Annotated in this window: 111 protein-coding genes, 2 tRNA genes, 1 pseudogene and 1 riboswitch (2 of these 115 only partly in view); of the genes and pseudogenes, 54 read left to right on the forward strand and 60 right to left on the reverse strand. The window is 62.0% G+C overall.

Going from position 1 to position 111,254, the window contains the following annotated elements; translation table 11 throughout:
* The 4 genes in view from hisD to MN188_RS07100 are tightly spaced (at most 14 nt apart) and all read right to left on the reverse strand, a layout consistent with a single transcriptional unit that may run on beyond the window.
* Positions 1 to 677, reverse strand: partial view of a histidinol dehydrogenase gene (gene hisD, locus MN188_RS07085; RefSeq protein ID WP_242106985.1) — the 5' portion only. Its footprint begins 628 nt before the window's first position; only the first 677 of its 1,305 coding nucleotides appear in the window; its start codon is at positions 675 to 677; its stop codon lies off the left edge, out of view.
* A 2-nt stretch (positions 678 to 679) separates the two neighbouring features.
* Entirely contained in the window at positions 680 to 1,159 is a 480-nt protein-coding gene (locus MN188_RS07090; RefSeq protein ID WP_242106987.1) for a DUF2948 family protein, read from the reverse strand.
* Complete coding sequence (gene murA / locus MN188_RS07095; protein WP_242106989.1) at positions 1,156 to 2,421, reverse strand: UDP-N-acetylglucosamine 1-carboxyvinyltransferase; 1,266 nt, start codon at positions 2,419 to 2,421, stop codon at positions 1,156 to 1,158. Before murA ends, MN188_RS07090 begins: the two co-directional genes overlap by 4 nt.
* A 14-nt stretch (positions 2,422 to 2,435) precedes the next feature.
* A complete protein-coding gene (locus MN188_RS07100) occupies positions 2,436 to 2,585 on the reverse strand; it encodes a hypothetical protein (RefSeq protein WP_242106991.1) in 150 nt (49 codons plus the stop codon).
* An 85-nt stretch (positions 2,586 to 2,670) separates the two neighbouring features.
* On the opposite strand from MN188_RS07100, the gene MN188_RS07105 reads away from it, so the two are divergent.
* The 4 genes from MN188_RS07105 (at position 2,671) to MN188_RS07120 (ending at position 4,911) form a co-directional block, all read left to right on the forward strand.
* Positions 2,671 to 2,745: transfer RNA gene (locus MN188_RS07105), tRNA-Thr, on the forward strand.
* A gap of 357 nt (positions 2,746 to 3,102) precedes the next feature.
* Entirely contained in the window at positions 3,103 to 3,714 is a 612-nt protein-coding gene (locus MN188_RS07110) for an autoinducer binding domain-containing protein (RefSeq protein WP_242106993.1), read from the forward strand.
* 67 nt (positions 3,715 to 3,781) lie between these two features.
* The gene (locus MN188_RS07115) at positions 3,782 to 4,369 is read left to right on the forward strand and encodes an acyl-homoserine-lactone synthase (protein WP_242106995.1); all 588 of its coding nucleotides are present in this window, start codon (positions 3,782 to 3,784) and stop codon (positions 4,367 to 4,369) included.
* Positions 4,370 to 4,527: 158 nt separating this feature from the next.
* Positions 4,528 to 4,911 (forward strand): hypothetical protein, encoded by a 384-nt coding sequence (locus tag MN188_RS07120; protein ID WP_242106997.1) that lies wholly within the window; start codon positions 4,528 to 4,530, stop codon positions 4,909 to 4,911.
* A 737-nt stretch (positions 4,912 to 5,648) separates the two neighbouring features.
* On the opposite strand, the gene MN188_RS07125 is transcribed toward MN188_RS07120, so the two are convergent.
* The 6 genes from MN188_RS07125 to MN188_RS07150 all read right to left on the reverse strand — a co-directional run bounded on the left by MN188_RS07125 (position 5,649) and on the right by MN188_RS07150 (position 13,565).
* Positions 5,649 to 6,008, reverse strand: a complete 360-nt coding sequence (locus tag MN188_RS07125) for a TusE/DsrC/DsvC family sulfur relay protein (protein WP_242106999.1) — start codon at positions 6,006 to 6,008, stop codon at positions 5,649 to 5,651.
* A 9-nt stretch (positions 6,009 to 6,017) separates the two neighbouring features.
* Positions 6,018 to 7,910, reverse strand: coding sequence for an acyl-CoA synthetase (locus MN188_RS07130; RefSeq protein WP_242107001.1), 1,893 nt, complete (start codon positions 7,908 to 7,910; stop codon positions 6,018 to 6,020).
* A gap of 102 nt (positions 7,911 to 8,012) precedes the next feature.
* Positions 8,013 to 9,818: an ABC transporter transmembrane domain-containing protein gene (locus MN188_RS07135; protein ID WP_242107003.1), complete on the reverse strand. Its 1,806-nt coding sequence runs from the start codon at positions 9,816 to 9,818 to the stop codon at positions 8,013 to 8,015.
* A 300-nt stretch (positions 9,819 to 10,118) separates the two neighbouring features.
* On the reverse strand, positions 10,119 to 11,420 hold the full coding sequence (locus MN188_RS07140) for an NAD(P)/FAD-dependent oxidoreductase (RefSeq protein ID WP_242107005.1): 1,302 nt from the start codon (positions 11,418 to 11,420) through the stop codon (positions 10,119 to 10,121).
* A complete protein-coding gene (locus MN188_RS07145; protein WP_242107006.1) occupies positions 11,420 to 12,817 on the reverse strand; it encodes an aspartate aminotransferase family protein in 1,398 nt (465 codons plus the stop codon). Before MN188_RS07145 ends, MN188_RS07140 begins: the two co-directional genes overlap by 1 nt.
* A gap of 88 nt (positions 12,818 to 12,905) precedes the next feature.
* Entirely contained in the window at positions 12,906 to 13,565 is a 660-nt protein-coding gene (locus MN188_RS07150) for a GntR family transcriptional regulator (RefSeq protein ID WP_242107008.1), read from the reverse strand.
* Between the two features lie 167 nt (positions 13,566 to 13,732).
* On the opposite strand from MN188_RS07150, the gene MN188_RS07155 reads away from it, so the two are divergent.
* The 6 genes from MN188_RS07155 to MN188_RS07180 all read left to right on the forward strand — a co-directional run bounded on the left by MN188_RS07155 (position 13,733) and on the right by MN188_RS07180 (position 20,388).
* A complete protein-coding gene (locus MN188_RS07155; RefSeq protein ID WP_242107010.1) occupies positions 13,733 to 14,818 on the forward strand; it encodes a polyamine ABC transporter substrate-binding protein in 1,086 nt (361 codons plus the stop codon).
* Between the two features lie 72 nt (positions 14,819 to 14,890).
* Entirely contained in the window at positions 14,891 to 16,033 is a 1,143-nt protein-coding gene (locus tag MN188_RS07160) for an ABC transporter ATP-binding protein (protein WP_242107012.1), read from the forward strand.
* A complete protein-coding gene (locus MN188_RS07165) occupies positions 16,033 to 16,923 on the forward strand; it encodes an ABC transporter permease subunit (protein WP_242107014.1) in 891 nt (296 codons plus the stop codon). Before MN188_RS07160 ends, MN188_RS07165 begins: the two co-directional genes overlap by 1 nt.
* Entirely contained in the window at positions 16,920 to 17,732 is an 813-nt protein-coding gene (locus tag MN188_RS07170) for an ABC transporter permease (protein ID WP_242107017.1), read from the forward strand. Before MN188_RS07165 ends, MN188_RS07170 begins: the two co-directional genes overlap by 4 nt.
* A complete protein-coding gene (locus tag MN188_RS07175; protein WP_242107019.1) occupies positions 17,729 to 19,075 on the forward strand; it encodes a glutamine synthetase family protein in 1,347 nt (448 codons plus the stop codon). The genes MN188_RS07170 and MN188_RS07175 overlap by 4 nt, the downstream gene beginning before the upstream one ends.
* The gene (locus MN188_RS07180) at positions 19,072 to 20,388 is read left to right on the forward strand and encodes an NAD(P)/FAD-dependent oxidoreductase (protein ID WP_242107021.1); all 1,317 of its coding nucleotides are present in this window, start codon (positions 19,072 to 19,074) and stop codon (positions 20,386 to 20,388) included. The genes MN188_RS07175 and MN188_RS07180 overlap by 4 nt, the downstream gene beginning before the upstream one ends.
* Positions 20,389 to 20,503: 115 nt before the next feature.
* Here MN188_RS07180 and MN188_RS07185 read toward each other — a convergent pair whose 3' ends face one another.
* The 5 genes from MN188_RS07185 to MN188_RS07205 all read right to left on the reverse strand — a co-directional run bounded on the left by MN188_RS07185 (position 20,504) and on the right by MN188_RS07205 (position 26,126).
* Positions 20,504 to 22,027 carry a malonate--CoA ligase gene (locus tag MN188_RS07185; protein ID WP_242107023.1) on the reverse strand — a complete coding sequence of 508 codons (1,524 nt, stop codon included), beginning with the start codon at positions 22,025 to 22,027 and terminating at the stop codon, positions 20,504 to 20,506.
* Between the two features lie 21 nt (positions 22,028 to 22,048).
* A complete protein-coding gene (locus MN188_RS07190) occupies positions 22,049 to 23,470 on the reverse strand; it encodes an amidase (protein WP_242107025.1) in 1,422 nt (473 codons plus the stop codon).
* A gap of 68 nt (positions 23,471 to 23,538) precedes the next feature.
* Positions 23,539 to 24,189, reverse strand: a complete 651-nt coding sequence (locus MN188_RS07195; RefSeq protein WP_242107027.1) for an SOS response-associated peptidase — start codon at positions 24,187 to 24,189, stop codon at positions 23,539 to 23,541.
* Positions 24,189 to 24,497, reverse strand: coding sequence for a DnaJ family domain-containing protein (locus tag MN188_RS07200; protein WP_242107029.1), 309 nt, complete (start codon positions 24,495 to 24,497; stop codon positions 24,189 to 24,191). Before MN188_RS07200 ends, MN188_RS07195 begins: the two co-directional genes overlap by 1 nt.
* Before the next feature lie 69 nt (positions 24,498 to 24,566).
* Positions 24,567 to 26,126, reverse strand: coding sequence for a bifunctional metallophosphatase/5'-nucleotidase (locus MN188_RS07205; RefSeq protein WP_242107030.1), 1,560 nt, complete (start codon positions 26,124 to 26,126; stop codon positions 24,567 to 24,569).
* Between the two features lie 151 nt (positions 26,127 to 26,277).
* Here MN188_RS07205 and MN188_RS07210 point away from each other — a divergent pair, with 151 nt between their 5' ends.
* Genes MN188_RS07210 through arsC form a run of 3 tightly spaced genes read left to right on the forward strand, consistent with a single transcriptional unit; the run spans position 26,278 to position 28,015 of the window.
* Positions 26,278 to 26,616, forward strand: a complete 339-nt coding sequence (locus tag MN188_RS07210; protein WP_242107032.1) for a DUF952 domain-containing protein — start codon at positions 26,278 to 26,280, stop codon at positions 26,614 to 26,616.
* On the forward strand, positions 26,613 to 27,677 hold the full coding sequence (locus MN188_RS07215; RefSeq protein WP_242107041.1) for a quinone-dependent dihydroorotate dehydrogenase: 1,065 nt from the start codon (positions 26,613 to 26,615) through the stop codon (positions 27,675 to 27,677). Before MN188_RS07210 ends, MN188_RS07215 begins: the two co-directional genes overlap by 4 nt.
* A complete protein-coding gene (gene arsC / locus MN188_RS07220) occupies positions 27,674 to 28,015 on the forward strand; it encodes an arsenate reductase (glutaredoxin) (RefSeq protein WP_242107043.1) in 342 nt (113 codons plus the stop codon). Before MN188_RS07215 ends, arsC begins: the two co-directional genes overlap by 4 nt.
* On the opposite strand, the gene MN188_RS07225 is transcribed toward arsC, so the two are convergent.
* From MN188_RS07225 to MN188_RS07235, 3 genes are read right to left on the reverse strand one after another with little or no spacing between them, the layout of a single operon-like run.
* On the reverse strand, positions 28,012 to 29,328 hold the full coding sequence (locus MN188_RS07225; protein WP_242107046.1) for an MATE family efflux transporter: 1,317 nt from the start codon (positions 29,326 to 29,328) through the stop codon (positions 28,012 to 28,014). The genes arsC and MN188_RS07225 overlap by 4 nt on opposite strands.
* Positions 29,321 to 29,830 (reverse strand): PaaI family thioesterase, encoded by a 510-nt coding sequence (locus tag MN188_RS07230; protein WP_242107047.1) that lies wholly within the window; start codon positions 29,828 to 29,830, stop codon positions 29,321 to 29,323. The genes MN188_RS07225 and MN188_RS07230 overlap by 8 nt, the downstream gene beginning before the upstream one ends.
* The gene (locus MN188_RS07235; protein WP_242107049.1) at positions 29,827 to 30,291 is read right to left on the reverse strand and encodes a PaaI family thioesterase; all 465 of its coding nucleotides are present in this window, start codon (positions 30,289 to 30,291) and stop codon (positions 29,827 to 29,829) included. The genes MN188_RS07230 and MN188_RS07235 overlap by 4 nt, the downstream gene beginning before the upstream one ends.
* Before the next feature lie 115 nt (positions 30,292 to 30,406).
* Here MN188_RS07235 and MN188_RS07240 point away from each other — a divergent pair, with 115 nt between their 5' ends.
* The 8 genes from MN188_RS07240 (at position 30,407) to MN188_RS07275 (ending at position 38,819) form a co-directional block, all read left to right on the forward strand.
* A complete protein-coding gene (locus tag MN188_RS07240; protein ID WP_242107051.1) occupies positions 30,407 to 31,558 on the forward strand; it encodes a putative manganese transporter in 1,152 nt (383 codons plus the stop codon).
* 55 nt (positions 31,559 to 31,613) lie between these two features.
* Entirely contained in the window at positions 31,614 to 31,982 is a 369-nt protein-coding gene (locus MN188_RS07245) for a MerR family transcriptional regulator (RefSeq protein ID WP_242107054.1), read from the forward strand.
* Positions 31,983 to 32,141: 159 nt separating this feature from the next.
* Positions 32,142 to 32,540, forward strand: a complete 399-nt coding sequence (locus MN188_RS07250; RefSeq protein ID WP_242107056.1) for a MerR family transcriptional regulator — start codon at positions 32,142 to 32,144, stop codon at positions 32,538 to 32,540.
* Between the two features lie 37 nt (positions 32,541 to 32,577).
* Entirely contained in the window at positions 32,578 to 34,353 is a 1,776-nt protein-coding gene (locus MN188_RS07255) for an acyl-CoA dehydrogenase C-terminal domain-containing protein (protein WP_242107057.1), read from the forward strand.
* 22 nt (positions 34,354 to 34,375) lie between these two features.
* Positions 34,376 to 34,588 (forward strand): hypothetical protein, encoded by a 213-nt coding sequence (locus MN188_RS07260; RefSeq protein WP_242107059.1) that lies wholly within the window; start codon positions 34,376 to 34,378, stop codon positions 34,586 to 34,588.
* A 155-nt stretch (positions 34,589 to 34,743) separates the two neighbouring features.
* A complete protein-coding gene (locus MN188_RS07265; protein ID WP_242107062.1) occupies positions 34,744 to 35,376 on the forward strand; it encodes a glutathione S-transferase family protein in 633 nt (210 codons plus the stop codon).
* A 23-nt stretch (positions 35,377 to 35,399) separates the two neighbouring features.
* The gene (locus tag MN188_RS07270; protein ID WP_242107063.1) at positions 35,400 to 36,605 is read left to right on the forward strand and encodes an acetyl-CoA C-acetyltransferase; all 1,206 of its coding nucleotides are present in this window, start codon (positions 35,400 to 35,402) and stop codon (positions 36,603 to 36,605) included.
* A gap of 12 nt (positions 36,606 to 36,617) precedes the next feature.
* Complete coding sequence (locus MN188_RS07275; RefSeq protein ID WP_242107065.1) at positions 36,618 to 38,819, forward strand: 3-hydroxyacyl-CoA dehydrogenase NAD-binding domain-containing protein; 2,202 nt, start codon at positions 36,618 to 36,620, stop codon at positions 38,817 to 38,819.
* Positions 38,820 to 38,897: 78 nt separating this feature from the next.
* Here MN188_RS07275 and MN188_RS07280 read toward each other — a convergent pair whose 3' ends face one another.
* The 4 genes from MN188_RS07280 to MN188_RS07295 all read right to left on the reverse strand — a co-directional run bounded on the left by MN188_RS07280 (position 38,898) and on the right by MN188_RS07295 (position 42,988).
* On the reverse strand, positions 38,898 to 39,506 hold the full coding sequence (locus tag MN188_RS07280; protein WP_242107067.1) for a Hint domain-containing protein: 609 nt from the start codon (positions 39,504 to 39,506) through the stop codon (positions 38,898 to 38,900).
* Positions 39,507 to 39,748: 242 nt separating this feature from the next.
* On the reverse strand, positions 39,749 to 40,459 hold the full coding sequence (locus MN188_RS07285; RefSeq protein ID WP_242107074.1) for a Hint domain-containing protein: 711 nt from the start codon (positions 40,457 to 40,459) through the stop codon (positions 39,749 to 39,751).
* Positions 40,460 to 40,660: 201 nt separating this feature from the next.
* On the reverse strand, positions 40,661 to 41,308 hold the full coding sequence (locus tag MN188_RS07290) for a sulfotransferase family 2 domain-containing protein (protein ID WP_242107076.1): 648 nt from the start codon (positions 41,306 to 41,308) through the stop codon (positions 40,661 to 40,663).
* Positions 41,309 to 41,359: 51 nt separating this feature from the next.
* Positions 41,360 to 42,988, reverse strand: coding sequence for an AMP-binding protein (locus MN188_RS07295; RefSeq protein WP_242107078.1), 1,629 nt, complete (start codon positions 42,986 to 42,988; stop codon positions 41,360 to 41,362).
* Between the two features lie 88 nt (positions 42,989 to 43,076).
* On the opposite strand from MN188_RS07295, the gene MN188_RS07300 reads away from it, so the two are divergent.
* On the forward strand, positions 43,077 to 43,979 hold the full coding sequence (locus tag MN188_RS07300) for a DMT family transporter (protein ID WP_242107080.1): 903 nt from the start codon (positions 43,077 to 43,079) through the stop codon (positions 43,977 to 43,979).
* Positions 43,980 to 44,053: 74 nt separating this feature from the next.
* The gene (locus tag MN188_RS07305; RefSeq protein WP_242107082.1) at positions 44,054 to 45,070 is read left to right on the forward strand and encodes a hypothetical protein; all 1,017 of its coding nucleotides are present in this window, start codon (positions 44,054 to 44,056) and stop codon (positions 45,068 to 45,070) included.
* 58 nt (positions 45,071 to 45,128) lie between these two features.
* On the opposite strand, the gene MN188_RS07310 is transcribed toward MN188_RS07305, so the two are convergent.
* The 5 genes from MN188_RS07310 to cdd all read right to left on the reverse strand — a co-directional run bounded on the left by MN188_RS07310 (position 45,129) and on the right by cdd (position 49,893).
* Complete coding sequence (locus MN188_RS07310; protein ID WP_242107084.1) at positions 45,129 to 46,502, reverse strand: SPOR domain-containing protein; 1,374 nt, start codon at positions 46,500 to 46,502, stop codon at positions 45,129 to 45,131.
* A gap of 155 nt (positions 46,503 to 46,657) precedes the next feature.
* Positions 46,658 to 47,290: a uracil phosphoribosyltransferase gene (gene upp, locus MN188_RS07315; RefSeq protein WP_242107086.1), complete on the reverse strand. Its 633-nt coding sequence runs from the start codon at positions 47,288 to 47,290 to the stop codon at positions 46,658 to 46,660.
* Complete coding sequence (locus tag MN188_RS07320) at positions 47,283 to 48,260, reverse strand: adenosine deaminase (protein ID WP_242107088.1); 978 nt, start codon at positions 48,258 to 48,260, stop codon at positions 47,283 to 47,285. The genes upp and MN188_RS07320 overlap by 8 nt, the downstream gene beginning before the upstream one ends.
* Before the next feature lie 11 nt (positions 48,261 to 48,271).
* A complete protein-coding gene (locus MN188_RS07325) occupies positions 48,272 to 49,483 on the reverse strand; it encodes a phosphopentomutase (RefSeq protein WP_242107090.1) in 1,212 nt (403 codons plus the stop codon).
* A complete protein-coding gene (gene cdd, locus MN188_RS07330; RefSeq protein WP_420838966.1) occupies positions 49,480 to 49,893 on the reverse strand; it encodes a cytidine deaminase in 414 nt (137 codons plus the stop codon). The genes MN188_RS07325 and cdd overlap by 4 nt, the downstream gene beginning before the upstream one ends.
* 140 nt (positions 49,894 to 50,033) lie before the next feature.
* On the opposite strand from cdd, the gene MN188_RS07335 reads away from it, so the two are divergent.
* The 4 genes from MN188_RS07335 (at position 50,034) to MN188_RS07350 (ending at position 57,241) form a co-directional block, all read left to right on the forward strand.
* Complete coding sequence (locus MN188_RS07335) at positions 50,034 to 52,307, forward strand: NADP-dependent malic enzyme (protein WP_242107093.1); 2,274 nt, start codon at positions 50,034 to 50,036, stop codon at positions 52,305 to 52,307.
* Positions 52,308 to 52,544: 237 nt separating this feature from the next.
* Positions 52,545 to 54,437: a propionyl-CoA synthetase gene (locus MN188_RS07340; RefSeq protein WP_242107095.1), complete on the forward strand. Its 1,893-nt coding sequence runs from the start codon at positions 52,545 to 52,547 to the stop codon at positions 54,435 to 54,437.
* Positions 54,438 to 54,575: 138 nt separating this feature from the next.
* Positions 54,576 to 55,931 (forward strand): sigma-54-dependent transcriptional regulator, encoded by a 1,356-nt coding sequence (locus tag MN188_RS07345; RefSeq protein WP_242107097.1) that lies wholly within the window; start codon positions 54,576 to 54,578, stop codon positions 55,929 to 55,931.
* 71 nt (positions 55,932 to 56,002) lie between these two features.
* Positions 56,003 to 57,241, forward strand: coding sequence for a hydroxymethylglutaryl-CoA reductase, degradative (locus tag MN188_RS07350; RefSeq protein ID WP_242107099.1), 1,239 nt, complete (start codon positions 56,003 to 56,005; stop codon positions 57,239 to 57,241).
* 59 nt (positions 57,242 to 57,300) lie between these two features.
* On the opposite strand, the gene MN188_RS07355 is transcribed toward MN188_RS07350, so the two are convergent.
* The gene (locus MN188_RS07355) at positions 57,301 to 58,062 is read right to left on the reverse strand and encodes an NAD kinase (protein ID WP_242107101.1); all 762 of its coding nucleotides are present in this window, start codon (positions 58,060 to 58,062) and stop codon (positions 57,301 to 57,303) included.
* Positions 58,063 to 58,230: 168 nt separating this feature from the next.
* On the opposite strand from MN188_RS07355, the gene glyA reads away from it, so the two are divergent.
* The gene (glyA, locus tag MN188_RS07360; RefSeq protein WP_242107103.1) at positions 58,231 to 59,523 is read left to right on the forward strand and encodes a serine hydroxymethyltransferase; all 1,293 of its coding nucleotides are present in this window, start codon (positions 58,231 to 58,233) and stop codon (positions 59,521 to 59,523) included.
* Between the two features lie 67 nt (positions 59,524 to 59,590).
* Here the strand turns inward: glyA and MN188_RS07365 are convergent, their stop codons facing one another.
* On the reverse strand, positions 59,591 to 59,953 hold the full coding sequence (locus tag MN188_RS07365; protein WP_242107105.1) for a hypothetical protein: 363 nt from the start codon (positions 59,951 to 59,953) through the stop codon (positions 59,591 to 59,593).
* Positions 59,954 to 60,026: 73 nt separating this feature from the next.
* On the opposite strand from MN188_RS07365, the gene MN188_RS07370 reads away from it, so the two are divergent.
* Positions 60,027 to 60,785: an alpha/beta fold hydrolase gene (locus tag MN188_RS07370; protein ID WP_242107107.1), complete on the forward strand. Its 759-nt coding sequence runs from the start codon at positions 60,027 to 60,029 to the stop codon at positions 60,783 to 60,785.
* A 52-nt stretch (positions 60,786 to 60,837) separates the two neighbouring features.
* Here the strand turns inward: MN188_RS07370 and MN188_RS07375 are convergent, their stop codons facing one another.
* The gene (locus MN188_RS07375; RefSeq protein ID WP_242107109.1) at positions 60,838 to 61,149 is read right to left on the reverse strand and encodes an ETC complex I subunit; all 312 of its coding nucleotides are present in this window, start codon (positions 61,147 to 61,149) and stop codon (positions 60,838 to 60,840) included.
* Positions 61,150 to 61,575: 426 nt separating this feature from the next.
* A complete protein-coding gene (locus MN188_RS07380; protein ID WP_242107111.1) occupies positions 61,576 to 62,397 on the reverse strand; it encodes an alpha/beta fold hydrolase in 822 nt (273 codons plus the stop codon).
* Positions 62,398 to 62,505: 108 nt separating this feature from the next.
* Between MN188_RS07380 and uvrB the strand changes: the two genes are divergently transcribed.
* From uvrB to MN188_RS07395, 3 genes are read left to right on the forward strand one after another with little or no spacing between them, the layout of a single operon-like run.
* Positions 62,506 to 64,665 (forward strand): excinuclease ABC subunit UvrB, encoded by a 2,160-nt coding sequence (uvrB, locus tag MN188_RS07385; RefSeq protein WP_242107112.1) that lies wholly within the window; start codon positions 62,506 to 62,508, stop codon positions 64,663 to 64,665.
* Entirely contained in the window at positions 64,662 to 65,471 is an 810-nt protein-coding gene (locus MN188_RS07390; protein WP_242107114.1) for a DUF6782 family putative metallopeptidase, read from the forward strand. The genes uvrB and MN188_RS07390 overlap by 4 nt, the downstream gene beginning before the upstream one ends.
* 52 nt (positions 65,472 to 65,523) lie before the next feature.
* Positions 65,524 to 66,000: a YdcF family protein gene (locus MN188_RS07395; protein ID WP_242107116.1), complete on the forward strand. Its 477-nt coding sequence runs from the start codon at positions 65,524 to 65,526 to the stop codon at positions 65,998 to 66,000.
* On the opposite strand, the gene MN188_RS07400 is transcribed toward MN188_RS07395, so the two are convergent.
* The 3 genes from MN188_RS07400 to MN188_RS07410 form a co-directional block, all read right to left on the reverse strand.
* Positions 65,991 to 66,137 (reverse strand): hypothetical protein, encoded by a 147-nt coding sequence (locus MN188_RS07400; RefSeq protein ID WP_242107118.1) that lies wholly within the window; start codon positions 66,135 to 66,137, stop codon positions 65,991 to 65,993. The two genes, MN188_RS07395 and MN188_RS07400, sit on opposite strands and share 10 nt — an antisense overlap.
* A gap of 99 nt (positions 66,138 to 66,236) precedes the next feature.
* Positions 66,237 to 67,052, reverse strand: a complete 816-nt coding sequence (locus MN188_RS07405) for a sugar phosphate isomerase/epimerase family protein (protein WP_242107119.1) — start codon at positions 67,050 to 67,052, stop codon at positions 66,237 to 66,239.
* Entirely contained in the window at positions 67,052 to 67,372 is a 321-nt protein-coding gene (locus MN188_RS07410) for an antibiotic biosynthesis monooxygenase family protein (RefSeq protein WP_242107121.1), read from the reverse strand. The genes MN188_RS07405 and MN188_RS07410 overlap by 1 nt, the downstream gene beginning before the upstream one ends.
* Before the next feature lie 130 nt (positions 67,373 to 67,502).
* On the opposite strand from MN188_RS07410, the gene MN188_RS07415 reads away from it, so the two are divergent.
* A complete protein-coding gene (locus tag MN188_RS07415) occupies positions 67,503 to 67,946 on the forward strand; it encodes a hypothetical protein (RefSeq protein WP_242107124.1) in 444 nt (147 codons plus the stop codon).
* 7 nt (positions 67,947 to 67,953) lie between these two features.
* On the opposite strand, the gene MN188_RS07420 is transcribed toward MN188_RS07415, so the two are convergent.
* The 8 genes from MN188_RS07420 to MN188_RS07455 form a co-directional block, all read right to left on the reverse strand.
* On the reverse strand, positions 67,954 to 68,361 hold the full coding sequence (locus MN188_RS07420) for a universal stress protein (RefSeq protein ID WP_242107126.1): 408 nt from the start codon (positions 68,359 to 68,361) through the stop codon (positions 67,954 to 67,956).
* A 66-nt stretch (positions 68,362 to 68,427) separates the two neighbouring features.
* A complete protein-coding gene (pobA, locus tag MN188_RS07425) occupies positions 68,428 to 69,600 on the reverse strand; it encodes a 4-hydroxybenzoate 3-monooxygenase (RefSeq protein ID WP_242107128.1) in 1,173 nt (390 codons plus the stop codon).
* 26 nt (positions 69,601 to 69,626) lie between these two features.
* Entirely contained in the window at positions 69,627 to 70,475 is an 849-nt protein-coding gene (locus tag MN188_RS07430; RefSeq protein ID WP_242107130.1) for a class III extradiol dioxygenase family protein, read from the reverse strand.
* Between the two features lies 1 nt (position 70,476).
* On the reverse strand, positions 70,477 to 70,836 hold the full coding sequence (locus tag MN188_RS07435; protein WP_242107132.1) for a protocatechuate 4,5-dioxygenase subunit alpha: 360 nt from the start codon (positions 70,834 to 70,836) through the stop codon (positions 70,477 to 70,479).
* A 10-nt stretch (positions 70,837 to 70,846) separates the two neighbouring features.
* Positions 70,847 to 71,728: an amidohydrolase family protein gene (locus MN188_RS07440; RefSeq protein ID WP_242107134.1), complete on the reverse strand. Its 882-nt coding sequence runs from the start codon at positions 71,726 to 71,728 to the stop codon at positions 70,847 to 70,849.
* Complete coding sequence (locus MN188_RS07445; protein WP_242107136.1) at positions 71,725 to 72,765, reverse strand: 4-oxalomesaconate tautomerase; 1,041 nt, start codon at positions 72,763 to 72,765, stop codon at positions 71,725 to 71,727. The genes MN188_RS07440 and MN188_RS07445 overlap by 4 nt, the downstream gene beginning before the upstream one ends.
* Positions 72,758 to 73,450, reverse strand: a complete 693-nt coding sequence (gene ligK, locus MN188_RS07450) for a 4-carboxy-4-hydroxy-2-oxoadipate aldolase/oxaloacetate decarboxylase (RefSeq protein WP_242107139.1) — start codon at positions 73,448 to 73,450, stop codon at positions 72,758 to 72,760. The genes MN188_RS07445 and ligK overlap by 8 nt, the downstream gene beginning before the upstream one ends.
* A complete protein-coding gene (locus MN188_RS07455; protein WP_242107142.1) occupies positions 73,447 to 74,184 on the reverse strand; it encodes a PIG-L deacetylase family protein in 738 nt (245 codons plus the stop codon). The genes ligK and MN188_RS07455 overlap by 4 nt, the downstream gene beginning before the upstream one ends.
* Before the next feature lie 134 nt (positions 74,185 to 74,318).
* Here MN188_RS07455 and MN188_RS07460 point away from each other — a divergent pair, with 134 nt between their 5' ends.
* The 5 genes from MN188_RS07460 to MN188_RS07480 all read left to right on the forward strand — a co-directional run bounded on the left by MN188_RS07460 (position 74,319) and on the right by MN188_RS07480 (position 78,693).
* Complete coding sequence (locus MN188_RS07460) at positions 74,319 to 75,548, forward strand: LysR family transcriptional regulator (RefSeq protein WP_242107145.1); 1,230 nt, start codon at positions 74,319 to 74,321, stop codon at positions 75,546 to 75,548.
* A gap of 66 nt (positions 75,549 to 75,614) precedes the next feature.
* Positions 75,615 to 76,496 carry an NAD(P)-dependent oxidoreductase gene (locus MN188_RS07465; protein ID WP_242107147.1) on the forward strand — a complete coding sequence of 294 codons (882 nt, stop codon included), beginning with the start codon at positions 75,615 to 75,617 and terminating at the stop codon, positions 76,494 to 76,496.
* The gene (gene ligA, locus MN188_RS07470) at positions 76,493 to 76,885 is read left to right on the forward strand and encodes a protocatechuate 4,5-dioxygenase subunit alpha (protein ID WP_242107148.1); all 393 of its coding nucleotides are present in this window, start codon (positions 76,493 to 76,495) and stop codon (positions 76,883 to 76,885) included. The genes MN188_RS07465 and ligA overlap by 4 nt, the downstream gene beginning before the upstream one ends.
* Complete coding sequence (locus MN188_RS07475; RefSeq protein WP_242107150.1) at positions 76,885 to 77,736, forward strand: class III extradiol dioxygenase subunit beta; 852 nt, start codon at positions 76,885 to 76,887, stop codon at positions 77,734 to 77,736. The genes ligA and MN188_RS07475 overlap by 1 nt, the downstream gene beginning before the upstream one ends.
* Before the next feature lie 9 nt (positions 77,737 to 77,745).
* The gene (locus tag MN188_RS07480; RefSeq protein ID WP_242107152.1) at positions 77,746 to 78,693 is read left to right on the forward strand and encodes a Gfo/Idh/MocA family oxidoreductase; all 948 of its coding nucleotides are present in this window, start codon (positions 77,746 to 77,748) and stop codon (positions 78,691 to 78,693) included.
* A gap of 11 nt (positions 78,694 to 78,704) precedes the next feature.
* On the opposite strand, the gene MN188_RS07485 is transcribed toward MN188_RS07480, so the two are convergent.
* A complete protein-coding gene (locus MN188_RS07485) occupies positions 78,705 to 79,964 on the reverse strand; it encodes a glycerate kinase type-2 family protein (protein WP_275116088.1) in 1,260 nt (419 codons plus the stop codon).
* Between the two features lie 175 nt (positions 79,965 to 80,139).
* Between MN188_RS07485 and MN188_RS07490 the strand changes: the two genes are divergently transcribed.
* Both MN188_RS07490 and MN188_RS07495 read left to right on the forward strand, forming a co-directional pair.
* Positions 80,140 to 81,168 carry an efflux RND transporter periplasmic adaptor subunit gene (locus MN188_RS07490; protein WP_242107154.1) on the forward strand — a complete coding sequence of 343 codons (1,029 nt, stop codon included), beginning with the start codon at positions 80,140 to 80,142 and terminating at the stop codon, positions 81,166 to 81,168.
* Between the two features lies 1 nt (position 81,169).
* A complete protein-coding gene (locus MN188_RS07495; RefSeq protein ID WP_242107156.1) occupies positions 81,170 to 84,382 on the forward strand; it encodes an efflux RND transporter permease subunit in 3,213 nt (1,070 codons plus the stop codon).
* A gap of 47 nt (positions 84,383 to 84,429) precedes the next feature.
* Here the strand turns inward: MN188_RS07495 and MN188_RS07500 are convergent, their stop codons facing one another.
* The 14 genes from MN188_RS07500 to MN188_RS07565 all read right to left on the reverse strand — a co-directional run bounded on the left by MN188_RS07500 (position 84,430) and on the right by MN188_RS07565 (position 96,634).
* Positions 84,430 to 85,269: a TonB family protein gene (locus MN188_RS07500; RefSeq protein WP_242107165.1), complete on the reverse strand. Its 840-nt coding sequence runs from the start codon at positions 85,267 to 85,269 to the stop codon at positions 84,430 to 84,432.
* Positions 85,266 to 85,640: an ExbD/TolR family protein gene (locus MN188_RS07505; RefSeq protein ID WP_242107167.1), complete on the reverse strand. Its 375-nt coding sequence runs from the start codon at positions 85,638 to 85,640 to the stop codon at positions 85,266 to 85,268. The genes MN188_RS07500 and MN188_RS07505 overlap by 4 nt, the downstream gene beginning before the upstream one ends.
* A gap of 4 nt (positions 85,641 to 85,644) precedes the next feature.
* A complete protein-coding gene (locus MN188_RS07510; RefSeq protein WP_242107169.1) occupies positions 85,645 to 86,022 on the reverse strand; it encodes an ExbD/TolR family protein in 378 nt (125 codons plus the stop codon).
* Positions 86,022 to 86,660, reverse strand: coding sequence for a MotA/TolQ/ExbB proton channel family protein (locus tag MN188_RS07515; RefSeq protein WP_242107171.1), 639 nt, complete (start codon positions 86,658 to 86,660; stop codon positions 86,022 to 86,024). The genes MN188_RS07510 and MN188_RS07515 overlap by 1 nt, the downstream gene beginning before the upstream one ends.
* Complete coding sequence (locus MN188_RS07520; protein ID WP_242107173.1) at positions 86,657 to 87,325, reverse strand: adenosylcobinamide amidohydrolase; 669 nt, start codon at positions 87,323 to 87,325, stop codon at positions 86,657 to 86,659. Before MN188_RS07520 ends, MN188_RS07515 begins: the two co-directional genes overlap by 4 nt.
* Entirely contained in the window at positions 87,325 to 88,062 is a 738-nt protein-coding gene (locus MN188_RS07525) for an ABC transporter ATP-binding protein (protein WP_242107175.1), read from the reverse strand. Before MN188_RS07525 ends, MN188_RS07520 begins: the two co-directional genes overlap by 1 nt.
* On the reverse strand, positions 88,059 to 89,042 hold the full coding sequence (locus MN188_RS07530) for a FecCD family ABC transporter permease (protein WP_242107177.1): 984 nt from the start codon (positions 89,040 to 89,042) through the stop codon (positions 88,059 to 88,061). Before MN188_RS07530 ends, MN188_RS07525 begins: the two co-directional genes overlap by 4 nt.
* A complete protein-coding gene (locus tag MN188_RS07535; protein WP_242107179.1) occupies positions 89,039 to 89,788 on the reverse strand; it encodes an ABC transporter substrate-binding protein in 750 nt (249 codons plus the stop codon). Before MN188_RS07535 ends, MN188_RS07530 begins: the two co-directional genes overlap by 4 nt.
* 85 nt (positions 89,789 to 89,873) lie before the next feature.
* Entirely contained in the window at positions 89,874 to 91,706 is a 1,833-nt protein-coding gene (locus MN188_RS07540; RefSeq protein ID WP_242107181.1) for a TonB-dependent receptor plug domain-containing protein, read from the reverse strand.
* Between the two features lie 130 nt (positions 91,707 to 91,836).
* Positions 91,837 to 92,042, reverse strand: a riboswitch (cobalamin riboswitch).
* Between the two features lie 44 nt (positions 92,043 to 92,086).
* A complete protein-coding gene (locus MN188_RS07545; protein ID WP_242107184.1) occupies positions 92,087 to 92,599 on the reverse strand; it encodes an acyloxyacyl hydrolase in 513 nt (170 codons plus the stop codon).
* 101 nt (positions 92,600 to 92,700) lie between these two features.
* Complete coding sequence (locus MN188_RS07550; protein WP_242107186.1) at positions 92,701 to 93,396, reverse strand: RraA family protein; 696 nt, start codon at positions 93,394 to 93,396, stop codon at positions 92,701 to 92,703.
* A 320-nt stretch (positions 93,397 to 93,716) separates the two neighbouring features.
* Positions 93,717 to 94,106 carry a response regulator gene (locus tag MN188_RS07555; RefSeq protein WP_242107188.1) on the reverse strand — a complete coding sequence of 130 codons (390 nt, stop codon included), beginning with the start codon at positions 94,104 to 94,106 and terminating at the stop codon, positions 93,717 to 93,719.
* Between the two features lie 86 nt (positions 94,107 to 94,192).
* Entirely contained in the window at positions 94,193 to 95,260 is a 1,068-nt protein-coding gene (locus MN188_RS07560; protein WP_242107190.1) for a PAS domain-containing sensor histidine kinase, read from the reverse strand.
* Positions 95,261 to 95,329: 69 nt separating this feature from the next.
* A complete protein-coding gene (locus MN188_RS07565) occupies positions 95,330 to 96,634 on the reverse strand; it encodes a sensor histidine kinase (RefSeq protein WP_242107192.1) in 1,305 nt (434 codons plus the stop codon).
* A gap of 365 nt (positions 96,635 to 96,999) precedes the next feature.
* Here MN188_RS07565 and MN188_RS07570 point away from each other — a divergent pair, with 365 nt between their 5' ends.
* The 6 genes from MN188_RS07570 (at position 97,000) to MN188_RS07595 (ending at position 101,524) form a co-directional block, all read left to right on the forward strand.
* Complete coding sequence (locus MN188_RS07570) at positions 97,000 to 97,749, forward strand: acyl-homoserine-lactone synthase (RefSeq protein ID WP_242107194.1); 750 nt, start codon at positions 97,000 to 97,002, stop codon at positions 97,747 to 97,749.
* Between the two features lie 296 nt (positions 97,750 to 98,045).
* Entirely contained in the window at positions 98,046 to 99,140 is a 1,095-nt protein-coding gene (locus MN188_RS07575) for a response regulator (RefSeq protein WP_242107196.1), read from the forward strand.
* Between the two features lie 50 nt (positions 99,141 to 99,190).
* Complete coding sequence (locus MN188_RS07580) at positions 99,191 to 100,186, forward strand: response regulator (protein WP_242107212.1); 996 nt, start codon at positions 99,191 to 99,193, stop codon at positions 100,184 to 100,186.
* A 10-nt stretch (positions 100,187 to 100,196) separates the two neighbouring features.
* Positions 100,197 to 100,586: an Hpt domain-containing protein gene (locus MN188_RS07585; protein ID WP_242107214.1), complete on the forward strand. Its 390-nt coding sequence runs from the start codon at positions 100,197 to 100,199 to the stop codon at positions 100,584 to 100,586.
* A 524-nt stretch (positions 100,587 to 101,110) separates the two neighbouring features.
* Positions 101,111 to 101,293, forward strand: a complete 183-nt coding sequence (locus MN188_RS07590) for a hypothetical protein (RefSeq protein ID WP_242107217.1) — start codon at positions 101,111 to 101,113, stop codon at positions 101,291 to 101,293.
* Between the two features lie 39 nt (positions 101,294 to 101,332).
* Complete coding sequence (locus MN188_RS07595; RefSeq protein ID WP_242107219.1) at positions 101,333 to 101,524, forward strand: hypothetical protein; 192 nt, start codon at positions 101,333 to 101,335, stop codon at positions 101,522 to 101,524.
* Between the two features lie 505 nt (positions 101,525 to 102,029).
* On the opposite strand, the pseudogene MN188_RS07600 reads toward MN188_RS07595, so the two are convergent.
* A pseudogene (locus tag MN188_RS07600) lies at positions 102,030 to 102,233 on the reverse strand (transposase); the annotation flags it as partial.
* Between the two features lie 270 nt (positions 102,234 to 102,503).
* Between MN188_RS07600 and MN188_RS07605 the strand changes: the two are divergent.
* Positions 102,504 to 103,595 (forward strand): response regulator, encoded by a 1,092-nt coding sequence (locus tag MN188_RS07605; protein WP_242107221.1) that lies wholly within the window; start codon positions 102,504 to 102,506, stop codon positions 103,593 to 103,595.
* Between the two features lie 386 nt (positions 103,596 to 103,981).
* Here the strand turns inward: MN188_RS07605 and MN188_RS07610 are convergent.
* Positions 103,982 to 104,071 (reverse strand) — tRNA-Ser (locus MN188_RS07610).
* Positions 104,072 to 104,258: 187 nt separating this feature from the next.
* Here MN188_RS07610 and MN188_RS07615 point away from each other — a divergent pair.
* Genes MN188_RS07615 through MN188_RS07645 form a run of 7 tightly spaced genes read left to right on the forward strand, consistent with a single transcriptional unit; the run spans position 104,259 to position 110,615 of the window.
* A complete protein-coding gene (locus MN188_RS07615) occupies positions 104,259 to 105,122 on the forward strand; it encodes an SPOR domain-containing protein (protein ID WP_242107222.1) in 864 nt (287 codons plus the stop codon).
* A gap of 28 nt (positions 105,123 to 105,150) precedes the next feature.
* A complete protein-coding gene (locus tag MN188_RS07620; RefSeq protein WP_242107224.1) occupies positions 105,151 to 106,332 on the forward strand; it encodes a D-alanyl-D-alanine carboxypeptidase family protein in 1,182 nt (393 codons plus the stop codon).
* 1 nt (position 106,333) lies between these two features.
* On the forward strand, positions 106,334 to 106,954 hold the full coding sequence (gene tmk / locus MN188_RS07625; RefSeq protein WP_242107226.1) for a dTMP kinase: 621 nt from the start codon (positions 106,334 to 106,336) through the stop codon (positions 106,952 to 106,954).
* A complete protein-coding gene (locus tag MN188_RS07630) occupies positions 106,951 to 108,078 on the forward strand; it encodes a DNA polymerase III subunit delta' (protein ID WP_242107228.1) in 1,128 nt (375 codons plus the stop codon). The genes tmk and MN188_RS07630 overlap by 4 nt, the downstream gene beginning before the upstream one ends.
* A gap of 7 nt (positions 108,079 to 108,085) precedes the next feature.
* The gene (locus MN188_RS07635; RefSeq protein ID WP_242107230.1) at positions 108,086 to 108,892 is read left to right on the forward strand and encodes a TatD family hydrolase; all 807 of its coding nucleotides are present in this window, start codon (positions 108,086 to 108,088) and stop codon (positions 108,890 to 108,892) included.
* Positions 108,892 to 109,689: an MBL fold metallo-hydrolase gene (locus MN188_RS07640; protein WP_242107232.1), complete on the forward strand. Its 798-nt coding sequence runs from the start codon at positions 108,892 to 108,894 to the stop codon at positions 109,687 to 109,689. Before MN188_RS07635 ends, MN188_RS07640 begins: the two co-directional genes overlap by 1 nt.
* Entirely contained in the window at positions 109,686 to 110,615 is a 930-nt protein-coding gene (locus tag MN188_RS07645) for an AEC family transporter (protein WP_242107234.1), read from the forward strand. Before MN188_RS07640 ends, MN188_RS07645 begins: the two co-directional genes overlap by 4 nt.
* Here MN188_RS07645 and MN188_RS07650 read toward each other — a convergent pair.
* Positions 110,612 to 111,254: the 3' portion of a helix-turn-helix domain-containing protein gene (locus MN188_RS07650; protein WP_338023240.1), read on the reverse strand. 185 nt of this gene lie beyond the right edge of the window; 643 of the gene's 828 nt are visible here — the last part of the coding sequence; its start codon lies beyond the right edge, outside the window; it ends in the stop codon at positions 110,612 to 110,614. The genes MN188_RS07645 and MN188_RS07650 overlap by 4 nt on opposite strands.

A 111,254-nucleotide genomic window follows, 5' to 3' on the forward strand; every position in this document is an offset into this window, starting at 1 on the left:
CCAAACACACGGCGTTTCGCTGCCGCCACGAAAGCGTTGCCCGGCCCGGTGATCTTGTCGACCGGGGCGATCGTATCGGTGCCATAGGCCAGTGCGGCGATGGCCTGCGCGCCGCCGATGCGGTAGACCTCGTCCACCCCCGCGATACGCGCGGCCAGAAGCACCAGCGGGTTCGCGATGCCGTCCGGCGTGGGCACGACTACGGCCAGACGCTCAACCCCGGCCACCTTGGCGGGGATCGCGTTCATCAGGACCGAGGACGGATAGCTGGCCAGCCCGCCGGGCACATACAGCCCCGCCGCCGACACCGGCGTCCAGCGCCAGCCCAATTCGGCACCTGTCTCATCCGTCCAGCGATCATCGGTCGGCATTTGGCGCAGGTGGTAGGCGCGGATGCGCTCGGCGGCCAGCTCTAGCGCGGCACGATCACTGTCTGAGACCTTGGCGCATTCCGCGTCGATCTCGTCTTGCGAATACCGCAGCGTGTCCGGGGTCAGCTGCAACCGGTCGAATTTCGCGGTCAGCTCGATCACTGCCGCATCGCCGCGGGCCCGCACATCGGCGATGATGCCGGCGACAACGGCATCCACATCCGGGCTGTCCTCGCGCTTCATGGACAGAAGCGCGGTAAAGCGGTCCTCAAAATCTGGCTGGGTGGTGGTCAGCGTCAACGGCATGTCTACTCCGGGTGTTCAGGCGTGTGCTTGGAGGGGGCCAGATAGGGTCGCGTCACGTCACGCAGGGTGACGTCCAGCGCCTCGACCTCAAGCGCAATCGCGCCGTCGCCGGCCAGGGTCAGTTCGATCCGGCCCATGCCGTCCTCGCCCGGCGCAAAGGACACGGACAGAAGCGACAGCACCATGTCGGCGTCGCCCCGGTCCAGCCCCTGGCTTTGCACCTTCATCACGTCGTTCACCGCCAGCACCGCCTGCACCCGCTCCACCGGGCGTCCACGCCGGTCGGCGGCGGGCTTGTCTTCCCAGCGAAAGCGATTCAGCAACAGGGCAAAGCGGCGCTGCGACGGTTGCCAGGTCATTTCCGTGATCGGAAACACCGCATCCTGCGCCAGCGCGCTGAGCACCGACAAATCGTCCGCATCCAATGCCATCAGGCGCAGCGGCTGATCGCCACCGTCTTCGAATTTGGCGTCGTCGCTCATTCTTTGATCCGTTCGATGCGGGCGCCGACTGAGGACAGTTTGCGCACAACTTTTTCATAGCCGCGATCCAGGTGATAGACCCGGTTGACCACGGTTTCGCCTTCGGCCGCCAGACCCGCCAGGATCAGCGACACGGACGCGCGCAGGTCGGTCGCCATCACCGGCGCGCCCTTCAGCTTGTCGACCCCGCGCACCGTGGCGTGGCCGCCGTGCACTTCGATATCGGCGCCCATCCGCACCAGTTCCGGCGCGTGCATGAAGCGGTTCTCAAAAATCTTTTCTTCCAGCACGCTGGTGCCGTCAGCGGTGCACAGCATCGCCATCATCTGCGCCTGCAGATCGGTGGGGAACCCCGGAAACGGCTCGGTCGTCACGTCAACCGCACTCACCCGCCCGTTGCGACGCGCCACTTTCAGCCCGCGCTTGGTTTCCTCGACATGGATGCCCGCCGCATCCAGCTTTTCGCAAAACGCGCCGACCAGCTCGATGCGTCCACCGATGCATTCCACTTCCCCGCCCGCAATCGCCGGGGCCAGCATATAGGTGCCAAGCTCGATCCGATCGGTCACCACCGGGTGGGTGGCGCCGTGCAGGCGGTCAACGCCCTGAATGGTGATCTCGGACGTGCCGTCGCCATCAATCTGAGCACCCATCGCGCGCAAGCAGGTGGCCAGATCGACAATCTCAGGCTCACGCGCCGCGTTCTTCAGAACCGTGGTGCCCTTGGCCAGCGTTGCAGCCATCATGATGTTCTCGGTCGCGCCCACGGACGCAAAGTTCATCTCATAGACCGCACCCTTCAGCCCCTTGGGGGCCTTCGCGTGCAGATAACCGTCGCGCAGTTCAATTTCGGCGCCCATCGCCTCAAGCCCGTGAATGTGCAGGTCCATCGGACGTGCGCCAATGGCGCAGCCGCCGGGCAGCGACACCTCGGCGTGACCAAAGCGCGCCAGCAGCGGCCCCAACACCAGGTTCGAGGCGCGCATCTTGCGCACGATGTCATAATCGGCATGGGCAGACGTTAGGTCGTGACTAGACATCGCCAGCACCTGACCATTCTGTAGGGACTTCGCCTCGGCACCCAGCGAGGCCAAAAGCTCGGTCATCGTCTTGATGTCGCTCAGACGCGGCGCGTTGGTCAGCGTCAGCGGCTCTTCCGACAACAGCGTGGCCGGCATCAGCGTCAGACACGCGTTCTTGGCCCCCGCAATCGGAATTTCACCCTGCAGCTCACCGCCGCCCGTCACCACAATCGAATCCATCTGCCTGCCTCGCCCTACTTGTTCTCGTTGTCACTTGTATCTGCCGCACGGGCCTTCGCCTGCGCCTTGCGCCGCCCCATGTTCGCCTTCAACGCCGCCTTCAACCGCTCATCGCGGGTCTGGCCTTGTTTTTGGGGCGTTTTGGTGTCGGCTTTCCTGTCCATATCGCCTTCTCTAACGCAGCAGACAAAAAGGGTCCAGATTGCGCTTGCGTCGTGCGCCGATTAGGTCTAATCAGCCGCCCACGGCGCTGCTGTAGCTCAGAGGTAGAGCACTCCCTTGGTAAGGGAGAGGTCGAGAGTTCAATTCTCTCCAGCAGCACCATTTCCGCAAAGCCCCTGACCCAATCCGCGCCACCCTCGCAGACGATCCACGCCAATGGTCTTCTAGAAGGGTATTTGCCGGTGAAGGATACCGAAGTCTCAACCCTAAATTGATCTCGACTCTACCTTAAAGAGATTCGCTTTTCGGGTGAGCTCAACCCGTTAACCTGTCTTAATGATTGGTTAACGCGATATCGCTCTGTGGATAAGTCCTGCGTTATCCACACTCACCTATTCAAAAGGTTAGGTTCGAAAAAACACACATTCTTCCAAGTGTGCAGTAATCCGCGGTTCCCCTACGTCAACTCGCAATTTCCGGTTGTGCTCGCTTGGCGCCACTCCCTAAATTTGATTCAAGATGGCGAACAACCAGATCATAGAAGAGCTGTTGCAAGAGCTGACGGACCGGGCGCCGACGGGGTATTTCCTTGGTCTGCACATTCGGTTCGCCGCCCCCTTGATGACCTTCCAGACCTATCCGCAGGTCTGGGCCGACCACTACACGCAGAACGCCTATGCCCTGCGTGATCCATTGATTGCCTGGGGGATATCGCGCACCGGGGCCACACGATGGTGCGATATCGACATCCCGGATCCGTTCGGCATCATGGACGAGGCCAGGACCTTCGGCCTGACCCATGGTGTTTCGATCTCTTGCGGCAAGGTGACATCGCGCACCATTGCAGGGGTGGCGCGATCGGACCGGGAGTTCACGGACGCGGAGATTGCCGAGCTGAGCGGCATCATCCTGCGCCTCCACCATGAGACCGAACCGCCCGACAACCTGACGGCGGCCGAAATCGAAGCGCTCCGGGTCGTGGGATCCGGCGAGCGCTACGCATCGGGCGCAGCCCGATTGGGGATTTCGGAGAGTGCTCTCAAGGCGCGCCTGACAACGGCACGTCGCAAACTGTTTGCCCGTACGTCTGCCGAAGCAATCCAACGTGCCAAGGATTATCGCCTGATCTAGGCCCTTGGAATTCAATGCTTTTTCAGATGCCGGGCTGGGATTTTCAACCAAGCTGGAGGCTTTTTTCATGCAAACCACGACACTTTCGTTCGAAAACATGCACAACCATGGCGAGCTTTTTGCGAATCTTCTTCGCGCTAGACGTCAGTCATTCATCGTGCAAAACAACTGGGACCTACCCGAGGCTATGGGGATGGAATACGACCAATATGACACCCCTGCCAGCCGTTGGGTCGCCGTGCACCAGTTCGGTCAGATTCTGGCCGGCATCCGACTGACACCGACCACCGCACGGTGCGGCATCTATTCCTACATGATCCGCGACGCGCAGCGTGGGCTGCTCGATTCGATCCCCTCGGACCTGTTGTATGACGAGGCGCCCGTGGCGGAAAACATCTGGGAAAGCAGCCGCGTCTTCGTGGCCCATGACACACCGCAGCGCATCCGCCGCCGGGTGCATGCCCACCTGATCACCGAGATGACCAAATCCGCCCGCGAACTGGGCGCGACACAGGTGCTGGGACTGATTCCGGCAAACTGGCCACGTTGGGCCAAACGCTGCGGCCTCGACGCGGTCGGCGCGGGTCGGGTGATGCATATCGACGGGGTGGACAACCAGGTTGTGTCGATCAACCTGTCGACTAAATTGCATTAAACGGGTGCGCCTGTCTTCCCCTGACCTTTGGGTCGGGGGAACTCCGAAAGTCGGCTCTGATCACATTGTGATCAACCCGCGGGTGTCAATTACACCGTTCTTAGGGCATACTTGCAGGCCTCTGAGAGCCGTGGCGGATTTTGACCGAAAGCAATATGATGAACACGTCTGGTTTCAGCGACGCGCTGCTCTTTTATTCAATCTCCTACAAATGCCAGCACGAAGGCGTAGCCAGCCTGGCCGGGATTATTGCAGCAGAGGACGCCATTAACAGAAGCGCTCCGACCCTTGATGAACTCAATGCTGGACTGAGCAAACTGCACGCGGCCGGGTTAATAGAGCGCATGGCAGATGGCTTTTGCACAACCGGCGCAGGCACCAAGTTGTACGAGATTGTAAATGCGGGCGACGGTGATGTGTTTTCCCGGTTGGAGAAATTGGCGTCTCTGATCGGTGCGCCAAACTCCTTGGGTGGAGTTTCGCCGGAAGTGTCAGCAAGCGAATATCAGAGCGCATACAGCGCCTATTACGGTTTATCGTAAATTGCCGTTGAAATTGTGAGAGTACGCATAGGTTCGCGCGCTACTTCCCTTTGGGCAAACCCTCTCGTACGCCAATTTCAAGCCAGCATTTTGCTTGGGACGCGCCTTGCCACTCCAATTCGACTTCACCCTTCCAGTACTTCCACACTCCGCAGATGGTCCAGGTTGCCAACGCCTATCGCTCCCCAAACGGGAAACCGCTCGCCACCCAAATTGTATTGGGGGGCGGCATGCCACAACGGCACGATGTGCTTCCGGAACAGATGCTCATGTGAATCGAAACCACCATTGCCTTCACCCTCACGCTTGGCGATGTGGGAAATGACCTAACCCGAAGGCCGCTCGAACACGCTGACGCCGACAAAGATCACACCAATGCCTGGGTGGGGGTGTAGCTCTACAAATTGAACGTGGTCGTTCTTGTCAAATTCGACCCCGACCGCTCCGTTCCTGTATCAATCAATTCGGTCGTGGGGCGATGATTTTTCATGGCCCATATCGTGCATCACTCCGATCACATCTTCTCGTTATGCACCCAGCCTAATCGGCAAAATACCGGTATGAGGCAGCACATCGAAGGACGTGGGCGAACGGGCGAATGGGCGAATGGGCGAATGGGCTTAGCATTCTAGGGACCTTCATCAATCAAACCCATGTCCACCGCTCGGCGAATGCCTTCATTTTCCCTTCACCCAAGTTGGGGCCCCTTCGCCCGGCACGCCTGCCAGCCAAGCACCCTACCCCGTCGACCAGGCCCTTGGCTGCTTCATCCCGGCAATCTTGATCGTCTGTTTGACATAGCCGTAAGGGAACAGGTCGAACAACTCGGCGCGTCCGGCGCGTTTGTTGCCGTCGCCAAGGAAGGCCATCACAAAGCGCACGTCGGGGATGATGCCGTTGGCCTCGGCCTCGTCCCGCACGAAATCAATCACCTGCCAGTGACGGTCGGTCAGAGTAATCCCCTCACCCGCTGCCGCGTGTTCGGCGAACTCCGGCGTCCAGCTGTCCGGGTCGGTCAGGTACCCGTGTTCATCAAGCAAAAAACGCTGCCCCTTTTCCAGGGACAGCGTTTCGATCATGTCAGGTCGGGTGCGCATGAGTCTGGCTCAATCCATCCATTCAAACGGGCGCGTGAAGTTGCCCAGCGTGTGGTTGACCGCCTCGAAGTCCACGTCGCCCATCGCGCGCAGACGCGCCACCAGACCGCGTTTCTTGTCTTCTAGCACCTCGACCACTTCGGCGGCGTGCCCGGCCTCGGCCAGGGCCGCGTTATAGACGCGTGTAATGGCGCTGCGGCGCAGGTCGGGTTTGAACACTTTGCCAACGGCGGTTTTTGGCAGTTCATCCAGGATCTCGATATGCTTGGGATGCGCTGCACGTTCGTGCACGTGCTTCTTGGCGAACGCCATCAACTCCTCAACCGTCACCTCGGCGCCGCCGATCAGTTCGACATAGGCGCAGGGCAGTTCGCCCGCAAAGGCATCGGGCTGGCCGATCGCACCGACGAAAGCAACCGCCTCGTGACCTGCCAGAGCCTCTTCGATCTCGGCTGGGTCGATGTTGTGCCCGCCGCGAATGATCAGATCCTTGGCGCGGCCGGTGATCCACAGATAGCCATCTTCGTCGATCCGGCCCAGATCACCCGTGCGCAGGTATTTCTCCCCCGCGAACAGCCCCTTGTTCTTGGCCTCTTCGGTATAAGTGTTGCCGGTGAACACGCCCGGGTTGGAGACGCAAATCTCGCCCACAACATCGGTTTCGCATTCTTCCAGAATGACGCCATCGGCGTCGCTGTTCAGGATTTTCACATCCGAATAGGGGAACGGCACTCCGACAGACCCGACCTTCTTGTTGCCGCCCGGAGGGTTGCAGGAGACCAGGCAGGTCGCTTCGGTCAGGCCATAGCCCTCGACGATGGTGACGCCGGTGGCCTTTTCGAACCGGTTGTAAAGCTCGACCGGCAGCGGCGCCGAACCCGAGAACGCGATCTTCAGCGACGACACATCCGCATCCATCGGGCGCTGCATCAGCGCGGCAATGGCGGTGGGTACGGTGATGACAAAGCTGACCTTGTAGCGCTCGACCAGCTTCCAGAAATTGTCAAACACCCCGTCACCGCGATAGCCCGCAGGTGTCGGGAATACAACGTGAGAGCCAGACGTCAGCACCGCCATGAAGATCACATGAACGGCAAAGACGTGGAACAACGGCAGCGGGCAGATGATCACGTCCTCTTCTGTGAACAGCAGGTTCGCGCCCAGCCAACCGTTGTACATGATGCCGGAATACTTGTGCTGCGCCACTTTGGGCATGCCGGTGGTGCCACCGGTGTGGAAATAGGCCGCCACGCGGTCTTCCTTGCTGTCGGCAAAGTCCAGCGTCTTGTTCTGCTTGGCGAGTTCCGCGTTGAAATTCAGAACCGGCGCATGGTGGCTGACCGGGTTCTTCGGGCGGATCAGCGGCACGATCAGGTTCTTGGGAAAGCCAAGATACCGGTTCAGGTCGATCTCAAGAACCGTCTTCACGTTCGGCGCCAGCTTCACCGCCTCGGCGGCCAGCTGTGCCACTTCGGTCTTGGGGAAGCTTTTCAGCGTAACCAGAACCTTGGCCCCGGTCTCACGCAAGATCGCGCCAACCTGTTCGGCGTCCAAAAGCGGGTTGATCGGGTTCACGATGCCCGCAATCGCCCCCCCCATCAGGGTATAAAGCGTTTCGTTCGCGTTCGGTAAAAGATAGGCCACAACATCGTCTTCGCCGACACCCAGCGACCGAAACAGGTTTGCCGCCTGCACGCTGCTGTCATGCAGCTGGTTCCAGGTCAGTGTTTCCTTCTTGTCGGTTGGGCCCGAGGTGATCTGATACGACACCGCCGGGCGCGGCCCGAAAGTATCCGCTGTCTGTTTCAGGCGTTGATACAGCGTGACCGGTTTGTCGCGCTCTTCCCAGGACATTTCTGCCTCGACCTTGCGGACGTCCTCCATCGACGTGAAATCGTACATGTATTCTCCTCCCCTGCCCCCGTTCATCGGAGCGTCATTTGGGAAAGAGCATGGGCTTTTCAGCCGCCCTGCGCAAGTCTGACGTAACGTGGAAAGCCGGGCTTACTCTGCGGCAAGGCCTTCGGTGAATTGCAGTTTGGCTAGGCGCGCGTACAGCCCACCTTCGGCCACCAGTTCATCATGGGTGCCCTGCGCCACGATCCGGCCCTCGTCGAACACGACGATACGGTCGGCCTTCTTCACCGTGGCAAGACGGTGGGCAACGATAACCGTCGTGCGATCCTGCGCCAGGGCGTCTACGGCCTGCTGCACCAACCGCTCGCTTTCGGCATCCAGCGCGCTGGTGGCTTCGTCCAGCAGCAGCACCGGCGCGTCGCGCAGGATGGCGCGAGCGATCGCGATACGCTGTTTCTGCCCGCCCGACAGCATCACGCCACGTTCACCGACGAACGTGTCGTAACCCTGCGGTAGCTTGGCCAGAAATTCATGCGCGGCAGCGGCACGGGCGGCGGCCTCGACCTCGGCATTTGTCGCCTCGGGTCGACCAAAGCGGATGTTATCACGCGCCGATGCAGCGAAAATCACTGCGTCCTGCGGCACCAGCGCAAGGTGGCGACGGAATTCGTCCCGACGCACGTCGCGCAGGTCGATCCCGTCCAACTCCACCGCGCCGTCATCAGGGTCATAGAAGCGTTGCATCAGCTGAATGATGGTCGATTTTCCCGCCCCGGACGGACCGACCAGCGCCACGGTTTCACCAGGCGCAATGTGCAACGTTACCTCGTGCAACGCCGCAGTCTCGGGTCGCGCCGGATAGTGGAAGGTGACATCGCGAAACACCACGCCGCCGGTAGGACGGGATGGCAACGCCTTGGGATCGCGCGGATCCTCTACCGTGTCTTCCGCGTTCAAAAGCTCCACCAGACGCTCAGTCGCCCCCGCCGCGCGTTGCAGTTCGGACCAGATTTCCGACAGCGCACCGACCGCACCTGCGACCATCACCGCATAGATCACAAATTGCACCAGCGCCCCGATTGACACCGTGTCCGCGCGCACGTCACGCATGCCGATCCATAGCACCCCGACCACGCCCGAGAAGATCAGCGCAATCACGATAACCGTCATCACCGCGCGCGTGCCAACCCGCTTTTTCGCCGCGTCGAAGCTTTTTTCGGTGACCTCGCCAAACTCTTCCCGGCTAGCGTCTTCGTGGGTAAAGGCCTGCACGGTCTGCACCGACAAAAGCGCTTCGGAGGCATTGCCAGAGCTTTTCGCGATCCAGTCCTGGTTTTCCCGGCTCAGCACCCGCATGCGCCGACCTAGCACCACAATCGGCACGATCACTGCGGGCACGATCAAGAGCACCAGCATGGTCAACTTGGGCGAGGTCAAAAGCATCAGCACAAGACCGCCCAGGAAAATCAACAGGTTGCGCAGCGCCACCGACACGGACGACCCAATGACGGACAGGATCAGGGTCGTGTCCGTGGTGATGCGGCTCAGAACCTCGCCGGTCATGACGCGTTCGAAAAACGCGGGCGACATGCCGATCACGCGGTCAAACACCGCTTTGCGGATGTCGGCCACAACCCGTTCGCCCAGTCGAGTGACAAGGTAATACCGCATCCCTGTGCCCAGCGCGAGCGCCCCAGCCACCCCGAGCGCGGCCAGGAAATACTGATCCAGCAAGTGATCAGTCGATTCCCCGAACCCATCGATGACGCGTCGCACCGCCAGCGGCAGGATCAGCGAGATGCCTGCGGTCAGAACCAACGCGACCCCAGCGGCCAGCATCATCAGGCGATGCGGGCGCAAGAAGGGCCACAGCCCCCCCAACGCGCCGATGCGCTTTGACTTTTCGCGGTCCTGAGCGTCTTGCCCTTCGCGTCCCGTGTCGCGTCCTGCCATATCGCGGCTCCTTCATGTTCCGGGGACAGATAACGGCACAGGCGGCGGGTCACAAGACTTGCCGCGCCCCTGCCCCTGCCAAAGGTATTCCGCCCCCGCGTCAGGCCCGCCTTGCGGACCCTCCTTCGAGGTCGGGGCGGGGCCTCGCTGCGCTCGGCATGGAATCTGGTGGCCTCGCCTTCGGCTCGGCACTCTCTTTCAGCTGTCCCGAAGTAGTGCCACCAGAGGCAAGAAAACTCTTCTGGTGCTTCAGAAAGGATTTTTCGCCTCCGACGGGGGTATTGGGAGAAAGGTTAAACCTCAGAGCCTGTCGCGCAGGGAGAACCAGAGCATCCCGGCGACCAAAAGCGGCCAGCGCAGAGCTGCACCGCCCGGGAAGCGGGGTGTAGGTACGTCGGCCAAAAGGTCGAACCGCCCCGCCTGCCCTACCAGCGCCTCGGCGGCCAGTTTTCCGCCCAGCGTGGCCATCGCAACGCCATGGCCGGAATAACCCGACGCGCTGAGAATATTGCCGCTGAGCCGTGCGAAATGCGGCATGCGGTTCATCGTGATCCCCAGGGTGCCGCCCCAGGCAAAATCGATGCGTGTGCCTTTCAGCTGGGGATAAATCTCCAGCATCGGTTTCGAGACCAGTTTGCGGATGTCCTTGGGAAAGCGGTAGCCATAGCTTTCCGCGCCGCCAAACAGCATGCGGTTGTCTTCGGACAGGCGGAAATAGTTGATCACGAACTTGCTGTCGGCCACCGCATGGTTTTCGCGGATCAGGTCACGGGCAAAGCTTTCATCCAGCGGCTCGGTCGCCAGGATGTAATTGTTGATCGGCATCACCCGCGTGGCAACGTGGCCTTCGGCGTGGCCCAGATAGCCATTGCAGGCCCAGAGCACGTGCCCCGCCTTGATCACCGCCTTGTCGGTGCGCACAGTCGCCGGGTCGCCTTGATCCACCCCCGTCACACGGCTGGTTTCACAGATGCGCGCGCCGGCAGAGTCCGCGGCGCGGGCCAGACCGAAGGCATAGCGCAGCGGGTGCACATGCCCGCCACCCATGTCCAGCGTGCCGCCATGATACGCAGGCGAGCCGCACAGGTGGTGCATTTCGTCTCGGTCCACCGGACGGATCAGGTCGTAGCCATACTCGTCCTGCAATTTGCGGGCATAGTCGTGGCTTTCGGGCACGAAGCGAGCGCGATGATCAGCGTGCAGGATGCCGTCGACGAATTCCGCCTCGGGCGCGTGAGCGGCCACCAGATCGCGCACCAATTGCACACTTTCCAGCGACAGGTCCCATAGAGCACGGGCGCGGTCCTTACCGACCATCTCCTCCAGTTCATCCTGCTCCACCCGCTGACCGGTGCCGACCTGCCCGCCGTTGCGCCCTGAGGCGCCAAAGCCCACGCGGTGCGCCTCAAGAAGCACCACGTTCAGGCCCTTTTCGGCCATGTGCAGCGCCGCCGACAGGCCGGTAAACCCCGCGCCGATGATGCAGACGTCGCAGGACATTTCGCCCTCGGCGGGTCCATAGGGGCCGGGATGGTCAGCGCTTGCGGCATACCAGCTGTCGGGAAATATCCCGACCCGGTCGTTGGCGGTCAGAATGTCCATCAGCTTGCGGCGACCAAAAGCCCCGCGGCCTTCACGTTCTCATAGGCTTCGTCCAGCGACTTGCGCGCGCGTTCGATCAGCACGTCGATCTCTTCGGTCGTGATCACCAGCGGCGGCGCGATGATCATCCGGTCGCCGACATGGCGCATGATCAGGTTGTTGGCAAAGCAGCGTTCGCGGGTCATGAAGCCGATCGTGCCGGCATCCGACGCGAACGGCGCGCGGCTGCCTTTTTCCGGCACCAACGCCAGCGACGCCATCAGGCCAACAATCTTCGTCTCGCCCACCATCGGGTGATCGGCCAGCGAATGCCATTTTTCGGCCAGATACGGACCGGCCACGTTCTTGACGTGATTGACGACACCCTCTTCTTCCATGATGCGCAGGTTTTCCAGCGCCACGGCACAGGCTACCGGGTGACCGGAATAGGTATAGCCGTGGTTGAATTCGCAGGCGTCCAGCACCTTGGCGACCTTATCGTTCACAATCGACGCCCCGATCGGGGCGTAGCCCGAGCTGAGCCCCTTGGCGACGGTCATGATGTCGGGCTTGATGTCGTAGTACTCGCTGCCGAACCATTCGCCGGTGCGGCCAAAGCCACAGATGACCTCATCCGCGATCAGCAGGATGTCATACTTGTCGCAAATGCGCTGAATTTCCGGCCAGTAGCTGTCGGGCGCGACGATCACGCCACCGGCCCCCTGCACCGGTTCCGCGATGAAGGCCGCGACCTTGTCCTGGCCCACTTCAAGGATCTTCGCTTCCAACTGGCGCGCGCGCTCCAGACCGAATTCCTCGGGGTCGGTGTCGCCGCCTTCGGCCCACCAGTGCGGCTGGTCGATGAACTCGATACCAGGGATCGGCAGGCTGCCTTGGCCGTGCATGCCCTTCATGCCGCCCAGCGACGTGCCGCCAATCGTCGACCCGTGATAGGCATTCCAGCGCGAGATGATCACGTCACGCTCTGGCTGGCCCTTCTCGGCCCAATAAGTGCGCACCATGCGGATGTTGGTGTCATTCGCGTCCGAACCACCGTTGGCGAAGAACACGTGGTTCAGATCACCCGGTGCCAGCTCGGCCAGCTTTTGTGCCAGCGCGATGCCGGGCACGTGGGTGGTCATGAAGAAGGTGTTGTAATACGGCAGTTCGCGCATCTGGCGCGCGGCGACGTCCGCAAGCTCATCGCGGCCATAGCCGATGTTCACGCACCACAGGCCCGCCATTGCATCAAGGATCTTGTTGCCCTCGCTGTCGGTCAGGGTCACGCCGTCGGCGCGGGTGATGATCCGCGCGCCCTTTTGCGATAGCTCATCATTGGTGGTGAACGGGTGCATGTGATGCGCCGCGTCGATCGCCTGAAGCTCTTCGGTCGGCATGTGATTCGTGATCTTGTTCATATCTGGCGCTCCCATCGGGGGTGAAATCTGAAATCCTCGCCAGAATATGATCAAAATTCACCGTGTCAACGAGAAGCCTGATTTATGATCAAACCTTTTCGCCCAGAAGCGAGGCGCGCACCTGGTCGATTCCCTGCAGGATGTCGCCCCGGATCGCCTCGGCCACCGCGTCGCCGTCGCCCGCGCGCATGCCCGCCAGCGCCTCGGCGTGCTTATCAGGCAGGTTGGCGGTGCCATAGCGCCCCAGCACGACGCGCAAAGACGGCCCCCCCCGCAGCCACAGCATGTTGGCGATCGACAAAAGCACTTGCGCGCCAGACAGTTCATAAAGCGCCGCGTGGAACCGGTAATTGTGTTCGAGATAGCCGCGTACATCGCCCCGGTCGATTGCGGCGTTCAGCTGATCATCCATCGCTACAAGGCGTGTAATGTCGTCCGGCGCCATGTTTTCAACGGCCCTGCGCGAAACCTCAGGTTCGACCGCCAACCGGGCAAAAGCGATTTCATCCCATTCGGACACGTCCAGAACCGGCACCGTCACGCGTCGGTTGCCCTGAAACACCAGCGCTCCTTCCGAGGTCAGACGCCGAATCGCTTCGCGCACCGGCGTCATACCGACGCCCAGCGTATCAACCAGGCCCTGAATCGTCACCGCCTGGCCCGGCGTCAGCTCTCCGAACAAAATCATTTCGCGCAGCCGACGATAGACCTTTTCGTGGTCCGGTAATTTTGCGGTCTTGACCTGCAAGCCCCTGCCCTCCGTCACAATTTCTTTGCCATTCCCGGCCCCAAGGATAGTCTTGAAAAGCAGCCTAACCTGCCCTGCGAAATATTACCATATTGCGCGCGGCGTGTTTTTTTGATCAAATGTCACCGATTGGGCGACGAACGCCTGAACACAGGGAGCAAGAATACATGAACAAGACTTGGATGACTTTGGGCGTCGCCCTGGCGATGGGCGCGTCTGCCGCCACCGCCGAAGAAGTGCGCGTTTACAACTGGTCGGACTATATCGACGAAGAACTGCTGGAACAGTTCGAAGCCGACACCGGGATCGAGCTGATCTACGACGTGTTCGATTCGAACGAAGTGCTGGAAACCAAGCTGCTGGCCGGTGGCTCGGGCTATGACGTCGTCGTGCCATCGGGCACCTTCCTGCAGCGTCAGATCGTGGCAGGCGTGTTCCAGCCGCTGGACATGGCCCAACTGCCCAATCACGGCAACATGTGGGATGCGATCGAAGCACGCACCGACAAGTATGACCCCGGCAACAAGTATTCCATCAACTACATGTGGGGCACCACCGGCATCGGCGTAAACACCGGCAAAGTGGCCGAAGTGCTGGGCGACGACGCCCCGATCGGGTCGCTGGCCCTGCTTTTTGACCCGGCCAACATGGAAAAGCTGGCGGCGTGCGGCGTGCATATCCTTGACGCCCCGGCGGAAATCATCCCCGCCGCCCTGGCCTATATCGGCGAAGACCCCGACAGCCAGGACCCGGACGTGATTGCCAAGGTCGAGCCGGTTTTGACCGCGATCGCGCCTTACGTGCAGAAGTTCCACAGCTCGGAATACATCAACGCGCTGGCCAACGGTGACATCTGCGTGGCGTTCGGCTGGTCCGGCGACATCCTGCAGGCCCGTGACCGCGCCTGGGAGGCCGAGAACGGCGTCGAAATCGCCTATAACGCCCCGTCCGAGGGGGCCCTGATGTGGTTCGACCAAATGGCGATCCCCGCCGACGCGCCGAACCCGACGGCCGCGCATGTGTTCCTGAACTGGATCATGGACGCCCAGGTTGCCGCGACCGCGTCGAACTATGTCTACTATGCCAACGGCAACATGGCCTCGCAGCCGATGCTGGTGGAAGACGTGATCGGCGATCCGGCCATCTACCCGGACGAAGAGACGTTGAAGAACCTCTACACCACGTCGCCCTATGCGCCGAAGGTGCAGCGGGTCGTGACGCGCCTGTGGACCAAGATCAAGTCGGGCACCTAAGCCCCGCAATCCAGCCCCCCGCGTGACCCACGCGGGGGGCTTTTTTGACCTCTTATCCAATTCAGGTGTGCCATGGCTGAAACTGCCCCGATCTCTGCTGATTTTGCGCCGTGGGAAGCCCCCGACGCCAAGCCGATCATCCAATTCAAGAACGTCACCAAACGATTTGGTGATTTCACCGCCATCGACGACCTGACGATCGACATCTTTCCGCAGGAATTCTTTTCCCTGCTGGGCCCGTCGGGCTGTGGCAAGACCACGATGATGCGGATGCTGGCAGGGTTCGAAAGCCCGACCGAAGGCACAATCCTGCTGGACGGTCAGGACATTGCGCCGGTGCCACCGAACAAGCGCGCCGTGAACATGATGTTCCAAAGCTACGCGCTGTTTCCGCACCTGTCGGTGTCAGACAACATCGCCTTCGGCCTGAAGCGCGACGGTCTATCCAAGGACAAGATCGCCGACCGCGTCGAGGAGATGCTGAAGCTTGTGCAGCTGAGCCAGTTTGCCAGCCGCAAGCCGCACCAAATCTCCGGCGGGCAACGCCAGCGTGTGGCCCTGGCCCGGTCGCTTGCCAAGGCGCCGAAGCTATTGCTTCTGGACGAACCTCTGGGCGCGCTGGACAAGAAGCTGCGCCAGGAAACCCAGTTTGAGCTGATGGACATTCAGGAAAAGACCGGCACCACCTTCGTGATCGTGACCCACGACCAGGAAGAGGCGATGACCGTGTCCTCCCGCGTGGCGGTGATGGACCACGGCAAGATCATCCAGGTCGCCACGCCACAACAGATCTATGAAGAGCCGAACTCGGTCTATGTCGCCGACTTCATCGGCGACGTGAACATCATTCGCGGCACCGCCAAGCGTGCTGACGGCGACCACGTGCATATCACCTTCGCCGCCGATCACGCGCCCCTGATCGCCGCCACGAAACGCGACATTGCCGAAGGCAGCGAGGTCGCCTTGGCGATCCGCCCGGAAAAGATCGCAATCTCGACCGAAAAACCCGAAGATCGCAACAACGCGATCCAGGGCAAGGTGCTGGACATCGCCTATCTTGGCAACATCTCGACCTATCACGTCGAATTGCCCGGCGGCGCGGTCGTGAAGGCGCAGACCGCCAACACCCGCCGCGTGCATCGCCGCAGCTTCACCTGGGACGACAGCGTCTGGCTGTCCTGGACGGACACGGCTGGTGCCGTGCTGGTGGAGTGATGCGGCGCCTTTCCCTGATTTCGGTTCCTTATCTGTGGCTTCTGGCCCTGTTCCTGGTGCCGTTCCTGATCGTGTTGAAAATCTCGCTGTCGGACACCGCGCTGGCGATCCCGCCCTATACCCCCACGCTGGACCTGTCGCAGGGCTGGGCGGGGCTCGCGCAATGGTGGGCCGGTCTGGACATGGAGAACTTCTGGTTCCTCGCCGAGGACAACCTGTATTGGAAGGCCTACCTCTCCAGCCTGAAAATCGCCGTCACCTCGACCCTCCTGACCCTGTTGGTGGGCTATCCCATCGCCTATGGCATGACGCGCGCGCCGGACGAATGGCGCCCGACACTGATGATGCTGGTGATCTTGCCGTTCTGGACCTCGTTCCTGATCCGCGTTTACGCGTGGAAGGCGATCCTGAGCCAAGAAGGTCTGCTCAACCAGCTTTTGATGAACATCGGCCTGATCAGCGAGCCGCTGATCATCCTGAACACCAACCTCGCCGTCTATATCGGCATCGTCTACACCTACCTGCCCTTCATGGTGCTGCCGATCTTTGCCGCCCTTGACCGGCTTGACGGATCGCTTCTGGAAGCGGCCGAGGACCTGGGCTGTTCGCGCCTGACGGCCTTCTGGCTGGTGACCATGCCGCTGTCGAAACAGGGCATCATTGCAGGCAGTTTCCTGGTCTTCATCCCCGCGATGGGCGAATTCGTCATCCCGGCCCTGCTGGGTGGATCGAAAACCCTGATGATCGGCAAGGTGTTGTGGGAGGAGTTCTTCTCGAACCGCGACTGGCCCGTGGCCTCGGCCGTGGCCGTGATCCTGCTGCTTCTCTTGATCATTCCGATTGTGCTGTTCCAGCGCAACGAGGAAAAACAGCGGGAGGCCGAAGGATGAGACGTCTGAGCTGGTTCAACACGGTATCGCTCACCCTTGGGTTTGCGTTCCTGTACATCCCGATGATCATCCTGGTCATCTATTCCTTCAACGCGGGCAAGCTGGTCACCGTCTGGACGGGATTCTCGACCAAATGGTACGGCGAGCTGTTCCAAAACGAAGCCTTCCTGAACGCAGCCTGGGTCACGTTGAAAGTCGCGGTCATTTCCTCGACCTTCGCCACGGTGCTGGGCACGATGGCCGCCTATGTCATGGTGCGCGGCGGGCGGTTTTACGGCCGCACGCTGTTTAGCGGCATGATCTATGCGCCGCTGGTGATGCCCGAAGTGATCACCGGCCTGTCGCTGCTGCTGCTGTTCATCGCCATCGGCCTGGATCGCGGCACGCTGACCATCGTGCTGGCGCATACGACGTTTTCGATGTGCTATGTCTCGGTCGTCGTGTCGTCGCGCCTGGTCACCTTCGACCGCTCGTTGGAAGAGGCCGCGCTGGACTTGGGCTGCACGCCGTTTGACGCCTTCAAATCCGTGACCCTGCCGATCATCGCGCCTGCGGTGATCTCGGGTTGGCTGTTGGCCTTCACCCTGTCGCTGGACGACCTTGTGATTGCCTCGTTCACCTCTGGCCCCAGTTCGACCACCCTGCCGATCAAGATCTTCTCGGCGGTGCGTCTGGGCGTGTCGCCTGAAATCAACGCCCTGTCGAGCATCATGATCGGCATCGTCGCTTTCGGCGTCATCACAACATCCCTCATGTCCAAACGCGCCATCACGCGCCGGCAGGCAGAAGAAAACAAGGCCGTGCAATGACCATGACTTTCCGCGAAGAATATGCCGCCTATGTGGCCGAACACGGGCGCCCTGACCGGGTTGAACTGATGCTCTGCGACCTCAATTCGGTCCTGCGCGGCAAATGGCTGCCCGGCGATGACGAGGCAAAGCTGGCTGATGGCGCCGTGCGGCTGCCGATTTCCACCTATGCGCCCAACATTCTGGGCGAAGAGGTCGAGGCAACCGGGTTGGGCATCACCGTGGGCGACCCTGACGGGCGCATCGTGCCCATTCCCGGCACGATGAAACCGGTGCCCTGGGCAAACAGCCACGTGGCGCAGGTTCAGATCGAGATGCTGGACCCGGACACCCACGCGCTCAGCCAGCTGTCGCCGCGCCAGCAGCTGGCCAACATGGTTGACCGGTTCCACGCCCGCGGGCTGAACCCGGTGCTGGCGACCGAGCTGGAATTCTACCTGTTCCAGCCGCGCACCGACATGGACGCAGCCCCGGTTCCGCCCGAACGTTCCCCCACCGCGCAGAACTATGACCTTGAGGTGCTGGAACGCACCCAGGCGTTTCTGGACGACGTGCTGTCGGCCTCCAAGGCGCAAGGCCTGGCCACCGACACATTGATTGCCGAGTTCGGCCCGGGACAGTTCGAGATCAACTTCCACCACACCGACGACGTGCTGGCCGCCGCCGACACTGGCGTGTGGTTCCGCCGCCTGGTGCGCGGCGTGGCCCGGGTGCATGGCATGGAGGCGACCTTCATGGCCAAGCCTTACGCGGGCTTCCCCGGCAACGGCATGCATGTGCACGCCTCGGTCGTCGATGATGCTGGCAAGAACATCTTTGATGCGGGCGGAGAGGTGTCCGACACGCTCAAGGCCGCCGTTGGCGGGGTGCTGGACACGATGCGCGACGCGCAGGCGGTGTTCGCCCCACACATGAATTCCTACCGCCGGTTCCAGCCCAATTCCTTCGCGCCTTCGGCCCCAGACTGGGGCTTTGACAATCGCGCCGCCGCCGTACGCCTGCCGGAAATCAAAGGCCCGGGTGCGCGGCTGGAACACCGCATTTCCGGCGCCGATGTGAACCCCTATCTGGCGATCACCGCGATCCTTGGCGGCATGCTGCACGGGCTGGACAATGCGCCCACCCTGCCCACGCCGCTGGACGATCCCGCGGCCTCTCCCGCAGCGCCGCTCACCGACAATTGGAGCGCCGCCGTCGAACGTTTTGCCGCCTCGGACTTCATCCGCGACACCTTCGGGGACCGGTATCAACGCATCTATGCCGATGTGCGGCGCGATGAGATCTCGCAGCTGACGACGGAAATCAGCCAGGTCGAATACCGGACCTACCTGGGTCGGCTTTGAGGCGGCCTTACGAAGACTACGCCTATTCCGATGCAGCGCGGGCCGAGTGTTTCTGGACTTTGCCCGCCCATGACTGGCCCCGCGCCCAGGGCGACCTGACCACGGAAGTCGTTGTGATCGGCGCGGGCTTCACTGGCCTGTCCGCAGCCCTTCACCTGGCGCAAGAGGGCGTGCAGGTCACGGTGCTTGAGGAACAGATCCCCGGCTGGGGCGCATCGGGGCGCAATGGCGGGTTCTGCTGCATGGGCGGCGCCAAAGCCAGCCCGGAAAAGCTGGCAAAACGCTTTGGCGAAGCCGCCGCGCGCGAGTTTTACAATGCCGAGAAAGCCGCCATCGACCTGGTGGCCGAGCTGCTTGATACCCACAATATCGACGCTGACACCCATTCGGACGGAGAGGTCCTTCTGGCCCACCGCCCCCGCGCTGTGGACGCGCTGCGGGCGGACGCAGACATTTACACCGCCCTCGGGGAAAGCGCCCAGATGTTGAGCAAGCCGCAACTGGACGAACGCGGCATGGCGGGGCCAGAGTTTCACGCAGGGCTCCACCTGAAACTGGGCTTTGCCTTGAACCCGGCGAAATACGCCCACGGCCTGGCCCTGGCCGCACAAATGGCCGGCGCCGACATCCGCGCCCACAGCCCGGCAACAAAGATCGCGCCGCAAAACGGCGGCTTCATCGTGACCACACCGCAAGGGCGGGTGACGGCAAAGAAACTGATCCTCGCCACCAACGGCTATTCCTCTGATGACCTGCCCGACTGGCTGCACGCCCGGTTCCTGCCGGTGCAGTCCAACATCCTTGTGACCCGTCCCCTGACGGAAGATGAATGCGCCGAACAAGGCTGGACCAGTGACCTCATGGCCTATGACAGCCGTCATTTACTGCACTATTTCAGGTTGTTGCCCGATGGCCGTTTCCTGATTGGCACACGCGGCAACGTCACCGCCACCGCCCAAGGTCAGGCCCGGATGCGCGACACAACCCGCGCGGACCTCGCGCGCATGTTCCCGGCCTGGCGCGACGTCGAAACGCCGCATTTCTGGTCCGGACTGGTCTGCCTGGCGCGCAACCTCACCCCCTATGCTGGCCCGGTCGGCAGCTGGGACAACGCCTGGGCCGGCCTGGCGTACCACGGAAACGGCGTCGCCATGGGCAGCTGGACCGGGGCCCGCCTGGCCGACATGGTTCTGGGACGCAAATCCCCGCCAAAGGTCCACCAAGCCCCGCTTGCCCGTTTCCCGCTGGGGCGCGCCCGCCGCCTGCTCCTGCGCGGCGCCTACCACCTCTACCGCTGGCAAGACGGCGCGTAATCCCTTTTTTTTGCCGCAAGTATCCCCGCCGGAGGCACAAAATTTGCCGAGCCGAAGGCGAGGCCCCGCGACCGGGTCGCCGGCGCCGAAGGCGACAAGGCCCGGGCGCAAACCCTCAGCTCAAAAGGTCCGCATATTCCTCGCGCAGCACATTCTTCTGCACCTTGCCCATCGTGTTGCGCGGGAGGGCGTCCAGCACCAGAACCCGCTTGGGCTGCTTGAACTTTGCCAGGCTGTCAGCCACCCCGGCACGCACGCTGGTCTCGGTCACCGTGGCTCCCTTTTCGGGCACAACCACCGCCACCACGCCTTCGCCGAAATCCGCATGTGGCACGCCGATCACCGCGCTTTCCAACACACCTGGCAGATCGTCGATCAGCCCTTCGACCTCTTTCGGGTAAACATTGAAACCGCCGGTAATGATCAGATCCTTGCCGCGCCCGACAATCTGCACATATCCGTCCGCGTCGATCCGGCCCAGGTCGCCGGTGATGAACCAACCATCCTCACGCAGTTCCTCGGCCGTCTTTTCGGGCATCTGCCAATATCCGGCAAAGACATTCGGGCCGCGCACCTCGATCACCCCGATCTCGCCCTGCGCCAGTTCCGCTCCGCTTTCCGGGTCGCAGACCTTCAGCGCAACCCCCGGCAATGGAAAGCCCACCGTGCCCGCGCGCCGATCCCCGTCATAAGGGTTCGAGGTGTTCATGTTCGTTTCCGTCATGCCATAGCGTTCCAGGATCGCGTGACCCGTAACCGCGCGCCATCGGTCATGGGTTTCTGCCAACAGCGGTGCCGAGCCGGACACGAACAACCGCATCCCCCCCGCAGCCGCGCCCAAGCCGTCCTGCTCCAACAGGCGGGTATAGAACGTCGGCACCCCCATCAGCGCGGTCGCTTGCGGCATGTAACCCATGATCGCGCCCGCATCGAACCCAGCCATGAAAATGCAACTGCCCCCCGCCATCAACGTCACGTTCGTTGCCACGAACAGACCGTGGGTGTGAAAGATCGGCAGCGCGTGGATCAACACATCCTCGGACGTGAACCGCCAGGTGTCACGCAGCACCTCGCTGTTTGACGCCAGCGCCCCGTGGGTCAGCATCGCGCCCTTCGACCGCCCCGTCGTGCCCGAAGTGTAAAGGATCGCCGCCAGGTCATCGACGCCGCGTGCCACCGGGGTGAACCCGGCCTCCTGATCCGCCTGCGCCGCGACCAAAGTCCCGACCTCGCCCGCACCCAGGGTAAAGATTTTCGCCACCCCCGCGTCGCTCGCAACCGGGGTCAGCGCCTCCAGCCCCTCGGGGTCGCAGACGAACACATGCGGCGACGCATCCCCCAGGAAATAGGCGACCTCGGTCGGCGTATAGGCCGTGTTGAGCGGTAGGAAGACGCCTCCCGCCATCACGCAGCCGACGTAAAGCTGCAACATCGCCACCGTCTTTGGCGCCTGCACCGCCACACGATCCCCAGGGGCAAGGCCCGCCGCAACCAACACCGCCGCCATGCGCTCGGCCCCGACCCAGAAGTCGGCATAGGACATCCGCACGCCATCCGGGTGGCGGATCAGAAACGTGGCTTCGCCGCGCCCATCTGAGGCGCGTGAAATGGCGTGGGCAAGGTAGTTCTGTCGATACATTTGCTGTCTTTTCCTGCTCAGTTACCCGGCCACGACCGGATCAATCGGCCCCAACGGACCGCCCATTGCCACCTCAAACGCCCGCGCGGCAGCAAGCAGTTTCGCCTCGCCGCGCGGCGGGCCGATCAGTTGCAGCCCCACCGGTATGCCGTCATCTGACAGGCCCACGGGAACCGACATCGCCGGCATTCCCGTTACCGTCGCCAGGAAGGCAAAGCGCAACCAATCCATGTAGCCGGTCAAGGTCTGGCCACCAACCTGACGCACCCATTCTTCGCTCTGCGCATGGGGCATGTTGCCGACCACCGGCAGGGCCAGCACATCATGAACGTCCAGGAATGCCTTGAGATTGTTGTAAATCATCGTCCGGTTCAGGTTCGCCAAGGCGATGTCATCCATCGTCAACGCCCGCCCGAACGCAAGGTTCTCGCGCAAGGTCTGCTTGAAGTGGCCGGTCAGCGCGGCGGGCGCATCCCGGAACTCGGTCGCCCACATCATGCCGCGCAGGGTATGATAAGTCCGCTCAAGATCCGGCAGATCAGGGCAGGCCTCCTCGACCGTTGCGCCGCCGGCCTGCACCGCCGCCATCGCGCGGCGCAGATATCGGTCCATGTCCGCATCCACCGGGGCAAAGCCGCCCAGATCGGGGGCAAAGCCGATGCGCAGCCGCCCATCGGCCCGCGCCACCGCCTGCTGGAACGGCTGATCCGGCGCTGGAAAGGAAATCGGTGAGCGCGGCTCATATCCCGCCATCGCATCCAGAAACAGCGCGCAGTCAGCCACCGACCGCGCCATCGGCCCCTGTGCACCTTCGATGAAATACCCGGCCGCCGAGCCATAGGCCACGCGCCCCGGCGACGGGCGCAGCCCGACAATGCCGTTATAGGCCGCGGGGGTTCTCAGCGACCCGCCGTGGTCCGAGCCATGGCTCAGCCAAAACTCCCCCGTGGCCAAAGAAACCGCCGCCCCGCCGGACGAGCCGCCAGCATTCAATCGGCTATTCCAGGCGTTGAAGGTCGGGCCGAACACTTCGTTGAACGTGTTGCCGCCCGCGCCAAATTCCGGCGTGTTGGTCTTGCCCAGGACAACGGCCCCGCGCGCCTCCAACCGTTCAACCAACATGTTGGACGCCTTCGGCACATTGTCGGCCAACCCCTTGGTGCCCGACGTCGATCGCACACCTGCCACGGCCGTCAAATCCTTGATACCGATTGGCAATCCGGCCAACCAGCCAGGGTGATCCACCTCGGACGGATCCAATACCGAAGCCCGCGCGCGGTCCTCGCAGATTACCGGGGTGGCGTTGACCACCGGCTCAACCTGCGTCATCCGTGTCAGGCTCGCGTCGATCAATTCGGTCGTGCTGACGTCGCCTTTGCGAAGCAGGTCCACGACCTCGACCGCAGATTTCGCACAAAGCTCTGGTCCTGTGAATTCCGGCATATGTCCCCCTGTTCTACGCGCAGTTTATCAAGACCGCGACGACAGGCAACGGGTGACCGACCACCTCCTCAGACCGGTTCGACCAATTCAGGGCCCGACGCCCGGTTCGAATTCACTTTAGGGTCCACCCTGTGAAATCGCAGCACATCTTCGCCCGCCGGACGCATGAGCGGCGCGGCACCGTGCCCCCCTTCGCCCAGCCACTTGGCCCAGTCCGCCTGCTCAAGAACGACAGGCATGCGGTGGTGAATTTCCGCTATGGCCTGGTTCGCGGCGCAGGTGACGATGGCACAGGTGGGCAGCTTGTCCTCTCCCCAGTCCTGCCAGATCCCAGCCATGACCAGCGGCGCCTTATCGGCGCGCTGGATATACCACGGCAGGCGTTCGCCCCCGCTCCCCTTCGACCATTCGTAAAACCCCGTGGTCGGGATCAGGCAACGCCGTTCACGACAGGCGGCGCGAAACGCGGGCTTTTCGGCGATGGTTTCCGCGCGCGCATTGATCAGAAGCGGGCCGTCCGTTGGCGTCTTGTACCAGAACGGCAAGAACCCCCAACGCATCGCGCTGAGCCGCCGGTTTTCGCCGGTCCAGACCACATGCACATTGTTGGTCGGACATATGTTGAAGTTCGGCACAATCGGCAGGTCATTGGCCGGGATCGCCCCGAACAGCGCCGCCATCGCGTCCGTGGGCAAGGTCAGGGCAAACCGCCCGCACATCAGCGATACGCTTTGCGCGCCAGGTCGATCTTCGCATCCATCATCGACATTTCTTTCATGATCTCCTGCCGCCTTGTGCGGTCCCCCGTCTCACGCAATTCCTCGCGCAGCCGGGTCAGTTCGCGCGACAGGGTGACAAATTCCGGCACCGCACCGTTTTCCTTCATCAACCGGTTGATCAGCGCGTTTTCCGGGTCATCCACCTTTGGTAGCGGTTTGCCCGCCCCTGGCAGATCGTCGAACTCCCCTGCTGCCTCGGCGGCACGGATCTTGGAGTTGATCAGGTCGATCAAAGGGTGGTCTGGCATGGCGGTTTTCCCAACAAAAAGCCCCCCGACACTTTCGCGCCGGGGGGCCTGTTCGTCAATGCAAGCCGATCACTTGGCAGTGATGCGCCCGTCCAGCATCGGTGTCACCGGACCCATCGCCGCCATGTATTCGGCGGTTACATCAGCCAGGTCGGGGCCGAAGTCATAGACGTTCTCGGCCGACTTGAACATCTTGTAGCCGTCGCCGCCGTTGCGCACGTAGTTGTTGGAGACAACACCGTAGGTCTTGGCCGGGTCGATCGGCGCACCGCCAACCATCACGTCGCTGATCCGGCTGCCCGGCTCCTGGCTCACGTCGAAGGTATAGGTCATGCCAGCCACCTGCGGGAAGCGGCCTGCGCCTTCTTCATGCTGGCTGACACCGTTCTCCAGCGCCTCGACAACCACCGCGCCGGTAACAAAGAAGGTCGACAGCGTGTTCTGGAACGGCAGCACCGTCAGGACCTCGCCCATCGTGACCTCACCTGCGTCGATCGAGGCACGAATGCCGCCACCGTTTTGAATGGCGATCTCGATGCCTTGATCCTTGACCCGGGCCAGCATCGCGTCGGCAATGATGTTGCCCATGGCGCATTCCTGCGCCCGGCACGACCCACGCTCGCCATCAATGGCTTCGGCGGTTTCGGCAACCACGCGGCTGCGGATTTCTTCCAGCGGCATAGCGGCTTCGGCAACGCGGGCCACGGTGGCTTCGTCTTGGGCCACGGCCGCGTCCATGATGATCGGCTCACCCACCGCTTCGGTGATTGCGCCCGCGTCATCGAACGTCACGTTCAGCTCACCCAGGAACTTGCCATAGGCATAGGCGGACACGATCGCCGTGCCCCCGACCATGGTCGGATACGGCCCTTCGGCACGCTCGTTGGTGTTGGACAGAAGCGTGTTGGTGTGGCCACCGACGATCACGTCAACACCGGTGGTGCCTTCGGCCACGCGAATGTCGGTGTTGTAGCCCGAGTGCGACAAAACGATGATCTTGTTCACACCATCGGCGGTCAGCTTGTCGACCTCGGCCTGCACCGCGCCCACCGGGTCGGTGAAGATGACGTTGTCGCCGGGGCTGGCCAGTTCATCGGTGTCCTGGGGCGTCAGGCCGATCAGGCCCAGCTTTTCGCCACCACGTTCGATGATTGCCGATTTGGCCAGCTTGCCCGCCAGCAGCGGCTCACCGGACACATCCGCGTTCGACATCAGAACCGGGAAGTTGACCGCATCCATGAAGCCACGCAGCACTTCGGGGCCGTCATCGAACTCGTGGTTGCCCACGGTCATCGCGTCATAGCCCATCTTGTTCATCATCTCGGCCGCCAGCGCGCCCTTGTAATATGTATAGAACAGCGTGCCCTGGAACTGGTCGCCGCCATCCACCAGGATCGAGTTGTTGGTGCGCGTGCGCGCCTCGGCAATCGCCGTCACCATACGTGCCGAACCACCAAAGCATTTGCCTTCGGCGTTGTCCTCGGCCGAACAGCCGCTGTCATACTTGCTGATCGGCTCGAACCGGGCGTGGAAATCGTTGGTGTGAAGGATGGTCAGCGAATAGTCCGCTGCGGCCATCCCGGACGTCACGGCAAGGGCTGCAACGGACGTGAGAATACGATTGATCATGGGATCCCCCTGGAATTGATTATCTGGCCAGACTGGCGCGAGTCGGCTGCTGAGTCAAAGACCCCCGTTCGCGCTGCCGTTAGGTCAGCGGCTCTTGGCCAAGGCGCAGGCCGCGCTTGACGTGGGCGCGCGGGCGCGGCATTCCCCTGCCATGCTGATTTACAAGATATTCCGCGCGCCCGAATGGGCCGAGCTTCAAACCGCCGGGGAAACCCTGGGGGCGCCTGTCGACCGGGCCGACGGATACGTGCACATTTCGACCGCCACGCAGGTGGCCGAAACCGCCGCGAAACACTTCGCGGATGAGGCCGATCTGGTACTCCTGGCGCTGGATTCCATTGCTCTGGAACAGGATCTGAAGTGGGAAGTTTCCCGCGGAGGTGCAAAATTCCCCCACCTTTACAGGGCGTTGCGGATGGACGACGTGCTGTGGCACCGCCCGCTGCCGCTGGGCAACGACGGCCATGAATTCCCCAAGGACATGTCATGAACCTGATCGAGAAGATCGCCCTGAAGGCGCTGCACCAGGTCGACCCGGAACGGTCGCACACGCTGGCAATGACCGCGATGAAGATGGGGGTCGTGCCGCTGTCGGGCATGGTTTCCACGCCGCGGATCGAAACCACCTTCTGTGGTCTGAAAATGACCAATCCGATTGGGCTGGCGGCCGGGTATGACAAAAACGCGCAGGTGGTCGATGCACTGACCCAGGCGGGCTTCGGTTTTGTCGAGGTCGGCGCGGTCACACCCCGTCCGCAGCCCGGCAACCCGAAACCGCGCCTGTTTCGCCTAACCGAAGATCAGGCGGTGATCAACCGCTATGGGTTCAACAACGAAGGCATGGAGGCCGCCGCGGCCCGTCTGACCCGCCGTTCACGCCAGCGACCGGTGCCGGTGGGTCTGAACCTCGGGGCAAACAAGGACAGCGACGACCGCGCACAGGATTTCGCCCGCGTGCTGGAGTGCTGCGGTCCCTTTGTGGATTTCGCCACCGTGAACGTGTCGTCACCGAACACCGAAAAGCTGCGTGACCTGCAAGGGGCCGAAGCGCTGTCGGCGCTTTTGAACGGCGTCATCGCGGTGCGTGACGGGATGGACAAATACACGCCGATCTTCCTGAAAATCGCGCCCGATCTCAGCGATGATGAGCTGGCCGAAATCGCCCAGGTCGCCCGCGCGGCCAAGCTGGACGCGATCATCGCCACGAACACCACGTTGGACCGCGAAGGTTTGAAAAGTGCTGATAAGGGCGAAACTGGCGGGCTTTCCGGCGCTCCTTTGTTCGAAAAGTCCACGCGCGTGTTGGCACGGCTCAGCCAGTTAACCGATGGCCAAATGCCCCTGGTGGGCGTCGGCGGCATCGGGTCGGCCGAGGATGCCTATCAGAAAATCCGCGCAGGCGCCCATGTGGTGCAGCTCTACTCCGCGCTCGCCTACAAGGGGTTGAGCCTGGTCGAAGAGATCGCGCTGGGGCTCGACAAATTGTTGGAGCGCGACGGCTTTGACCATGTCGCCGACGCCGTCGGCAGCGGACGAGAGGAGTGGCTATGACCACGATCTGGCACAACCCGCGCTGCTCAAAATCGCGTGCGACCCTGGCACTGTTGGAGGAAAACGGCGTCACGCCTGAGGTGCGCCGGTATCTTGACGATGCCCCCTCCGAGGCCGAGATCCGCGCCGTTCTGGACGCTCTGAACGCAGCCCCAATCGAGCTCATGCGCCGGGGCGAACAGGCATTCAAGACGCTGGGCTTGAGCAAGGACAGTGATGACGCCACCCTGATCGCCGCGATGGGGACGCATCCGATTCTGATCGAACGCCCGATCGTGATCCACAAGGGCCGCGCCCGAATCGGTCGCCCGCCGGAAAGCGTGTTGGAGATCCTTTAAACCCGCGCCTCCAGCGCCGGGTAGCGCAAGGCCAAGGTCGCCCCGCGCGCCACGAAGCTGACCAGAAGTGCCGCCCATAGCCCGTGGTTTTCGAACAAGGGCAGGAAGGCCACCAGCGCCAGGCCATAGATCGCGAAAGACACCGCCATCATGTTGCGCAAGTCGCGGGTCTGTGTCGCCCCGATGAAGATGCCGTCCAGCATCCAGGGTGCCCAGCCCACCAAGGGGGCCAGGATCATCCAGATCAGATAGCCACGCGCTTCAATCCGCACGTCCGGGGCGTTGGTCATTACGTCGATGATGGCCCCGCCAAACAGCGCGAAGATCAGGGCCAGAACAATCACGATTGCCCCACCCCAGATGCTGGACAGAAAGGCGGATCGGCGCAGGGCGCGACGATCACGTGCGCCGATGGCCTGGCCCACGAGTGTTTCCGCTCCAAAGGCAAAGCCATCCATCGCGTAAGCTGTAATATGCAGAAATTGCAGCAAAATCTGGTTTGCCGCCAGGGTCGTGTCGCCGTAATTCGCCCCGTAGAACAGAAAACTGACAAACAGGGTTTGCAACATCAAGCTGCGCAACAGAATATCACTGTTTACCGCTGCCATACGCCGCAGGATCACCCGGTCAAACACCCGCGCCCAGTCGCGCCAATCCGGTTGTCGAAAGGCCGCGCGACACAGGTACAAGCCCAGCGCAAAGCCGCTCCATTCCGCAAGAAAGGTCGCAAAGGCAACGCCGCTGACGCCCCAACCCAGCCCCATCACGAACCACAAATCCAACCCGATGTTCAGCCCGTTCATCCACAATTGCAGGATCAGAACCGCCCGCGTGCGCTCTTGCGCAATCAACCACCCGGTGATCCCGTAAAGGCCAATGGCGGCGGGCGCGGACCAGATGCGAATGACCAGATATTCCCGCGCCAAGCCTTCAACCTCGGGCGAGGCCGGGGCGATCAGGAACGCCCCCCAGAACAAGAACGCTTGCAGAAAAATCAGGGCAAATCCGCCCCCAAGTCCGATCAACAGGGCGCGGGTCAGCAACGCGGCCACTTCGCCGGTGTTCCCCGCGCCAAGGGCCTGGGCCGTCATCCCGGTGGTGCCCATGCGTAAAAAGCCGAACACCCAGTAGACGGCGGTCAGAATAATTGCGCCGATTCCGACCGCGCCAATAGGGGCCGCGCTTCCCATCTGGCCGACTACGCCGGTGTCGACCGCGCCCAGAATGGGCACGGTGACATTTGCCAGAACGATCGGAATGGCGATCTTGAGAACCCGTTTGTGGCTCAGATCAGCGGTGAGACTTTCACTCATCACGCATTGGCATCAGGAAATGGCCCGTGGCCTGTGCGAAAAGGCGGTCACGATTGTCCTGCCAGGCCTCGACATGCACCGAGGCATAGCGCCGGCCCGACCGTGTGACCCGCGCGCGCGCATAGGCGTCGCGCGGCAGGCCCGAGCGCAGGTAATCGACCGTGAAACCGATGGTTTTCGGAAACAGCGCATTTTGTCCGGGGATCAGGCTTTCAGGGTCGATGCGCCCGTCTTCGATTTCGTCCCACAGGATCGACCAGCCCAGTTCGATGATCGCCGAGGTTTCCAGAAACGCCGCCGTGACGCCGCCGTGAATCGCGGGCAGCATCGGGTTGCCGATCAACTTGTCGGCGAACGGCAGCACCGCGGTCAACTCATCCCCATGTCGTTCGAATTCGATGCCGAGAAATTCGACATAAGGCACGCCATGCACCAACGAATGCAGCGCTGCATCGCGTCGCTGTTTCACCACCTGGACGGGCTCGGGGCGCTTGAAGCTCATGACAGCGCCTCGCTGGAGCGGCGCGACGGGGAATGGTCGGCAGTAAAAGTGCCGGTGGCGGTGGCAACCGGGCGGTCGTCGTCGTCGTCCATCGCAACCGCACGCACGAAGGCGACGGATTTCGTCACGCGATAACAGGTCGCGCGCGCGCGGATCGCCTGCCCCGGCGTCGCGGGACGCATATAGTCGATGCGCAGGTCGATCGTCGCGGTGATCGCGGGGGCGTCAGGGTGGCTCATCACCGCCGCGCCGCAACAGGTGTCCATCAAGGCCGAGACCGCGCCGCCATGAATCACGCCGGTACGCGGATCGCCGATGAAACGGGTGTCATACGGCATGGAAATCAGCGCCTCGCCCTCGCCAATCTCATCCAGGCTCATCCCCAGAGCCGAACAATGCGGGATCGCCTCAGTGAACCTGCGCGCGATTTCCGCTTTCTTTTCAGGCGAAAGGCTTTTCATCCCGTCAAATCTCCGATGCCATGGCTTCCCCGGTTTATTCGCCCTTGCATCGGCGCGGGCAAGTGTTTAATTCTGCAATTGAGAATTATTCGCAATAGCAGACCGGATCATACCCATGATGGCGACAGATACCCGCCCTGCCGCACGTCCCGCACCTGCGGCCCCCGAACGGTTCGGCCCTTTCCGGCTGAAGCGGCTGGGCATCGTCCTTGTGCTGGTCGCCCTCGCGGCCTGGCCGGGTCATTTGGGAGAGCTGACGCGCGGCTTGATGGTCGACGCCTATACTCAGGTGTCGGTCTTTGTCGCGACCACGCTGTTGCTGTTTTACGGCGCCGAGCGGATTTTCAATTTCGACATCGGATCGGCGCTCAAGGGCGCAAGGGGCGCACAAGTCCCGTTGGCAGCGCTGTTGGGCGCTACACCGGGCTGCGGTGGGGCGGTCGTCGTGGTGGCGGCCTATTCCTCGGGCAACGTGGGGTTCGGCGCTGTGGTCGCCGCGCTAACCGCAACCATGGGTGATGCGGCCTTTCTGTTGATCGCGACACGGCCCGATGCGGCGTTGGTCGTCCTGCCCCTGTCGATGGTCGTCGGCATCCTGTCGGGCTGGATCGTCGACCGGGTGAATACGGTCGAGTTTCGCACCATCACCCAAGGCACCTGCGAGTTCGCCCCGCTGATCGGGCGCACCCGCATGACCGATTATGCCTATCTTCTGGTGGCCATTCCCGGCCTGATCGTTGGCGGCGCACAATTGGCGCAGATCGAGCTGACAACCCTGATGGGCCTTCCGATTGCCCCCTTCGCCCTGGCCGGTGTGTTCCTGGGCCTGTTCATCTGGTCCACCTCGATCGTGGCCGCGATGACAAACACCCAGGACAGCCCGATGACCCGGATGGCCGAGGAAACCAGCTTTATCTCGATCTGGGTGATCGGCGCCTATCTGGCCTATGATTACATCGCCGAGTTTGCCGGGCTGGACCTGGCCGCGCTGTTCGAAACCATCGGCCCCCTGCTGCCGCTGGTGGCGATCCTGATTGGCTTCATTCCCGGCTGTGGCCCGCAGGTTTTGGTGGCCACATTGTTCCTGAATGGGGTGATTCCATTCGCCGCCCTGGTCGGCAACGCGATTTCCAATGACGGCGACGCGCTGTTTCCTGCCATCGCACTGAACCCCAAGGCTGCGTTGGTGGCCACGGTCTATTCCGCCGTGCCGGCGTTGATTGTCGCCTATGGCTTCAATCTGTTCGCGCCCGGTTTCATGAATTGAATCCTGCGCGCGCAGGCACTACCCTGACGGGACGACAACCTGCAGGGATGTGAAAATGGCCGATGACCGCCTGACCTTCAAGGAAATGTGCGCCAAGTTCGACGTGACGCCGCGCACCTTGCGGTATTACGAATACATCGAGCTGCTGGAGCCGGAAAAAGAAGGCCGCACAAGGTTTTACACCCCGCGCGAGGTGGCGCGCATGACGCTGATCCTGCGCGGTCGACGCTTCGGCTTTTCGCTGGAAGAGCTGCGCCAGTGGCTTTTGATCTATGATGAGCAAGGCACCGAGGCACAGGCCAAAGCCTGGGTCGCTCTGGCCGATCGTCAGCTTGGCGCATTGGACGAACAGCGCGCTGAGCTGGAAGAATCCATCGCCGACCTGCAAAAACTGCGCGACGACGTGGCCGGCACCCTTTCCTAGGGCGCATTGGCCCGGTCAAGCCGACAATTGCCGAAAGTGACGCTCCGTTCAGAAAGAACGTGACGTGACGTTACATTTACGTCAACGTAAAGCAGTAGTGTAGGCAACGGGGACGTACCCCATATGAGTATCACCTGTAACTCGAAGTCGGAGACAGACATGACTGATGACCTGATGACCATCCGCCAGATGTGCGACGCCTTCGGCGTGACCGCACGCACGCTGCGTTTCTATGAGGCGAAAGAACTGATCTCGCCCATTCGTGAAGGCCAAAAACGCCTGTTCACGAAACGCGACCGTGCGCGGCTGAAACTGATCCTGCGCGGCAAGCGCTTCGGCTTCGCCCTGGAGGAGATCCGTCAGCTGCTGGACCTCTATGACATGGGCGACCAGCAACAGACCCAGCTGCGCAAGAGCGTCGAGATCGCCCGCGCGCATCTCGACAATCTGAAAAAGCAGCGCGAGGAGCTGTCCGAGGCCATTTCCGACCTGACCGAACAGCTGAATTGGGGTGAACAGATGATCGCCACGATCGACAACAACGAAGCCGCCGAATAACGGCCCGCTTTGCATTAAGCCCAACGAGGAACGTCGTATGCCTACCTACACCGCCCCCACCAAAGATATGGCTTTCGTGCTGCACGATGTGCTGAAGACCCATGAAAGCGCCACCCCCGGTTATGACGAACTGGAACCCGATTTCACCGCGGCCGTTCTGGAAGAGGCCGGCAAGCTGGCGTCCGAGGTTCTGACCCCGCTGAACGTGGTGGGTGATCAGGAAAAATGCCGGCTGGAAAACGGCATCGTCTATACCCCAACCGGGTTCAAGGCGGCGTTTGAGCAAATGAAAGAGGGCGGCTGGACCGGTCTGGACATGCCCGAGGAATTTGGCGGCCAGAACATGCCGGTGGTCCTGGGCACGGCAGTGGGCGAGATGTTCTCGGCCGCGAACCAGGCGTTCACGATGTACCAGGGCCTGACCCACGGCGCCGCCTCGGCGATCCTGGCCCACGGCACGCAGGCGCAGAAAGACACCTATCTGCCCAAGATGGTGTCGTGTGAATGGACCGGTACGATGAACCTGACCGAACCGCATTGCGGCACCGACCTGGGCCTGATGCGCACCAAGGCCGAGCCGCAGGGTGACGGCAGCTACAAGGTGTCGGGGCAAAAGATCTTCATCTCGGCTGGCGACCATGACATGTCGGAAAACGTGATCCACCTGGTGCTGGCCAAGGTCCCGGGCGGGCCCGAAGGCATCAAAGGCGTGTCGCTGTTCATCGTGCCCAAGTTCAACGTGAACGATGACAATTCGGTCGGCTCCGCCAACGGCGTGAGCGTCGGCAACATCGAGAAAAAGATGGGCATCCACGGCAACGCCACCTGCGTCATGAACTATGACGAGGCGACGGGGTATCTGCTGGGCGACCTGAACAAGGGCATGCGCGCCATGTTCACCATGATGAACGAAGCCCGCCTGGGCGTCGCGATGCAGGGCTTGGCACAGGCCGAAGCTGCCTATCAGAACGCGGTGATTTATGCCAAGGACCGGCTGCAGGGCCGCGACGTGACCGGTGTGAAAAACCCGGACGGCCCGGCCGATCCTTTGATTGTGCACCCGGACATCCGCCGTGCGCTGATGGATCAGAAAAGCTTCATCGAAGGCGCGCGCGCGTTCCTTCTGTGGGGGGCCTCGCTGATCGACCAGGCGCACCGCGCCGAAGATGCGGACGCCGACGGCCTGATTTCGCTGATGACGCCAGTGCTCAAAGGTTTCCTGACCGACGAAGGTTACGACATGACCGTGCGCGCCCAGCAGATCTATGGCGGCCACGGCTATATCGAAGAACATGGCATGTCGCAATTCACCCGCGACGCGCGCATCGCCCAGATCTACGAAGGCGCCAACGGCGTCCAGGCGCTGGACCTGGTCGGGCGCAAGCTGGCGCAGGACGGCGGCAAGCACGTGATGGCCTTTTTCGCGATGATCAAGGATTACTGCAAGGAACAGGGCGACGTTGAGGGTATGGAGGAATTCATCACCCCGCTGAAAGCCGCATCGAAAGACCTGCAGGCCGCGTCGATGTTCTTCATGCAGAACGGCATGAAAAATCCGAACCACGCGCTGGCGGGATCGTATGACTTCATGCACCTGTTCGGCCACGTCTGCCTGGGCTTCATGTGGGCCCGCATGGCGCGTGCCTCGCTGGATGCGCTGGCGGCTGGCAGCTCTGACGCCACGTTCCACGAGACAAAGCTGACCACAGCGCGTTTCTATATGGCACGTCGCCTGCCTGCCACCGGCATGCACCTGGCCCGCATCGAAAGCGGCGCCGACACGGTGATGGCGCTGGACGCCGAGGCGTTCTGAGACCACGTAGGAAGGACAGCCCATGCCCAAACGTTTCCGCCTGACCCGCCGCTTTCCGGTCGCCATGACCGAAGACGGATATCGTCGGTTGAAACGCTTCTCCCGCGATGCGGGGCTGGATGAGGGCGAAGCGCTGTCCTTTCTGTTTGAGCATTTCGACAGCGTCACGAACGAAGACAACCTGACCGCGCGCCTGCGCCTGTTCAATTCCGAACTGGACGCGCGAAAACGCTGACACCTGCGCTTGGGGGGTCCTGCGGGAGCCTCCGGCGGGGATATTTTTGGCAAGAAAAAGAAGGGCCGCCCTGCTTTTTCTTGCCCGAAATATCCCACGGGGGTCTGGGGGTGTGAAACCCCCAGCTCTGACCGAAAAAACTGGGGGGACCGACCATGATTAAACTGTACTGCTTCGGCGAAAGCGGAAATGCCTACAAGGCCGCGCTGGCGCTTGAACTTTCTGGACTTGAGTGGGAGCCCGTCTTTGTCGACTTCTTCAACGGCGAAACCCGCGCGCCGGACTATCTTGAGCTGAACCCCATGGGCGAGGTGCCGGTAATGATCGACGGTGACGTGACCTTGTCGCAATCGGGCGTGATCCAGGATTATGTCAGTTCGAAATCCGGCAAGCTGGGCGGAAAATCCGCCGCGGAGCGGCGCGAGATTCTGCGCTGGCAGTTCTGGGACAATCACAAGATGTCGTCGCAGGCAGGCATGACCCGGTTTTTGATGAACTTCCTGCCCGAAGACAAACGCCCCGCTGAAGTCATTGCCTTCATGCAAGGCCGCCTGAAATCCGCTTACAAGACCCTGGAACATGAACTGGCCAACAAGGATTGGCTGGTGGGTGACGCGCTGACCATCGCCGACATCTCGTGCTGCGGTTACCTGTTCTATCCCGAACCCTTCGGCTTCACCCGCGCCGACTGGCCCCACATCGACGCCTGGTTGACCCGGATCGAGGCAACCCCCGGCTGGAAACACCCCTATGACCTGATGCCCGGCAGCCCAGCTGACCGCGCCTGACTTTGAAAGAAGGAAAGCGAAGAATGACCGAAGCTTACATCTATGACACCGTGCGCACCCCGCGCGGCAAGGGCAAGCCGGACGGCACCCTGCACGAGGTGCCCGCTGTGCGCCTGTCGGCCCTGGCGCTGAACGAGCTGAAGACGCGCAACAATCTGGAAGGCCACGCGGTCGAAGACGTGATCTGGGGCAACGTGACCCAGGTCGCGTCGCAAGGCGCCTGCCTGGCGCGCTCGGCGGTGCTCTATTCCGAGCTGGATGAGCGCATTCCGGGCGTGTCCGTCAACCGTTTCTGCGCCAGCGGTCTGGAGGCCGTAAACATGGCCGCCAACCAGGTCAAAGGCGGCGCGGGTGACGCCTATATCGCCGGTGGTGTGGAAAGCATGAGCCGCGTGCCGATGGGCATGGACGGCGGCGCGATTGCCGCCGACCCCTTCCTTGCGATGAAGGCCTATTTCGTGCCGCAGGGCATTTCGTCGGACATCATCGCCACCGAATACGGGTTCAGCCGCGATGATTGCGACGCCTATGCGGTCGAAAGCCAGAAACGCGCCGCCGCCGCGCGCGCCGATGGCCGGTTCAAATCCGTCATGACCGTGCGCGACCAGAACGGGTTGACCATCATGGACCAGGACGAAATGATCCGCGAAACCACCATGCAGACCCTGGGCGGGCTGAACCCGTCGTTCAAGGCGATGGGCGAAGTGATGCCCGGCTTTGACGCCGTGGCGCTGCTGAAATACCCGCATCTGGAGCGGATCAACCACGTGCACCACGCCGGAAACTCGTCCGGTATCGCCGACGGTGCCGCCGCGATCCTGATCGGCAACAAGGAATATGGGGAGCGTATGGGCCTCAAGCCCCGCGCCCGGATCAAGGCGACCGCCAAGATCGGCACCGATCCCACCATCATGCTGACCGGCCCCGTGCCTGCCACCGAGCGCGTGTTGCAGGCCGCTGGCATGCAGATTGGCGATCTGGACCTGTTCGAGGTGAACGAAGCCTTCGCCTCGGTCGTGTTGCGGTTCCTGCAGTATTTCGACGCGGACCACGACAAGACCAACGTCAACGGCGGTGCGATCGCGATGGGTCACCCGCTGGGCGCCACCGGTGCGGTCATCATCTCGGCCCTGCTGGACGAGCTGGAGCGCTCGGACAAGGAGACCGGCCTGGCCACGCTCTGCATCGGCTCTGGCATGGGCGCCGCAACCATCATCGAACGTGTGTAAGGAGAGACCACGATGAAAGATTTCACCTACACCGTAGACGCCGATGGCGTCGCAATCATCACCTGGGACTGCCCGGACAAAAGCATGAACGTGCTGTCGTTTGAGGCGCTGAAGGACCTGGATGCGCATATGGACACGGCCCTGGCCGATGACGCCGTGAAGGGCGTGATCATCACCTCGGGCAAAAAGGACTTTGCCGGTGGCATGGACCTGAACGTACTGGCGCAGCTGAAGGCATCGGCGGGCGACGACCCGGCCCGTGGCGTGTTCGAAGGCGTCATGCAGATGCACGCCATCCTGCGCAAGATCGAACGCGCGGGCATGGACCCGAAGACCAACAAGGGCGGCAAGCCCGTGGCCTGTGCCATGCCCGGCACCGGCATGGGCATCGGGTATGAAATCCCGCTGGCCTGCCACCGCATCTTCGCCGCCGACAACCCGAAGGCCAAGATCGGCCTGCCGGAAATCATGGTCGGCATCTTCCCCGGCGCTGGTGGCACCACTCGCATGGTGCGCAAGATGGGCGCGATGGCGGCAGCGCCGTTCCTGCTGGAAGGCAAATCCGTGGCCCCGGCCAAGGCGAAAGCCGCCGGTATGGTCGATGAGGTCGTCCCGGCGGACGAGCTGCTGTCAGCCGCCAAGGACTGGGTCCTGAACGCCACCGACGCCGACATCGTAAAACCCTGGGACGTGAAGGGTTACAAGATGCCCGGCGGCGCGCCCTATCACCCGGCGGGCTTCCAGACCTTCGTCGGTGCAGCCGCGATGATCCACGCCAAGACGAACGGGGTTTATCCGGCCGCCAAGGCGCTGTTGTCGGCGGTCTACGAAGGCGCACAGGTGCCCTTCGACACCGCGCTGAAGATCGAAGCGCGCTGGTTCACCTCGGTGATCATGAACCCGTCGTCCTCGGCGATGATCCGATCGCTGTTTTTGAACAAACAGGCACTGGAAAAAGGCGCCGTGCGCCCCGCCGACGTGCCCGATCAGACCGTGAAGAAGGTCGGCGTTCTGGGCGCGGGCATGATGGGCGCGGGTATCGCGCTGGTCTCGGCCAAGGCCGGAATCGAGGTCGTGCTGATCGACCAGGCGCAAGAGGCTGCGGACCGTGGCAAGGACTATGCCGCGACCTATATGGACAAGGGCATCGCCCGCCGCAAAGCCACACCTGAGAAGAAAGAGGCGCTGTTGTCAATGATCACCGCCACCACCGATCTGGAAGCGCTGAAGGGCTGCGACCTGATCGTGGAAGCGGTGTTCGAAGATCCGGGCGTAAAGGCCGAGATGACCAAGAAGGTCGAAGCCATCGTTGGCGACGATTGCATCTTTGCCACCAACACCTCGACCCTGCCGATCACCGAGCTGGCCAAGGCGTCGGTGCGATCCGATCAGTTCATCGGCATCCACTTCTTCAGCCCGGTTGAAAAGATGATGCTGGTCGAGATCATCAAGGGCAAGGAAACCGGCGACCGGGCCGTGGCCAAGGCGCTGGATTTCACTCGCCAGATCCGCAAGACCCCGATCGTTGTGAACGATGCGCGCTTCTTCTATGCGAACCGTTGCATCATTCCTTACATCAACGAAGGCATCCGCATGGTCGGCGAAGGGGTCTCCCCTGCCCTGATCGAAGGCGCCGCACGGCTTCTGGGCTTCCCGGTCGGGCCGCTGCAACTGGTCGATGAGACCTCGATCGACCTGGGCGTGAAGATCGCCAAGGCGACCCGCGCGGCGATGGGCGATGCCTATCCCGATGGGGCCGTCGATGATGTTGTGTTCTGGATGTTCGACGAAGGCCGGTTGGGCCGAAAATCGAACGCCGGGTTCTATGACTACGACGACAAAGGCAAGCGCAGCCAGCTGTGGCCGGGACTTGAGGCCAAGTATCCGTTGGCCGACGACCAACCCGACCTGGCCGAGGTGCAGCATCGCCTGATGATGGCACAGGTGCTGGAAGCGGTTCGTGCCAAGGAAGAAGGCGTGCTGATGGACATCCGCGAAGGCGACGTGGGCGCGATCCTGGGCTGGGGCTTTGCCCCGTGGTCCGGTGGTCCGTTCAGCTGGCTGGACATGATCGGTGCCGAAAAGGCGGTCGAGATCTGCGACGGCTTGACCAAGACCCACGGCGCGCGCTTCACCACGCCCGACACGCTGCGCGACATGGCGGCCAAGGGCGACGGGTTCTACACCCGCTTCGACGCCGAACAGGCCGCGTAAGCCTGACCGCGATCGCAAAAGCAAACGCCCGGACCGAAAGGCCCGGGCGTTTGTCCTCCTGACAGACTGATGTGTCGATCAGGCCGCCTGTGCGAACGGGTTGCCGTGGGACATGATCCCCATCAGCGCCCGCGCCTGCTCCATCCCCAGAACAGTGAAGAATTTCGACGTGGTGCTTTGCGCCTGCATTTGGCCGGTGGCCGGGCAGTGCAAAAGTGCCCCGGTGTTGCCGTAAACGATTTCTTCGTCGTCAAAGCCCAGCGTCACAATCTCGACGCGTTCCTGCCCCTGTTGCCGGGTGATGCCACGATAGCCTTCCAGCGCCAGCGCCGGCAGCAGGACCAGCGGCGAGCCGAACGCCTCTTCGGCAATGTCAGCCTCCAGCATCACGTGCTGGCCGGGCATCAGAACCATCTCGGCGCAATTGTCCAGCGCACCGCCGGGCACCAGCAGCGACTGGGTCGGCGTCATGTCTTCACGTTGCACATCAATGATTTGGCGCAATCCGCCGTCCAGCGTATAGACCGCGTCACCGCGCATCAGGCTTTCCACCGGGCGCCAGCCGCTGGCGGCTTCGACGCGGGTGCCGGCCACCAGACCGGCCCGGCCACGGGCAGTGGAGGACAGCAGAATGTCCAGGTCAACGGGGCTGGCGGCGGCGAAAGCTTTGTCGGTTTGCATGAACATGGTGTATCTCCTGAAGGTCGTTTGAACCGGCCCGATCTGGGCGATGACCTAAGGAAGCCCCCGAATTCTGCCACGATTTCGCCCGAATTTGGGCCACTTTGTGGCATCATTTCGACAACCGCCCCAATCCTGACAGGAATGCGGCAATTTGATGGTCAGGCGGAAACAGTCGTTAACCCCCTGTCAACCATACCCCGCCCCAGACCGTGATTGTCCCTGGTCTGGGGCGTCTGATTCGCGCGTCACGCCACGTGGAATCGTGTCATTGCGGGGCTGTGCGAGGGCTGAAACGGCGCAGCCGCGGCATCATCGAGCGCCATCCACTCGACCAAAGTGCAGGCTTGATCCCGCTCCAACACCCGATACGGAACCGGCGCATAGCCCTGTGTCATGAAGTCGACACTCGCAACTCCTGCGATCGCTGCGGGGCACAGGATCAACGCACCACCCTCGGCGAACACCACTTGGTCTGCTTCGAAATGAAGCGTCACCACGTCAAAGGCCTGCCACGGACGCTGCCTCTCGATGCCGCGAAACCCGATCAACGCCTCGGCTGGAACCAGGGTGAAGGGATCGTCGAACAGGTCCTCACCCGCGTCGCTTTCGATCATCACGTTCTGTTCTGGTAGAACGAACATGCGGCGAGCATTGCCCAGCGCGCCTGCCGGCACGTCGATCGGCAGCATGTGGTCGGGGCAGTCCGCGCATTCGGTCCAATAAGCACCGCGCGTCACGGCGGTGACCGGCTGCAAGCCATTGTCGAAGGTCATCACATGGTCGCCCACGGTGATCGCTTCGACCGGGCGCCAACCCATCTGGGTGCCGACATGGGTGCCGGCGGCAAAGCCGTGCAGATTGACCGGCGCCTGATATGCCATGCCCCCACGCCAGGCTCCGCCCGGCTCGGCCATCAATTTCGGTGTCTCTGGATTCTTTTTGCGCAGACCAAACATGTCTTCATCCCCCACATTCAAATTCCGGGTGGCAGCCCGGATATTCACAGCTGGGTGGCAGCCCATTGCTCTGAATTGATTCAAATTTGAGTGATTCCCACGACAGGAGTGGGACGCGAAAATGGCGTTAATGGGGCATTGTCGCCAATGCTTCTCAAATTCAGGGACGGGGCAAGGATTGTTCGCTGGGCGCAGCGTTTTTCAGAAGGAATAGCCGAAACGCGTTATGTCCGGGGCGCATAGTTGGCCGACAAGCGTTGCATCCGCTTCACTATAATACGCCCGGTAATCCGCACCGCGGTCCGAGGCATTGATCCGCTGCAACGGGGTTACGCGAAAGCCAAGATGCGCTTCAAGCGGCGCAAGGTCCCTGTCCACATGCTCCAACCGCACAAACAAATCACAGCGTTCCACCCCGCCCGCGTCAGTGACATAACGGGTGAAAGGTGCAGCCTGCTGTGCCACCATTGTCTGCGGATGGCTCAGAAAGGCGCTGAAGGTGAGCTGTTTTGCCAGGCCCACGGCAGGGTGGTCGAAATTCTGCCCTCGTAGCCAGTGGTAGTAGCTGACCAGCCGGTCCCAGGGATTACGCACCAGGGTGAAGACGAAGAACGCGTCAATCTCGTCCTGATCCACCAGGCCATAGATGTCGGTCAGCATTGAATGCTTCCACAACCGTCCTGCGCTTTGCACATCCTTCACCCGACCCCGCCGGCGCACGGCCTTGGGCGTGTCACCGATCAGGATGTCGTCCTTCATGGCGCGGTTTTCCAACGCCAGCGCCAGCGACGTGCCCCCGGTCTTGGGCGCATGGACAAAGATATAGCGGCGACCGCGCGAAATGATCATGACCGCACCCTAGCCGCTGACGCAGAAATCTTTCAAAGGTTTCTGATCCCGTCAGCCACCTTTCACCAGCTTGCGAAGTTCGAACTTCTGGATCTTGCCGGTCGAGGTCTTGGGCAGCTCGGTGAACACCACCTGTTTTGGCGTCTTGAACCCCGCCAGACGCTCCCGCACGAAGGCGATCAGTTCAGCCTCGTCGACTTTGGCGTCGTCCTTCAGCTCGACAAAGGCACAGGGCACTTCGCCCCATTTGTCATCCGGCTTGGCCACGACCGCGCACAAAGACACGGCCGGGTGGTGCATCAGCACGCCTTCGACCTCGACCGAGGACACGTTTTCGCCGCCCGAAATAATAATGTCCTTCGCCCGGTCGGTGATCTTGATGTAGCCATCAGGCAGTTGCACCGCGATGTCGCCGGAATGGAAATAGCCGCCCGAAAAGGCCTCGTCGGTCGCCTCGGGGTTCTTCAGATAGCCCTTCATCACCGAATTGCCACGGATCATGATCTCGCCCACGGCCTCCCCGTCCATCGGCACCTGCGCCATATGTTCGTCCATCACCGTGATATGTTCCATCATCGGCATGGCAATCCCGGTGCGCGCCTTGATCACGGCCTTTTCATCCTGGCTCAGCCCGTCCCATTCGGGGGCGTTCCACAAGGTTTCGGTCACGTGACCATAGGTCTCGGTCAGGCCATAAACCTGCGTCACGTTGAAGCCCAGAGGCTCGATCGCCGCCAGGGTGGCCGCGGCGGGCGGGGCACCGGCGGTGAAGACCTCGACCACATGGTCGAAGTCGCGCCGTACGTCATCCGCCGCATTGATGATCGTGTTCAACACGATCGGCGCGCCGCCGAAATGGGTCACGCCCTCATCCGCGATCGCGTCATAGATCGCCTTGGCGGTCACATCGCGGCAGCAAATAATCGTGCCGCCCAAAAGCGGCATCATCCACGTATGGTTCCAGTTGTTGCAGTGAAACAGCGGCACGATGGTCAGGTAGATCGGGTAAAGTCCCATGTTCCAGCTGACCGGCGTGCCCATCGTCATCAGGTATGCGCCGCGGTGATGATAGACCACGCCCTTGGGCCGCCCGGTCGTGCCGGAGGTATAATTCAGCGCGAGGCTTTCCCATTCGTCCCGCGGCATCACCCAGTCGAACCGGGCGTCGCCACCGGCGATGAAATCTTCATATTCCGTGTGACGCCCAGTGGCGGGAAAGCCCGCCTCGGGGGCCGCAACCTCGATCACCATGGGCGCAGGGCCGTCCATTCGTTTGATCGCAGCTTCCGCCAGGCCCAGGAATTGGGTATCGACCAGAACCGCCTTGGCCCCGCCATGGTCAAAAATATACGCCACCGTATCGGCATCCAGCCGGATGTTGATCGTATTCAGAACGCCACCACAGGCGGGGATGCCGAAGCTTGTCTCGACATGAGCCAGGCTGTTGGGCAAAAGCGTCGCCACCACGTCGCCGGGCGCAACACCTGCCGCCGCCAACGCCGAGGCCAGCTGCGACACCCGCGCGTGATACTGGGCATAGCTCAGACGCCGGTCGCCCTGCACCACCGCCGTGCGTCCGGGAAAAACCGCCGCCGCGCGGCGCAGGTGTGACAGGGGTGTGAGCGGCACGAAATTCGCGGCTCGCTTGTCCAATCCGGTTTCGTCTGCCATCCAGCCCATCGTCGTCCCCCTTGGTTGCGGCATGTCGTTTTGAGAACAGACCGCATTCGCAGCCCCATGGTCAATGTCAAAAAACACCGGAGCCCCGATGCCTCACGACCGACCCATTGCCGCCGCTGGCGCGGTCTTTGCCGCGATGTTCCTTCTGGGGCTCATCGACAATACGGTCGTGGTCATCGCCCGCGACCTGGGGTTGTGGCAATTCCACTTCATGCGCGCGGTCATCGTGGTGGGGCTTATGGGCGGCATGTCGGCCCTGGGTCTGATCCACCTGCGGCCAAATCGCCGCTGGGCGGTGGCGCTGCGCGGCGGGCTCGCGGGCTTTTCGATGCTGATCTATTTCGGCTGCCTGGCCTTCATGCCAATTGGACAGGTCGCAGCGGGGCTGTTCACCGCCCCGATCTGGGTCATGCTGATCGGCGCCCTGTTCCTGGGCCAACCCATCGGCCTCACCCGTCTGATTGCGGCCCTGGTGGGCTTTGCCGGTGTGCTTTTGGTGCTGAACCCATTTGCGGACGGGCTGGATCCCGTCGCCGTCATTCCAGTCACTGCGGGCTTTTTCTATGCCATCGGCGGCATCGCGACGCGCGAATGGTGCCATGGGGAAAGCACTTTTTCGATGCTGCTTTACTTCTTCTTGTCGCTGGGATTGTTTGGCCTGATTGGAACGACTGCCCTGACGCTCTTCCCGCAAGATGCACCCTTGGGTCCCGAGGGCTTCATCCTGCGCGCCCTAGTCTGGCCCACGCCACTCGCGATGGGCTTGACGCTTTTGCAGGCGGGCGGCTCGATGATCGCCATGGGGCTGATCTTTCGCGGCTATCAACTGGGCGAGGCAAGCCAGGTCGCAATCTTCGAATACTCGATGCTGATTTTCGCGGCGGGCTGGAGCTTTTCCCTGTTCGGCACCACGCTTGAGGCGCGCGCAGCACTTGGCATGGTTCTGATTATCGCCTCAGGCATCCTGATCGCAATCCGTTCCCGACGCTGAAACCTGCGGCGGTGAGTTGCCCGTCCCCGCCCCCTGCGCTATCGTGTCCGTAAAAGAACGAACCCGAGCAGCAGATGACGGCCCTCACAAATTATGACCGGCTGGAAAGTCCCGGCCTCTACCGTGCCTCGGCCGAGGATCAACGCCGCAATGTCATCGTGTCGGTGGGCGAAGCGACACTGACCATCACCGACACCCACGAACACCCGCTGATCCACTGGTCCCTGCCCGCAATCCGGCGCCTGAACCCGGGCACCCGCCCGGCCCTGTTTGCCCCCGGAAAAGACAGCGAAGAAGAGCTGGAGCTGGACGACGCCACCATGATCGACGCGATCGAGAAGGTGCGCAACGTCATCGCCAAACGCCAACCGCGTCCGGGCCGCTTGCGCCATGTGCTGACAGGCGGGCTGGTCGCAGCCGTTCTGGCCGCGGGCGTGTTCTGGCTGCCCGGCGCGCTGACACGCTATACCGCTACCGTGGTGCCCGCCCCGACCCGCGCCGCCGTCGGGCAACTGCTGTTGGACCGTTTCGCCCGCGTGGCCGGGAAACGCTGCGCCGAACCGCGCGGCACGGCGTCCCTTGCCCGACTCGGCATGCGCGTTCTTGGTCCTGGCGCTGCGCAGATCGTTGTGCTGCCCAGCGGTGTTGCGCAGGCAGGCCATCTGCCCGGTGGCATCATCCTTCTGAACCGCGCGCTGGTCGAAGATTACGAAGAACCGGACGTGGCAGGCGGCTTCATCCTTGCCGAAGCCCTGCGCGCCGCACTGCATGATCCGATGGAGGACCTGCTGACCCAGGCCGGGCTGCTGTCGACCTTGCGGCTTCTGACCTCTGGCAAGGTGCCGGACGAGGCGCTGGATACCTATGCCGAAACGCTTCTGACCACACCGCCCACCGCCCTCCCCCAACCCGCGCTTCTGGCCGGGTTCGAGGCCACTCGTCTGCGCGCGACACCTTACGCCTATGCGCTGGATCAGACCGGCGAAACCACCCTGGGATTGATCGAGGCCGACCCAGTGCCGGTCGAAGACGCCACGCCGCTGCTGGACGACGGCGACTGGATCAGTCTTCAGGGCATCTGTGGCGAGTAGGAAGGCATGAAAAAGCCCCGCACGATGGCGGGGCTTTTCCTGTCAGAAACGTCTGAGCTTATTTCACGAAGAACGCGTCGGAAAAGCCAGCGCGGCGAACTTTTGTCAGTGCCGCCTGCAATTCCGCCTGGCGACTGAATGGCCCTGCCAACACGACCTTGAGCGCTTTGCCACCCCGTGTGATCGACCCCATCCGCACCGGAAGACCCAAGCTCGCAAGGCGCTGCGCAGTGCGCTGTGCGTTGGCCGGGTTACCGAAGCTGGCCGCCTGCACGAAACGATGGCTGGCCCCGACCGAGACCGACGCTCGCGTCGCCGCAGGTTTGGTCGCAGGCTTGCGTGCCGCGCTTTTGGTCGACAGCACCGCCGCTTGTTGCGCTGCCATCGACGTATGCGGATACTGCAGATCGGGGAACAGCCGGTTTACCACGCGCCCAGTGTTTTTATCCACCAGCTGGCGCGGCACGGTGCGGGTCCAGATCAGGTCCATTTGCGCGGTGCCCTGCGCCGTGCGCGGGCCGCGGTTCGGGTTCAGACGGTCATCGTCCCAGGCGGCGCGATACCCCTCCGGCACCGTGGCCGAGGATGTCACCCGCGCAGCCGTCGGGGCCGCTTGCGCCGCACCGCGTGTGCCTTGCTGCGCCACCCACGTTGCGGGCGACTGAGTCAGGACGAGGCGGGTGCGCATGCCATTGCTCTGCTCGATGATCCGCACGATCTGTTCTTGCGACCCACATGTGATACGCGCCCGCTTACCGCCACCTAGATTGACCAGAGTGGGGCCGCCGTTGGGATTGCAGGCAGCATGGATCGTCTGGGTCTGGACCTGCGCGGTCGACCCGGTCGCGACACGGGGCGTCGCGCGTGCCGGGCTGACCGCGACTGGGGCGTCGACGTCAGATCGAGTCGCGCTGAACACGGTCGGTGCAGGGGTTGGGCTGGGTGAGGACGTCGTGACCGCCACGCGCGGCTTGGTCACCGCAGGTTTGGGTGCCGGTGCTATGGTTTGGGTGGACCTGAATACGGTCGGGGCGGGCGCCGGGCTGGGCGTGGCCGTCAGTGCCCCAGGTGTTGTCGCGGCTGCCGTGGTCGTGGTCGTGGGGACGGTCGGCGCAACAGGCGTCGGCGCCGGAGGCACCACGACAGGGGTGGTTGCCTGGTGGCTAAACGTCGGAGCCAACCCGCAAATCACCTTGCGGTTCGACCCTACTCGCGGCACCCAGTTCACCGTCCCACCAAGACCTGCGCGCACATAGGCGCAGCCCCGACTGTCGACATAGGTGTTTCCGGTATACCCAGCGGGCGGCAGTTCCTTGGGCTGGGCGGCCTGCGCCAAGGTCAGCGCCTGCGCACCAGTCGTGCTCAACGAAAGTGAAATGACGACAGTGGCTGCGGTGACGGACAGCGCCATTGCTCTGAGTACATGCCTCATGCTCTGATTACCTGCATAATGTGCCCCCACACAAAATATTGTGTAAGAATGCAGGAGGATGCCTAGCAAGTAAAGATCAAAACCCGCACGAAGCGCAGCTTTGTCCACGCTTTCTCAACAATGCTCAACGCCCAATGAAGCGCCGTTTGACCCGGCTATTTCGTACCGAACATCCGGTCGCCCGCGTCACCCAAGCCCGGCACGATATAGCCGTTCTCGTTTAACTTCTCATCCAGCGCCGCGGTGATAATCGGCACATCCGGGTGCGCCTCTTTCATCCGCGCGACCCCTTCGGGGGCGGCCAGAAGGCACAGGAAACGGATATTCGTCGCCCCTGCTTGCTTCAAAAGATCAATCGCGGCGGCCGAGCTGTTGCCCGTCGCCAGCATTGGATCGACAGCAATTACCAGCCGATCGCCCAGGTCCTCGGGTACCTTGAAGTAATATTGCACCGGCTTCAGCGTTTCTTCGTCGCGATACAAACCGACGAACCCGACCCGCGCCAGTGGAATCAGCTCCAGTATCCCATCCAAAAGCCCGTTGCCCGCGCGCAGGATCGACACCAGCGCCAGCTTTTTGCCTGCCAGAACCGGCGTGTCCATTTTCTGAATCGGCGTCTCGATTTCTTGCGTTATCATCGGCAACTCGCGGGTCACCTCATAGGCCAGCAACTGGCTGATTTCACGGAGCAATTGGCGAAAAACTGCGCTTTGCGTACCCTTCTCGCGCATCAGGCTCAGCTTGTGCTGCACCAGGGGGTGATCGACAATTGTCAGGTGGTCATACATTGGGTTTCTCCAACTTTTCGCGCAAGCGTGCGCGGGTTTTCTCATCGCAGAAGGCCGCATCAGCTGCGGCCCTGTTCAGATCGGCGAAATCCTCTTCTTGCCACCCGAATGTCTGCGCCAGCATCTCATATTCCTGCACCATGTCGGTGCGGAAAAATGGCGGATCGTCGGTGGAAACGGTGACCGAAACCCCGGCTTCGCGCAAACGCGCGATCGGATGCGCCTCCCAGCTGGGCATCGCGCCCAGAAAGACATTCGAGCCAGGGCAAACCTCCAACACGATCCCCGCGGCGGCCAGATGGGCGACCAAGGCCGGATCCTCGATTGCCCGCACACCGTGGCCGATACGTTCGACATGCAGGTGGTCGATCGCCGCGCGCACCTCGTCCGGCCCGGACCATTCGCCTGCATGGGCGGTCAGACGCAGCCCGGCCTCGCGCGCCATGTCGAACGCATAGGTGAAATCGGACAGGTGGCCGGATTTCTCATCGCCCGCGATACCGAAGCCGACAATCCAGTCACCCGCCGTTTCCTGCGCACAGGCGGCTGTTTTGCGCGCAGCATCTGCGCCGAAATGGCGGATCGCGGTGATCACGCCGCGCAGGATGATGCCGTGCTCGGCCTCGGCCTCATCGGCGCCCTCGCGGATCGCGTGCAGATACTCCTGCCACGCTGCCCCGTCACGACCGCCGCAGAAATCCGGCGACAGGAAGGTTTCGCTGTAAACTACGCCATTGGCCGCGCTTTCGGCCAGCACCGCCTTGGTCAGGCGTTTGAACTCCTCCGGCCCGGTCAGGGTGGTGCAGGCTGTTTCGTAAACCTCGAGAAAGTGCCAGAAATCTCGGTAAGCATAGCCCCCGTCCGGGGTGAAAATGTTCGAAATGTCCAAGTTCTTCTCATCCGCCAGATCGCGGATGAACGCCGGCGGCGCGCCCCCTTCCAGGTGCAGATGCAGCTCAACTTTTGGCATGTCACGCAAGGTCACAGTAACGCCCTCCCCGCGCCACGCGCGTCCAAACCCAGATGTGCAGCGACGCTGGCGCCGATGTCGGAAAAGCCGCACAGGCCAATTTCGCCCGCGCCCAGCCCGTGGAACAGCACCGGCACCCGTTCGCGGGTGTGATCGGTGCCGACCCAGCTTGGGTCGTTGCCGTGATCGGCGGTGAACCCGATCAGGTCGCCCGGCCGCGCCTTGGCGAATATCCGCGGCAGCTGCGTATCGAACCATTCCAGAGCGCGTGCATAGCCCGCCACATCACGCCGGTGGCCATACCTGGCGTCGAACTCGACGAAATTGGCAAACACCAGGTCCCCGTTGGCGGTTTCGTCCATCAGGTCCAGCAGATGCTCCATCAGGTCGGCGTCCGTGCCCTTGCGCACCTCGTCGATGCCCTGGTGGGCGAAAATGTCGCCGATCTTTCCTACCGCGTGAACCTTGCGCCCCGCCGCCTGGGCCCAGTCGCACAGGGTCGGCGCGGGCGGTTTCATCGCGAAATCGCGCCGGTTGGTGGTGCGGGTGAACCCGGTTTCTGCATCGCCCACGAACGGGCGTGCAATGACCCGCCCGACGCGCATCTTGTGCACGATCGGCGCCACAGCGCGGCAGAGGTCCAACAACCGCTCAAGCCCGAACGTCTCTTCATGCGCCGCGATCTGAAGCACGGAATCCGCCGAGGTATAGACGATCGGCAGGCCTGTGCGCATGTGCTCGGCGCCCAACTCCTCCAAGATGACAGTGCCCGAGGAATGCTTGTCGCCCAGGATCGCTTCGACCCCGGCCGCGTCACAGATCGCCTGCGTCACCTGCGCCGGAAAGGACGGACAAGTATTTGGAAAGTAGTGCCAATCCCAGGGCACGGGCACGCCCGCAATCTCCCAATGGCCCGAAGGTGTGTCCTTTCCGGGGCTGATTTCCTGGGCTGCGCCCCACAGGCCCATGGGGGACGCAGACAAGCCTGGCGCGGTCTCGCCACTCGCCAATTCAAGCGCCTTGCCAAGGCCCAGCGCGTCCAGATGCGGCATGACCAACGCACCACTGCGCCCATCCTCGGCCTCACCCGCAGCGCAGGCTTGGGCGATGTGCAACAAGGTGTTGGCGCCGGTGTCCGGCACATCACCGTTGAAAAAACGGTCCGCGTCCGGGGCGCCGCCGATGCCGACGCTGTCCATCACGATCAGAATGGCTCGGGTCATGTGCGCTCCATGTGTTCGACGCCGAAGGCGCCGGGCAACAGGTCGGACATCGTCATCACAAGTTTCGCGCCGTCGGTGGTCATCATCGTCACCTCAACTTCGCCCGCGCAAAACTCGGCCAGCTTCTGGCGGCAGCCACCACAGGGGGTGACCGGCGTGGGCGCGTCCGCGATGACCACGACCTCGGTGATGTCGCGCTCACCCGCCGCTGCCATCGCGGCGATCGCACCGGCCTCGGCGCAGGTGCCCTCGGGATAGGCGACGTTTTCGACATTGCAGCCAGAGAACACTGCGCCAGAGGCTGTGCGCAACGCCGCGCCCACCTTGAAATTCGAATAGGGCGCATGTGCGTTTTCACGCACCCGACGCGCCGCTTCCTGAAGGGACATGACAGCCTCCGGTTTGACCATTTGGTCCACCGTCGCAATCCCGCGCGCTGGATGCAAGGGCAATCAGGCGCGACAGCGGGGCTTGAAGCGTGTATGTGTTGTCGTGTATGCCGCGACGCAACAATATAGTTTAACCTTGAACTATTAATTCGGAGGCCGCCATGAGCGACGACACACCGACGCAGAAACCCGCCCTGCGATATCATGAGTTTCCGAAACCCGGAAAGCTGGAGATACGCGCAACCAAGCCGATGGCGAACGGACGCGACCTGGCGCTGGCTTATTCCCCCGGCGTGGCCGAGGCCTGTATGGAAATCAAGGCTAACCCGTCGGACGCCAGTCGCTACACGGCACGCGGCAATCTGGTCGCTGTCGTCACCAATGGCACGGCTGTATTGGGCCTTGGGAACATTGGCGCCTTGGCGTCAAAACCGGTGATGGAGGGCAAGGCTGTCTTGTTCAAAAAATTCGCCAACATCGATTGTTTTGACATCGAGCTGGACGAAAAGGACCCCGAAAAGCTGGCGGACATCATCTGCGCGATGGAGCCGAGCTTCGGCGCGATCAACCTGGAAGACATCAAGGCGCCGGATTGTTTTATCGTTGAACAAATTTGCCGCGAGCGCATGGGCATTCCCGTTTTTCACGACGATCAGCACGGCACGGCAATCGTCGTCGGCGCCGCTGCGACCAACGCGCTTGAGGTCACAGGGCGCAGTTTCGCCGATCTCAAGGTCGTGTCGACCGGGGGTGGTGCTGCGGGCATTGCCTGCCTCAACATGCTGCTGAAACTGGGTGTGAAGCGCGAAAATGTCTGGCTCTGCGATATCAAGGGATTGGTCTATGAGGGACGCGAAGTCGAGATGACGCCGCAAAAGGCTGCCTATGCGCAAGGCAGCACCGCCGCCACACTGGACGAGGTGATCGAGGGCGCCGACTTGTTCCTGGGCCTGTCCGGCCCGGGCGTTCTGAAACCCGAAATGGTTGCGAAAATGGCCCCGCGCCCAATCGTTTTTGCCTTGGCGAACCCGACGCCCGAGATCATGCCCGATGAGGTTCGCAAGGTCGCACCGGACGCGATCATCGCCACTGGCCGCTCGGATTTTCCCAATCAAGTCAACAACGTGCTGTGTTTTCCGTTCATCTTCCGTGGCGCGCTGGACGTTGGCGCGACCGAGATCAACGACCAGATGCAACTGGGCTGCATTGAAGGCATCGCCGCCCTGGCCCGCGCCACGACCAGCGCCGAGGCCGCCGCCGCCTATAAGGGCGAGCAGCTGACCTTCGGGGCGGATTACCTGATCCCCAAGCCGTTCGATCCGCGCCTGATGGGCGTGGTGGCAAGCGCGGTGGCCAAGGCGGCGATGGAAAGCGGCGTGGCGACCCGACCGCTGGACGACATGGAGGCGTATAAAGAAAAGTTGGACGGATCTGTCTTCAAATCCGCCCTGATCATGCGCCCGGTGTTTGCCGCCGCGGCCCAGGCCGAACGACGGATCGTTTTTGCCGAAGGCGAGGACGAGCGCGTGTTGCGCGCCTCCAATGCAATGCTGGAGGAGACCACTGACAAACCGATCCTGATCGGTCGCCCCGACGTGATCGAGAAACGCTGTGAGCGTGCCGGCCTGTCGATGCGGCCCGGGGTGGATTTCGACATCGTGAACCCTGAGCGCGACGATCGCTATCGCGACTATTGGCAGACCTATCACAAGATCATGGCGCGGCGTGGCATCACGCCAAACCTGGCCAAGGCGATCATGCGCACCAACACCACCGCAATTGGCGCGATCATGGTTCAGCGTGGCGACGCGGATTCGTTGATCTGTGGCACCTTCGGGCAATACCAATGGCACCTGAACTATGTAAATCAGGTGCTGGGTACGCCTGACCTGCACCCGGTCGGCGCGCTTAGCCTGATGATCCTGGAAGACGGGCCACTGTTCATCGCCGACACCCATGTGCACCCGGAGCCCAGCCCGACCCAGATCGCGGAGTCCATCTGTGCCGCCGCGCGCCATGTGCGCCGCTTCGGGGTCGAACCGAAAGTGGCGGTCTGCTCCTATTCCCAATTCGGCAACCACGCCTGCGATAGCGGCATGCGCGCCCGTGGCGCGATGGAGCTGCTGGACGCCGCCCCGCGCGATTTCGCCTATGAGGGCGAGATGCATGTAGATGCCGCTCTGGACGATGCCGTGCGCCGCCACATTTTCCCCGAGGCGCGCTTCGACGGCCCCGCCAACGTGCTGATCTTTCCGAACGCCGATGCGGCGTCGGCGGTGCGCAACATCCTCAAGGCCAAGGGGCTGGGGCTGGAGGTCGGGCCAATCCTGATGGGCATGGGCAACCGCGCCCATATCGTGACGCCCTCGATCACCGCGCGGGGCCTTCTGAACATGTCGGCTGTCGCCGGCACGCCGGTGGCACATTACGGCTGAGCCCACAACCGAATCCCGCGAGAGAGCTTTTGCAACCGAGGCTTTGCAGTTTTGCAAATTCGCGCGCTTTTCCCGCAAAGCCGCATATTTCCCGGTGCTTTGCAAAACTTTGCAGGCGCTAACAGGGCAAGGTTGCAAATTATCCGCGGCTTTCTGCCCCCTGCCCCTCCATGACGCTTGCCCCAGCGTTCACCGCTTCGTAACACCTAGGCAACAGTTTTGAGGAGGATGTGCATCATGGGATACAAAGACGTCTACGCCGCGTGGCAGGCAGACCCCGAAGCGTTCTGGATGGAGGCCGCAAGCGCCATCGACTGGGACCAGAAACCCACCAAGGCTTTGTTCGACGAAAACGCGCCGCTGTACGAATGGTTCTCGGACGGCATGGTCAACACCTGCTGGAACGCGGTGGACCGCCACGTGGAAGGCGGCCGCGCCGATCAGGTTGCGATCATCTATGACAGCCCGATCACCGGGCGGCAGGACAAGATCACCTATGCCCAGCTGAAGGACAAGGTCGCAAGCGTGGCGGGCGCTCTGGCCGAAAAGGGTGTCACCAAAGGCGACCGCGTCATCATTTATATGCCGATGGTGGCCGAAGCGCTGATCGCGATGCTGGCTGTGACCCGGATCGGCGCTGTGCATTCGGTGGTATTCGGTGGCTTTGCCGCGAACGAGCTGGCTGTGCGCATCGACGACGCCACCCCTAAGGCGATCATCGCTGGGTCCTGCGGGATCGAGCCGGGGCGCGTTGTCGCTTATAAACCGCTGCTGGACGGCGCGATCGAACTGGCCAAGCATAAGCCCGACTTCACCGTCATCTTCCAGCGCGACGAAGCGCGCGCCGACATGATCGAGGGCCGCGATTTCGACTGGAACGAGATGCAGGAGGGTGTGACCCCCGCCGAGTGTGTGCCGGTCGAGGGCAACCACCCCGCCTATATCCTTTACACCTCCGGCACGACCGGCGCGCCCAAGGGTGTCATCCGCCACACCGGCGGCCATCTGGTCGCGCTGAACTGGACGATGAAGAACCTTTACAACGTCGACCCCGGTGACGTGTTCTGGGCCGCGTCCGACGTGGGCTGGGTCGTGGGACACTCCTATATCACCTATGGGCCGCTGGTGCATGGCAACACCACCATCGTGTTCGAAGGCAAGCCCGTGGGTACGCCTGACGCCGGCACCTTCTGGCGCGTGATTTCCGAGCACAATGTGAAAAGCTTTTTCACTGCCCCCACCGCCTTTCGCGCCGTGAAGCGCGAAGACCCCAAGGGCGAGTTCGTGAAGAAATACGACCTGTCCTGCCTGGATCAGGTCTATCTGGCCGGTGAGCGCGCCGACCCCGATACGATCGTCTGGGCGCAGGATCAGCTGAACGTGCCGGTGATCGACCACTGGTGGCAGACCGAAACCGGATACGCCATCGCCGCCAACCCACTGGGGATCGAAGAGCTGCCGGTAAAGCTGGGCTCGCCCGCCGTGCCGATGCCCGGCTATCAGGTCGATATCCTGGACGAAGGCGGCCACCCGGCCCCGGCCGGCGATATGGGCGCCATCGCGGTCAAGCTGCCGCTGCCGCCGGGCACGCTGCCCAACCTGTGGAACGCAGAGGAACGCTATCTCAAATCCTACCTGACCACCTTCCCCGGTTACTATGAAACCGGCGATGCGGGCTACAAGGACGAAGACGGCTATCTTTACATCATGGCGCGCACCGATGACGTGATCAACGTCGCGGGCCACCGCCTGTCCACCGGCGGGATGGAAGAGGTCCTGGCCTCGCACCCCGATGTCGCGGAATGCGCGGTAATTGGCGTGACCGATCAGCTCAAGGGCCAGCTGCCGCTTGGCATGGTCTGCCTGAACGCAGGGTCTGGCCGGGAAGACGCCGATGTCGTGGCCGAATGCGTGAAGCTGGTGCGCGAAAAAATCGGACCGGTCGCGGCGTTCAAACTGTGCGTCGTGGTCGACCGCCTGCCGAAAACCCGCTCGGGCAAGATTCTGCGCGGCACGATGGTTTCGATCGCCGACGGCAAGGACTTCAAGATGCCCGCGACGATTGATGATCCCGCCATCCTGGACGAAATCCGCGAGGCACTTGAGGGTCTGGGTTACTCCAAAACCTGATCCATCCGCCAAAAATGGCCGAAATCCACCCTCGGGACATCTTGGGGGTGGATTTTTTTGGAAACTTCGAGAGATTAAGAGTTACTCAACCTCTGCGGTCAAAACTGCACCCGTAGGGGCGCGTGTGAGGTAAGGCAGTTGGACAGCGAACCAGCACAGGTACAGACTGCGCACCTGCATGGGAACACACCGCACCCCGCAGGGCCGCTGGCGCTTGTCATTGGCGCGGAGGAACACGCCGTGATGTTCCCGGACGACCCGTTCCACCGTCACGGGTGCCGGATTCTGCGTGCCGGGGATCTGGCTGAGGCGCATGAGGCGTTCAAACATCACGCGCCCGCCCTGGTTTTCCTGCCGCTCAAGCTGGGCAGTGAACCGGTGCTGGCGTGTCTGAAATCCTGCCTCGAACATGCGCCGGACACCACCGTGATTGTGGTCGCAGACAACTCCCAGATCAATGTTGCAGCGGATGCGATGCGAATCGGCGCCTTCGACTGCCTGTTCACACCGTTCAGCCACAACCGTCTGACCTCCACCGTGGAAGCGGCAACGCGCCAGGCCTTGTCGCGGGGGGCCGTCCCGGATCGCGCGCCGTCACACACGCCCCCACGCCACGGCTTGATCGGTGCGCACCCGTCGATGGCGCAGGTCATAGCCACGCTGGACGCCGTGGCCCACAGCCGCGCCAGCGTGTTCATCCAGGGTGAAAACGGCACCGGGAAAGAGCTTTTGGCAAAGGCAATCCACGCCGCCTCGCCCCGCCGTGACAAGACCTTCCTGCCAGTCGATTGCGCCGCCCTCACCGCTGACGACCTCAACCAGGATTTGTTCGCAAAAGCCGATGGTGGCACGCTGTTTCTGGACGAGATTTCCCAACTGTCGCCGCAGGTCCAGTCCCGCCTATTGCGGCTGTTGCATGACGACCCTGGCGCCGCCCGGTCGAATACAGGCCCCGATATTCGCGTTATCAGCGCCACCTGTCGCGATCCCGAAGATGAAATGCGCCGCGGTACCCTGCGCGAAGACCTGTTCTATCGCCTGCATGTGGCCCCGATCACCATGCCCCCGTTGCGTGCACGCGGCGCTGACGTGATCGCGATTGCCGAGGCAAAGCTGGCCCAGCTGAGCCTGAACGAAAGTCGTCGTTTCACCGGCTTCACCGCCCCGGCGGCGCGGGCCCTTCAGGCCTATCGCTGGCCGGGAAATGTGCGCCAGCTGATCAACGTGATCTGGAACGTGGTGCTGACCCATGATGCTGAGTTGGTGGAGGACTGGATGTTACCCGAAGCTGTGCGCGCGCCGCGCAGCCCCGCTGCGGCCCCCAGCGGGCTGCAACTGGACGGGCGCACCCTGGCCGAAATTGAGCGTGACGTGATCGAGCAGGCCATTCGCGACCACGGCGGATCGATCCCACGCGCGGCGCGGGCTTTGGACCTGTCCCCGTCGACGATCTACCGCAAGCGCGAGAGCTGGGGCAAACCCGACAAAGGGTGACCCGCGCCCGCCCCGCCTCTTGACCGGGTCGCGCGTCCCTGCTTCCTTTCGCAAAAAAAGCGAGGGATGCCATGACCACTTCACGCCTACCCGGGTTTCACAACCTGACCCGCCACCAACGGCTGGACAGGGTCGCGCAGGTCTGTGGCCTGGATGACCCGACCCGCGACATGCTGCGAGGGGCCAGCATGGCGCAAGGCGACCTGGCCGACAACCTGTCGGAAAACGTGATTGGCGTGATGGCCGTGCCACTGGGCGTCGCCACGAACCTGATTGTCGACGGTGAGGACGTTCTTGTGCCGATGGCCAGCGAAGAAAGCAGCGTGATTGCCGCCGTATGCAACGGCGCGCTTGCCTGCCGCGACACGGGCGGGGTGCGTACGCAGGCCGACGCGCCCTGCATGATCGCGCAGGTGCAGATCACCGGGCTGGACGACCCGATCCGCGCCCGTGACCAGCTTCTCGCAAAACGCGCCGAGATCGCGGCGCTGTGCGATGCCTGCGACCCGGAGCTGGTGCGCCTTGGCGGCGGCTTTCGCGATCTCGACCCACGCGTGTTGGAAGCCATGCTGGTGCTACACCTGATCGTGGACGTGCGCGACGCGATGGGGGCAAATGCGGTGAATACGATGGCCGAAACCTTGGCGCCGCATGTCGAGGCATGGACAGGTGGCAAGGTGGGGCTTCGCATCCTGTCGAACCTGGCAGACAGGCGTCTGGTGCGCGCCCGTGCCACCTGGCCCGCGCATGTGATCGGGGCCGACACCGTGCCTGGCATGCTGAACGCTTCTGCCTTCGCCGCCGCGGACCCCTACCGCGCTGCCACCCACAACAAGGGTATCATGAACGGCGTGGACGCGGTGGCGCTGGCCACCGGCAACGACAGCCGTGCGATCGAGGCTGGCGCCCACGCCTTCGCCGCGCAAGGGGGCTATGGCCCGCTGACCCGGTGGTGGGAGGACGAGGCGGGGGATCTGGTGGGCGAAATTGAACTGCCCATGCCGGTGGGCATTGTTGGCGGCGCGACCCGCGCTCATCCTACGGCACAGGCCGCGCTGAAGATTATCGGCGCCACAACCGCCGATCGGTTGGCCCGGGTGATGGCGGCGGTGGGTCTGGTACAGAACTTTTCTGCGATGCGCGCGCTGTCAACCGAGGGTATTCAACGCGGACACATGTCCCTGCACGCCCGAAACGTGGCGATCGCGGCAGGCGCGGTGGGCGATGAGATCGACAGGATCGCAGGCGAACTGGTGGCGCGCGGTGAGGTCCGCGAGGATTTAGCGCGCGATCTTCTTGCCCAGCGGTGACGTCCCGATTTCTTTCAACGAAATCGAACCGGAGTTTTTGAAAAATTCCGGCGCCCAGCTCAAACGAATTGTTCGCGGATTAGACGTTCTTCAAGCCCATGCCCCGGATCAAACAGAATACGGTGCTGGATCGCGTCATTTGACCGAATTTCAACCGCCACCACATCGCGCACCGACCGGCTGTCGGCATCCGCCATCACCGGGCGTTTGTCCGCTTGCAACACGTCAAAGCGCACCACGGCGGCTTTCGGCAGCAGGGCCCCACGCCAACGCCGGGGGCGAAACGCGCTCATCGCCGTCAGGGCCAGAACGTCGGACCCGATCGGCAGGATCGGTCCGTGTGCGGAGTAGTTGTAAGCGGTGGACCCCGCCGGTGTGGCCACCAGCGCGCCGTCGCACACCAATTCATCCAGCCGCACCCGTCCATCAACGCTGATCTGTAGTTTCGCGGCTTGGGGGCCTGCGCGCAGCAGCGACACCTCGTTGATCGCCAGCGCTTCGAACACCGATCCGTCGGTGCATTCCGCCCGCATCGCCAGAGGGTTGATCACCTCTTCCTCGGCAGCGATCAAGCGTTCGATCAGCCCATCGGCGACATATTCGTTCATCAGGAACCCGACCGTGCCGCAATTCATCCCGTAAACCGGCGCTGGCAATTCCTGGGTCGTGTGCAGCACATGCAGCATGAAGCCATCGCCGCCCAGCGCCACGATCACATCCGCGGCCTCAGGCGCGACGTTGTCATAACGCGTGGACAATTCGGCCAGTGCAGCACTGGCAATCTCGGTCTCGCTCGCAAGGAACGCAATCTTTCGGCTCATGGCTCATGTTTCCTGTCGGGCATCCTGTTTCCGAAACAACCACATGTTTCCACGAAGCGCCAGAGATGCCGCGTCTTTCTGGCACAAGGTCGCATTCCGGGCTTTGCCACCGGGGAAGTTTCCGATAGGAAATCTCGCAAACTGACCCCTGATCCAAGGAAACCGCGCATGACCACCACTCGTGACCCCGGCTTTTTCACCGAATCCCTTGCCACCCGTGACCCTGAGCTGTTCGGCTCAATCACCGATGAACTGGGCCGCCAGCGCGACGAGATCGAGCTGATCGCGTCGGAAAACATCGTTTCGGCCGCCGTGATGGAGGCCCAGGGCTCGGTCCTGACCAACAAATACGCCGAAGGTTACCCCGGTCGCCGCTACTATGGCGGGTGCCAGTTCGTCGACGTGGCTGAACAGCTGGCCATCGATCGCGCCAAGCAACTGTTCGGGTGTAATTTCGTGAATGTGCAGCCCAATTCCGGCAGCCAGGCCAACCAGGGTGCCTTCATGGCGATGATCCAGCCTGGTGACACGATCCTGGGCATGAACCTGGCCTCGGGCGGGCACCTGACCCATGGGGCTGCCCCAAACCAATCGGGCAAATGGTTCAACGCGGTGCAATACGGCGTGCGTGAGGACAACAACCTGATCGACTATGACCAGGTGCAGGCGCTCGCAACCGAACATCAGCCCAAGCTGATCATCGCTGGTGGCTCAGCCATCCCGCGTCAGATCGACTTTGCCAAGTTCCGCGCCATTGCCGACAGCGTCGGCGCCTTCCTGATGGTCGACATGGCCCACTTTGCGGGTCTGGTGGCGGCAGGCGAACACCCCTCGCCGTTCCCCTATGCAGACGTGGCCACCACCACGACGCACAAGACCCTGCGCGGCCCGCGTGGTGGCATGATCCTGACCAATGACGAAGCACTGTCGAAAAAGATCAACTCGGCGATTTTCCCCGGCCTTCAGGGTGGGCCGCTGATGCATGTCATCGCCGCCAAGGCCGTGGCCTTTGGCGAAGCGCTGCGCCCCGAGTTCAAGTCCTATCAGAAGCAGGTGCGTGCCAACGCTGTGGCGCTGGCCGATCAGTTGATGAAGGGGGGCCTGGACATCGTGACCGGCGGCACCGACACCCACGTGATGCTGGTGGACCTTCGCCCGAAAGGCGTGAAGGGCAACGCGACCGAAAAGGCCCTGGGTCGCGCCCACATCACCACCAACAAGAACGGCATCCCGTTTGACCCGGAAAAGCCGATGGTCACCTCGGGCATCCGCCTGGGCACCCCGGCGGGCACCACCCGTGGTTTTGATGAGGCCGATTTCCGTCAGATCGCCGACATGATCGTCGAGGTCGTGGACGGTCTGGCCGCCAATGGCGAAGAGGGCAACGGCGCGGTGGAAGAGGCAGTGAAGGCCAAGGTGGCCGCGCTGTGTGCGCGCTACCCGATGTATCCGAACCTCTGATCCACAGCGGACAATCTAAACAAATCAAGGCCTCGGCGCTCTATGCGTCGGGGCCTTTTTCGTGTCGTTACAGAAACCCGCGCCAGACCAGCACCGCCAGAACCAGCACCACCACGACGATCAGGTTGAAGGCATTTCCCGCCAGCCAGTTCAGCGCGATGGCGCGGCGCCGGTCCCAGGGGTTGATCCCGTGCAGATAGCGCTCGATCTCGTCACAGGCCCGGTCGATCCGCTTGGGGTCCTGCTGGCGTGACAGCTTCGGGTGCGGTTCGACTTTCATCGCCTCGATCACCAAAGCCGCATCGGCCCGCAAATACCGGGGCAACAACCGCCCGGCCCGCGCCACCTTGGCCTCGAACCCGGTGCCGTGCAGGTCAAGTTTTTGCTCCAAAAGATGCGCCAGGCGATCGGCGCGGGCGTGAAGGTCCATGCGGTTCTCCGTTTCCCAACAATCCTAGCGTCGGGGGCTTTCGCGCTCAACACCCAGCGGCTATGTCAGGGGCATGTTGGACATGCAGACCTTTGGCGAGGACACCCGCCACCCGCCCATCCTGATCGTACACGGCCTGTATGGCTCGGGCCGCAACTGGGGCGTGATCGCCAAGCGTCTGTCTGATACCCGCCGAGTGGTGACCGTCGACATGCGCAACCACGGCGCCAGCGGGTGGGAGGCGACCCACAATTACCACGACCTTGCTTCAGACCTTGGCAAAGTGGTCGATAAGATCGGCGGTCCCGCGGACGTAATCGGCCATTCGATGGGCGGCAAGGGTGCGATGATGCTGGCGCTGGATGCGCCAGAGAAGGTGCGCCGCCTGCTGGTCGCCGACATCGCGCCGGTCAGCTATAGCCATACCCAGGTACACCTGATCCACGCGATGCGCAGTCTGGACCTGTCCGGGATCAACACCCGCAGTGACGCGGACGCAGCATTGGCAGCGGCGATCCCCGAACGCGATGTGCGTGCCTTCCTGCTGCAATCGCTGGATGTGGCAGGCAAATGCTGGCGGCTGAACCTGGACGTGCTGGAGCGCGACATGGAACTGATCATCGGCTTTCCGCCCGTGTTCGGTCGGTTCGACGGCCCGGCGCTGTTTCTGGCGGGCGCCACGTCCGATTACGTGCAGCCCGAACACCGCCCGATCATCAAACGCCTGTTTCCCCAGGCGCGCCAGGCCAAGATCCCCGGTGCGGGCCATTGGTTGCACGCTGAAAAACCGCGCGAATTCGAAGCCGCCGCGCGCGCTTTCCTGAACGCCTGACACGAAAAAAAGCGGCCCGATCGGACCGCCCTGACGGTCATTTAAGTCCGGTTTAGTGGGTCCAGACACCGCGCCGGTTGGTGGCGAAGTTTTCACCATAACCGCCCGCACGAATGTTGGGCTTGCGCTTGTGCGGCTCGGTCACGGTCGCCTTGATCCCATGCGTTTCAGCATAGGCCAAGGCGGCCTCTTTGCTGTCAAACTGCAGCTTGACCTGGCTTTGGGTGTCACCTGAGCTGGTCCAACCCATCAAGGGGTCGATCTCGCGTGCTTCATCGGCGGCGTATTCCAGAAGCCAGACACGCGTTTTTCCCAGTCCCGAGGACATGGCGTTGCGGGCGGGCTGATAGATACGGGCGCGCATGGGCAGACTCCTTGAATTCCTGCCTCGTCTTATCGGCAAAACACGCACCAATCGCAAGGGCGAATGCGCAAATGGGGGTTTCGGAGAGGGTAGAGCAGGAGCCAGGTTGACTGCCGGTCACTGGCGAGGGAGCGAGGGGTGGGGTGGGTGTTCGCCAGGACCGGCAGTCATTTCTGCTGCTTGCCCTTGAACGCTAGCGCAGGAGGAGGGGGCCGTGCAAGAAGAAAATACCCTTTAGGTTGTTTTTAAATTAAAAGTATTCTCCTTAAAGTGGTAAGGCTTTGTTAACTATTTGAAACGGGCCAACGGAGCTAAGCGCGCCGGAAGCGGCCACCTTTTGCCATCACGCGAAAAGCCCAATCCAAAAGCTTTCTCTTCAAAGATAGACGCAGACCCAGCGCGGCTCAACTCGCTGGATTTGTGGGGTCAGAAACCAAGGCGGGCCAGGGCCTCATCTACCAGCGCAGCACTCACCCCGGCAGCCTCGATCGGCAGCAGATGACCGAACCGCGCATCCTCCAGCGTCACGATATCCGGGCGCAGTCGCTGTAATTCGTGCCACAGCGGATCGGGAAAGAAATACGACGCCCGCCCGCGGATCACTGCCACCGGGATGTCCAGCGTCTCAATGTCCGCCAGAACCGCCTCGCCGTGAAAGAAATTGTGCGCCTCCCAGGCCTTGGGAAAAGCCAGCCGAACCCCAGCCCCGTCTGGCACAACGCCATGCGCAGCGACGGCCTGCCAGGCCAGTTCGTCAAACCGACGATAGGCCGGATGCGCCTGCAAGTCGGCCAGATACGCCGCCACATTGTCCCAGCGATCGCGCCGGTCACGCGCCGCGCGCACTGGTTTCACGTACCGCCCGGCCCACTTCGGAAGCACCCGCGACAGTCGCACAAGATGCGGCGACACGATGGCCGGTTCAATCAGCACCAGCGCGCGAAACAGCCCGGGATCGGCCTTTTGCGCCAGAACCATCGAGCACGCCCCTTGCGAATGCCCGATACCCAGCACAGCGCCCTGCCCTTGGCCCCGGATCGCCTGGGCCAGATCAGCGCCATAACGCGCCCAGCCGTCCCGCCCAGTCGGCCCCCCTGCCCCTGGCCAACAGGCCCGGTTGTGCAGCCCGCAAAGCGCCATGCGGCTGGACAGCTGCGCCATCAGAGGCTCGTAAAACCCCAGCGGGAAGCCGTTGCCGCCGTAAAACCACGCCGGGTCGCCATTGTCGGGCCAAGTCCAGATTTGCATGCCACATATGCTGACAGCCCCTGACAGGATCGGCCAGTGTGACGCAGCGGCAGCCCCTTGCGCCGGAACAAAAAGTGATCATCTTAAGAGGGCGCAAAGGAATCGACGATGACCGACAGCTCGCTGACCAACCCGACCCAGGCTCCCACGATCCGACCCAAGCTTGAGGGCGGTATACGCTTTGTCCTGCACACACCGTTCCAACCTGCAGGCGACCAGCCTACTGCCATCACCGAGCTTGTGGCGGGCTTGAACGACGGCGACCAAAACCAGGTGCTTTTGGGCGCCACCGGCACCGGCAAGACCTTCACGATGGCCAAGGTGATCGAGGAAACCCAGCGCCCGGCGATCATTCTGGCCCCGAACAAGACGCTGGCGGCGCAGCTTTATGGTGAGATGAAGGGCTTCTTCCCTGACAACGCGGTGGAATACTTCGTCAGCTATTATGACTATTACCAGCCCGAGGCCTATGTGGCCCGCTCGGACACCTTCATCGAGAAGGAAAGCCAGATCAACGAACAGATCGACCGGATGCGCCACTCGGCCACCCGCGCGCTGTTGGAGCGTGACGATGTGATCATCGTCGCGTCGGTTTCGTGTATCTATGGTATCGGCTCGCCTGAGACCTATACGGCGATGACCCAGGACATCGAGGTTGGCAAGGAATACAACCAACGCAGCGTGATGAAGGACCTGGTCGCGCAACAATACAAACGCAACGACAACGCGTTCCAACGCGGGTCGTTCCGGGTGCGCGGCGACACCCTGGAAATCTGGCCAAGCCACCTCGAAGACCGCGGCCTGCGCCTGTCCTTCTTCGGGGAAGAGCTTGAAAGCATTACAGAGTTCGACACGCTCACCGGTGCCAAGACCGACAATTTGGACAAGGTGCGCGTCTATGCCAACTCGCATTATGTGACCCCGACGCCAACGCTGAAACAGGCGATCCAGAGCATCAAGCAAGAGCTGGCCTTGCGGCTGAAACAGCTGGAGGACGACGGCAAGCTGTTGGAGGCACAGCGGCTGGAGCAACGCACCCGCTTTGACCTTGAGATGCTGGAGGCGGCAGGATTTTGCAACGGGATCGAGAACTATTCGCGGTATCTGACCGGCCGCGCACCGGGCGAACCGCCCCCCACTTTGTTTGAATACATCCCCGACAACGCAATCGTTTTTGCCGACGAAAGCCACGTGTCGGTGCCGCAGATCGGCGGCATGTACAAGGGCGACTTCCGGCGCAAAATGACGCTGGCCGAGCATGGCTTCCGCCTGCCGTCCTGCATGGACAACCGCCCGCTGAAATTCGAGGAATGGGACGCGATGCGGCCGCAATCGGTTTTCGTTTCGGCCACGCCCAGCGCCTGGGAGCTGGAACAGACCGGCGGCGTCTTCACGGAACAGATCATCCGCCCAACCGGGCTGCTGGACCCGGAAATCGAAATCCGGCCGGTCGAAATGCAGGTCGACGACCTGCTGGACGAGGTGCGCAAGGTCGCCACCGATGGCTACCGCACTTTGGTCACTACGCTGACCAAACGCATGGCCGAAGATCTGACCGAATACATGCACGAACAGGGCATTCGCGTGCGCTATATGCATTCGGACATCGACACGATCGAGCGGATCGAGATCCTGCGCGACCTGCGCCTGGGTGCGTTCGACGTGCTGATCGGCATCAACCTGCTGCGCGAAGGCCTGGACATCCCCGAATGCGGGCTGGTCGCCATTCTGGATGCGGACAAGGAAGGGTTCTTGCGCTCGGAAACCTCGTTGGTCCAGACCATTGGCCGGGCCGCGCGAAACGCCGAAGCCCGCGTCATCATGTATGCCGACCGGATTACCGGAAGCATGGAACGCGCGATCAACGAAACAAACCGCCGCCGCGAAAAGCAACATGCCTATAACGTCGAACACGGGATCACGCCGGAGACCGTGAAGAAGAACGTCGAGGACGTTCTGGCCGGATTGTATCAGGGCGACGTGGACATGAACCGGGTCACCGCCAAGATCGACAAACCGATGGTTGGCGCAAACCTGGCCGCCCACTTGGACGGTCTGCGCGCCGAAATGCGCAAGGCCGCCGAAAACCTGGAGTTCGAGGAAGCCGCCCGCCTGCGCGACGAGGTGCATCGGCTGGAAGCGGTGGAGTTGGCCGTCGCCGACGACCCGCTGGCGCGACAATCGGCGGTCGAGGCTGCGAGCGAGCCGAAAGCACGCTCAACCGCAGGCAAACCGGGGCAACGCGCCGGACGGAAAGGACGCAAGTGAGGGCCGGTCTGACGCACCTTGCCGACGCGGTTCGGGTCGGTGTTTTTGCGCTGGCTTTTGCGGTCCCGTCACCAGCCGCCGCGCAGGCGGAATTGACGGTGCAGAACTGTCTTTCCCATCCCTATGACACGCCGGAAACGCCGCACCAGACCTTGGTACGAGATTTGATGTCTGCGCTGGAATTGACGCTGGCGGGGGTGCCCGAGATGAACGCGGCCTTGGCGCAGCATCAGCCCGCGATCTGTATCGATCCGCGCCCTATCACCGCGCGCGGCTATCTTGACCCAACCACGATGCAGATCGCCCTGGCCGAAGCATTGGATTTCGACGCCATGCTTCTGATCCTAATCCACGAGTTGCGACATTTGGAGCAATTCGACCACGGCCATTGCCCGGCCAACGACGTGTCCATGAAGGAAAACGCCCGTGCTTCAATGGCGACCGAGGCGGACGCCATGGCGATCACCGCGCTTCTGGCCTGGGACCTGCGCACGCTGGGCCGCTCTGGCCCCTGGGACCATTTCGCCGCCTGGCAGGAATACCAGGACATTCCCGCGCGGTTTGAACAGGCTCTGACCGACACCGGCAGCCTGTCCGCCGCCGTGTCGGCTACCTTCGACCAATGGTATGCGTCAGACTGGCGGGTCGAGGCCTATTACCAGGCAAGTTGCAGTGACTATCTGGACCGGCTTGACCTGTCCCATGCCCTGCCCCGCTATGGCCTGCTGCCCGAAGATTTTCTCGGCACCCTGTGCCGCCTGCCATCAGGGGCGCCGTATGACTGCACCGAAGGGCCGCCGCGTTAGCCCTGGGAACACGCGCATTGTCGGCACCGCGCCGCCCGCCTATCCTTGCCGCATGACCGATCCCGTGATCCTTGTACTTGGCGCCGCCGTGTGGCCTTGTGGCGTGCCGTCGCCGACGCTGAAACGCCGTGCGAGCCATGCGGCACAGCTGTATCTGCAAGGCGATTTCGCAGGCGTCATCGCGTGTGGCGGCCTGGGAAAGCATAGTCCCAGCGAGGCCAAAGTGATCGGAGGTATTTGCGAAGATTTGGGGGTGCCGCCAGCGGAGATCCAGCTAGAGGATCAATCCACCACCACGTTGGAAAATATCCGTCTGGCGTTGCCGCTTCTGCCGAAGGACACCGACAAAGTATTGATTGTGACCGACGCGTTCCACGCCCCGCGCGCACGCCTGACCGCACGGCGGTTTGGCCTGCGCGCAACAACATCCAGCCCCAGCCTGAAAGGCGCCACCTCCGTGCGAACGCTCAAGGCTTTCCTGCGCGAAGGGCCCGCCTATCTGTATTACCTATTCAAGGCTCAGCGATAGACGCCGACCGCAACCATTCCCCCACCGTTGGCCATATCACGCGCAACTTGCGGGTTCATGTATCCGTTCACGATCATCTGCTCCTGCGCCGGAGCCGCTGCCCCAAGGGCGGCCATCGCCACCATTGCATGTGCCAAACCTGTCGAAAACGCATGATTGCAATCCCCCTCTTCGTGAAAAGGAGTGAGGTGGGGTTCTAACTTTCACAACATGCATTGCACCCGCGCAACCGGGGCCTATTGCGCCAGCCCCAGCGCCTCTAGGTGGGTCACGCTGTGAGCGACCTGGTCGAAATCGTTGATCTCGATGATCAGATGCGGGGCTGCGTCTACCGCCGCCAACGCCCTGAAGATCGCGGGCCAGGATATGTTGCCTTCACCCAGCGCCCAGTGCCGGTCGGCCCAACCATCGCTGTCTTGCAAATGCACATGCCCCAGGTCCGACCCGGCCGCGGTGAGGAACCGATCCGCTGGCGGCGCGCCCGCGACGCAATGCGCCCAATGCGCATGCCCAGTGTCCACCGACAGGGCCAGCGCGGGGCTGGCCGCCGCCACGACCGCTGCGTGACGATCCTCTGGATCGGTGTCCTTGATGTTCTCAAGCACGATCTGCACGCCCTGATCCTCGGCGCGTGCAAGCGCTGGGCCCAGCGTATCCAGGATCGCAGAAACCCGGGCCGCGCGCGCATGCGTGGTGTTGTCCAGATTGCATTGGTCCCAGCGGTCATAGGGCGAATGCAGCACCATCTGCACCGCCCCCAGCGCCGCACAAACATCCAGCGCCGCATCGATCCGGGCCTGCACGATCGGCCGCAGATCGCGGTCCTTCACGTCCAGTTCGAACCCCGCAAAGGGGCCGTGGATGCCCAACCGCCCCTGCCAGCCCACCAGAGCGGCCTTCGCCATGTCGATGAAAGGACCGGGGCTGGCCAGAATGTCAGCCATGCAAAATTCAGGCAGTTCAAGGTCCCGGTTCTTGTCAAACAGCCAATCGCGGTGGCGCGCCAGGTCCAGAACCGACAACTGCGCGCCGACGACGGGCAGGTCGGACATCAGTCAGACACCATCACGACGTCATACATCACCGGCGCGAAGCTTTTCGAAAGTTCGTTGAATGTGCGGTTGTAGTCCCGCATCGCCTCGGACCGGAGCACACGCAGGAAATCGTCGCGCGTCTTCCATTGCGTGTAGTTCGCGATCCGGGTTTGCGCGTCGTTCACATGCATCGCGGCGCCGATGAACCCGGGCTGTTTCGAGATATAGGCGTTGCAGGCCGTCTTCAGCTCTTCCATCAGGTCCGCGCAGGTGCCCGGCGTAACCTCATAGGTGGTGATGACCGTTTGCAGGTCCGCGTCTTTTTTGATGATCGGCATGGCATCCTCCTTGATTGACCCTGAGTGTAGCAGCGTTGGGCGAAACGCCAAGCCCGGGCGCTGTGACACTTTTGCCCGCCGTCGCGACCCAAACGCGTGGTATCGTCGCGCAACAAGCGGAGGATCAGCCATGTTGAAGCAATGCACACTTGCTGTTGCCCTTACCCTTGCCCCCTTGGTGGCTCTGGGTCAGAGTTTTGAAGAACCCGCCCGCGGAAGCGTCACGCGCGCGGATATCCTGAGCGCGCTGCGCCCGCACGCCGAATGGGATTTCGGCGCGCCGGTGGAGTTCGTGGTGGGTGAGATGCGCGTCGCGGGTGACGTGGCCTTTGCCATGGTCGGCGCACAACGTCCGGGCGGCGAACAGATCGACATCTTCACCGCCCCCGTCACCCTGCGCGGCGAGACCGACCCTCAGGCAGGCAACGGCACCACGATGGAGGCGTTGATGCAGAAATCTGGCCGCATGTGGGTGGCCGTTCACATCGGCATCAACTCATCCGAAGGCTGGTGGTACGATCAGCAATACTGCCCGATCTGGGCCGAAGTGATCCCCGACGCCTGCCCCGAGTAAACCGCGCTTAGCGCGACACATGCACTGCACAGGGTGCATGGCGCACCACGCGGGCGGCGGTCGAGCCCAGGAAGTAATCCTGCAAGCCAGGGCGATGTGACGCGACCACGATGCAATCCACATCGTTGTGCGCGGCGAAATCCACGATCGTGTGACCAGCGTGGCCCTCAACGACCTGCACTTCAACGCCCGGGTTGCCAGCCAGTTCACCTTTCAGGCGGGCCTCCAACTCTTTCGTATTTGCTTCCAGCTGCCCTTCGGGCAGGTATTGCGCGACATAGGAGGGAATTTCCTCCATCACATGAAGCGCGGTTATTTTCGCACCTTCATCCGCAAGAACCTGCGCGATACTCAGGGCTTTCTTGCCACTGCGTTCGTGATCCAGGGCAATCGGTACCAGAATGTTTTTGTACATGTCAGCTTCCTCGCGTTTCTCTCACGTCACTGTGCCCGGCGGGACAGACTGGCACCATGATACAGGTCAAAACGGCAAACCGACATAATTTTCAGCCAGCGAGGTCATCGCGGCCTCGGAGCTGAACAGGTATTCAAGGTCGGTCTGCTGCAATTTCTGGTCATAGGGGATCGCGTCCGGGAAGTTGTGCAACAGGCTGGTCATCCACCAGCTGAACCGCTGCGCCTTCCACACCCGCGCCAACGCCTTCTGGCTGTAGCTGTCCAGCCCCGCATCATCGCCGTTCAGGTAATGATCCACCAACCCGTGATAGAGGTAGTAGATGTCGCTGGCCGCCGAATTCAGCCCGCGCGCACCGGTGGGCGGGACGATATGCGCCGCGTCGCCTGCCAGGAACAGCTTGCCGTATCGCATCGGCTCAGCCACGAAGCTGCGCAAGGGGGCGATGCTTTTCTCGATCGACGGACCGGTTTCCAGTCTTGCCGCCACATCGTCCGGCAGCCGCGCTTTCAGCTCATCCCAGAATGCGTCATCCGACCAGTCGTCCACACTGTCGGACAACGGCACCTGGATGTAATAGCGGCTGAGCGCCTGACTGCGCAGCGAACACAAGGCAAAGCCGCGCGGCGATTTGGCATAGATCAGTTCGGGCGAGACGGGCTTGGTGCGGCTCAGCACCCCCAGCCAGCCGAACGGATAGACCTTTTCGTATTCCGTCAGCACGTCACCGGGGATCGATTTGCGGCTGACCCCGTGAAACCCGTCCGCGCCGATGATGAAGTCGCAATCGATGCGAATGATCTCATCGCCCGCGCGATAGGTCAGGTAGGGCGCGTCGGTTTTCAGGTCGTGCGGCTTCACATCCTCGGCGTTGTGAATGACCGTGCCACCCATCTTGTCACGCGCCGCGTAAAGGTCGCGGGTCAGTTCCGTCTGGCCATAGACAACGACCGAATTTCCCCCCGTATGCGCCGCCAGATCCACACGCATTTTCTTATTGTTTTCCGCGATATAGAAGCCATCGTGGATCTCGCCCTCGGCGTCCATCCGCGCGCCACACTGCGCCTCACGCATCAGTTCGGCGAACCCGTGTTCCAACACGCCCGCCCGGATGCGACCCAGCACGTATTCACGTGATTGCCGCTCCAGCACCACGTTGTCGATGCCCTTCAAATCCAGCAACTGGCTGAGCATAAGGCCCGACGGCCCGCCCCCGATGATACCCACCTTGGTCCTCATATCCTGTCCTCCCTTGCGTGACGGCCTCAGCCGCCGCATTCCAACAGCATCGTGCCCGCGCCCGTATTTGAGATCGGGATGTGATAGTTCCGCGTAACCTCGGTCACGTCGTCGCCCAGCGCCCCGCGCATCATCATCCACATCAGAAACTCGGTGCCCTGGGCGCCGGCCTGACGCACCAGCTCATGGCGGCTGATCTTGGTCAACGCCTCGGGGTCATGCACGATCTTGTCCATGCAATAGCGGTCGAATTCCTTGTTGATGAAGCCCGCGCGTTCGCCGTCCAGCTGATGGCTCAGCCCGCCGGTGCCCAGCACCACGACCTTCAGATCCTCGGGAAAACTTTCGACCGCGCGACGCAGCGATTTGCCGAAGTTCAGCGCCCGGTTCAGCGTCGGGATCGGATGCTGCACCGTGTTGGCCGAAATCGGGATGGCGCGCGGCATGTCCGGGTGGTGCGGGGCTCCGGGCCAGAACAACTGCATTGGCACGACAAAGCCGTGATCCACCGCCAGCTCCTGACAGGAGGTGATGTCAAACTCGTCTTCAACCATGCCCTCGATAATGTGCCACGACATCTCCGGCGCGCCGGGGAACGGGTCCAGCTGAGGGATGCCCCAGCCCTCATCCTCGTTGCGGTATTCATGCGCGGCACCGATCGCGAAGGTCGGCATTTTGTCCAGAAAGAAGCCCAGCCCGTGGTCGTTGTAGATGTTGATCACGATGTCCGGCTTGGTGTCGGCCAGCCAGTCGTGAACCTTGGGATAGCCGGCAAAGAACGGCTTCCAATACGGGTCATCCTGCAGCTCATTGGCAATCGCGTTGCCAACGGCGGGAATGTGCGATGTGGTGATGCCACCCAGAATACGTGCCATATTATTTCCCCTGATCCACAAGCTTTTGCTTGAAGGCCTCGACAGACATCCCGGTCTGCTGCGCGCCCACGTCCTGGACCCCCAGCTTGAAGATCCCGGCGAATTTGGCGAGGTAGTAGATGTTGCCGCCCGCCGCGATCATCGCCAGCACGTTCTTGTCCCGGCAGGCCTGTTTCTGCGCGTCGTTCAGGCCAAATCGCGTCATGTATCCCTCTGGATCATCCAGAAAGGCCTGGCGGGCATCGGCCGCGTTGAATGAATAACACATCTTGTTCAGCGCATAGCCCTTCATCGCCATCTTGCCATCAAACAGCGTGGTGCCTTCGATCGGCGTGTGGTGGTCAAACTCGGTGATGTCCATCCTGTCCTCCTCAGGCCCAGTAAAGCCGCATGGGGTTGTCGACGAGCAGCTTTTGCTGCAGCTCCGGCGTGGGCGCGATGCGGGGGATGAAGTCCACCAGCGCGCCGTCGTCCGGCATATGAGATTTCATGTTCGGGTGTGGCCAATCCGTGCCCCACAGCACCCGATCGGGGAAGCGGCGGACCACCTCGGCGGCAAACGGCACCACGTCATCATAGGGCGGGCCTTGCAGGCTCAACCGTTCCGGGCAGGTCACTTTCGACCAGATGTTTTCGTTGCGCGCCATCAGGTCCAGAAATCGCCCGAAATCCGGGTGATCCAGCGGTTTCGACACGTCTGGGCGGCCCATGTGATCGACCACGATGATGGTCGGCAGGCCTTCCAGGAAAGGGATCAGATCTTCCAGATCGGCGGCCTCGAAATAGACCACGATATGCCAGCCCAGCTTGGCGATCCGCGCGGCGATGTCCTGGAAAACCTGTTTCGGCGTGTCATCCACCAGCCGCTTCACGAAGTTGAACCGCACGCCCCGCACCCCGGCCGCATGCATGTCGGCGAGGTCGGCGTCACTGACCTCGGGCCCCACGCTCGCAATGCCCCGCGCCAGCCCGCCCGCCGCCCGGCAGGCATCCACCATGGCGCTGTTGTCGCGCCCGTGACAGGTCGCCTGCACGATCACATTGCGTGAAAACCCCAGATGGTCGCGCAGGGCAAACAGCTGTTCCTTGCCCGCGTCACAGGGCGTGTATTTCCGTTCGGGGGCGTATGGAAACGCATCCCCCGGGCCGAACACATGGCAATGCGCATCCACCGCACCTGGTGGCAACGTAAGATCCGGCACTTTCGGCGACGGGTGAAACACCAGCCAATCGTCGTCCATCGTCTGGCTCATGCGAACACCTCCCCATCCATCAGTTTGCGCGCGGTGCGCAGGATCGCGGCCTGTGTCACCGCACCACCCTTCAGCGTGGCCACCACGCTCAACTCTCCCGTCGGATGTTCGACTGACACCGTCAGCCTGTCACCTTTGCCCACAACCGCCAGCCCCTCGGCCACGGCGCCGGGCACCAGACAGGCCGTTGCGACCGAGACCGCGCCCAAAACACCGATGGCCTTGTGGCAGCGGTGCGGAATGAAGCTGCGCGTCGCAATCGCGCCCTGCTTTGGCGCCGAAATCAGCACCATCTTGGGCACGCTTTTCTCCGTCACATCCCCCAGGTTCATCAGCGGGCCGCAGGCCAGCCGGATCGCTTCCAGCCGCGCGCGCAAAGCCACGTTCGCCTCCAGATCCTCCGGCGTCTCAGCCCCGGTGATCCCCAGATCCACGGCCCTGAGCAGAACGCAGGGCATGCCATTGTCGATCATCGTGACCTGCATACCCTCGATCTCGTCCACCGCCTGGCCCGTTGGCAAAAGCGCCCCGCAAGACGACCCCGCCGTGTCGCGAAAGGCAATCGGCACCGGCGCGGCCGTTCCCGGCACCCCGTCGATCATAGCGTCGCCGTCATAGCTGACCACGCCGCCGGGCGTCTGCACAACCACCTCCGCCAATTGGCCCGTGTTGTCCATGTGGATGACCATCGGCGTCTCGCCGTCCTGCGCCGCCACCAGACCGCGCTCAATCGCAAAGGGGCCGACCCCGGCCAGGATATTCCCGCAGTTTTGCGCATCCGACACGATGGCCTGATCGACAAAGACCTGCAGGAAGAGGAAATCAACATCCACGCCGGCCCTTTCCGAGCGCGTCACCACCGCCACTTTCGAGCTCAAAGGATCGCCCCCGCCCATCCCGTCGATCTGGCGTTCATCAGGGCTCCCCATTACGCGCAAAAGGAAGTCGTCGCGTTTCGCGGGCAATTCTTCCTTAACGAAGTATCCCCCTTTCGAGGTTCCCCCGCGCATCCACATGCAAGGAACACCTTTAGACATATTTCAGCCCCTTCTCGGCCAAACGTCCTCGCATGTCATAGATATCAAGCCCCAGCTCACCCGCCTCGAACCGGGCGCGTTTGGCCGCCTCATTCGCCTCGCGCGCACGGCCCTTTTCCAGCACGTCCGCCGCCTCCTCTCGCCGCACCACACAGACGCCATCGTCATCCGCGACGATCACATCCCCGGGATTGATCAGTGCGTCGGCGCAGACCACCGGCACGTTCACACTGCCCAGCGTTTCCTTGATCGTGCCCTGCGCGAACACCGCCTTGGACCAGACCGGGAATTCCATCTCGGTCAGGTCGCGCAGATCGCGCACGCCCGCGTCGATGATCAACCCGCGACAGCCCCGCGCCTGCGCCGAGGTCGCCAGAAGGTCGCCGAAATACCCTGCATTCGACGGGCTGGTCGTGCCCAACGCCAGGATATCCCCGGCCCGAAGCTGTTCGATCGCCACGTGGATCATCCAGTTGTCACAAGGCGGCGCCAGGATCGTCACCGCCGATCCGGCCACCCGCGCGCCCGGATAGATCGGGCGCAGGTAGTCAGCGAGCAGCCCGCGGCGCCCCTGTGCCTCGTGCACCGTCGCCACACCCAGCGCGGCCAACCCGTCGATCACCGCAGGATCGGCACGCGTGATATTCTGGACGACAAGCCCCGTGGTTCCCGGCTGCACGCTCATGCCAGCTCATCCACTGTCTGCGGAAAGATCATTTCGAACCCTTCCGCGTATTCCGCCTTGCGTCCGCCCGCCATTCCGCCCGAGTTTCGGCGGAAGTGGTTGCCGCGGTTCTCGGCCACATTGGTATAGAAATCCCACAGGTGCTCTTGCCCCTGCATGCATTCGATCGCCGCACGCTTCTTGTCCCAAACCGATGTGATGTCGAGAAACACGTTGGGCTTCCACCCCATCTGCTCGGTCTGGTGCGGCTCGAACAGATACATCTGCGGCGCGCCCAATACCTTTTGCCCCGGATTGTGGCCCCAGGCCTGCGCGATCATCCGACATTCCAGCGCGAAGGTCGTCGTGTTCATGTGGTCGGTGTTGTAAGGGTCCCAGCGGCTGTGGCTCATCATCCATTTCGGCTGCACCTCGCGGATGATATCGACCATCTGGTCCTGCGCGTCCCGGTCCAGTCGCAGCGGGTAATCCCCCAGATCCAGGAACCGGATATCGCGTACGCCCAGGGCATCCGCCGCCGCCTGCGCCTCGTCGCGCCGCGCGTCCTTCACGCGCTCCAGGGTCATGCCGTCCTGCTTCCACAGCTTGGCACTTTCGCCCCGCTCGCCATAGGACAGACAGGCCACGGTGACCTCGTATCCCAGTTCCTGATGCAGCGCGATGGCGCCGCCGCAGCGCCAGACGAAGTCGGCCGCATGGGCCGAGATGACAAGGGCGGTTTTCTTTTCAGACATGATCAAGCCTCCGGTTCTGTGGCATCTTGATACGCCAGCGACGGGGGCAAGGCCATTTCATTCCACGGAAAACGGTATAAGTTCTGTCTATACCCTCATTTCCGAAAGCACCCCAAACCCCTTATGGTAACAACATGGACATAGCTTTCCCGAATATCCGCCACCTGCGCGCCTTTCGCGAGGTCGTGCGTCTGCACGGGATCAGCGCGGCGGCCGAGGCGGTTCACCTCAGCCAACCCGCCGTCACCCAGGCCATTGCCGGGCTTGAGGCGCGGTTGGACACACCCCTGTTCGACCGTCGCCCCGAAGGCATGTTCCCCACCGAGGAGGGCGCGCTGTTCGCCGCCCGCGTGACGGTGATGTTCGACCTTCTGGACCAAGGCGCGATTGACGCAGTGCGCCAGGCCGGGCGGCGCGACGACCAAACCGGCGCGCGCGCCGATGAGACCTTTCCCCAACGGGTTACCGCAGCGCAATTGCGCGCGCTGGTGGCGATCGGGGACCACGGCAGTTTCAGCCTGGCGGCGCGGGCCACCGGGGTGTCGCAACCTTCGATTCACCGCGCCGGGCGGGACCTGGAAAAGCTCGCTGGCATCGCGCTGTTTGCTCCCGACCGCAAAGGGGTCGACTTGACCCCCGCCGCCGAGCTCTTTGCTCGCGCGGTCAAACTGGCGGCCAGCGAATTGCGCCAGGGCTTTTCCGAGCTTTCTGCCCGCCGCGGTCGCGACAGCACCACGATCACGGTCGGCTCACTGCCGCTGTCGCGGTCCTCGATCCTGCCACGCGCGATCCACGGTCTGCTGGCAGGTCACGCCGGGGTGCAGCTACGCAACGTGGATGGTCCCTATGACGAGCTGTTGAAGGGGCTGCGCCATGGGGATCTGGATCTTCTGATCGGCGCGCTGCGCGACCCGGTGCCAACCGATGACGTGGCGCAGGAACCGCTGTTCGACGACCCGCTGGCGCTGTTCGTGGGGCCGTCGCATCCGCTGGCCGAACGCCGGGGGATCCGCCTTCAAGACACGCTTGATTTCCCCTGGATCGCCCCACCGGCCACCACGCCCGCCGGATCCTATCTGTATCGCACCCTGAAGATCGACGCGTTGCCGCAAACCCCGGTGCGGATCGTATCGTCGTCTATGGTCATGGTGCGCGGGCTGTTGATGCAAGGGGATTACGTCACCATCCTGTCGCAACACCAGACCGCGTTGGAGCAGGCCCAAGGGGTTATGGTGGCCCTGCCGATCACCCTGCCCGACAGCGCCCGCCCAATCGGCCTGACCACGCGCAAAGGCTGGACCCCGACCCCGACGCAGGCGCGATTCCTCGCCCTGATCCGCGCGGCCGCCCAAGAGGGGTTATAGCCAAAATGAATGATAAGGCTTGGCAATGAATTTCAGGATGTCCCTTCGATCCGGTAAGGTGGGCGCATGACCAAATCGCACACACCCATCGGCCTGATCGGCTTTGGCGAGGCCGCTGCGGCCTTCGTATCAGGCTGGCGTCACGACGCTCCAACACTGGCGCTCAGCGCCTTTGACATCAAGACAACAGACCCGACGCAGGCCGCCGCCAAGCAGGCAGAATACGCCTCCGCCGGCGTGACAGGACTGTCGCGGCCAGAGTTTGACTGCACCGCGATCCTGTCCTTGGTCACTGCCGACCAAGCCCATCAGGCCGCCTGCGCTGCTGCAGAAACCCTTCACCCCGGCACGCTGTTTCTAGACGGCAATTCCTGTGCCCCCGACACGAAACGCGCCAGTTCGGCGGTGATTGAAGCCGCTGGGGGACGGTATGTCGACCTGGCGATCATGGCGCCGGTGCACCCGGCCTTGAACAAGGTGCCGCTGCTCCTGTCGGGTGCCAATGCCCCGGATTCCCTGCCCCTGCTGGCTGAACTGGGCATGAGCGGCCGTGTGCTGGCCGGCGACGTCGGACGCGCCAGCGCGATCAAGATGGTGCGCTCGGTCATGATCAAGGGGCTTGAGGCGCTGTCGCTGGAATGCCTGCTGGCCGCGCGCAAGGCGGGGGTTGAGGATGAGGTCATCGCCTCGCTTGACGCCAGCTTTCCCGGATGGGACTGGGCCACACGCGCCGGGTACAGTTTTGAACGCGCAACCACCCACGGGTTGCGCCGCGCCGCCGAAATGCGCGAAGCGGCCAAGACACTGACTGACCTGGGGTTGAACAATGGGATGAGCCGGGCCACGGTCACCTGGCAACAGGAGATGGGCGATCTGGCGCTGACGCTGGATGGCGATTTCGCCACACGGGCCGACGCGATCCTGGCAGCATTGGAGGGCAACACATGAGCGGCAAGGACTATGACGACATCCCCGGAACCTTCGTGTTCGACGCGGATCGGTCACGCCAGGGCTATCACCTGAACCAATTCTGCATCTCGCTGCGCAAGGCTGAAAACCGCGACGCGATGAAAGCCGACCCTGAGGCGCATATGGCGCGGTTTCCAATGAGCGAGGAGCAGTGCCAGGCGGTGCGCGACCGGGACTGGAACCGGTTGCTCGAACTGGGCGGCAACATCTACTACACCTCGAAACTGGCCGCCTTCGATGGCATCACCTTTCAGGATCTGGCGGCGATGATGACCGGGGTCAGCCGCGAAGAATATCGCGACATGATGTTGCACGGCGGGCGCCCGATCGCGGGCAATAGGTCGAAATCCGAATGGGAGGAAAACTGATGGCCCGGATCACAGCAGGGATCGGGTGCAGCCACGTGCCCGCCATCGGCGTTGCGATGGACACGGGCATCACCGAGCAGCCTTATTGGCAGCCCGTCTTCAAGGGGTTCGATTTTTCGCGCCAATGGATGAAGGACAACAAGCCCGACGTGGTGTTCCTGGTCTACAACGACCATTGCACCGCGTTTGATGCCTCCTGCATTCCGACCTTCGCGCTGGGATGTGCCGAGACCTTCGCCCCTGCCGACGAAGGCTGGGGCGCGCGCCCGGTGCCGATCGTGCGCAACCATCAAAAGCTGGCCAGCCACATCGCGCAATCGGTCATCCTGGACGAATTTGACCTGACCATCATGAACGAGATGGAGGTCGACCACGGGCTGACCGTGCCACTGTCGGCGATGTTTGGGGAAATCCCGCAGGACGGGGAATGGCCCTGCCTAGTGGTGCCACTGGCGGTGAACGTGGTGCAATATCCGGCCCCGACCGCGAACCGCTGTTTCCAGTTGGGCCGCGCGATCCGGCGCGCGATTGACAGCTTTCCTGAGGATCTGAACGTGCAGATCTGGGGCACCGGCGGCATGAGCCACCAGTTGCAGGCCGAACGCGCGGGCCTGATCAACGCCGAATGGGACACAACGTTCCTGGACATGATGGCGGGCGACCCTGATGCCGCGCGCCAGATCAGCCACCTGGAGTTTCTGCGCGAAACCGGCAGCGAGGGCATCGAGATGGTGATGTGGCTGGTCATGCGCGGCGCGTTGGACGAAAAGGTGACCGAGGTGCACCGCCATTATCACGTCCCTGCCTCAAACACGGCAGTGGGGCATATCATTCTGGAAAACCACGACTAGGAGAACATCATGCGGATCTGTGTGGCCGGCGCCTATGGCGCCTTTGGCATGAAGCATCTGGACGCGCTGGCAAACATCGACGGGGTGCAGGTGACCTCGGTGATGGGGCCGACGAAGGCCAAGATCGAAGCCTTTGCCGCCGAACGCGGTATTCCCCACGCGGGAACGACGCTGGAGGAGTGCATCGCGCGCGACGATGTGGATGCGGTGATCCTGTCCACCCCCACCGGCCTGCACGCCGAACAGACGATTGCCTGTTTGGACGCGGGCAAACATGTGTTGGTCGAAATTCCGATGGCCGACAATCTGGCTGACAGCCAGGCCATCGTCGCCAAGCAAAAGGAAACCGGGCTGGTCGCGATGGCCGGTCAGGTGCGCCGCTTCAACCCATCGCACCAATGGATCCACAACAAGATCGAAGCAGGCGAGCTAAAGCTGCAACAACTAGATGTGCAAACCTATTTCTTTCGCCGCACCAACACCAATGCCAAGGGTGAGCCGCGCAGCTGGACCGACCATCTGCTGTGGCATCACGCCTGTCACACGGTCGATCTGTTCCAGTATCAGACCGGTGAAACTTGCTCGGAGGCATTCGGCCTGCAAGGTCCGGCGCACCCCGATCTGGGCATCGCGATGGACATGTCGATTGGCATGAAAGTTCCGTCAGGAGCGATCTGCACCCTGTCTCTGAGCTTCAACAACGACGGCCCTCTGGGCACGTTCTTTCGCTATATCTGTGACAACGGCACCTACCTGGCACGCTATGACGACCTGTTTGACGGCAATGAAAACCAGATCGATCTGTCGGATGTGGCCGTATCAAACAACGGCATCGAGCTGATCGACCGCGAGTTCATCTCTGCCATTCAGGACGGCCGCCAGCCCAACGGCGCCGTGGCCGATGTGCTGGGCGCGATGGAAACGCTGGACCGGATCGAGAAATCGTTTCAAAGCTGACCCACGCGGGATCAGCGGATCAGGATGGCGCGGAAATCGTTCACGTTGGTTCCGGTCGGGCCGGGACTGAACAGATCGCCCAGCGCCTCGAAGGCTGAAAAGGCGTCATTTCCCGCCAGCAAAGCCGCCGGATCATGCCCCAGCGCGCGAAGGCGGGGGGCGCTTGTGCCGTCGACAAATGCGCCTGCGTTGTCTTCGGAGCCGTCGATGCCGTCGGTGTCTGCGGCCAGCGCCGTGAACCCAGCCTGACCCTCGCAGGTCAGGGCAAGCGACAGCAAAAACTCGGTATTACGCCCGCCGCGCCCCTGGCCGCGCAGGGTCACGGTGGTTTCGCCGCCAGACAGGATCACCACGGGGCGGGGGAAGGGCCGGTCGCGCAACGCGACCTCACGTGTCATAGCGCCGTGCATTTTCGCCACCTCGCGCGCCTCGCCTTCGATTGCATCAGACAGGATCACTGCCGGCACGCCTTCGGCCTGCGCGAGGCTTGCGGCGGCCTCAAGCGACTTGGCGGCCGAGGCAATGACGTGGACCGTGTTCCCGTCAAAAGCCGCATCCATTGGATCCGGCGCGGCGTGGCGTTCGATATGGGCAGCGATGGCAGGCGGCAGGTCGATGGCGTGGGCCTTGATCGCCGCCAGCGCCTCGGCCTGCCCGGTCGCATCCGGCACGGTCGGGCCAGAAGCCACCTGCGCCGGGTCATCCCCCGGCACATCGGACACGATCAGGCTGACCATGCGCGCGGGATGGGCAGCGGCGGCCAGGCGCCCGCCTTTTACCCCTGAGAAATGCTTGCGGATTGCGTTCATCGCGGAAATCGGCGCGCCCGAAGCCAGAAGTGCACGGTTCAACGCCTGTTCATCCTCCAGCGAAAACCCGTCTGGCGGGCTGGGCAAAAGCGCCGAGCCACCACCGCAAATCAGCGCGACCACCAGGTCGTCGGGGCCAAGCCCTTCGACCGCTTCGAACAAAGCTTGGGTGGCGACCAGACCCGCGCGGTCGGGCACCGGGTGGGCGGCCTCAAGCACCCGGATGTACCGGGTTGCGGCGCCATAGCCATAGCGCGTGACCACCACGCCTTCGACAGGGTCGCCCCAAAGGTCCTCGAACGCCGCACCCATCTGCGCCGCGCCCTTGCCGGCCCCGACCACGATCGTGCGCCCCTTGGGCCGGGCGGGCAGAACCGACGCCATCGCCGCCTTGGGGTCGGCGGCTTGAACGGCGGTGTGAAACAGGCGGGTTAGAAAGCTTTGGTCATCCGGGTCAATCATGCCCGCACTTTATCGGTTTGGCTGGCACCATCAAGCTATCCGCGACACTAGGGCATTTGCGCAAGTCCCGCCGGCAGCGTAAGGCAAGGGCAGCGCCCCTATTTCATGCGGGGTTGCAACACATGCAATTTTTTGCATATAACTGGCAACCGCGACCGGATTCTGGAGACCTGCAATGAAACGACCCCTTTTGACTGCGCTGTTCGCCGCGCTCTTGCCGCTTGGCGCTATTGCCGAGAGTGAGCACGAGATTCACACTGTCACCGTGACCGAATGGAAAGCCGTGTTCGGCAAAATCGAGACACGCGACATGGTTCCGGCCCGGTCGCGCCTGGGTGGCACGCTGGTGTCCGTCGATGTGGCCGAAGGGGACCGGATCGAGCAAGGCCAGCAGATCGGCAGCGTCACGGACCAGAAGCTGACCCTGCAGCTGAACGCGATGGACGCGCAGCTGGCCGGTCTGGCTGCTCAGCTGGAAAACGCCCAGACCGAGTTGAAGCGCGGTGAAGACCTGGTGCAGCGCGGCGTGACCACGGTGCAGCGCCTGGACGGGTTGCGTACGCAGGTCGACGTGTTGACCAACCAGATCGAAGCGACTCGCGCGCAACGCAGCGTGATCGTGCAGCAGGCCGCCGAAGGCGCGGTGCTGGCGCCGCTGACGGGCGTCGTGCTGGACGTGCCGGTGACGGCAGGTGCTGTGGTGATGCCAGGCGAAGCGATCGCGGTTATCGGCGGCGGTGGCTTTTTCCTGCGCCTGGCGGTTCCGGAACGTCATGCTGGTTTCCTGAAAGAGGGCGCCGAGATCCTGATTGGCGGCGCAGATGGCGACACGCCTGAAATCGGCACTCTGGCCAAGATTTATCCCAGCATTGAAAACGGTCGCGTCATCGCCGATGTCGAAGTGCCTGACCTGTCGATGGAATTCGTCAACGCCCGCGTGCTGGTGCGTCTGCCGGTGGGGGAAACAACCGCGATCATGGTGCATGACGTAGCGGTCAACACCCGCATGGGGCTGGATTTCGTGGCCATCAAACGCGCTGACGGAACGGTCAGCGAACGCGCCGTGGTGCTGGGTCAAACCCACCAGATTGACGGCGACACGCTTGTTGAGATCGTGTCGGGCCTGAACGCGGGCGACGTGATCGTGCAGGATTACACCGCCCCGGCCCACGCCGGTGGCACAGATCAAGGCGAGGGTCACTGACATGTCCGACAAGTCAACAGAAGACACGTCGCTGGGCATCGCCGGGGGGCTGACCAAGGCCTTCATCCAATCGGCACTGACCCCCCTTATGATCCTGGCGGCCCTTGCCATGGGGCTTGTCGCTCTCATCTCGCTTCCGCGCGAGGAAGAGCCGCAGATTTCCGTGCCGCTGGTGGACATCCACATCCAGGCCCCCGGCCTGAAGGCCGAAGATGCCGTGAAGCTGGTGACCGAGCCGATGGAAACCATCGTGCAGGGCATGAACGGGGTCGAGCATGTCTATTCCTCGACCCGCGACGACTACTCCATGGTCACCGCGCGCTTCCTGGTCGGCACCTCGTCCGACGCGGCCATCCTGCGCACGCACGAAAAGATCCGCGCCAACATGGACCGGATTCCTGTGGGGATTGGTGAGCCTTTGATCGTCGGGCGTGGCATCGACGATGTTGCCATCGTGGCCCTGACCCTGACGCCGCAACCCGGCACCGAAGGGCTGAGCGCCAATGACCTGACGCGCATCGCGCGTGAGCTTCAGGTCGAGGTGTCGAAAATCGCCGACGTTGGTCTGACCTATATGGTCGGCGAAAGCCCCGAGGCGATCCGCATTGCCCCCGACCCCGAGCGTCTGGCGCTATATGGCGTTACGCTGCAACAGCTGGCGGGCAAGGTGATGGGCGCAAACCGTGCGTTCTCTACCGGACTGATCCGCGATGGCGGTGAACAGATCGCTCTGGTTGCTGGCGAAAGCCTGACCGCGCCCAGCGAAGTTGCGAACCTGCTGCTGACCGCCCGCGACGGGCGCGCTGTTTACGTGCGCGACGTGGCGGATGTGTCTTACGTGCCCGACACCTCGGACAAGATCGTGTCGAACGTGACCCGCGATGCGGATGGCAACATCCACCGCACCCCTGCGGTAACGCTGGCCATTGCCAAACGCGCGGGCGCCAACGCGGTATTCGTCGCCGAGCAGATCCTGCACAAGGTTGACGCGCTAAAAGGCGGGTTGATCCCCGACAGCGTCGCGGTCGAAATCACCCGCGACTATGGCGAAACGGCGGACGAAAAAGCCAACGAGCTTCTGTTCCACCTGGGCCTGGCCACCGTGTCGATCGTGGCGCTGGTCCTGTTCGCAATCGGCTGGCGCGAAAGCATCGTGGTGGCTGTGGTCATTCCGGTCACCATCCTGATGACGCTGTTTGCCAGCTGGATCATGGGCTACACCCTGAACCGGGTGTCGCTGTTCGCGCTGATCTTCTCGATCGGGATCCTGGTGGATGACGCCATCGTCGTGATCGAAAACATCGACCGCCACTGGTCGATGAAGGACAAGGCCAGCCGCCTGACCAAGGCGATCCGCGCGGTGGTCGAGGTGGGCAATCCCACCATCGTCGCCACCCTGACCGTGGTCGCGGCGCTGCTTCCGATGCTGTTCGTGTCGGGGCTGATGGGTCCCTACATGTCGCCCATTCCCGCCAATGCCTCGGCGGCGATGATCATCAGCTTCTTCGTTGCGGTCATCATCACCCCCTGGCTGATGCTGAAGATCGCAGGCCGGGCGCCGGTGCATGACCATTCGGGCGACGGCAACCATGGCGGCTGGCTGGGTAAATCCTATGCCGCGGTGGCCCGTCCGATCCTGAAGACCAAGGCGCGCAGCCTGGTGTTCCTGTTGGTGACGGTGGTGCTGTCCTTCGGCTCAATGGCCGCGTTCTATACCAAGGACGTGACGGTCAAGCTGCTGCCGTTCGACAACAAATCCGAACTGTCGGTGGTGATCGACCTGCCCGAGGGCGCGTCGGTCGAAGACACCGACGCGGTGGCGCAGGCGGTGGCGGCCAGCGTGCTGGAACTGCCCGAGGTGATCTCGGTCCAGACCCATGCGGGTGCTGCCTCGCCGTTCAACTTCAACGGACTGGTGCGGCATTATTATCTGCGCAAGGAGCCGCAACTGGGCGACGTGCAGATCAACCTGACCGCCAAGCATCACCGCGAACGCGCCAGCCACGACATCGCGCTGGAAATCCGCGACCGGATCGCACAGATCGACGTGCCCCCCGGCACCTCCATGAAAACGGTCGAACCGCCCCCCGGCCCGCCGGTCATCGCGACCCTCTTGGCCGAGGTCTATGGCCCCGACGCCGAAACCCGGCGCGCGGCGGCCACCAAGATCCGCGCGGCCTTCGATGCGGTGCCCTTTGTGGTCGACAGCGACGACAGCTTCGGCGTGCAACCGCGCCGGTTGCGCGCGACGATCTCCTCGGATCAGTTGGAGTTCCACGGCGTGCAGGAAAGCGACGTGTTTGACACGATGGCAATCCTGAACGGCGGGTCCACCGTGGGCTACTCGCACCGGGGTGGCGGCCGCTATCCGATCCCGATCGTGGTCGAACGCGACCGCGCCGACCGGGTGATGGACGAACGGTTCCTGTCCACGCCGATCCCGGCCAACACCCTGCCCGGCGCGCGCGGTGTCGTCGAACTGGGCGACGTGATCGAGATCCACGAAGAGCGCGCCAGCTTCCCGGTGTTCCGCCACAACGGCCGCGCGGCCGAAATGGTCATGGCCGAAATGGCCGGCAGCTATGAGGCGCCGCTTTACGGCATGCTTGCCGTGGCCGAGGAGTTGGACAAGATGGAGTGGGAAGAGGGCACCAAACCTATCATCGCCCTCAATGGCCAGCCCGAGGATGAAAGCGTCGTTACGCTCTTGTGGGACGGCGAATGGGAGGTGACCTGGATCACCTTCCGCGACATGGGCGCGGCCTTCGGCGTGGCACTTCTGGGTATCTACATCCTGGTGGTGGCGCAGTTCGGATCGTTCAAGCTGCCGCTGGTGATCCTCACGCCGATCCCGCTGACCTTCCTGGGCATCATCTTCGGCCATTGGCTCTACGCCGCGCCATTTTCCGCGACCTCGATGATCGGCTTCATCGCGCTGGCCGGGATCATCGTGCGAAACTCGATCCTGCTTGTCGATTTCATCCGCAACGAAGGCTCGCCCGACCAGCCGCTGGTGGAAACCCTGATCGCGGCCGGGTCGATCCGGTTCAAGCCGATCCTGCTGACGGCAGTCGCGGCGATGATCGGCGCGGTGGTGATCCTGGCCGACCCGATCTTCCAGGGTCTCGCCATTTCGCTTCTGTTCGGGCTGCTCAGCTCCACCCTTCTGACGGTGCTGGTGATCCCCGCGATCTACCGCGTGTTTCGCACCTGATCAGGACGGGAACAGACTGAAAGGCCCGGCCCTCGCGCCGGGCCTTTTTATTTGGAAAAGGCGATCGTCAGATTGAAGCTGTGGCTACCTGACGCGATACCTTTTGGCGCCTTGGGCAGGCGCGCGGATTGCACGGCGCGCAGGGCGGCGCGGTCCAGCGCGGCCTCGCCCGATGATCGGGTAACGCGCACCCCGCTCAAAGCGCCCGAAGTTGAAACCGACAGGCGCAACCGCACCTGGCCTGAGGCGCGCGAGCCTTCCGGATAACGCTTGCGCCGTTCAACCCGTTGGCGAATTGATCCGCCCCATTTGCCCATCAACTGGGCCACGCGCGCGGCCGAGGGCGCATTTGCTGTGGCAGCCTTGGCCCCGCCAGCCGATCCCGCCTGCCCGCTGCCCGCTGCGCGTTGCGCGGGCTGGGCGGGTGCAGGTGTGGCGGCCGGGGCCTGACGCTCCACCTGCCGGGTTTGCGGTTGCGGTATGGGTTCGGGCGCAGGCGGCTTGGGCCGGGGTTTCGGGCGCACCTTCGGAGCCTCAGGCGTGGGCAGGTGCGGAGGGGTTGCGTCCACCTTTGGTGGTGCCTCAGGCCGGACCATGCCCGGCAGGGGCAGCGTGCCCGGCAGGCTGGGCTTTGCCGCCTCGGTCCTCACGACTGGCTCAGGTGCGGGTGGCGCGGCCAGGGCCGCAGGCGCGCGCGATACCTCGACCGGGCGGGTCCAGTCCTCGACCAGGCGCGCTACCTGGGGCGGTGCGGCAGCCAGCGTCACAGCGCCAGCGCCCCCTGCCCCAGCAGGCGCGCCGCCATCCGGTCCGACGCCGACAAACAGCGCCACATGCACTGCCGCGGACACGCCCAAAAGGCCCGAGAATTGCACAAGCTTGCTCATCGTGGCACCGCCACAAGCTCGACCTGCACAACGCCCGCATCGTTCAAACGCGCCAGCAGCCCGGCGAAGGTCACGGCAGACAGGCCCGCATCAGCACGCAGGGTCAGGATGCCCTCGAACCCCTCAAGGGCCGCCCAGATCGCCACCTCGTCCGCCGCCCCGAAATGCAGCGCCCCGTCGGCAGAGACGAACAGAACTTCATGCCCCTCGGCCAAAGCCTCGACCAGGGTCGCGGGTGGGGCCACCGCGAAAGGGGCACGTGGTGCGATCTTCGCGGTCATCAGGAAGAAGATGAGCAACAGGAACACCACGTTGATCATCGGCAGGATGGCCTCGGTCGGGCGGCGATTGGGGGCAGAGGCAAAGTTCATCGCGCTACTCCACCACCACAAGGGCGCTGAAGCCTGCCGCCTGAAGCGTGCTGGCCACATCGGTCAGCGCCTGCAAATCCGCCCCGCCGACCGGGCGCAAAACCACAACGTCCGAGGCCTCCTGCATCAGGGCAGAAAGCGCCCCGGCAAGGTCCACCAAATCAGTCGGCGTGCCGTTCAGGGCGATACCTTGCGCCCCCACGCTGACAAGGCGCGGCGGGCCGGAGTATTCACCGCCCCCGGTGCCAAGCCCCAACCGCAACGCCCGGTCCTGCCCGAATTGCGAGGCCAGCATGAAGAAGACCAGCAGGAGGAACACGATGTCGATCATCGGGGTCAGGCTGGGCCGTCGTCTGGGCCGGGGATCGGCGAAGCGGAACATCAGGCAGCAGGGCCATTTGGCGCATAGGCGAACAGGCGGCCAGCGATGTCTTCCATGTCGATCTGCACCCGCTCCACCACGCTTTCGAACCATGACAGTGCCATCGCGGCGGGGATCGCGACCGCCATGCCGGCCGCCGTGGTCAAAAGCGCCTGCCAGATGCCACCGGCCAGAACCGCCGGGTCCGCCCCTGCACCGCTGTCCTGCAGTGACTGGAACGCCTCGATCATGCCCAGCACGGTGCCCAACAGGCCGATCAGGGGCGCGATCGTGGCGATCAGCTCCAGCGCGCGCAGGCCCTGTCGCATATCGGCCAACTCGCCCTTGGCGATGCGGGTGGTCTCCTGCTCGGCTGTTGCCCGGTCAAAGCGCGGGTTCAGAACGGCGCCGATCGCCGCCGCCGCCAGGCGGGCCCGAATACCAGGACGGGCCGGAAGCGCGGCCTGCGCGGCCTCGGCGTCGCCCGCACACCACAGTGCCACCACCGCATCGGTCGCCTGCCCACGCCACACGCCCAGCGCCCAGAACTGCATCAACCGCCACAGGATCAAGGCCAGCGTCAGCACCGACAGGACGGCAATCGCCCACAAGGCCGGACCGCCACGGGTGAGGAACTCGATCAAGGATGAGAGCGTCATGTCGGGGATCCTTCCAGATCGTGATTGCCGCGAAAACTATGCGCGATCCAGTGTTTGGTGCCGTCGAGGATGACGTCATAGACTGCGCGGCCCAGCGCCTCGCCCACCTCGGTGTGCAGCCCGGCAAAGGGCTGGTCGCCCTCGGGTGCGGCCACGGCGATGCAATCGGTGCCGGTCCCGGTGGCAATCCCTGTGGGAAGGGAAAACCCCGCCTCCATCACCGCCGCCGTGCGGGCCTGCGTGGCGATCGACATCGCCTCAAGCAGCGCGGCCTGGGTCAGCCCCTCGGACACGCGAATGCCGATGTTGATCGTGCCCCAGTCGCGGCGGGAGTAATCCACCCGGTGGCCCACGCGCTCGGCATTCGACAGTCCCACGGTCGCGGTCACATCGACGCGCACATCACCCACGCGGGCTTGGCCCTCATGATGCGCCGACACATCGCGCGACGTCAGCATCGCCACTGCGTTTTGCCTATCGCATGCGGCCAGCGCGTCACGCAACCACACAGCAACATCCAGATCGGGGGTCAGGTCCGCATTGCGCACCTCGCGCCACAAAAGGTGCCGGGCGGTGACAAAACCGGGGCGGTTCAGCGCCCAGCTGAGCACCTGCATCTCGGCGCCCAGGTCCATCTCCAACCAGGGGGCGGTCAGCGTCAGCATCACAGCACCTCCAGCGGTTGGAATACCGGGCCATCGTCGGTCTGCCCGTGCCAGACCGACACGCCGAACGCGCGCGCCATATTGTCCGGAGTCAGCACGGCCTCGGGCATGCCATCGGCCATGACGCCGCCCTCGGCCAGCAGGATCAGGCGGGTGCAATGACGCGCGGCCAGGCCCAGATCGTGCAATGACACCAGGGCCGCGCGGCCCTCCTGTGCAAGTTCGGCAAAGACGCTCATGGTCGAGATCTGATGCGCCGGGTCCAGTCCGGCAATTGGCTCATCCGCCATCAAAAGCGGCGTGTCCTGCGCCAAAGCGCGGGCGATCAATGCGCGGGCCTGTTCGCCGCCCGACAGGCGCGAGGCCGCGCGGCCGCGAAACGGCTCAAGCCCCATCCGGGCCATGGCAACATCGGTCGCATCGGTGTCAGCCGCCCCACCCCTAGCCTGCGTGCCCAGCGCCACCAGGTTCTCCACCGGGATCGGCCAGGCGATTTCGCGCGCTTGCGGCATCCAGGCCACCGCACGGGCGCGCGCCTGCGCGGACAGCCCGGCCAGAGAGCTGTCGCCCTCGCTGGCGATCAGCCCCAAAGCGGCGCGCATCAGGGTGGTCTTGCCCGCACCATTCGGGCCGATCAACCCGACGAACTCACCGGGCTGGATGTCCAGCGTCACGCCTTCGAAGATCGAACGGTCGCGCAGGGTGACCGAGAAGTCTTTCAGGGACAGAACGCTCATGCCAACCCCCGCCGTGTCTTGTAGATCAAGTGCAAAAACAGCGGCGCACCGACCAGCGCGGTAACAACGCCCAGTTTCAGATCACGCTCAGGCAGGATCACCCGCACCGCGATATCCGCCGCCTGCAGCATGATCGCGCCGCCCAATCCCGAGGCCCAGAGCAGCCGCGAGGGTTGCGCGCCCACAAATGGGCGCAGGATGTGCGGCACGACAAGGCCGACAAAGCCGATTGCGCCCGCCACGGCGGTCGATCCACCGACGATGCAGGCCACGCCCACGACCAGAACCAGCCGCAGGCGGGACAGGTTGATCCCCATCGTCTGCGCCGCGTCTTCGCCAAGCGTCAGTGCGTCCAGACCGCGCGCCTGGCTGACCAACAAGGCCGCGCCGACAAACGCGAAAGGCAGCAACAGCCAGACATGCACGATCGAACGATCCGCCAGCGATCCCATCATCCAGAACACGATCTCACTGGCTGCAAACGGGTTCGGCGACAGGTTCAGCACCAGCGACGTCAGCGCGCCCGCAAGGGCGGACATCGCGATCCCGGCCAGGATCAGCGTCAATGATCCACCCTGCGAGCCCGCAAAGCCCAGCACCAGGAACACGCCGATCAGCGCGCCTGCCAGGGCGGCAAGCGGCAGGCCCAGCGACAGGCTGGCAGCCAGACCCGCGTGGATCGCCACCACCGCGCCCAGCGCGGCCGTCGAAGAGACACCGATCAGGCCGGGTTCAGCAAGCGGGTTACGCAAGTATCCTTGAAGCGCTGCGCCCGACAGGCCCAGCCCGCCACCGATCAGCACCGCCAGGATCGCGCGCGGCAGACGGATTTCGCGCATGATCAGTGTCAGCGGGCTGCCATCCCCAGCGACCAGCGCCACAAGGCTGTCAACCGGGCCGATCTGGGCCGGTCCGACCACCAGGCTGATGACGAACAGCGCGACCATGCCAAGGGTTAGGATCACGAACAATCGGCTCATTCGCTTGCCTCCTGCAAAGCGCGGCGGTCGGCCACCAGGCTTTCGACTGCGGCCAGAACATGTGGCGTGCCGCAGACCCATTGCTGATCGGACATGGTCGCGCGGCGCTGATGGCTGCGCAGGGTTGCGATGGCGGGATGTTTCAAAATATCCTCGGAGCGCGAGGCGCCGGGATAGGGCTGCGAAGTGATGACCAGATCAGGTTCAGCCATGATCAGAAGCTCCATCGGCAATACGCCCCCATACGGAATGCCCGCCCGCGTCGCGATATTTTCAAACCCGGCGGCCAGCAGGATCTGACCGGACAGGGAATGTTCCCCCGTCGTATAGCCGTTGGCGGAATAGAGCGCTGCCGTTAAAGGCGTCGCCACGTCCTCGCGCAGGGTGGTCAGGCGCGTCTCGAACGTCGCCGCCATCTCTTCACCCACCCTATCGCGCCCCAGCGCGGCACCAATGGTGCGCATGTTGGCCGCCACGTCCTGCATCGACTGCGCGAACGGCAGGCGCAGCACGGGCACGCCCAGACGCTCCAGCATCTCGACCGCATTGCCGCGGGAATACTGCCCTGCCAGCACAAGGTCGGGGGCCAGAAGGTAAATCTCTTCGGCGCGTCCGAAATTCATCGGATAGGTCGCCGCCTCATCGACCATCGCGGACACTAAAGGGTCACTGGCGATGTTCGAGATGGAAATCAGCTGGCCTGGGGATGCCAGAAGCATGGCCAGCTGATCGGTGCACAGGTTCATCGAAACGACCCGTTTGGGGGTGTCGGCAAACCCGGCACCCGCGTTGGCCGCCCCGAAGACCAGGGCAGCCAGGCATCTTATGACGCTAGAAACGCGCACTCAGCCCCACGAACGCGGACCGGCCCGGCGTGTTGTATCCGCCAGCGGTTTCATAGTCTTCGCCCAGCAGGTTCTCGACCCGCAGGTTCACCGCCCAATCGTCGTTGATCGCGTATTCAGCAGTCAGCCCGACAAGGGTATAATCGCCTACCTTGTGACCCGGCAGCGCATAGACGCTGGGGATCACATCGGCGGCGTGTTGCAGGGTAAGAGCGGCCGACAGCACATCCGTGATCTCGGCCTCAATCCCCAGCGTGATCATGTGCTTGGGTAGACGCGCCAGCTGCGCCCCTGTGGCGTCGCTGGCCAGGTTGAACGTATAGGCGCCGTTCAGCTTCACCCGATCGCTTGTCGCGTATTGCCCGGACAGTTCAACGCCTTTCGAGGTGAAGCTGCGCGTCTCGAAACAGCCATAGGTGCTGATGCAGCGGGTCGAAGCGGCATCATAGAAGATCTGGTTCGCGATCTCGTTGTAAAACAACGTCGCCTTCACGAAATCATCGCCGCCCAGGCGCCGCTCGACGCCCAGTTCCAGGTTCAAGCTCTCTTCGGGCTGGAACGCCGGGTTGCCGTCATAGGTGTTCAGCTCATACAGCGATGGCGCGCGAAATCCGGTGCCCGCCTGGGCGCGGATGATCCAGTCGTCGCTGGGCCGCCAGGCGGCGGCAATCCGGCCCGAAGTCATCGGGTCGAAGTTCGACGGCATGTCGTGTCGCAGGCTCACCACCACGTCCAGCGCATCGGAAGGCGACAGCGCGGCTTCGGCGAACAGCGCCGTGGTGTCCGCCGCCAGGGTCTCGACTCCACCAAAGCTGTTGCGGGTTTCGGCATTTTCTGCCGTGTAGTCGGCGCCGAAGGTCACATCGGCCATGCCAATCTGCATATTGCCTTCATAGGCCAGCGCGTTCCGCGCGCCGAAGAAATAGGCGTAGTACCCGGTGTCGTCGCGCGTCGTCGTCATGCGCGCGGCCGAGATCTTGTGATCCACGGCCCCGGTCGCGAACTCGGCAAACACGCGGCCCGCGCGGCTTGCCGTTTCGGTGTTGCCGGTCGGGTCGGCCAAAGCGCTGTCATAGTCGACAAGGCTGTCGGTCGACATGGCGGCGAACCCGACCAAGATGTTGTCGGTCAACTGATGCGAGGCCGTCAGGTTCAACTGGGTGGCGTCATAGCCGTCCGCCTCGTCATTGCCCACCCGTGCCGAAAAGCCGTCGGTCTTGATCTTCGAGGCGGTAAACGCCAGCTCGCTGCGGTCGTTGCGAAAGCCCAGGTTCACGTTGCCCACAAGCGTGTTGTAGCTGCCGAACTCGGTCGTGACCTCGCCCGAGAACCCGTCGACCTCGGGCCGCCAGGTTTCAATCGCGACAACGCCGCCGACCGCACCCTGGCCGAAACGGGCCGATTGGCCGCCCTTGAGAAGCTCGATCCGGCCCAGACCCGCGCCGGTCAGACCGCCCCAGGAAAACCCGTTTCCGGTGCTGGCCGGGTCCGTCATGTTGATGCCGTTCACAAAAACCGGCAGGTAGGACGCGCCAAGGCCGCGCACTTTCAGCGTTGCCAGCTGCCCGGTGCCGCCGTTGTTGGTGACCGACACCCCCGGCAGGGTGGTGAAATAGCGCGCGATCTGGGCGCTGGTCTGGCCCTTCAGCGCGTCGCCGGTGACCACCTCGACCGTGGTGCCGCTGTTTTCCAGCCGGGTTTCTTCGGCGTTGGAGATCACGGTGATCGTGCCAAGATCAAAGGCGTCCTGCGCCATGACCAAGGAGGGAACCAGCACGGCCAGCGTAAGGGCCGCGGTGGAGCGTTTCAAGTGAGACATCTTCTGTCCTTCCAAACCCGGTTTTGCCGGGCGATTTTGTTGATGGTCTTTGGAAGGATCGGATCCTTCGCAGACGGCGAGAATGCCACCACGACGGAAGGTCCGTTGTTGCCATCGCGCCCCGCGACAGAACAGGGTGAACACCTCGGCAGGTCTCCTGACTCGCAGCTCTGCGCTCTGTCGGGCCTTCCCATCCCATCTGGGGACAGTGGCATAATCCAACACAGCTCGCCGCTTACAGTTGCGGGGGCAGTCGCGGGATAGTCGAAGATCGACGCACCGCGTTCCCATTTCACCAGACGCCTGAGCGCCCGGACCGAAGCCTTTCCCATCTAGCCCCGGGTCTGAGTCGGGTCAAGCGCGGAAAGGCGTGTGCCGTGTCAGTCGTCTGGGTAGGATATCTTGAACTGAACGGTCTCCAACCCCGGATTGACCTGGGTGATATCGCCGTTCGAGCGATGATCGAAGGTCAGCGCGTAGCGCATGCCGCTGGCGGTCTCATACCCCACTTCGATGCCCGAACGGAACTCCAGCCGGTGCCCCAAAACCGGGCCTTGGTCCCGCAGATAAACACCGGGCATGAAGTTGAGTTGCACATAGAACCCAGTGTTGAAAAAGAAATAATCGTTGGCGACTCCCAGACCAGCCCACAGGTCACCCTGAGAGGTCGCGGACAGACCTGCCACGGGCTGAAACGGCCCATAGCTTCGTGCAAGTTCGTGGCGCGTATACTGCTCGGTTCCGATGTCGTTGCCCTGAAAGAAAACCGGGCCCGAGGCCGAGGCCACGCGCGCCGGGGCATCGCGGACCGCCAGGCAGCCGACGTCGCAATGGTTGTTCACCATGTCGGCAATGCCGAACATCGCCGCCATTACGGCCAATGTGCCATCCATACGGGTTACCCTCTGCTGCAATCACCTGCGCAAGCGCCGACTGTATACTGCGCCGCCCCGCGCGGGTCACTGGCAAAAGAAGGCGGCCGGCGGGGGAACGCTCAGGTGCGGCTTTTCTCAAAAGCGGCCCAGGCCTTTTCGAATTGCTCGATGTCGAACCCCTCGGCGCGAGCGGGCTCCAGAATCAGCTTTTCAGTCTCCAGAAGCTTCAGGATTGCGTCCTCAAGGTCAGGCAGGACTTCGGGCGGGATTACAAGTGCGCCGTGGCGGTCTGCGTGCACAAGATCACCGTCGGAGACCTCCAGGCCAAAAACAGAGACCGGAGTGCCGATTTCCCGCACGTGCACAAACCCGTGGCTGGGGCCAATCGAACCCGCCACCACCGGAAAGCCCTCGGGCAGGTCACCCAGGTCACGCATGACGCCATTGGTAAGCGCCCCGGACATACCAAACCCTTTGTGCACGCTTGTGTTGATTTCGCCCCAATATGCGCCGACCGCGTCGGGGAAATCCAGATCTTCGATCACCGCGACAGCCGGGCGAGGGCCTTCGGCCATATGCCGATAGTACGCCATGCGCCGCGCCCTGATCACCTTGGGCTTCTCGCTTGGTGCGAAAGCCGCAGCAATTTTGGCGGTGCGCGCATAGCCCACCAACGCCGGTTCATCAGGCGCGCTGCACAGCATGGTGCCACGGGTGAAGGCGTCAAAACCGCGTTTGCCCTGGGCCACCTCAATGGCATTGCAGACGGTGGGCGTATCCACCCGTTTCAAAAGCGTCAGAAGAGTGTCGTTCATCAGGCCTCCTGCCTGCGCGCCTGCGCTGCTTGCGTCAGTTGGGTTTGTTGGGTTTGCAACCGGGTCGGGAAAATCAAGGCTTCATCTCACCACGCATCATTCATCCCATTCGCCCGATCAGCGCCACGGCGATCCGGGGCATTTCGCAAAATCTCTGTCACGAAGATATCACCCGTAGACAATCCCGCCAATGCAAAACGACGGTGTGTCCAAGCGAGGAAACCCGAGTTCGACCCGTTCAGAATGACTAAGATGTTGCACGCGAAGCACGGGGTTTTTGCCTAAACGCAAATTCCAGGATGGCCCTTGCAGGTTGTCCATCACGAGGCCTGGTAAGCCTCCCATGTCGCCTGAATCTGATTGCAAATCTCGGGCGGGTCAAATGGCTTGATGATCACATGCAGCGCACCTTGCTCGATCAGCTTTTGCGAATAGCCATCCTCGGCCTTCGCAGTCATGAACACGATTGGCACATTCTCAAGACCGGGAAGCTTATGCAGCAGGTGCATGGTTTCCTCACCGTTCATTTCTGGCATCATAACATCCAGTATAATGAGTTGCGGAGCGAAATTCACAGCATTGTCCACCGCCTCTTGACCAGACGAAAACTGTGCAACGGAGTATTTCCCGATCAATTCAAGCGTCAATTTCACAATCTGACGAATGTCTTCGTCATCATCGACGTGCATTATCCGTTGTAGTTGTTCCATTGTGCACACCCCAGTTTCACAGGAAGTCAGCAGCACATATTCGATGTCCGAAGGGTTGGCCCAGTTTTCGGAAACAGGCCCACTTGTTAAGTTACGAGTCTCGGAATGTCGAAAAAAAACTCGGTACCCCCACCATCTCTAGGAGTATAGTCTATCCGTCCGTTGTGCAACAAAACGATTTTTTTAGTGATGGCGAGCCCGAGCCCGGTCCCGCGTGACTTGACACCTGGTTGAACCCCTGCCCGAACGTAGCTTTCAAAGATTTTTGATCTAGAGCTTTCCGGAATGCCCGGCCCCGTGTCAAACACGCTCACCCGCCAATAGGCGTCACGTTCAGATATGCTTGCCGTTACCTTCGATCCCTTGGGCGTGTGCTTGATCGCGTTTGACAGCAAGTTGGTCAGCACACTTGTGAGCTGCTCAGTGTTGCCGGTCACCAATGCGGTTTGCGGAACATCCTCAACCTGAACAGTCACCCCATACTGAAAACCATAGCCTTCAATGGTGGATGCTGCAGACGACAGCAATTTTACCAAATCAATGGGTCCGGCATCCTTATCGATCTTGCCGGAGGAAACGCGGCTGAAATCGAGAACACGGTCCACCATTGCCAACAGCCGGTCACTATTTCGGGAAGCGATCTCCAAAACGTCCCTTGCACCTTTTGATAGTTCTCCAACCGCATTCGATTCCAGAAGCCGAATTGCCCCTTTAATCGATGTCAGCGGGGTGCGCATCTCGTGACTGAGCTCGGAAATTGCGCCCCATTCGTCATCCGGGTTCGCCCTTCCTTGGGTCTTGTCACGCATGACCGAAACGAACACACTTTTACCGTCGTGTGTTGCAGCGATATGTGTCGTTACCTCTACTGGCTTGTTATCAATTTGGAATTCGGCCCGGACGACATCGGTCTCGCCCTCTCGAAGCGGTCGCAGGTGACGCGCCAAATGACGAGGCGTGATTTTGTCAGAAACCTCTGAGAGACAAACATCTGGCGGTTCGTCGGTTTCCCAACCACATCGCTTGCAGGCGGCCTGATTTGCAAAAATGAAAGTCGAGCGCCCGTCATGTGAGTAGATGTACACTTCGTCCTGCAGATGCCTAAACACCGCCTCCAGGGAATCTAGCGATTTTGAATTACCTAGATCTAACACACCGTTACCTTTCGTACCTTACCAGCGAAAATTGCTGAAACCATTTTCAAAACTGTTGTTGGCCCATTCTTAGCCGCTGTTTTTGTCGTTGCGTTCTAGGGTGACCCGGAAGACCGTCCCACCATTCAAAACACTTGAATATCCGATTGTGCCGCCATGCCGTTCGACAATCCCCTTGGTAATGCTCATTCCCAAACCAGTCCCACCAACGAGGCGCTGGTCCGAGGCGTCAACTTGGCTGAAGCGTCCGAATACCTTGTCTTCCACGCCTTCCGGAATGCCGATACCTTTGTCTTCAACGCTGACCGATACTTGCTCGCTACCTACCTCAACACGAACACGCACGGTTCCGCCTTCAAACGAGAATTTCAACGCATTTGACAGGAGGTTCTCGATAACCTGCCTCAGTCGAGAGGCATCCCCGTAGACGGGTGCCGCACCTTCCGGAAGGTCCACTTCCAACGCCATCCCCAAGCCATCGGCATACCCTTCGCTGGCCTCAACAGTCTCCTGAACGACGTCGCGCAGGTCCAGATTCTCGAAATTGAACGCCAGGTCTCCGGTTTCAATTTTTTGCAGATCCAACAAGTCATCAATCAGAGCTGCCAGTCGATTGCTGTTCTTTCCCGCAATGCCCAGAACTGGCGCCAAGTTTGGGGGAACTTCGCCCAACGAATTGCTGTTGATCAGGTCGAGCGACCCTTTGATGGACGTCAGCGGGGTTCGGAGCTCATGGCTAACAGTGGACAGAAACTGAGACTTCAACTCATATGCTGCCAACGTACGGTTATGTTCATTCTTTAACGCTTCGAACTGGCGAAGGCCTTTTCTGTAAAGCCGCAAGAAGACCACCGAACAGTCGATGATAAAGTACAGAACAAAGACAACAGTGAAGAACTCCAGCCACGCCGCAGATGTAATCGGTGGGTTTGTCCTCCATACATCCAGCGCTGCGATGAACAGGAAAGTTACACCATAGATTGAGAGCCTGAGGGCAAGTGCGGGAACCAATTGGTGGTTATTCATCGCCGCGAACAACGCCGCCGCGAAAAGGAAGAACAAGGGGGTGAAATGGCCACCAGAAGACTGTTGGATAGCGATTATGATCACAAACAGGGAAATCGCACCGGCGCTTAAAGCGGTGTTAACCATGATCCAAAAGAGGGCTCTACTTTTTCTGAAGGTACCGCGGGTTCTCCAAACGCCGATGCGTCGCGAAAGAATGAGATCCAGAACCTCAGTGAAGACCACCCCGGCATAGCAGGCAAAGGCCTGTGTCGGCTGAAAATAGAATGCTGCCAGCAAGGTTGCAGCAAGAAAGATCGCTTGCCTTTGCCAGATTAGCTTGTTGCTGATGCCAATATAGTCAAGCACTTGCCGTTCCAGACGAGCATCACTCGGGCTGGAGCCCGTTGTATCATCTGAAGTCGCTGTCGTCGCCATAAGGAATGGACCCGTTCGAGTTACTGCTGCGAGCTAATGGTGGACGACCAACGAGATAGAATTCCGTCAATTATTTGTTCATTTTAGGAAACTGATATCCACTGACGCTGCGCGGTTCGTCCGGTTGCAGCTTGAAATTGACAGATTGGCGCGACGGAAAGCACGCAAAGTGTGCCGTAAAATCCTACGTGAGCCTTTTTTCGGGCATTTTTGTGGCGAATTTTCGACAAAGGGGGTGGACGAGGGACTCAACTTTACCCTTACTGTTTCAGAAAAAAAGATCGCAAGAGCAGAACATGGGGCGAGAACGTTTCCAAAAAACAGGCTTGAAGCCTGCATGGTCCGTATTTCCAGAACTGGAACCGGTCGAGGGTATTTCTACGCCTTCAATCCAGGTTAAAACCAGGAAACGCGCCCGCTCGCAAAAGGTAGATCATTCAACTGCCGCCACACAGAATATCAAGGCGACGACGATTTCCTTCTCGACGATCCACCAATATGGCGAACTCTACATCAACTTTTTGAAGGCCCGGAAGAAGACATTCATCGACCAGCTGGGTTGGAATTTGCCTCAGACCGAAGGGATGGAGTTTGATCAGTACGATACGCCTCAATGTCGTTGGGTGGTAATTCATGAGTTTGGTGAGGTCCTGGGGGGCGTTCGGCTAAGCCCGACCACAGCTTCCTGTGGGGTCTACTCATACATGTTGCGTGACGCTCAAAAGGGGATCCTGGAAAACATCCCATCCGATGTCTTGTTCTTCGATGCACCAGTGGACGAAAGAACTTGGGAAGCATCCCGCCTTTTCTTGGCTTCCGACCTGCCCGCGCAGCGCCGTCAGTCAGTGCAAGCCGTTCTAATGGACGCTTTAAGTCAATCAGCAAGAGAACAGGGGGCTGTGAGCGTGATTGGCATCGTTCCATACGTGTGGTCGCGATGGCTCAGACGGTTGAACCTAAGTGCCGTAGCGGTTGGACCCAAGTTCAGCATCGACGGCACGACCAGTCAGGCTGCGCTGTTCAACATTGGCGCCAAACTGCACTAAGGTGACTCGAACCACCTTCTGGTTACGGTCCCGGCATCTCAACCCACCCTTCTCAAGAAGCGGGCGTTAAAGAGACCGCAGCCTCTTCCCGTCAGCGCTGGTGTGATCCTCTTTCGCCCTGCCAACTCAGAAACAGTCGGTTTCCAACATCGCGACAATGCTTGTTTAAAGCCTGAATACTGCCCTGAAATCACCACAGTTGTTGCCCTATCCTTAATGGATGCACTTGCGCGAATCCGGATTCCATTCGGCCACGCGAGCTCGCATCCTCATGAGGTGACTCAAGGAAAGCAGACGTGAGAATTCTTGCTGTTGACGACGATGAAATTGCGCTGCGCCTCTTGGAAGAAGCGCTGACTTGCTGCGAATACAAGGATGTTGTGTTCTGCGGTTCCGGTGCCGAGGCGCTTGAAATCATTCTAGATGACAGCAACCATTTTGATTGCTTTCTCTTTGATGTCCAAATGCCGGGTATGAATGGCATCGACCTCTGCGATGAGGTTCGTGGTCTCAAAAAATATTCCAAGACGCCAATCATAATGGTTACCGGGATGTCCGAGAAGGCATTCGTTGACCAGGCTTTTGCCGCAGGCGCAACCGACTACCTGACAAAGCCGTATGCGCCCTTGGACGTGGGCGCCCGCCTTGGTCTGGTCAAGGAGCTGTCAGGCGAACGCCGCGCCGTGAACGAGAGTATCGACGTCATTGAGCTTCTCATCAAAACACTTGATCAAGCGACACGGCACGATCTGGAAACGGCAATAGATTTGGGACGGTTGGACCGCGTGCTGTCCTATCCGGCATTTGAGAATTACCTGTCCGAACTATCACGTGGTGTCTTTTTTCTCAGCAGCATCTTTGCCGTGAAGATAAAAGGGGTTGAGGCGCTTCACGAAACGCTTCCTCCGCTGGAGTTCAAGGACGTAATTCGCCGTTCAGCCAAGGCGCTTGCGGATCGATTGAACGGATGTGATGTGTTCCTAACATACCGAGGGAACGGTACCTTCGTCGGCGCTATCCCTCACAAGGGAACGCAAGCGTTCGAAGCCATGGGCGATGAGCTTGTGGTTGCCATTCATCACGATGACTCTCTTGCTCCGCAAGACGTTCCTGATCATGTGACCTTGGCAGTGGGCGATCTTGTCGTCACCAAGATTCTAGGCCGCCCCGGCTCCATCCAGAATTTGAAGACGGCAATTTCCAGCGCTGAAAAGAAGGCAAACCAGGAATCTCTCCCGCCCAAGGCGAGCGGGATCAACGCTTTCGACGGCCACTGGCAGCCGCCGGAAGAACTGGGTTTTCAAACTGAATGCGAAGAGCTCCTGAAAGACGCTCTGGAAGGCACCGAGATCCAGGGCAACTTCCCGCGGGTCCGCCGTAACATCACCTAACGGCATCCAAGCTTGCGAGCCGGCAAAACGATAGGAAAAAGAGGGTTCAGATGAAAATTCTCGTTGTTGATGATGATCCTACCGCACTTGCGCTTCTTGAGGCAGCGCTTGCCCTTTACGGCTTTAACAACGTAACGCTGAAGTCGACCGCGCGCGATGCAATGCACGCGATCAAAACGGCTGAAAACCCATTCGAATGCTTCCTGCTGGATTATCGAATGCCCGAGATCGACGGGGTTGGCCTCTGCTCAACTATTCACGCCATGCCCGAATACAGAGCGACCCCGGTCATTTTTGTCACCGCAGCCAAGGACCGGAGCAGCCTTAACACCGCCTACGCAGCGGGTGCTGTAGACTATGTCTTCAAGCCGATTGATCCCCAGGAAATTGGGGTGCGTGTGAGTATCGCTGAAAAGCTGGTTTTGGAAGAACGCGAACTGAAGAAACAAGGCGCCCGAAAGATCGGCCAGCTTGATCAAGGAAGCAAGTTTCCCGATTTTGCGATTGCAGACCCCGTCCCCATTTTCGGAGTGGCCAGAGTAGTCAGCCCCTATGCCCTGGAAAATTACCTTGAGAGCAGGAGCAATGACCGAGCTCAACCGAGTGCGGTGTCCGCATTGGCCATCAATGAGTTTGATGAGATATTCGGCAAAGCCAATCCAGCCTTCGCCTTTGCAGTTTTGCAGGAAGTTGCGAAGGTGATCGCATCCAGTCTTGAACGCACCTCTCCCTTGATCAGCTACAACGGGTTCGGTGAATTCATCTGCGCTTCCAAAAAAGGGGATTGGGCATCCAGCAATGGGCACACGCGGCTGATAAACTCCCGCCTTGCCCGTCTTGATCTCCGATTTGCAGACGGCAGCCCCTGCCCTGTGACGGTAACTTTGGGAAAACCCGCTTCGGCGTCCATATGGTCCGCTGACAAACCGGTCACCTTGATCGAAAAAGCATTGGAATCCGACAATGGCACGGGTCCAGCATTCCGATCGGCGGCCAGTTCATTCCAAAATCTGACAGCCTGTCAAAGCCCAGCTCTGAATCTATAGAGGCAGTTTGATGAACAAGACGATCAGCCCCGAGAGCCTCCTGCAATTCGAGGACGCCCTTGCGCAAATTCGCGTCTCCTTTCTCGCCACACTCCAAATTCACCACGAAAAGCTTGGTGATCTGTTGCTAAAAATGGCGCAGAGCAGCGGGGGTCAAAAGGAAATTCACCTGGCAGGAAGCATAGCGCACAAGATCAGCGGTGTTGCCGGGACATTACAGCTAAGCGAACTGGGTGAAGTTGCGGCGCGAGCGGAACAGCTTTCCGACAGAGCTTTTGACAGAGCCCAATGCACAATAGCCAGAGGCGAAGTTCTCGATGCTATGTCTGAGCTTTACCAGTGCATCTCTAAAACTTGTGAAAAAACAGACGCCGACCGGCTGGAAGTGATCAAAGGATAGTTTTGATCAGGCCACTCTAGGGGCGACCCTCTATCGATCGGCTCATCTGGAAGAACCAATGCCAGTAGCCCCAGAACACACCCCACTTCAAAAAGAGAATCATTTCACGCGTAAGACGCGCGACCTCACTCTGAGAGTCGGGGCGTCGAAAAGTGCTCGAATTGTGGCCAGGCCGGAAAACAGGCTCGAATTGTGTTTGAAGTGCGCGCAAAGCTGGAAAAAAAACGCGCAAAATTAAGAATGCCGTGGAATTGCCATAATCCAACACAACTTGCGCCCCATTTGGGGCCAAATATTAAATTGTACCGACGACAGCATACGACAAGACAAGAAAAATATCTGCTAAAAAATGCCTTGGATTGTCTCAAATGTTGTTTGGCGGAGCCTGGGACACACTGTCAAACCTGACAGTCAAGTCACAGTAAAGAAACTGTAATGCAGTCGGCGCGCCGCAAGGCACAGTGATCTGCAAAAAACCTGCCAAGGTCAGAAGTCTGGCCTAAGTGACCTAAAGGGGAAAAAAAATGAAATCGAACATTCTTGCATTCACCGGACCTCTTTCGACGCGCGCTGCCAGTGTTTCTGAAGCTGTCCGCGACAACGTTGTGTCCATGAATTCGTGGAAAAAAGCGGCCCGCCCGCGCCGGACACCGCAGGGTGTTTTCTTTATCAGTAACGTGCTGTGCACATCCGGCGACGCCGCCTAGATTTCAATTTTTTAAAACCCCACGGGGATGGAGACAACTATGACCGTATCACTTCTTGAAAAAGCTCGCGCAGGCCGCCTGATGGCCCTGGAATCACTCAACATGCGCCACGAAAAGCCGTCGGCTGATATCTTCAAGTTTGAACTTGATTTTATCGAGAAACCCCAGCAGCCGATCATCCACTTCAAGTCCCGACGCATCGAGACGCAAGAAGTTCGTTTGGCGGCCTGAACACGTGGCAAACACAATGTGGCATGGGCAGGCCTTCTTCCTCTGAGGGCGGCAGTTCAAACGCAACTCGCCCATGCACATCGCCAAACAAACACGGTGAATCCAGGCTGGGTCCTGTGCCGATGTGGGTAACCGGCCCGGTTTGATTGCCAGGTGCGGATAAACCGGTGGATCATTCTTGGGTTAATTGCGGGGGTCTAAGGACTCGAGGATCGGGATCCACACTTCCGTGGAAATGCCGACTTGTTTCAGGTGTCTCAGGTTCGTGCTGTAGCAGACAAAGTTCTGCACTGCCCTCCGCAGGACGCGCGAAACAGGCATTCAGAACCCTTTCTGGCATCCTTCTCATACAGCATTTCGGGTCTGTCATTTCTTTCCGGACTGCACCTAGGACAGACATCTGGCGCCCGAGTGTGTCTTTCTCATTGGCCGGCCGGAGGAAATCATGCCCCCTTTCGCCCGCCCCTCACGTCTCCCGTTCCCCGCGCTGCAGATATCGATTTTACCAGCGATAGAAGGTTGACCGTGGGATGCCGAGTTTGGCCAGTGTCTGGCGGGCTGACAGATGGCTGACAGCAATGCTGTCCTCACCGCGTAGACCATCCAAGACGATCCGGATCTTCTCTTCAGATGAATAATGCTTGCGCGTGGCGCGCTTGATATCTTTAACGATCTTCGCGCCAGGGCTCTTCGTTGTCTTTCTCATCATCCACTCCTTGGTGGCTACGATGGGCGGCAAACCCTCTCTTAGTAACTTGACCTATTTGGACCCATAAGCGCTGACGTCAGACACCATGCACTCGCTTTCAACTTGGACCATTCAAGTGGGGCTGCCCATCAGCACCAAAAAAGAATTGCCCGGAAATCACCTCTATTCGGCAAGCTTTCGCCCCTCTCCCGTCATTTTTTTCCGTTTGGATGCACTGATTAGTTTGTGCCCAAGTTTACATAGTTTCATAGAAAAAGTTGGGAATTCGACATGCGCATACTCGTGATAGACGACGACGAAAATATCCTCGCCATTCTTGAGGCTCTTTTAAGCTCATCGGGATGTCATCGAATACAAACTGCTTTGTCCGGCAGTGAGGCGCTGAAGATCATGTCGGAAACAGACGAGACATTCGATTGCTTTCTGATTGATATCCAAATGCCAACCGTCGACGGCATCTCTCTCACAAAGCTCATTCGCGAAACACCCGGTTATGCGCTCCAACCCATCATTATAATCACCGCTATGAGCGGGAAAGAATATGTGGACGAAGCGTTCAACGCCGGTGCGACAAACTACATAACAAAACCCTTCAATCTCGAAGACGTTCAAAGAAAACTTCAAAGCGCCCAGCAATCGGCTTCCGAGAAGCAAAGCTTCTTAAACCAGTCATATGTTGAGGGTGAACTCAAAAAACTGGGTGTGGAGCCAAAGAAAGTCAGACTTGACCGCCCTCTCAGCATTCAAAGCATCGACTCCTCAATCGACTACCGGGAATTTGAAAACTACGTTGTGCAAGTGTCCGGGCGGAAGTCTTCTAAACCTGCCGTGTGCGCCGTCCAAATTCAGGAAATCGAAAACCTCTACGACGCAATGAACGCCACCGACTTCGCCTCACTCATAAGCTGTGTGGGTCAGGCAATTGAGGAGAAACTGGTCAAACGCGGCGGTGGTATTTCGTACCGAGGCAACGGCACGTTTATTTGCATCAATGAGAAACCTTTGAGATCCACCATTACTTCCCTGGATAAAGCCGTGAACAAGTGTTTTTCAAGAATAACTGCAAAGTGCAATGGCCCGGTAGTCAGCATTGTTGTTGGCGCCCAGGAGACGATTCGGACGCGTTCATCATTCGACGCTCTGGCCTCTTTGTCAGCGGCTGTTGAACTGGTCGAACGGAAAGCTGAATCTTTCAGCGAACTTGGGCAAGCGAAGAACTCTCCGGCTTCTCACCCCTGCGCCAAAGAAAAAAGCCAGTTGGAAAGGGGTGCGTATAAAATGCTGCTACAAGAAACTCTTAGCGATCCAGAGAATGATCCATGGAGCAAGAAATTGGAGCAACGGCAGTTGCGTGCCAGGTAATTCCCCTCGCATACCCCCTCAACCCCCCAATCTCTTAAAAAACCCTCTGCGCCTCTTTCTATTCGTTGAACTGATCCCCTAAAACTCCTCCAGAATTGTGTAGAGTTCGTCCAACAAAAGGACGGGCAAATGAAGGCACGATTGGCGCGGTGATACCTTCCTCGTCCTAGGGATCGAACAGTCAGGCGGCGGCAATTGGTTTTACAGCTTAGCACCTGGAAACATGTCTGCGAAAACTGGATAAGTATACGTAAGTCCCATTTCTTGTTCCGAGTAGGCTACCAGCAAGACTCCAAGTAAATTCCTCACAAAAACGTGTGGGGTACACGTGTGTGGAAGACTTCGCATCATATTTGCTAAAAAGATTTGTTGCCAACCAAATGATATGGCGGAGGAGGTGGGATTCGAACCCACGGTACGCTTTCACGCACGCCGGTTTTCAAGACCGGTGCATTCGACCACTCTGCCACTCCTCCGGCAGGGCGCAGGGATAGACGTCTTGTTGCGATTCTGAAAGCGGGAAGTCGCGTGCTGTTTTCTGCCGAAACGCCCCCCTGCCCTTTTCACGCGCCGCTTGGGTCGCTAGACTGCCGCAAAAGCGCACGGAAAAAACGCGCGAATGGGCAGAAGTGCGACCGGGGGTCGCGGTACAAGGGGCACGTAATGGTTTTCAGGACATCCTGGCATGTGGCGGCGGTATTGAGCGGCGCGGTTCTTCTTTCGGCCTGCGAGGACGGGCAGATGCCCTCCTTTTTGCAGTCTCGTGACGATGGTGGCGCGCAAAGCACACCGCGCCCAGGTGCTTCGACCCGGGTGGTCGAACGTGACGTGGAAGCGCCGGAAGTGTTCCAAATCTCGGAAACCGGCCTGTGGGACGGGCGCCCGTCTCTGGGTGGTGTCTGGGTCGCGCATCCGGATGCAAAAGACCCCGAACGCGTCATCATCCGAAATGAAGCCAACGACAAATTCGTCATCGGCGCCCTGTTTCGCCGCGAACGTGCCCAGCCCGGACCGCGCTTTCAGGTTTCCTCGGACGCCGCCGACGCGCTTGGCATGTTGGCCGGGTCGCCCGCCAACCTGAACGTGACCGCCCTACGCAAGGAAACCGTGCCGCAAGCCCCTGACCCGTCGGCTGCCCCGACCGAAGATCTGGATGCGCCTGAGGAAATCGAAGCCGCATCGCTGGACGACCCGATTGCTGCCGCTGCTGCGGCGCTGGACAAGGCGGAAGGCGCCGCACCGGCTGCGACCCCGGCTCCGGTGGCGGCCCCGGCTCCGAAACCGACCAGCACTTTGACCAAGCCGTTCATCCAGATCGGTATCTTCAGCGTTGAAAGCAACGCGCGCAACACGGCAGAAAGCATGCGCCGCGCGGGCATGGTGCCGACGGTCAAGCCGGGCAATTCTTCTGGCAAAGCTTTCTGGCGGGTCATCGTCGGCCCAACCACCAGCAGCGCCGAGCGCGCCTCGCTTCTCAAGAAGATCAAGGAGCTTGGCTTCTCCGACGCCTATTTCGTCACCAACTGACCCAAGACCGAAGGACCGCCCCCTGCCCATGCGCCGTTTCGCCCTGATTGCCGCCCTTGCCGCCGCCGCGCTTGCGCTGGCCCTGCCCGCCCGCGCCTTCGACACGCGCGCTTCATCGGCCTTTGTGCTGGATGTGGCGACCGGAACGGTTCTGTTGGAAAAGCAGGCCGACGTGCCGCTGCCCCCGGCCTCGATGTCCAAGCTGATGACGGTGAACATGATGTTCGAGGCACTGGCCGATAGCCGGCTGGGGTTGGAAACCCGCCTGGGCGTGTCGTCGCGCGCTGCCGCGATGGGCGGCTCGACCATGTTCCTGAACACTTCGGACCGGCCCACGGTCGATGAACTGCTTCAGGGCATCATCGTGCAGTCGGGCAATGACGCCTGCGTGGCAGTGGCCGAGGCGCTTGGTGGCACCGAAGATGCCTTTGCCGCGATGATGACGGAACGCGCTTCCGATCTGGGCATGATGAATTCCAGCTTCGGAAATTCCTCGGGTTGGCCGCATCCAATGCAACGCATGTCGATGCGCGACCTGGCCCTGCTGGCCAAGCGCCTGATCGTCGAATTTCCGCAATACTACCCGTATTTCAGCCAGACCGAGTTCCCCTTCGACGGCCGCGCGCCGGACAATCGGTTCAACCGCAACCCGCTGTTGAAGCTCGGGATCGGTGCGGACGGTCTGAAGACGGGGCACACCTCCGAGGCCGGGTATGGCCTTGTCGGATCCGCGCTGCAGGGCAAACGCCGCATCGTCTTTGTCATCTCGGGATTGACCAGCGAAAAGGCCCGCGCCGAAGAGGCCGAGGCGATCGTCAACTGGGCCTTCCGCCAGTTCGCGATGAAAACCGCCGTGAAAGCGGGGGAACGTCTGGCCGAAGCCCCGGTCTGGCTGGGTCAGGCCGCCAGCGTCGGTCTGGTGGCCCGCGAAGACGTGGACCTTCTGATCCCGGCGCTGCAACGCGACGGGCTGGAGGCGACGATCACCTGGAACGGTCCGATCGAGGCGCCGATTGCCGAAGGGCAGGAGCTGGCGCAGATGGTGATCACCCGCAAGGCCCTGCCCGAAGTGACCGTGCCGCTTTACGCCGAAACCGGCGTGGGTGCCGCCGGGTTCATGCCGCGCTTTCGCGCTGCGGCAACCAAGGTTCTTGGCATGGTTCAGGGCGGCGATGCCCCGGCGCCGGTTCCGATGCCCGTCACCAACTGACATGGCCGGATTGTTCATCACGTTCGAAGGCATTGATGGCTCGGGTAAATCCACCCAGGCCAAAGTGCTGGCCGACACCCTGCGCGATGAAGGGCATGACGTGATCCTGACCCGCGAACCGGGTGGCAGCCCGGGGGCCGAGGAAATCCGCACCCTGGTGCTGGAAGGCGACCCGGACCGCTGGTCTGCCCAGACCGAGCTTTTGCTGTTCACCGCCGCACGACGCGATCATCTGGAGCGGTTGATCGACCCGGCTTTGGCGGCTGGCAAGATCGTCATCTGCGACCGCTTCGCCGACAGTTCGCGCATATATCAGGGCTCACGCTCGGGCGATTTGCGCGCGATGGTCGACGCGCTGCACACCTTGATGATCGGGCGCGAACCGGACCTGACCTTCGTCATCGACATGGACCCCGACACCGGCCATTCGCGCGCCAAAGGGCGGGGTGGCACCGAGGAACGGTTCGAGGATTTCGGGGCCGGGCTTCAGGCCCAGATGCGCGAAGGCTTCCTGGACCTCGCGCTTGAATATGCCGACCGTTGCGTCGTTGTGGACGGTGGGCGGGCAATCGAAAGTGTCGCCGCCGATGTCGCCCAAATTGCCCGGAACCGCCTGGGATGAGCGAAGCTGAACTTCTGCCCGAACCAGACAGGATCGAAGGCGCGCCGCATCCGCGCGAGACCCAAACCTTGATCGGACAGGCTCCGGCCGAGGCCACGTTTCTGGACGCGTTCAATTCAGGCCGGATGCACCATGCCTGGCTGATCACCGGCCCGCGCGGCGTGGGCAAGGCGACGCTCGCCTGGCGCATCGCGCGGTTTTTGCTGGCCACGCCCAAGGACGACGGCGGCATGTTCGCGGCCCCCGCCCCCACCAGTCTGGACATACCCGCCGACCACCCGGTGGCGCGGCGCCTGGCGGTTCTGTCTGACCCCGGCCTCTTCCTGCTGCGCCGCCCCTGGGACGACAAGGCAAAGCGGCTGAAGGCCGACATCACCGTGGACGAGGCGCGCAAGCTCAAGGGGTTTTTCGCGCTCTCGGCCTCGGACGGCGGGCGTCGGGTGGTGATCATCGATGCGGCGGACAATCTGAACTCGAACGCCGCCAACGCGATCCTGAAACTGCTGGAGGAACCGCCCGCCGACGCGGTGCTGCTTCTGGTCAGCCACCAACCGTCGCGGCTCTTACCCACGATCCGCTCGCGCTGTCGCGAATTGCGGCTGTCACCTTTGTCGCCCCCGGATCTGGCCCAGGCGCTGGAAAACGCCGACGCCACGCCGGACGCCAGCCCCGAAGCACTGGGCGAACTGGCCGCGGGCTCTGTGGGTGAAGCGCTAAGCCTCACGTTGATGGGCGGCCTGAAACTCTATGGCGACATTGTCGGCATCTTCGCAGGCGCCCCTCGATACGACCGCCCCCGCGCCCTGAAACTGGCCGATGGCGCGGTCGGCAGGGCGAATGCAGAGCGCTTTGCCCTGACCCTGCGCTTGCTGGACCTGTTTCTGGCCCGCCTGGCGCGTCGGGGCGCAGGATTTGCCCCAGCTCACGATGCCGTTCCGAATGAGGCCGAGGTGCTGGCCCGTCTGTCCCCCTCCCAACCCGCCGCCCGCGCCTGGGCCACGTTGCAGCAGGAGCTGTCGGCCCGCGCCCAGCACGGCAAGGCGGTCAACCTTGACCCCGCCGCGCTCATCCTTGATATGGTTTTCAGGATCAATGAAACGGCGGCGGCGCACGCGGCCCAGTGAGGCGGTCATGAGCAACGTTCCGGAAATCACCGATAGCCACTGCCACCTGGATTTCCCGGACTTCGAGGGGCAGCTGGATCAGATCATCGCAAATGCCGCCGAGGCCGGCGTCACCCGCATGGTCACGATCTGCACCCGCCTGCGCAACGTGCCGCAAGTCCGCGCCATTGCCGAGGCGCACGACCCCGTCTTCTTCACCGCCGCCACCCACCCGATGAGCGCGGCCGAAGAACCGATGGCGACGCTCGACGAACTTCTGACCCTGGCCCAGCACCCGAAATTCGTGGGCATTGGCGAAACCGGGCTGGATTACCACTACACCGCTGACAGCGTGGCGGTGCAGCAAGAAAGTCTGCGCGTCCATATCGCAGCCGCGCGCAACACCGGCCTGCCGTTGATCATTCATTCCCGCGACGCGGATGACGACATGGCGGCCATTCTGGCCGAGGAACACGCCAAGGGCGCCTTTTCGTGTGTCATGCATTGCTTCAGCTCCGGCGCGGAGTTGGCCAAGGCCGCGCTGGACCTTGGGTTCTACCTGTCGATGTCCGGCATCGCCGCCTTCCCGAAATCGCAAGAGCTGCGCGACATCTTCGCCACCGCCCCGATCGACCGCATCCTGGTGGAAACCGACGCGCCTTATCTGGCGCCACCGCCGCATCGCGGCCGGCGCAACGAACCAGCCTATACCGCCCACACCGCCCGCGTTGGGGCCGGGGTGTTCGGCATGGAGTATGCCGAATTCGCCGCGCAGACACAGGCGAATTTCGACACGCTGTTTGCCAAGGCTGCGGCCTGGAAGGCGCCCATCTGATGGCGCGGCTGAGCTTCACCATCCTGGGCTGCGGAAGCTCGGGCGGGGTGCCGCGATTGGGCGGGCATTGGGGCGATTGCGACCCCGAGAACCCGAAAAACCGCCGCACACGCTGTTCGATGCTGGTCACGCGCGAAGACGCCGGGGGCACCACACGGGTGCTGATCGACACGTCACCGGACATGCGCCAGCAGCTTTTGGATGCGGGCGTCGGAAATCTGGACGCGGTGGTCTACACCCACAACCACGCCGACCATGTGCACGGGTTGGACGACCTGCGCATGATCGTGTTCAACCGGCGTGAACGCCTGCCCGTCTGGGCCGATCCGGCCACCCAGGACGCGCTGTATGCCCGGTTCGGCTATGCCTTCGTGCAACCCGCTGACAGCGCCTACCCCCCTATTCTGGACATGCACACGATTGACGGCGATGTGACCATCTCCGGCGCGGGCGGGGCAATCACCCTGATGCCGTTCGAAGTGCGCCACGGCCGGATCGACGCGCTGGGGTTTCGGATTGGCAACCTGGCCTATCTACCTGACGTGAGCGACATTCCGGGCGACGCCTGGGCCGCCCTTCAGGGGCTTGAGGTCTGGGTGCTGGACGCGCTGCGCCGTGCACCGCACCCGACCCACGCGCACCTGGCGCAAGCGCTGGAATGGATCGAAAGATCCGGCGCCAAACGTGGTGTGCTGACCAACATGCACATCGACCTGGACCACGCGACCGTGGACGCGGAGACCCCCGCCCATATCACCCCGGCCTTTGACGGCATGACCCTGCACCTCGACGCATGAGCGCGCTGATCGAGGTCATCTTGCCGGTCTTTCTGGTGATCGGCTTTGGATACCTCGCCGTCTGGCGCGGGCTGTTTTCCGAAAGCGCCATTGATGGCTTGATGAAATTCACCCAGAACTTCGCCATACCCACCCTGCTGTTTCGCGCCATTTCAACGCTGGACCTGGGGCAAAGCTTTGACCCTGCGCTGCTGACCAGTTTCTACACCGGGGCGCTGACCGGGTTCCTTGTGGCCTTCGCAGGCGCGCGGTTCCTGTTCCACCGCCCCTGGCCCGACAGCGTGGCGATCGGCTTTGGCGGGCTGTTTTCAAACTCGGTCCTTCTGGGGCTGGCAATCACCGAACGCGCCTATGGCGTCGACGCGCTGGCGTCGAACTTCGTCATCGTCTCGGTCCATGCGCCGTTCTGCTATGTCATCGGCGTCACCGCGATGGAATTCGCCCGCGCCGAGGGCAAAGGGCTGGGCGCGACCCTGTTGAGCGTCCTGCGCGCCATGTCGCGCAATGCGCTGGTGATCGGCATCACCGCCGGGTTCGTGGTGAACTTCTCAGGCCTGGCGATGCCAATGGTGTTCACAGATGCGGTCGACATGATGGCACGCGCCGCCCTGCCCGCCGCGATCTTCGGCCTGGGCGGCGTTCTGGCCTGTTACCGGCCCGAGGGCGACATGGGCGTGGTTGCCCTGATCTGCCTGGTATCGCTGGTGCTGCATCCGACCATCACCTATGCGCTTGGCCGCGCATTCACACTGAGCGATGCGCAGCTGCGCTCGGCCGTGCTGACCGCCGCTATGGCGCCGGGGATCAACATCTATGTCTTTGCCAACATGTACGGGGTGGCGCGCCGGGTCGCCGCGACGGCGGTTCTGAGCGCCACCGCCCTGTCAATCGGTACGGTCTGGATCTGGCTGTCGATCCTGCCTTAACCGATCTTGCCGCTGAGCATGGACGCCAGCGTGTCGGGCAGACGATTGACCTTGCACCCGCCCCGCGCGCGAAGACTGGGGCGCAGCTCTTCCCCTTGTGGTAAAAGCTCCAGCGCACAGTTTTCCAACCGCGTGACCTGCCGGGTGGCCGGGCGACTGACCATGACCACACCGGGATAAATCAGGTTGTCCGACATCGGCGGAAAGTTCAGGAAGCCAAAGCTGATACGCCGCCCATGGCTTTGAAACGCCTGCATTACCAGGCCATCGTCCTGGTCCATAAACCAACCGCGCACGTCACGATGCTTGCGCCCGGGCTGATCCGGCTCTCCGTCCCGCCCGCGATCTTCGATCGCACGAAACAGGGTGGCGCCGTCCTGCTGGAACACCCGCACCGTATAGGAATTGGCCCAGGACTTGGTGACTGAGGATCGCTGCCAATAGCGGTGGATGCCCGGCGTTGGCGGTTGCCGAACCTCCAACACCTCAAGCCCGTGATCCAGAAACCGCGCCAGTGCTGTCAACGCCAGCGGGTGCCCCCCATCCTGCGCGCCCGGTATCAGCTCCTCCAAGGGTTGGAGCAATATTCGCGCATCGGTGCCGAAATAGGCGCATATGCGGTGCAGCACCTCGGGGCGT

Origin of the sequence: Aliiroseovarius subalbicans (assembly GCF_022678625.1) — a bacterium.
GTDB classification, from domain to species: Bacteria; Pseudomonadota; Alphaproteobacteria; order Rhodobacterales; family Rhodobacteraceae; genus Aliiroseovarius_A; species Aliiroseovarius_A subalbicans.

Bases quoted from the DNA above. Each gene is read 5' to 3' on its own strand.
- MN188_RS07580 (WP_242107212.1), top strand. From the start codon at position 99,191: ATGAAAATTCTCGTTGTTGATGATGATCCTACCGCACTTGCGCTTCTT.
- MN188_RS07250 (WP_242107056.1), top strand. From the start codon at position 32,142: ATGACTGATGACCTGATGACCATCCGCCAGATGTGCGACGCCTTCGGC.
- MN188_RS07275 (WP_242107065.1), top strand. From the start codon at position 36,618: ATGAAAGATTTCACCTACACCGTAGACGCCGATGGCGTCGCAATCATC.
- MN188_RS07110 (WP_242106993.1), top strand. From the start codon at position 3,103: ATGGCGAACAACCAGATCATAGAAGAGCTGTTGCAAGAGCTGACGGAC.
- MN188_RS07420 (WP_242107126.1), bottom strand. From the start codon at position 68,361: ATGTACAAAAACATTCTGGTACCGATTGCCCTGGATCACGAACGCAGT.
- MN188_RS07555 (WP_242107188.1), bottom strand. From the start codon at position 94,106: ATGGAACAACTACAACGGATAATGCACGTCGATGATGACGAAGACATT.
- pobA (WP_242107128.1), bottom strand. From the start codon at position 69,600: ATGAGGACCAAGGTGGGTATCATCGGGGGCGGGCCGTCGGGCCTTATG.
- MN188_RS07125 (WP_242106999.1), bottom strand. From the start codon at position 6,008: ATGCGCACCCGACCTGACATGATCGAAACGCTGTCCCTGGAAAAGGGG.
- MN188_RS07585 (WP_242107214.1), top strand. From the start codon at position 100,197: ATGAACAAGACGATCAGCCCCGAGAGCCTCCTGCAATTCGAGGACGCC.
- MN188_RS07375 (WP_242107109.1), bottom strand. From the start codon at position 61,149: ATGCGCGCCCGTATCTATCAGCCCGCCCGCAACGCCATGTCCTCGGGA.
- MN188_RS07595 (WP_242107219.1), top strand. From the start codon at position 101,333: ATGACCGTATCACTTCTTGAAAAAGCTCGCGCAGGCCGCCTGATGGCC.
- murA (WP_242106989.1), bottom strand. From the start codon at position 2,421: ATGGATTCGATTGTGGTGACGGGCGGCGGTGAGCTGCAGGGTGAAATT.
- MN188_RS07635 (WP_242107230.1), top strand. From the start codon at position 108,086: ATGAGCAACGTTCCGGAAATCACCGATAGCCACTGCCACCTGGATTTC.
- MN188_RS07520 (WP_242107173.1), bottom strand. From the start codon at position 87,325: ATGCTGACGCTGACCGCCCCCTGGTTGGAGATGGACCTGGGCGCCGAG.
- MN188_RS07630 (WP_242107228.1), top strand. From the start codon at position 106,951: ATGAGCGAAGCTGAACTTCTGCCCGAACCAGACAGGATCGAAGGCGCG.
- MN188_RS07245 (WP_242107054.1), top strand. From the start codon at position 31,614: ATGGCCGATGACCGCCTGACCTTCAAGGAAATGTGCGCCAAGTTCGAC.
- MN188_RS07300 (WP_242107080.1), top strand. From the start codon at position 43,077: ATGCCTCACGACCGACCCATTGCCGCCGCTGGCGCGGTCTTTGCCGCG.
- MN188_RS07280 (WP_242107067.1), bottom strand. From the start codon at position 39,506: ATGTTCATGCAAACCGACAAAGCTTTCGCCGCCGCCAGCCCCGTTGAC.
- MN188_RS07620 (WP_242107224.1), top strand. From the start codon at position 105,151: ATGCGCCGTTTCGCCCTGATTGCCGCCCTTGCCGCCGCCGCGCTTGCG.
- ligA (WP_242107148.1), top strand. From the start codon at position 76,493: ATGAGCGGCAAGGACTATGACGACATCCCCGGAACCTTCGTGTTCGAC.
- MN188_RS07335 (WP_242107093.1), top strand. From the start codon at position 50,034: ATGAGCGACGACACACCGACGCAGAAACCCGCCCTGCGATATCATGAG.
- MN188_RS07270 (WP_242107063.1), top strand. From the start codon at position 35,400: ATGACCGAAGCTTACATCTATGACACCGTGCGCACCCCGCGCGGCAAG.
- MN188_RS07260 (WP_242107059.1), top strand. From the start codon at position 34,376: ATGCCCAAACGTTTCCGCCTGACCCGCCGCTTTCCGGTCGCCATGACC.
- MN188_RS07200 (WP_242107029.1), bottom strand. From the start codon at position 24,497: ATGCCAGACCACCCTTTGATCGACCTGATCAACTCCAAGATCCGTGCC.
- MN188_RS07100 (WP_242106991.1), bottom strand. From the start codon at position 2,585: ATGGACAGGAAAGCCGACACCAAAACGCCCCAAAAACAAGGCCAGACC.
- MN188_RS07615 (WP_242107222.1), top strand. From the start codon at position 104,259: ATGGTTTTCAGGACATCCTGGCATGTGGCGGCGGTATTGAGCGGCGCG.
- MN188_RS07295 (WP_242107078.1), bottom strand. From the start codon at position 42,988: ATGGGCTGGATGGCAGACGAAACCGGATTGGACAAGCGAGCCGCGAAT.
- MN188_RS07285 (WP_242107074.1), bottom strand. From the start codon at position 40,459: ATGTTTGGTCTGCGCAAAAAGAATCCAGAGACACCGAAATTGATGGCC.
- MN188_RS07310 (WP_242107084.1), bottom strand. From the start codon at position 46,502: ATGAGGCATGTACTCAGAGCAATGGCGCTGTCCGTCACCGCAGCCACT.
- MN188_RS07435 (WP_242107132.1), bottom strand. From the start codon at position 70,836: ATGGACATCACCGAGTTTGACCACCACACGCCGATCGAAGGCACCACG.
- MN188_RS07485 (WP_275116088.1), bottom strand. From the start codon at position 79,964: ATGATTGACCCGGATGACCAAAGCTTTCTAACCCGCCTGTTTCACACC.
- MN188_RS07155 (WP_242107010.1), top strand. From the start codon at position 13,733: ATGAACAAGACTTGGATGACTTTGGGCGTCGCCCTGGCGATGGGCGCG.
- MN188_RS07640 (WP_242107232.1), top strand. From the start codon at position 108,892: ATGGCGCGGCTGAGCTTCACCATCCTGGGCTGCGGAAGCTCGGGCGGG.
- MN188_RS07525 (WP_242107175.1), bottom strand. From the start codon at position 88,062: ATGAGCGTTCTGTCCCTGAAAGACTTCTCGGTCACCCTGCGCGACCGT.
- MN188_RS07395 (WP_242107116.1), top strand. From the start codon at position 65,524: ATGACCGATCCCGTGATCCTTGTACTTGGCGCCGCCGTGTGGCCTTGT.
- MN188_RS07455 (WP_242107142.1), bottom strand. From the start codon at position 74,184: ATGTCTGAAAAGAAAACCGCCCTTGTCATCTCGGCCCATGCGGCCGAC.
- MN188_RS07185 (WP_242107023.1), bottom strand. From the start codon at position 22,027: ATGTATCGACAGAACTACCTTGCCCACGCCATTTCACGCGCCTCAGAT.
- uvrB (WP_242107112.1), top strand. From the start codon at position 62,506: ATGACCGACAGCTCGCTGACCAACCCGACCCAGGCTCCCACGATCCGA.
- MN188_RS07605 (WP_242107221.1), top strand. From the start codon at position 102,504: ATGCGCATACTCGTGATAGACGACGACGAAAATATCCTCGCCATTCTT.
- MN188_RS07440 (WP_242107134.1), bottom strand. From the start codon at position 71,728: ATGAGCCAGACGATGGACGACGATTGGCTGGTGTTTCACCCGTCGCCG.
- MN188_RS07290 (WP_242107076.1), bottom strand. From the start codon at position 41,308: ATGATCATTTCGCGCGGTCGCCGCTATATCTTTGTCCATGCGCCCAAG.
- MN188_RS07090 (WP_242106987.1), bottom strand. From the start codon at position 1,159: ATGAGCGACGACGCCAAATTCGAAGACGGTGGCGATCAGCCGCTGCGC.
- MN188_RS07445 (WP_242107136.1), bottom strand. From the start codon at position 72,765: ATGTCTAAAGGTGTTCCTTGCATGTGGATGCGCGGGGGAACCTCGAAA.
- MN188_RS07535 (WP_242107179.1), bottom strand. From the start codon at position 89,788: ATGAACCTGTGCACCGATCAGCTGGCCATGCTTCTGGCATCCCCAGGC.
- upp (WP_242107086.1), bottom strand. From the start codon at position 47,290: ATGTATGACCACCTGACAATTGTCGATCACCCCCTGGTGCAGCACAAG.
- MN188_RS07365 (WP_242107105.1), bottom strand. From the start codon at position 59,953: ATGGACCTTCACGCCCGCGCCGATCGCCTGGCGCATCTTTTGGAGCAA.
- MN188_RS07305 (WP_242107082.1), top strand. From the start codon at position 44,054: ATGACGGCCCTCACAAATTATGACCGGCTGGAAAGTCCCGGCCTCTAC.
- MN188_RS07350 (WP_242107099.1), top strand. From the start codon at position 56,003: ATGACCACTTCACGCCTACCCGGGTTTCACAACCTGACCCGCCACCAA.
- MN188_RS07540 (WP_242107181.1), bottom strand. From the start codon at position 91,706: ATGTCTCACTTGAAACGCTCCACCGCGGCCCTTACGCTGGCCGTGCTG.
- MN188_RS07410 (WP_242107121.1), bottom strand. From the start codon at position 67,372: ATGCCGATCATCAAAAAAGACGCGGACCTGCAAACGGTCATCACCACC.
- MN188_RS07205 (WP_242107030.1), bottom strand. From the start codon at position 26,126: ATGATCAATCGTATTCTCACGTCCGTTGCAGCCCTTGCCGTGACGTCC.
- arsC (WP_242107043.1), top strand. From the start codon at position 27,674: ATGACCACGATCTGGCACAACCCGCGCTGCTCAAAATCGCGTGCGACC.
- MN188_RS07515 (WP_242107171.1), bottom strand. From the start codon at position 86,660: ATGACGCTCTCATCCTTGATCGAGTTCCTCACCCGTGGCGGTCCGGCC.
- MN188_RS07120 (WP_242106997.1), top strand. From the start codon at position 4,528: ATGAACACGTCTGGTTTCAGCGACGCGCTGCTCTTTTATTCAATCTCC.
- MN188_RS07505 (WP_242107167.1), bottom strand. From the start codon at position 85,640: ATGAACTTTGCCTCTGCCCCCAATCGCCGCCCGACCGAGGCCATCCTG.
- MN188_RS07530 (WP_242107177.1), bottom strand. From the start codon at position 89,042: ATGAGCCGATTGTTCGTGATCCTAACCCTTGGCATGGTCGCGCTGTTC.
- MN188_RS07480 (WP_242107152.1), top strand. From the start codon at position 77,746: ATGCGGATCTGTGTGGCCGGCGCCTATGGCGCCTTTGGCATGAAGCAT.
- MN188_RS07590 (WP_242107217.1), top strand. From the start codon at position 101,111: ATGAAATCGAACATTCTTGCATTCACCGGACCTCTTTCGACGCGCGCT.
- MN188_RS07255 (WP_242107057.1), top strand. From the start codon at position 32,578: ATGCCTACCTACACCGCCCCCACCAAAGATATGGCTTTCGTGCTGCAC.
- MN188_RS07465 (WP_242107147.1), top strand. From the start codon at position 75,615: ATGACCAAATCGCACACACCCATCGGCCTGATCGGCTTTGGCGAGGCC.
- MN188_RS07355 (WP_242107101.1), bottom strand. From the start codon at position 58,062: ATGAGCCGAAAGATTGCGTTCCTTGCGAGCGAGACCGAGATTGCCAGT.
- MN188_RS07500 (WP_242107165.1), bottom strand. From the start codon at position 85,269: ATGAGCAAGCTTGTGCAATTCTCGGGCCTTTTGGGCGTGTCCGCGGCA.
- ligK (WP_242107139.1), bottom strand. From the start codon at position 73,450: ATGAGCGTGCAGCCGGGAACCACGGGGCTTGTCGTCCAGAATATCACG.
- MN188_RS07130 (WP_242107001.1), bottom strand. From the start codon at position 7,910: ATGTACGATTTCACGTCGATGGAGGACGTCCGCAAGGTCGAGGCAGAA.
- MN188_RS07225 (WP_242107046.1), bottom strand. From the start codon at position 29,328: ATGAGTGAAAGTCTCACCGCTGATCTGAGCCACAAACGGGTTCTCAAG.
- MN188_RS07265 (WP_242107062.1), top strand. From the start codon at position 34,744: ATGATTAAACTGTACTGCTTCGGCGAAAGCGGAAATGCCTACAAGGCC.
- MN188_RS07415 (WP_242107124.1), top strand. From the start codon at position 67,503: ATGTTGAAGCAATGCACACTTGCTGTTGCCCTTACCCTTGCCCCCTTG.
- MN188_RS07140 (WP_242107005.1), bottom strand. From the start codon at position 11,420: ATGGACATTCTGACCGCCAACGACCGGGTCGGGATATTTCCCGACAGC.
- MN188_RS07545 (WP_242107184.1), bottom strand. From the start codon at position 92,599: ATGGATGGCACATTGGCCGTAATGGCGGCGATGTTCGGCATTGCCGAC.
- MN188_RS07215 (WP_242107041.1), top strand. From the start codon at position 26,613: ATGAACCTGATCGAGAAGATCGCCCTGAAGGCGCTGCACCAGGTCGAC.
- MN188_RS07550 (WP_242107186.1), bottom strand. From the start codon at position 93,396: ATGAACGACACTCTTCTGACGCTTTTGAAACGGGTGGATACGCCCACC.
- MN188_RS07240 (WP_242107051.1), top strand. From the start codon at position 30,407: ATGATGGCGACAGATACCCGCCCTGCCGCACGTCCCGCACCTGCGGCC.
- glyA (WP_242107103.1), top strand. From the start codon at position 58,231: ATGACCACCACTCGTGACCCCGGCTTTTTCACCGAATCCCTTGCCACC.
- MN188_RS07570 (WP_242107194.1), top strand. From the start codon at position 97,000: ATGGGGCGAGAACGTTTCCAAAAAACAGGCTTGAAGCCTGCATGGTCC.
- MN188_RS07230 (WP_242107047.1), bottom strand. From the start codon at position 29,830: ATGAGCTTCAAGCGCCCCGAGCCCGTCCAGGTGGTGAAACAGCGACGC.
- tmk (WP_242107226.1), top strand. From the start codon at position 106,334: ATGGCCGGATTGTTCATCACGTTCGAAGGCATTGATGGCTCGGGTAAA.
- MN188_RS07405 (WP_242107119.1), bottom strand. From the start codon at position 67,052: ATGTCCGACCTGCCCGTCGTCGGCGCGCAGTTGTCGGTTCTGGACCTG.
- MN188_RS07195 (WP_242107027.1), bottom strand. From the start codon at position 24,189: ATGTGCGGGCGGTTTGCCCTGACCTTGCCCACGGACGCGATGGCGGCG.
- MN188_RS07170 (WP_242107017.1), top strand. From the start codon at position 16,920: ATGAGACGTCTGAGCTGGTTCAACACGGTATCGCTCACCCTTGGGTTT.
- MN188_RS07490 (WP_242107154.1), top strand. From the start codon at position 80,140: ATGAAACGACCCCTTTTGACTGCGCTGTTCGCCGCGCTCTTGCCGCTT.
- MN188_RS07210 (WP_242107032.1), top strand. From the start codon at position 26,278: ATGCTGATTTACAAGATATTCCGCGCGCCCGAATGGGCCGAGCTTCAA.
- MN188_RS07340 (WP_242107095.1), top strand. From the start codon at position 52,545: ATGGGATACAAAGACGTCTACGCCGCGTGGCAGGCAGACCCCGAAGCG.
- MN188_RS07380 (WP_242107111.1), bottom strand. From the start codon at position 62,397: ATGCAAATCTGGACTTGGCCCGACAATGGCGACCCGGCGTGGTTTTAC.
- MN188_RS07510 (WP_242107169.1), bottom strand. From the start codon at position 86,022: ATGTTCCGCTTCGCCGATCCCCGGCCCAGACGACGGCCCAGCCTGACC.
- MN188_RS07165 (WP_242107014.1), top strand. From the start codon at position 16,033: ATGCGGCGCCTTTCCCTGATTTCGGTTCCTTATCTGTGGCTTCTGGCC.
- MN188_RS07495 (WP_242107156.1), top strand. From the start codon at position 81,170: ATGTCCGACAAGTCAACAGAAGACACGTCGCTGGGCATCGCCGGGGGG.
- MN188_RS07430 (WP_242107130.1), bottom strand. From the start codon at position 70,475: ATGGCACGTATTCTGGGTGGCATCACCACATCGCACATTCCCGCCGTT.
- MN188_RS07115 (WP_242106995.1), top strand. From the start codon at position 3,782: ATGCAAACCACGACACTTTCGTTCGAAAACATGCACAACCATGGCGAG.
- MN188_RS07145 (WP_242107006.1), bottom strand. From the start codon at position 12,817: ATGAACAAGATCACGAATCACATGCCGACCGAAGAGCTTCAGGCGATC.
- MN188_RS07235 (WP_242107049.1), bottom strand. From the start codon at position 30,291: ATGAAAAGCCTTTCGCCTGAAAAGAAAGCGGAAATCGCGCGCAGGTTC.
- MN188_RS07370 (WP_242107107.1), top strand. From the start codon at position 60,027: ATGTTGGACATGCAGACCTTTGGCGAGGACACCCGCCACCCGCCCATC.
- MN188_RS07460 (WP_242107145.1), top strand. From the start codon at position 74,319: ATGGACATAGCTTTCCCGAATATCCGCCACCTGCGCGCCTTTCGCGAG.
- MN188_RS07320 (WP_242107088.1), bottom strand. From the start codon at position 48,260: ATGCCAAAAGTTGAGCTGCATCTGCACCTGGAAGGGGGCGCGCCGCCG.
- MN188_RS07190 (WP_242107025.1), bottom strand. From the start codon at position 23,470: ATGCCGGAATTCACAGGACCAGAGCTTTGTGCGAAATCTGCGGTCGAG.
- MN188_RS07325 (WP_242107090.1), bottom strand. From the start codon at position 49,483: ATGACCCGAGCCATTCTGATCGTGATGGACAGCGTCGGCATCGGCGGC.
- MN188_RS07160 (WP_242107012.1), top strand. From the start codon at position 14,891: ATGGCTGAAACTGCCCCGATCTCTGCTGATTTTGCGCCGTGGGAAGCC.
- cdd (WP_420838966.1), bottom strand. From the start codon at position 49,893: ATGGTCAAACCGGAGGCTGTCATGTCCCTTCAGGAAGCGGCGCGTCGG.
- MN188_RS07645 (WP_242107234.1), top strand. From the start codon at position 109,686: ATGAGCGCGCTGATCGAGGTCATCTTGCCGGTCTTTCTGGTGATCGGC.
- MN188_RS07475 (WP_242107150.1), top strand. From the start codon at position 76,885: ATGGCCCGGATCACAGCAGGGATCGGGTGCAGCCACGTGCCCGCCATC.
- MN188_RS07175 (WP_242107019.1), top strand. From the start codon at position 17,729: ATGACCATGACTTTCCGCGAAGAATATGCCGCCTATGTGGCCGAACAC.
- MN188_RS07135 (WP_242107003.1), bottom strand. From the start codon at position 9,818: ATGGCAGGACGCGACACGGGACGCGAAGGGCAAGACGCTCAGGACCGC.